The sequence below is a fragment of the Gammaproteobacteria bacterium genome, assembly GCA_016199745.1.
GTDB lineage: Bacteria > Pseudomonadota > Gammaproteobacteria > Acidiferrobacterales > Sulfurifustaceae > JACQFZ01.
In genome coordinates this window covers 1-84,527 of sequence record JACQFZ010000035.1, presented here as the reverse complement: position 1 = coordinate 84,527, position 84,527 = coordinate 1, and the positions used below count along the sequence as shown (strand labels likewise).

Below are 84,527 nucleotides of genomic sequence, written 5' to 3'. Positions count from 1 at the left end.
GCAATCGCCGCTCCAGCCGTCGAACTTGAAGCTGGCGTTGTAGGGGGTGGCGGTTAAGACGTCGGTGCCGCTGCCGAATTTGCGCAGGCAGTTGGCGCTGGGGCTGTTGACGCCGGCGGCGATGGAGCCGCAGCTGATGCCACTGGGGCTGGTGATGTAGCCGAAGCCGGAGACGGCGACGCGGAGCAGGTTGTCACCGGCGCTGGCCGATTGGAAAGTCGCGGTGACCGAGCGCGCTGCCGTCATGCTAACGGAGCAAGTGCCGACGCCGGAACAGGCGCCGCTCCAACCGGAGAACGTGTAACCCGTGCTGGCAGCCGCGGTAAGAATAACGGTGGCACCGCTGCTGTAGCTCTCGGCACAGTCGGACGGGCAGGACACGCCGGTCGGTGCCGATGTGATGCTGCCGGAACCGGCGACCGATACATTAAGCGCAAAGTTACTCGACGCGGCGGCGAACGTTGCTGTTACCGTGCGGGCGGCACTCATCGTGACCGTGCAGGTGCCGGTCCCGGAACAGCCGCCGCTCCAACCGCTGAAGCTTTGGTCGGTGCCGGGAGCAGCGGTAAGCGTGATCGACGTCGTCGACGTATAAGGCTCGGTGCAATCGCTACCGCAGTTGATGCCGGCGGGATTGGAAGTGACGATACCGGTACCGACGGTAGATATCGTTAGCAGATTGCTGTCAGGCGTGAACGTCGCCGTGACCGTGCGCGCTGCTGTCATCGATACTGTGCAAGCGCTGGTCCCAGTGCAAGAAATCCCGCTGCCGCTCCAACCGCTGAAAGTATTGCCGGTTGCTGCTACCGCGGACAGCGTGACGGACGTTCCTGATGCATAAACCTCGTTGCAATCGCTGCCGCAATTGATGCCGGCCGGACTCGAAGTCACGGTGCCGGAGCCATTACGGGTCACGGTGAGCGTGCGATTTTGGGTAAATGTCGCCGTTACCGAGCGTGCTGCTGTCATCGGCACGGTGCACGCACCGGTGCCGGTACAGGCAATGCCGCTGCCGCTCCAACCGGTGAAGGTATAACCGGTTGTTGCCGCTGCCGTTAGTGTGACTGAGGCGCCGGAAGCATAGTCTTGCGTGCAATCCGCTCCACAGGTAATTCCGCTCGGGTTCGAGGTGACGGTTCCTGATCCGGAGACAGCGACATTGAGCGTGTAGTTGGTCGCAGCGATTGGGCTAAACGTCGCGGTCACAGCTTGTGCCTGCGTCATCGGCACGGTGCATGTGCTCGTACCCGAGCAGGAAATGCCGCTACCGTTCCAGCCGCTGAAGTTGAAGCCATTCCCCGCCGTGGCGGACAGCGTTACGGAAGTGCCGGCATTGAACGTTTCATTACAGTCGCTGCCGCAATTGATGCCGCTCGGGCTCGATGTGACGGTGCCGGTACCGTTGGTGCTAACCGTCAGCTCGTAGCTGCTCGGTAGTGTTTGGGTAAATGTCGCGACGACGGTGCGCGCGACGGTCATCGATACCGTGCACGTACCGGTTCCAGGGCAGGAAATGTCATTGCCATTCCAACCGGCGAACGTATAGCCATTGGTGGCGGCAGCGGTAAGGGTGACGGAGGTATCGGCGGCGTACGACTCGGTGCAATCGTTGTTGCAGTTGATGCCGTTCGGCATGGACGTAATCGTGCCATTGCCATCAACGTTAACCTGCAACGTGTAATCCGTTGCCGGCGATGTATCGTTGGCAATGTCGCCGATTGTTTCCTCGTTAGCACCGCAACCGGCGAGCGCTAACGCGGCGATAAAGCTTAGCCATGCAGGCATGCGACAGATAAGATTTTTGTGGGCGACAACGACGTGTCCCTTATGGTTCATAAAGATTCCTCTTATCAGCGAAAAAAATTTTGATTCTTCTTAGCTAACGTCACGGGCATGACGGTTAGGGGTGATAGCTAGGTAATTCGATGACGTAGGTGTCTACAGTTTGACCGCCACCCCAGAGCAAGCGAGTGCCGCGTGGGCGGGAAGTTACGGTGCCGGAACTGCTGCGATTACCTTGCAGCCTGTTGTTAGCCGGTGATGAGGGGGAGGGCGAGTCGCTCGGCGTCGTTACGCTGGCGGTATCCGCCTCATTGCTGTTGCCGGTAGACCGTGATCGCACGGTCGATAACGAGGCAAAAACGGCAAAGCGACGAGGGGTCCGGCAATCGACCAATATCATTATTATTCCTCCCTTCGATTCCCTAACCACACTGTCTATGGGGAAGACAGGGGCTTGGTCCTCTCACGGTTCGGTGCCGTTGCGACGGTATTTATTATTCGGTGCCGCAACGAAATTTGTTGTTGTTAAAAACCTACAGGGAATTTATAGAACGCCCTGCGTACAAAGAAAGCTTTAACAGATTGGCGGTTTTGGCTCGGAGATAAGCGGGCGGGATAGTTATAACTAACCGGATAAAAGGTTTACCGACAATTTGCGTCAACACAACGAAACCGGGATTGGTTTTGACGTGCCGCCGAGGGGATCTTGCTGACTCATTAAGCAGCGCGGAGTGGGGTCTCCGCGCTGCTGACTACCAATGACGAGGTTACAGCCGCCAGACGCGGATGCCGGCGGCTTGCAACGATGCGGTGTTGAATTGCGCTTTCACGTCGACGAAGCAGCCATTGTTGACCAGCTTCTTTTTATAATCGGCGATATCGCGCTGCAGGAACGGTTTGTGCGCGACCGCTGCCACCATTGCATCAGCGACCGGCAATTCGTCCCACTTGAGTAGCTTGATGCCGTATTCATGCATGGCATCGGCCGCTTCTGGCACCGGATCGTGCACCGAAACGTTGACACCGTATGAACGCAGCTCGTTGATGACGTCGATGACACGCGAGTTACGCAGGTCCGGCACGTTTTCTTTAAAGGTCAGGCCGAGGACGTTGACGTTGGCGCCCTTGATCGGGCTGCCGTTGCTGATCATTTGCTTAATGGTCTGCTCGGCGATGAACTTGCCCATGTTGTCGTTGATGCGCCGGCCAGCGAGGATCACCTGCGGGTGGTAGCCGAGCATCTCCGCTTTGTGCGTCAGATAATAAGGATCGACGCCGATGCAGTGACCGCCGACCAGGCCGGGGCGAAACGGCAGGAAGTTCCACTTCGTGCCGGCGGCTTGCAAGACTTCCAGGGTATCGATGCCGAGCTTGTTGAAAATCAGCGAGAGCTCGTTCATGAGGGCGATATTGAGATCGCGTTGCGTATTCTCGATGACCTTCGCTGCCTCCGCGACCTTGATGCTCGATGCTTTGTGCACGCCGGCGGTGATGACGGCCGCATAAAGTTTGGCAACGGCGTCGAGTGTCGCCGAGGTATCACCGGAGACGACCTTTACGATGCGGGTGAGGGTGTGCTCTTTATCGCCCGGGTTAATACGCTCCGGCGAATAGCCGACGAAGAAATCTTTTTTCCATTTCATCCCCGATTCTTTCTCGAGGATAGGAATGCAAACTTCTTCGGTTGCACCCGGATACACGGTCGATTCGTAGACGACGATCGCGCCGCGCTTCATATACTTGCCGACCGCCTTGCTGGCGCCGACTAGCGGACTGAAATCGGGTTGATGCGCTTCATCGACCGGCGTGGGAACGGCGACGACTAAGAAGTCGCATTCTTTGAGCTCGTTCGGATCGGTCGTCGGCCGCAATTGCGCCGACGCGCGCAATTCTTCGGTGCTGACTTCGCCGGTCGGATCGATGTGACGGCGATAGCTTTCGATTTTTTCCGTACTGAGATCGTATCCGACGGTTTTGAATTTTTTACCAAACTCTACGGCTAGGGGCAACCCCACGTAGCCGAGCCCGACCACGCCAACAGTGCTCATGATTTGATCTTTCACCCTTGTCTGTTAATGTTCCGCCGCCTCTTAACTGGGCGATGGGAACTGGTTAATTGAGGCCGGACGGGCGGAGGAACCGAAAGCCGTTCTGACCATATGCTGGTGAATGGTAGGGGAAAGTAGGGGAAGGGTCAAAGTACAGACGGTAGTCCGTTTGTACTATAAGTATCAAGCGTAAGTAGACTTGAACATTGGAAAAAGTCGTCGAGGAGGGGTCATGACGGTTTTAGTCACCGGAGGCGCTGGATTTATCGGCTCGCATTTGACCGAGCGTCTGCTCGCCGCCGGCCACCGGGTACGGGTTCTGGACAATCTGTCGACCGGTAAACGCGTCAATCTTCCGACGCACGCCGCGTTCGAATTTATTGAGGGCGATATCCGCGATGCCGACCGCGTACGTGCGGCCGTTACGGGCTGCGAGGCAATCGTCCATTTGGCGGCGGTTGCTTCCGTGCAGGCGAGTGTCGACGACCCGATCGGCACGCACGGCTCCAATTTAATCGGCACGCTGAACTTGCTTGAGGCGGCACGGCACGCCGGTATCCGTCGTTTTCTGTACGCCAGCTCGGCGGCGGTTTACGGCGACACCACCGCGCTACCGGTTAACGAAGACACCGTGTTAAAGCCGCTTTCGCCGTACGCGGCCGATAAGCTCGCCGGCGAGCATTACTTATTCTTCTATGGACAGAAGTACGGCGTAGTAGGGACGGCCTTTCGATTCTTTAATATCTATGGACCACGACAAGATCCGTCGTCGCCATATTCCGGCGTAATCAGCATCTTTGTCGATCGGGCGCGTGCGAATCAGCCGGTAACGGTATTCGGCGACGGGCGGCAAACCCGGGATTTCGTCTACGTGGCCGATTTGGTCGACGTATTGTTTAGCGCCCTTGGCAACGATCGCGCCGGCGGCCAGGTGATGAATGTCGGCCGGGGTGTCGAGGTTTCCTTAGTAGAGATGCTGCAAGAGCTAGAGTTCTTGTTTGGCCGGCCTATCGAACGGCGCCTACAGCCGCCCCGGATTGGCGACATTCGCAAGTCGTGCGCCGACATTAGCCGCTTAAAAAAGCTCTTGAGCCGCGCACCCGATACGACCATACGTGCCGGCCTTAGCCGCCTGGTTCAGTCCTTGGCGAGTTGATTATTTAGATTAAGTATCCCGCCGATTGCGTTATCAGTGCGGTTTGTTTTTCTTAGGATTCGGATTCGAGTGCGCCCATGGCTGTCCCCGAGTGTTCGCGATTCTTGCCGGCGATATCCTCCTCTTTGGTATTGAACTTGGGACGGACAACAGGGGAAGCGACGGCGCGCTCAGCAGGGTGCGCCAGTTGCGCTTGCGGCATCGGTGCCACCGGTTTTTCCTGCAGGCAACCGGCTACGGCGACGGTGGCGGCCAATACGGAAAGCAGTGCCAGACGAGTGAGCAATGGAGAGTGGGTCATAAGTGTCACTTGGCTCGATTGACTGCAGCCATTATTTTGTAACGGCTTCCGATTGACAATACAGAAATGTCTGGAGTGCCGTGCGCTTACAAATGATTTTGTGCGCTAAACCCTTGACCCTATACGTCTCGCCACGTAGAGTACCCGGCCTTTGGCGGGTCCCTCTTAGCGAAGAAGAGGGGAGTAAAAAGGGGCCATAGCTCAGCTGGGAGAGCGCTTGCATGGCATGCAAGAGGTCGCCGGTTCGATCCCGGCTGGCTCCACCAATTTATTTTTTATTTGTTAGCCTCGATATATTAGGTATTTAAGTTAGTCCTCCGTCCCCATCGTCTAGAGGCCTAGGACATCGCCCTTTCACGGCGGTAACCGGGGTTCGAATCCCCGTGGGGACGCCAATTTAAAACAGATAAGTTACCCCCCAACCGGGGATTCAACCCCGGTTAAATTTTTCCCACTTCTTAACTTCTCGTGAAGAATGAATTATTTGATTACTCTCGCGGAGGCTGACAATTGCGCGCTGCCTCCCAACGGTATATTTCTTTGGCAAGGCCTGGACGAAGATGATCGGCCAGCGGTTCCACGCATCGGTCAACTTTTGCCTTCACATCCATATACAAAGGATGAGTCCGGAAGTGCTCAATGATGTCTTTCATCGGGCGCTCGGCTTCGACATAGTGTACGTAGACATCGCCCAGCGCCCAGATACTGCGCCGCTTCACGCCGACCAACCATGGTAAATCGGTGCTATCGGACTCGGCGAACGCCTTCGATATTTGCGCGCGACTGCCAGGAATATACCGTTCCGGCTTCGTTGGGATGCGTCGTCAGCCGAAAGCGACTCCAGTTTTCGCCGCGTTCCAGAACCGGGGATTCGGCATACTCGCTGAACAAGTCTTTCCAATTTTCAATTTGATTGGTGATCTCGAAAACAACGTCGATCGGCGCGTGTAAGGCAATGCTGTTTTTCGTGTATCCCATGATGATCCTGTTCCTTTCCCTAAGGTTGTACGATGACTATTGCGTGGCGACCAAGAACGAGATCATCGCCGCTACCATGCAGCCGGTTCGTATTCTGTGCCACAGCTTCCATTCGCCGCGAAACGCGCTGGTTTCGGCGGGTGGCGCGGTTTCGTTCCAAGTGCCCATGATTCGATCGATTGGAACGTTCTTCGATCGTGAAATTACCGAGCAAGCAAGAACGCAGATCACGGCCAAACCGAAAAAACTCCGTTTGAAACCGCTATTCGTTAAACCCAGCAACAAAAGCCCGATGCAAATAGAGCCGAGTGCTATCGCTGGCATGTATTTGTCCATTCGTTCCGTCACCCGCAGATGAATCTGCAGATATGTGGAGGGGGGAATTTCGTCGTACACCGTCACGACAACCAGCGCGAACGCCGTCATCGCACCGGCCGCGAGCCCGGTGGCCAATACAGCAAATAAGTTGAGTACAGGTACCAGCACGTTTGACCTCCTTTAACGAATCACTCGTCGATATTATTTGCCACGAGTACATGAAACGGCAGCTCGGGTACCGAGCGATGCGCGATATTGTTAAATCCGGCTGCCGCCAGCATGTGGGCATAGGTTTCCAGTGAGTGAACCTCGCCCCGAGCTGTCCAGGCCAACATAAGTATGTCGAACAAATAGGGCGCAGGATCTTCGGCGGGTGACGACTTAGCGGATTTGGTAAATCCGACAATACCCAAACGCCCGCCGGGTTTTAGTACGGACCTCGCGCGTTTTAAAAGTTGCGTCGCGCGTGCTTCGGAAAAGTGATGTAACACATTTGTTACCAAAACCAAGTCGTAGGGGTCGCCCAGGAACGTTTCAAACATGTCGCCCGCGATGCTATGCACTCTATTCGCGACACCCATGCGTGCCGCGTGCTGCAACGCGATGGGCAGTACGCTATCCCAATCCAACGACCATATTTCGGCGCGCTCATAGCGTTGCGCCACGGTGTAGCCGTAGACACCATGTCCGCATGCCATGTCTAGAACCTTCAACTCCTCGCGTGTTCTTGCCCACGGCTCAATCTCGTTGATCAGGATCGCGGCGGTAGGTTCAGCGACTACCGTGGCATAGGAGGCGAAATCCTTCCAGAACTTATAATCGGGTGTCTCCGCGTTTTCTTCCAACACGGTGCCGCCGTAGCGTACCGCCTCCGTAATCCGCTTGAGTGCATCCCACTCCCAGTCGCTGGCAAAGACGTGCACCATGTCACCTGCGTATTTCGGACGGTCGCGCACCAGGAGATCCGCCGTCTCTTTGGAAATCCAGAACCGCTCACCGTCCGTTTCGCAAATCTGTATCGCTGCCAGCGCGTTCAAGAGGATTCTCGTACCTCGGGCATCGGCTCCGATACGCTGGCTAATCAACTCGATGTCGGTAGGACCCTCTGCCAGATGGTCGAAGACTCCCAGTTTGACCCCGGCTCGAAGCAGACTCGTTTGCTTGTAGGCTTGCATCATCTTAAATAGCTCTTGCCGTTGCATCTCAGTACCTCATTAGCTTTCCGTTAGGGCAAGAAAAACTCCCACAGATTTTCATTCTCCGCGAACGAATTGTTGTTTCAGATAGTTGGTTCGGAAGCTGTTCCTTTATTCTTGCGGAAGCTCGCAATTGCGCTCTGCTTCCCACCGGTATATTTCGCGGGCAAGGCGACGATCGGCCAGCGGTTCGACGCATTGGTCCACTTTTGATTTCACGTCCATATATAAAGGATGAGTCCGGAAGTGCTCGATGACGTCTTTCATCGGGCGTTCGGACTCGACATAGTGCACGAAGAGATCGTCTAACACCCAAATGCTGCGCCGCTTCATTCCGGCCAGCCACGGCAAATCGGTCTTGTCGGATTCGGCGAACGCGTTGATGACCTGTTCCTCTGTGCCCGGTTTTAGTCGGAGAATCGCCAGCCCACGGGAGGTTTCAGATGATCTGTTGATCCTTGGTCGTTCGATTTAGGTAATCTTCCATTTGCTGTTCTGACAGACTTGCCGCCGGATCCATCGTGAACTCCTGGATCCACGTCATCAGCGTGCCTTCGGGCGCGGGCTCATAGGTCCATTTGATGCGCATGGACGCAAACGGGAACTTCGGGTCTTCGCGTTCGGCGGTTGCTTGATAATTGTCCTTGTCGATAAAACGGCGCGACTGCCAGGAATATACCTTTCCGTCTTCGTTGGGATGCGTCGTCAGCCGAAAGCGAATCCAGTTTTCGCCGCGTTCCAGAACCGTGGATTCGGCATACTCGCTGAACAAGTCTTTCCAATTTTCAATTTGATTGGTGATCTCGAAAACAACGTCGATCGGCGCGTGTAAGGCAATGCTGTTTTTCGTGTATCCCATGATGATCCTGTTCCTTGCTCTAGGGGTTGTGCGATGACTACAGAATGGCGGTCAGGAACGCGACCATGGCAGCTGCCATGCAGCCAGTTCGTATTCTGTGCCACAGCTTCCATTCGCCGCGAAACGCGCTGGTTTCGGCAGGCGGCGCGGTTTTGTTCCAAGTGTCCATGATTCGATTGATCGGAACGTTCTTCCACCTCGAAATTACAATGGCAGCGAGAATGCAGATCACGGCCAAGCCGAAAAAAATTCGTTTGAAGTTGTCGTTCGTTAAGCCCAGCAACAAAAGCCCTAGGCAAAGAGAACCGGCTGCCACTATAGGCATAAATTTATCCATGCGCGCTGACACGGGGAGATGCACCTGCAAATAGGTGGAACAGGGAATTTCGTCGTAAACCGACACGACCACCAGTGCGAACGCCATCATCGCACCGGCCGCGAGCCCAGTGGCCAAAACGGCGAATAGGTTGAGTACCGGAACTAGCATGCCGTGCCTCCTTTATGTGGCAACTTGAGCGACAGAATCTTGCAGGCAGCACTCCTGAACAAATCCGACAAGTTCGCCGAAGGTCCGAAGAGGGCGCAGTTCGGTATCGCCGATCTGCTTTTGAAGCAGTTTTGATAGGGCGACGGAGATCTCAATCAGCTCCGTTGAGTCCACCTCTAAATCATCCTTAAGCAGTGCTTCGTCACGCAGCTCAGACTCATCGAAACGAAGCGACTTCATCAGATTGACCAGCTCAGCACGGATATTCATCAGGCAATCTCCTTCAGCTATGTTGAGTGACGTGTCGCGCGACTCGATCTTTGCCGCGCAAACTCCAAGCACGACTGCAATCGACAAATTGGCGTCATGGGTGATGCTCGGAAGTAGTCTGGTAATGCCAAGCTGCTCGGCGAACGTACGCGCCTCACGGTATAAACATACTGACGGCTCGCCGTTGGGGTTCGTCAGCACTTCGATATCCGTCCAGGGAATTTTTCCATTTCCACCGCGAAAAACTTTGACGACGGCTTCCTTGACAGCGAATCGACCCGCCAACGTCGCCCAGCGAAAGCCTGATGCATTACGAGCAGTATCGCGTTCCTGCTCGGTAAAGAGCCGATTGATAAATGGTTCCCCCCATCGCATCCCGATCTTTTTGAGTCGTCGCACATCGACCAGGTCGATGCCTATGCCGCAAATGTTGGTCCGTTTCGTCACAGCTGACTCCCTGCCGTCGACAATTTGTTTATCACCATGCAGGCATTCACTCCTCCCATCCCGCGCGAAATCATCAGGCTCGCCGTCCCTTTCACATCCATGCGCCTTTGCTGCACGAAGTCGAGATCTGTGTCCGCCAACGGATGATCGAGATTGGCGATCGGCGGGACTTCGTGGTGGGCCATCGCTTTCAATGCGATGGCGATGTCAGTGGGTGTAGAGGCGCCCAGCAAATGCCCGATAGACGCCTTGGGTACAGTGATAGGAACGTCGGAATGCTGTTCACTAAGAACGTTTCGTATTGCGAGGACTTCGATTTCATCGTCGGCAGGAATTGCCGAACCCTCCGCATAGATCGCCGCTAATTCTTTAACCGCTAACTCGGCCATGGAAAGCGATCGCCGTATCGCCTTGGCCAACACAGTTCCGTCCTGCTTCGTGGTTGCGTGACGCCGATAACCCTCGGTCCCGACGGCCCAGCCGCTGATCTCACCGTAAATAGGTGCACCTCGTTTCAGCGCATGTTCACGCTCTTCGAGCACGAGGAACGCGCTTCCTTCACCAAGGATCGCACCCGAATGCCCCTGGTCAAAAGGGCGGTACGCGGCGTGGGGACGATCATTATAAGAGTGGGCAAGATAACCGCCGTTCTGACAGCACAGCCAGGCGTAAGGGGAAAGCGGCGCCTCGGTGCCGCCGGCCAGCGCGACATCGGCGTGCCCGCGTCGGATCGTTTCGGCGCCGTGGATCACTGCATACGCACCACTTGCCCGATCGGCGACGAAGGTGCGGGCGCGTCCCTTGAGACCATACTCGATACAAATATTTCCTTGCGGCGCGGCGGGAAACCAGGCGGTCGCCTGGTACGGACTGACTTCTCTCGAGCCATTCACCCAAAGTTTACGCAACTCTCGTTCGGCGAACTCCCATCCGCCCAGCACATTACCCACAGATGTGCAGATTCGCTCGCGAGACACGCCGTGGTCGCCGCCGATAACTAAGCGCGAATCTTGAATGGCCGCTTCCACCGCACACATCGCCAAGTGAGTGAAGCGGTCGGTACGTTTGGCAAGTCGCCCAGAGAGGTACTGGAGCGGATCAAAGTCATCGATCTGACCCGCGACGTGACACTCATAGCGCGAGACATCGAAGCGATTGATCCGTTGCGTGCAAGAACTACCGGTCATCACTTGACGCCACAAGGGTTCAATACCAACTCCCGCAGGAGAGATAACACCCATTCCGCTGATCACTACCCGTTTCATTTTTATACTCCCTGATCAGTATGAACTCCGCTTTCGGTTCGCCGCAGTACCATGCCTGCATGTAGCCCCGAGAAACCACTGGCATCCTTTAAGATCACATCTCCATTCCAGTTCCGAGGGCCCTCGGCTACGTAGTCCAGGTCGCAAGCTGGGTCGGCTTCGGAGTAATTGGCGGTGGGAGGAACACGACAGTGCTTGAACGACAACGCGCAGATGGCAATTTCCATGGCGCTTGCGGCGGCGAGTGCGTGGCCCAGCATGGACTTGGCGGAGTTCACCGGGATCCGATAGGCCTGGTCGCCGAGCACCCGTTTCAGCGCACTGGTTTCACAGCTGTCGTTCTGCGGTGTCGAGCTGCCGTGAGAGCTGACATGGTTCACATGACTCGGGTCTATATGACTTTGCCCAAGCGCGACCGACATGGCCCGTGCCAGATCGTCGCCGTCGCTCAGCAGATCAGTCATATGGATGGCATTGCTGGTATTGGCGAAGCCGGTGATTTCGGCGTAGATCGGGGCGCCTCGCCGCCGCGCGTGTTCCAGCTCTTCCAAAATAAAAATGCCGCATCCCTCGCTCAAGACGAACCCATCGCGCTGCTTGTCGTAGGGTCGGGAAGCACTCTGCGGCCGGCTGTTATGCCGTGAAGACATGCAATGGATGATATCGAAGGCAGCGAGCGTGATCGGCGTGATGGGTGCTTCGGTGGCGCCGGTGATCATCACATCGGCATCGCCATATTTTATGGCTTCGAAGGCGTAACCGATCGCATCAAGACCGCCGATGCAACCCGTGGACAACGTGACGCAGGGGCCTTGGAGATCGAGCATGCCGGCCAGCATCATGCTCGGGGTGTTGGACATCGAGGCGAGGTAGAGTCCCGGTCCCACTAGGGCAGGATCAATTCGTTCTTGTCCATAGTTGGTGACCTTGACGAACTCTTGCTCCATTTGCCGCGTGCCACAGATAGCGGTGGAAAGGGCGATGCCCATCCGGTCGGCGTTGTACTGGCCGGGCTCCAAGCCGGCATCATCGACGGCTTGCTGAGCAGCGGCCACGGCAAACTGAATGAAGCGGTCTTGCGCGCAGACCTCGGGCGGGAGGCCAAGCGCTAGAGCGTCGAAGTCTTCCACCTCCACGATGACCTGCGACGAAAACTCGAAGGACCCAAACAACGTAGAGCTCTGCACTTGGGAAAGATGCTTCGCGACAGATCGCTTTTCCATTAGTGCCTGCCAAAATTTCTCTTTTCCGATACCAAGTGGACTAACCACGCCCAATCCTGTGATAGCGACTTTTCGCACCCGACCACCTCTTTAATCAGTCGTGAAACGTTGCTTCCGGAACAGCTACTGCAAGCACGGTATGTCCGTTACCGTTCCTCCTCACACAGGCTTGTATTCTCATCGGTGGAAACGATCTTCACTGGCGACATGGACGTACTCTTTTTGTCGCCTTAATTAGTGGAGTAGGGGCGGGCACATCCAGCGAGGTGACCTCCGCGAATCCAGCACCTTTCAATAGATCGCCGAACTCCGCGACGGTAAACGTCCGTCCATGAGCGGAATTCACCAACATGCTTAGATCCAGCATGAACGGGAAGAGGGCGCTCGATGGGTTGTCCGGAAGAACGATGTCGGCCAGCACAAAAATCCCATCCGGGGAAAGGGCGCGCTCGAGTTTCGAAAATAGCAGCTGACATTTTTCCTTGCCGAGGAACCGACAAAAATGCGCGACGATCGCGACGTCAAACTGTTCGGCTTCCAATGGCAATGTCAGAGCGTCTCCTTCCATCCACGTGTATCGGCGGCTCAGGCCAAGTTCCGCTACTTTCCGTTTTCCTTCCATCGTCACGGCCGGCAAATCGATCGCGGTGACAACGGCGTTTGGATACCGTCGCGCCAACGCGATACTCCATACGCCGCTACCTGCCGCCACATCCAAAATGCGGAGTTCTCTCGTCGTGTCGCTCAAATCAAGGGTCTCGGCCAGCCGGGTAGCGATGGGAAATATCAGTGGGAATACGTCGAGCACTCGCGGCGCGAAGAAGCGCTCCGCCTCGGCAGGCATTCCAAGATCTCGGTAGGGTTCGCCGGTTACCAGTGTCTGATCGAGGTGGAGCCATGCCGGCAGGAAATCCAGCATGGCCATCGTGTCTTTACCCACATAGGTAGATTTTCCTTCCACCAGGAAATGCTCGGCCATCGGGGCTAAGCGGAATACGTCGTCCTCCATTTCGACCAGACCCAAGCGGACGAGGATGACGAGAAATCTTTCCGTGGCATCTGGTATCGTGCCGGCTCTCACCGCAAGTTCCACCGCACTCAATTTCCTACCTGATAGGTGAGTGAAAAACTTCAATCGCACCGCCGCGATCATCACTGCTGTTTTGGAGAAGGAATAGTTCAAATCCAAAATGGCGGACGGGTTCATTTCGATAAATCCTGACCAATCAATGCCGAGATCGGCGATGCAGGCTTACAACGTAACCGTTGCTCGATCGTTTTATGTGCCCCAAGAGCCGGTCAACGAGAGGTTGGTTGTTGTTCTCGATTAAGTCTCGGCACCTCGTAATTTCGAAATTCAGTTAATTGTCGCGGATTTTTCACATGACTCCACAGCAAAAAAACTCAAAATTTTGAGCGAATTTACATTTTATGAACTGATAAGCTAAGGAAAGCCATTGCCGGCGATGGCGGAGGAGACCGGGATGTTTCTTCGAGAGTTCAGGAGGGCTGACGCATGCAGCGCCGCGGTTTTTCGTACGTCGTAATAGACCCATATCCGGTCGTACTAGTGGGAGGATAAGCAACCACCTCTGGTTAAATTAGTTTCGTCTATGACACTGCATCGGTCCGCTGGGATAGCGATAGCGGTGGATTGATAGTCGCCTTCCGGAGCACGCAAGCATGGAACAGTTTGCAACTTCTCGATCTGCATCCAAAAGTGCAACGCCGTCTGAACGGCTCTCTATGCCGGCCGGCCTTTACTGGTTGTTGCGCAACGCTAATAAGGCGCTTCGCGTCCCTACTCAACGCGAGTTATCGGCAGCTTGATAAAACAAACTATATCGATCGCTTTTGTTCGGGAAGCGCTTACCACTGTTTGGCAGAAAGGGCTCTATACCGATGAGTTGCTTCTGCAAGTCGGTATTTCACCGAGTTTATTGGATTTGCCACAATCCCGTATTTCGCCTGGTCAATATAGCTCGCTGTGGCGCGCGATTGCGCTGATGCTGAACGACGAATTTCTGGGGCTGACATCGCGTCCGATGAAAATAGGGGCCTTCTCTATGCTATGCCATAGTGTGATCCATGGGGAAACACTAGAGGCGGGGCTACGGCGAGCCTTACGTTTTTACTCTTTAATATTTGATGATATCGGTGCCACTTTGTCGCACGATGGAAATTGGGTACGCATTGAAATTGCGAACCATGGCCGGCATCTCGGACTTTTTGCGCATTCCGCATTTCTGCAAATTTTGCATGGTTTAGTTAGCTGGCTGATAGGACGTCGCATCGCAATTCTGAAGGCGGAATTCTGTTATGACGAGCCGTCTCATGGTAAAGAATATCGAGCGATATTTTGTCCGAACACATATTTCAATCAGCCGAACACTGCCATTACATTTAGTGCTCGGTATCTCGATATGCCGATCATACAAAACAAAGAGACGCTAAAAGATTTTTTGCGCTACGCGCCCACCAGCTTTCTAATAAAGTTCGAGCAGGGCGATACGTTGTCAGACCGGATTCGTAGACACTTGCATCATACTTACGTGTCGGAATGGCCCGACTTCGATGCCATGGCCAGACAGTTGAACATGACTCCATCTACCTTACGACGTCGACTCGAGGGGCAAGGCCAACCATATCAATCGATCAAAGATGACCTGCGCTTCGATCTTGCCATCATTCTTTTAGATCAACCGGAAAAAAGCGTGACAGACATCGCGATAGGCCTGGGATTTTCCGACACCAGTGCCTTCTACCGGGCATTCAAAAAATGGACCGGTATGTCGCCTACCGAATATCGTAGTGGCCTACTTGATTTGTAATCAACCCGAAGCGCACCGGACGCCTTTCCACGCAATTCTGCAAACATCAGATAGCAAATGCAGATGGGCAGAATTACTTCCAATTATGCAGGGCAACGTGTTGTCGCGCGGCAGCATGCCCTCGCCATCTGATCAACAGCCAGACCACAACCGCTAGGACAACTGGTGGCAGGGCCCATTGCGGCGTTACGAAAGCGGTCGGCGGCGCCGACAAAGCCGCCGGACTCCACCACCTGCCGGAATACTTTCGTGCTGAGAAGGGTATCCATCGGTTCATTGTAAACCGATAGGAAATAATTTAATTCCGGAAGTGATATTTATCTACGTTCGGCCGTCGATCAAGATTCGCCTCATGGAAGCACGACGCGCCGGCACGACGATAGTCGGCGAGCTTCTCCCAGAAACCAGATTTCGATAGGAGATAGTCATGATCGTCGTAACCGGAGCAAATGGAAACCTCGGCCGTGCCATCGTCGCCGAACTGAGCAAGATACTGCCGGCGGGCGAATCGCTGGCCGGCAGCGTGCGCGACCGCGCCAAGGCCGCGGCGTACCAGGCGCACGGCATCGACGTGCGCCTGGGCGATTTCAGCGACAAGAACTCGATGATCAAGGCCTTCGCCGGCGCCCGATAATACCTTGCGCGACGCTTCTCCGCAGACTTCTGCACACTAATCTCCCAGGAGGCACAGCATGAATCCCTCAAAGAGTTTCTCGCGTCGAGAAATGCTTGAAATGGCGGCTGCCCTCGGTTGTCTCGCCGTTACCCTGCCACTCAACTCGGTTCTTGCACAGGAGGGAATACATCCGGTCACTCCCGGACAGATCATGGGACCTTTTTATCCCGTCATCCGACCACTAGACCATGACATGGATTTGACAGTCATCAAGGGTAAGCGCGGGCATGCTCAGGGCAAGGTGGTTCATCTTACCGGCAGGATCTTGAATAGCCGTGGGGAACCAGTGAGAGCGGCCAAAGTTGAAGTTTGGCAGGCTAATACCCATGGCCGCTATGCCCATCCCACGGACGTTAACCCGGCCCCGTTGGATCCAAACTTTCAGGGCTTCGGCGTCCAGATCACCGATCGCGAAGGGCGCTTCCGGTTTAAGACGATCAAGCCCGGCGCGTATCCAATCAATCCGATGAACCCGAGCAACATGCGCCCGCCGCATATCCATTTCGACGTGATCGGAGCGAAAGATCGCCTCGTGACGCAGATGTATTTCCCGGACGAACCGCTGAATGAGAGCGACATTCTGTTCAAAGCATTGGGTTCTGAGAAGGACGCGGCGATTGCTAAGGTTTTACCGCTAACCAAAGAGCTGGAGTCTGATTCGCTTCTCATTAACTGGGACGTTGTCCTCAAGACGGGTTAAACGCAGCCCAAAAAAGCAAATGAATGAAGGAGATCGCAATGAAAGTAACAACGAACGGAATTAATCTGAATGTCCGAGCCGCTGGCAGCGGCGACAAAGTGTTGGTCTTTCTGCATTTCTGGGGCGCATCGTCCCGCGAATGGTCGGGCGTGACCGAGGGCCTGTCCGGCAAGTACCGCTGCATCGCGATCGATGCTCGCGGAAGCGGTGATTCCGATGCGCCGAGCACCGGCTATGCAATTAAAGATTTGGCAGACGACGTGCAAGGCGTGATCGCCGCATTGAAGCTGAAAAGCTACGTGCTCGTGGGGCACTCAATGGGCGGGAAGACCGCGCAGGCGCTGGCAGCACGCCGACCCGAAGGTCTGAGGGGCGTGGCACTGGTGGCCTCGTCGCTCGCCGGCCCCTTGCAGATCGGTCAAGAGCAGCGGGAGCAAATGAAGCGGGCCTACTCCAGTCAAGACTCGATCAACTTCGTGATCGACAATGTCCTGACGGGCAGTCCGATCTCGAAGAAGGATCGCGAAAACTTCGTCACCGACGCACTTCGGCTCTCTCCAGGCATGCGTGAGGGCTGGATTGAAGTGGGTACCCGAGACGACTTCTCCAAGGAAGTTGCGAACATCAATGTTCCCGTGGCGGTGATCGCGGGCGAAATCGACAAAGTCGATCCGTTGGAAGTCGTCAAATCCCACGTTCTTCCTTCCTTCAAAGACCCGGAAGTTCACGTCTTGAAGAACAAGGGGCACCTTCTGCCGATGGAAGCTCCGATCGAAGTCGCAGAAATCCTCGGCCGCTTCGCGGCCAAGTTGCTCGCCTAAGAGGGCGCGACCGGATGAACGTCACTTCGGCCGTTTCGACTGGAAGCAAAATTTTCTGATCCACAACTACTTGTCGGAGGCACTCATGCAAGCGCGTACCACAGATCTTCATTCCATGAATCACCTTCGCGAAGCGACAACTCGGCCTGCCGTGCAGCCGTTCCACGTCGGTATCGTCATCGGTCCGGGCTTCATCCCGATGGACATGGTGGGAATCCAGACGGTGTACGGCTTGATGCCCGGTGCGCAGATCCATCTGATCTGGAAGAACACCGAACTCGTCGAGGGCTTTCCCTCCTGGTGGACCCGGCCGACGACCACCTTCGCGCAGTGCCCGGACTTGGATGTTATCTCGGTGCCGATGATGATGGCGCCCGAAGCCCAGACCGACCCGGAGCTCGTGGCGTTCGTCGCCGAGAAGGCGAGCAAGGCGAAGTATGTGATCGGCATCTGCAATGGGGTGGTGACGTTGGGCGCCGCGGGGCTGCTCAAGGGGCGCCGCGCGACGATCAGCCTGAACTCCTTGGAAATGCTGCCCGAGCTCGGGGTGAAAGAGGTCGTGCCGAGCGGCTCAGTCGTTGTCGACGGGAATCTGTACACGGCCGGTCCCGGCTGCGGCAGCTTCGAAGCGGCGCTGCTCGCCGCCGCGGCTGCCTTTGGTCGTCCGATGGCTGAGTTGGCAGAGCTGATCATCGAATACAATCCGAAGGCGCCGTTCGGTAAGGGCACGGTGGAAACGGCCGCTCCGGAGCACGTCGCAGCGTTCACGAGCATGATGCGTCCCCTGATCGCCAAGTACCGCGCCGGCGCGGTGGCGGCTTATGAACAGCGGCAACAGGAGAACAGGTAATGTCACAAGCCATCAGTGTGGTGATGCCGGTGTACGACGGCGTAACCCAACTGGACTTTACCGGCCCGCACCAGTTTCTTTCGCGCACGCCCAACTTGAATGTTCGAGTGGCGTCGCTGGGCGGCAAATCAATCACGGCGGACCGGCTCACCTTTGCAGACTTGAAGGACCTCGCCGCCATCGAGTCCTGCGACGTTCTGCTCGTGCCAGGTGGCGGCGGGTGCATCGACGCCATCGAGAACGAGCGCTATCTCGAGGAAGTTATCCGGCTTGGAGCGACGGCGCGCTATCTGACCTCGGTCTGCTCAGGCTCTCTCATCCTCGGTGCTGCCGGTTTTCTTAGCGGTCGCCGTGCGGCCTGCCATTGGGCATGGCGGGAATTGCTTCCAATCTTCGGCGCTATTGTCGACGAGGGCCGCATCGTGAGAGATGGCAACATCCTCTCCGGTGGCGGCGTCACGGCCGGTATCGACTTCGTTCTGGCCCTCATTGCCGAGCTGAGCGGCCAGCACGTGGCGGAAATGGTCCAGCTTGGTTTGGAGTACGCGCCTCAACCACCTTTCAACTCGGGACGTCCGGACACAGCGCCGGCAGAGATATTGGAAGCGGTGAACGCCCGCACGGCGGCGAACCGTGTTCAACGACGTATGCGCCTTGAAGCCTGGACTGCCGCGCGTCATACCTGAGTCCCGCAGGGAGCGAGATAGGAGTGGAAGCACCAACTCACAGGAACCGTTAATTCATGGAGGAAAAATATGAACTCGCTATACCACCGCTCGAAACGTTACATCGCCTTTGCAATGTGGGTCGCTTCGTTGGCATTGGCAGATATATCGTCGGCACTGGCCAGCCAGGCGTCACCCGAACTGCCATCGACTTGGATAACAAAAGATATCGTCTTTGCAAAGCACGACATGGTAGTCGCCGCCCATCCACTTGCGGTGGAGGCTGGGCAAAAAACTCTTAGTCAGGGTGGCAGCGCAATCGATGCTGCCATTGCCGTGCAAATGGTATTGAATCTTGTCGAACCGCAATCCTCCGGCATCGGCGGCGGCGCTTTTCTGCTGCACTACCAGAGCAAGCGCAAACATCTCGATACGTACGATGGACGCGAAACCGCGCCGATGGCGGCGACGCCTGATCTCTTCATCGGTCCCGACGGTCAACCGCTACCGTTTTCGACAGCGGTCATTGGCGGCCGCTCCGTCGGTACACCCGGTCTGTTGCGGCTACTCGAAGACGCACACCGAGAACACGGTCGGCTGCCATGGGCAGCACTGTTCAAGCCGGCGATCAAACTCGCGCGAAACGGTTTCCCCATCTCTCCTCGTCTGGCGACCGCGTTAGCCGGCGCGGCGGCGATTTGCCAAGAGACACCGGCAAAGGACTACTTTTGTAATTCCGATGGAACACCGAAAACGGCGGGAACGGTACTACGCAATCCGGAGTTCGCGCAGACGCTCGTCGAAATCGCCGCGGGTGGTGCCAAGCGTTTCTATCAGCCGCCGATTGCGCAAGACATCGTCAACACCGTTCGCAATCATCCAACCAATCCCGGCTTATTGACGTTGGCCGATTTGGCGCAATACCGCGCGAAAAAACGGACGGCGGTATGCGGCAGCTATCGCAACACCTGGGAAATTTGCGGTATGAATATGCCAAGCTCCGGTGGCGCGACCGTGCTGCAAACCCTAGGTATTCTGGAGCACTTCGACGTCGGCGCGCTGCCGCCGGAGACGGCGCCGGCGGTGCACTTGATTAGCGAAGCCTATCGTTTGGCCTATGCCGACCGCGCCAAATATATGGCCGACAGCGACTTTGTCGTCGTTCCGGTCGAGGGTCTTCTTAACAAAGATTATCTGCAACGTCGTGCTGCATTGATCGATCTCAACAAGTCGATGGGTGTACCGGAGCCTGGTGTGCCGCCAGGCGCGATGGCAAAAAATGGTCTCGACAACTCTCGTTCGCTGCCTTCCACCAGCCACGTGTCGATCATCGACCGGCACGGTAATGTCGTTTCGATGACAACGTCCATTGAAAGCGCCTTCGGCAGTCATCAATTCGTGCGCGGATTCTTGCTCAATAATCAGTTAACCGATTTTTCGTTTACGTCCGTCGACAGCTCGGGCAACCCGATCGTTAATCGCGTTGAGCCGGGAAAGCGTCCACGCAGCTCGATGGCGCCGACGATCGTGTTCGACCGGGCGGGCAACGTTCGCATGGTCATCGGCTCTCCGGGAGGTAGTAACATTATCCAGTACGTCACCAAGACAATTATCGGTGTACTCGATTGGAACCTCGATATTCAACAGGCGATCAATCTCGGAAATTTCGGCGCGCAGACGACAGCGACAACCGTGCTGGAACAGGATAGCCCGGTCGCAACTCTAGTAGCGGAGCTTCAAGCACTCGGGCATACGGTTTCGGTGACCCAACAGAATAGCGGCCTGCACGGAATTACCGTGCAAAACGATCACAGCGGTTGCGTCGGGCGGCTCGCCGGCGGCGCCGATCCGCGTCGCGAGGGCGTTGCCAAAGGCGATTCCCAACTATTGACGATCAAATCGAACACTTCCGTTCAACAGTGTGATTAACGTCTGACTGCACGGCCAACCGTGAATGTCCACCGTATGAGTGGAAGCACTGGTTGAAGTGAATCACGCTGATGGCACCCGCTCGAATCTTCCAGTCAAAGGGTGTTCCTTATTCACCTTCGTGCATTGCGCCGCAACACTTGCGGCGGTTGTCCGAAGGTGCGTAAGAACGCGCGGCGCATGCGGTCACGGTCGGCGAAGCCGGTTTGTCGTGCCACGGTATCGATCGAGTGACGACCTTGCTCCATCATCAGTCGCGCGGCTTCGACACGAAGATTCTCGATCGCCTTCGCGGGCGACTGTCCGGTCTCGGCGCGAAAGATGCGGCTGAACTGCCGTGGACTCAGACTTGCCGCCTGCGCGAGATCTTCGATCGAAAGGCGCGCGTTGAGATGTTGCTGCGCGTACGTCAACGTTTGCTGAATGCGATCGGACTTGGGCGCCAATTCCAACAGCACTGAGAACTGCGACTGTCCGCCGGCGCGCCGGTGATACATGACGAGTTTTTTCGCCGTGGCACGTGCTACGTCGGCCCCTAAGTCATCCTCGACCAACGCGAGCCCAAGATCGAGGCCGGCGGTCATGCCGGCCGATGTCCAGATAGCACCATCTTTAGTAAAGATACGGTCGGCATCGACTTTGATGTCGGGAAAGCGAGTCTGCAGCTCGGACGCGTAGAGCCAATGGGTGGTGGCTTTCTTGCGCGCCAGCAAACCCGCTTCCGCTAACACGAAGGCGCCGACACAGATCGACGCTATGCGGCGAGTGCGGCGCGCCGCTTTGCGCAAGAAATGTCGTATGCCTTCCGATGACGGCCGCACATCGCTCGCGCCCTCAACCATGAGCGTGTCGAAGTGTGTATTGTCCAACGCTTGCGTGTGGACAGACACACCAACGGATGTCCGAATCGCACCGCCTTTCTCGGAAACAAAGCGCACGTCATAGGTCGGCTTACCGGCCACCAAGTTAGCAACTTCGAAAACGGTCGCGACAGCAAAGCCCATCACCGAATAACCAGGAATAACAACAAATCCGACACGCATAACGGCAACCTCGTCAATGAATACAGGATGTCCTAAAAAGACGTTTATATGTCATTTAAGCCGTTATGGCTAGCACCTAAGCTTCCGCCCGTGTTGATCACTGCTCATAGCGAATGAAAACGTCTAACGATACTTATCGAGCAATTGAAATTACGTCCCCTGGCAAGCTACAGCTCGTCACTCGCCCAATCCGTGAACCAGGACCGGAGCAAGTGCGTCTCAAAGTAGAAGCGGCTGGAATATGTCACTCGGACGCAATGGCCATCGAGGGACATTGGCCAGGCCTGCAATTTCCACGCGTTCCCGGACAAGAAATTGCGGGACGAATTGAGGCCGTCGGAGCAGGGGTCGCAAAATGGAAAGTGGGTCAGCGAGTCGGCGTTGGTTGGTATGGCGGCGAATGCCGGGAATGTGAGCCCTGCCGGCGCGGCGACTTTGTCAATTGTCAGAATCCAATTATTCCGGGTTTTACGATCGATGGCGGCTATGCCGAACAAGCCATCGTGGAAGCAAGAGCATTGGCAAGTATTCCCGATGATATCACCGCGGAAGAAGCGGCTCCGCTCTTATGCGCCGGCGTGACGACCTACAACGCCCTCAGAAACGCAAAGCTTCGGCCCGGCGATCTGGTGGCAGTGCAGGGAATCGGCGGCCTGGGCCACTTAGGTATTCAGTTTGCGAACCGAATGGGGTTTACGACGGTGGCCATTGCCCGAGGCAAGGAAAAGGAAGCGCTTGCACGGAAGCTTGGCGCTCATCATTACATCGATAGTGTTGCAGAGGACGCGGCCAAGGCACTTCAAAAACTGGGCGGCGCCAACGCCATCCTAGCCACCGCGGCGAGTGGAAAATCGATGGGCCCCTTGCTTCCTGGGCTCAAGGCGCGCGGAAAGCTAATTGTCGTCGGCGCTGCGCCTGATCCAATCGAAGTTTCCATTCCTCAACTCATCTTAGGTTCAAAGACCATTCAGGGTGAAGTCGTCGGTACCGCGATCGATATTGAAGACACGCTCGTCTTCAGTCATCGGCAGCATGTCCACTCGATGAATGAAGTGGTCACGTTGGAAGAAGCGCCATCGGCTTACGCCAAGATGATGAAAAACGAAGCTCGATTGATGACGGCATTGCAGCAGATCGCCAAGTAGGAAACTAGAAACACCAGCAACGACATTGCATTGGAGGAAATTATGGACCTTACATTATCGCAATCAGAATCGTTGCTCAGCAGAGCAAAAGCTAAGGCGCTTGAAATCGGTATTCCGATGAACATCGCCGTTCTTGATACGGCCGGCCACTTAAAAGCGTTTCTTAGAATGGACAACGCATTTCTTGGCTCTATCGACATCGCCATTAAGAAAGCCAAAACATCGATGCTTTTTCAGATGAACTCGGAAAAAGTATGGGAATTCCTGCGCCCTGAAGTTGGAGCCTACGGAATGGAGTCTTCAAGTGGAGGACTGATGGGTTTCGCCGGAGGAATGCCAATCAAAGCGGGAGACCAGATCGTAGGATACATCGGTGTATCCGGAGGCCCGATTGATAAGGATTTTGCCGTCGCATCCTCTGCTTCCAATATTAACTAAACAATTTTTGAAAGGGAATTTTATGTCGACGTACAAAACAATTCTAATTACGGGTGCCGGATCAGGTTTTGGCGAAGGAACGGCGATCGGACTTGCGCAGGCAGGATACCAGGTCATTGCCGGTGTTCAAATCGCGCCCCAAGTGACGGCTTTGCGCAAGAAAGCAACGGAACTAGGGCTCGACGGCAAACTCCGGGTCGAAAAACTGGACATCCTCGATGAGTATGACGTCAATCACGCTCTGACATGGAATGTGGATGTTTTGTTCAACAATGCTGGCTACGGTGAATCGGGGCCGATGTTTGAAATCCCGGTGGAGTTGCTCCGGAAAAACTTTGAAACAAACGTCTTCGCACCGTTAGCTCTCACCCAAAAATTTGTCGCCAAATTTATCAAGGAGAAGAAAAAGGCGAAGATAGTCTTTACCTCTTCAATGGGAGGCCTTGTCGCTCCTGTCGGACTTGCGCCTTATTGTTCGACCAAATTTGCTCTGGAAGGCGTGACCGAGGCATTGAGCAATGAGCTCGCGCCTTACGGCATCAAAGTTCAAACCATTAACCCGGGCGGATATTTTACTGGGTTCAATGAACGTGTTGGTGAAACTGCTTATCGTTGGCTCGATGACGCAAAAAATTTCACCAAACGCGCAGATCTCGCTGCTCAGTTAAATCTCTTGATCGGCAATGATTCTGGGCGCCTTGATCCGAAAGAAATGATCGCTGCCATGATCAAGATTGTGCCCTCAGATGAGGGCAAATACAGAAATGTGGCCCCCAAATTCATTGAGGATTTCTTGAGAGATCATCAACAAAAAACTTGGGAACGCACGATTTAACTTTCTTCGGCGTAGCGAAGGCAAGGAGACAAATTTATGTCAACGATGACCATCTCACTGACAGGAATGAAAGCCAGGGTGGCACTAACAAATCCGAACGCGGATCAAGCAATTAGAAAGCAAACTCCCTCATTTAGTTTTCTGCCTCTTTACCTGATGGCGATCGGCACGTTTGCGGTGGGCACCGAGGGTTTTATGATCGCCCCGATCCTACCAAGCGTGGCGGATGACCTGTCGGTGCCCCTAGTCGCAGCGGGCCAGTTGGTGACGATCTTTGCGTTGACCTACGCAATCAGCTCCCCCGTGCTCACGGCTCTCACAGGAAGTCTAAATCGTCGTAGCTTTCTGATAGGAGCAATGGGTCTTTTCGCGCTGGGCAATCTCATTGCGGCCGTGGTGCCCAACTTCATTTCTCTCATTTTTGCCAGAGTTTTTCTTGCCATGGCCGCCGGCCTCTACGTTCCTAATTCGAATGCCGTCGCAAGCATTATGGCGCCTCCGGAAAAACGCGGTCGAGCACTTGCCATCATCAATGGTGGACTAACGGTTGCCATTGTCCTTGGCGTTCCGCTCGGAGCATTTATAGGAAATCATTTGAGCTGGCGAGCGACATTTGGATTTGTCGCATTGCTCGCAGCCATCGCTGTAGTTGGCCTGATGTTGGGTTTACCCAAAGATGCTGGAGCGAATGCGAAAGTAACAACGCTTCGCGAGCGCTTTGCGGTCATTCAGCAGTACAACGTCTTTCCCTCGCTTCTGGTCACTCTACTTTGGGCCGTCGGTGCGTATACCGTTTATACCTATATCGCGCCGGTCACCACTTTGATTACCGGTTGGGCCGGAACCGAAATTGGATATGTCTTATTCCTCTGGGGCGGTTTTGCATTTCTAGGATTGTTGATTGGAGGTGCATTAAGCGATCGACTCGGTGTTCACCGAGTGATCGATTGGGGTATTCCGGCTTTGGGTATATCTCTCGCGGCATTGACTTTGATCTCGCATATCCATGCGGCACTTATCGCAATCCCTCTGTTCCTTTTGACGATGGTGACGTGGGCATTCATGCACTGGGGCGCCTTCCCCGCGCAGCAAGCTCGCCTTATCAATATCGCCGGTGAAAAGCACGCATCAGTCGTTTTATCCCTGAATGCCTCGTTCATGTATCTGGGATTTGCGCTAGGCGCTCTGCTGGGAACTTTTGTGCTCGTTCACAGTGAGGTAGCCAATCTCGGGATTGCGGGGGCACTTGCCGTTGCGGTGTCAGTCGCGTTCTATCTCTTTACAAAGCGTCGTGAAAGATCACGAGCAAGCGGCGGAAGCCGAAGCGAAGTAACCACGCGAGCGATCTCAACATGTGAGCAGCGCGAGCGTGAGGACCGTCGCACACCCGTCACGGATGCTGGTGCCACTGACGCAATCGTTTTGCCGGAGCGATCGAGTCGTGATCGCTGGTCTTGAAACTCGATTTCGATGGAGAGACCCGATGACCGCACTCAAAACTCCAACCACACTGCCGACGGATCGCAGAAGACTGCTCATCGGCCTGCGTAACGCAGCGCTGCTTGCAAGCGCCGCTGTCGTGAGCGGCACCGCAATCGCTCAACCTGCCGAAAACGCGACCAACCAGAGGACAAGGAACATGCCGGGGACAATGAATCTCAACGCCGTCCGCATCATCGATGTCGACGACCTGAAACTCCGTTACCTGCGCAGCGACGGTGAAGGGGGCATTCCGGTGCTGCTCACCAGTCCCTGGCCCGAAAGTCTGTTCGCGTATCAGCGAATCTGGCCGTCGCTGAGCGCTGAGGCGTCGCTGATTGCGTTGGATCTGCCAGGGTTCGGACACTCGGAGGGGCGACCGGATCTCATGTCTCCGAAAACGATGGGCGCCTTCCTGCCGAAGATTCTGGTTGCTCTCGGCGTCGGCCCGGTGCACGCCGTTGGACCGGACGTGGGGACATCAGCACTTCTGTTCGCCGCTAGCAGGCATCCGGATCTGTTCGAGAGTCTGGTGGTCGGCAGCGGCGCCACCGACGCTTCGCTGACGACGGGTGGCCTCAGAAACATTATCGACGCTCCATCGACCAAAGCCTTCGAAGGCGGCAGTGGCGAGGACTTCGCTGCAGGTTCTATCAACCGGATGATGAAGAGCAGGCCCGATCCAGAGATGCTCAAGGACTATCAGGCCGGTTCAGCGGGCCGGCGCTTCATCGAAGCGATGGCTTATGTGCGGGCGTATCCTCGTGATCTCGCCGAACTGCATGCGCTTCTTCCTAATGTTCGCACGCCGGTTCTTAGCATCTGGGGAACGCACGATCCGATCGTTCCCCCGTCCAACGCCGACGTACTCGACAGGAAGCTGCCGAGGACCCGGTCCGTCCTGCTCGATAGCGGTCACTTCGTCTGGGAAGACCAAGCCGAGCAATATGCGGCGGCGGTCCTGGACTGGATCCGGGGCGGCTATCGGGCTCCCTGAGCGGCGCCCCCGGCAAATGAAATTTCATTCTCAATTATTTTTATAATCCAACAGGAGATACCGTGAAGCTCAATAAAACTATTGTTCATCTACTTGCGACAATCGGTTTGGTCGCTTGCGCAACCGTGAGTACAGCGCAGGCCGCGGCGCCAATGCATCCGAAGCAGGTGCCCGGTTACTACCGGATGATGCTCGGCGCATTTGAGATCACCGCGCTGCACGACGGTGGTATCGGTATCGATTCGGCGTTGATGCGGGGCAATCAGGCGGAAATTCAATCCACGCTAGCGCGCGCCCTTATCATGAATTCCAAGGAGGTTCCGGGATCGGTGGTGGGCTTTCTGGTTAACACGGGTTCCAAGCTGGTCCTCATCGACGCTGGCGCGGGCGGGCATTGGGGCGGGCCGGCGTTGGGCAGACTGGTGAGCAACCTGAAGGCGGCGGGTTACCGTCCCGATCAAGTGGATCTTGTTCTCGTGACTCATCTGCATGCCGACCATGTTGGCGGCATCTACGACAGCAAGGGCAATCGCGTTTTCAAAAACGCCGAGATCATGATGAAGCGGGCGGACAGCAACTATTGGTTGTCGAAGGAAGCGGCTGCCATGGCTCCGGAAGCAGCGCAAATCTTTTTCACGGTCGCCCGTGACGCCGCCAAGCCCTATCTTGCCGCGGGAAAATGGAAGCCGTTCGAGGGAACGCCGGAGATCGTGCCGGGGATTCGTCCGAAAGAAATTGCCGGTCACACCCCGGGACATGTCGGGTATGAAGTCGAATCGCAAGGTCAGAAACTACTTATTTGGGGCGACGTGGTGCATATGGCTGCCGTGCAGATGCCGCATCCCGAAGTCGGCATTGTTTTCGACGTTGACGGTCCGACGGCAATTAAATCGCGCGCCGCGCTGTTTGCCGAGCTAGCGGAAGAGAAGACGTTGGTCGGCGGGGCGCATATACCGTTCCCGTCGCTGGGTCGTCTGCGAAAGGAAGAGACGGGCTACACCTGGCTGCCAGTTACGTTCATGAACCTCAAGTAATCGACGAAATGCCGAGGATGCGCAACGGCATCCTCGCGCTTCTTTTTTGTGAGAGAACGAGATGAGGCCGCAATTGAATCAACCTGGCGAGACATGGATTTCGGTAGTGAGAAAAATTGGCACGCCTGATTTTCAAACCGTGTTTGCCCCTGATGTGGAGCTTAATGCCTCCACGCTAAATTACTCCCTAATCGGCCCATCAGAGATCGGCTTCTTTTTTTCCGCCACGAGCAAAATGTATGAAAGTCTCGAGTTTACCGACGAAGTTAGATCCAATAACAAAATCTACTTAGAGTGGCAGGGCGTGTTTCACGGGCAAGTAGTGAAGGGGGTTACAATCTTGTCCCGGAATGAAATCGGCAAGATCAATAGCATAAAGTTGTTTCACAGCCCACGCATGGTCTTGCAAGCTTTCTCTCTTGAGCTTCGGGAGCGATTAACGGGTATCTTGGATAGTAAACATTTTGACTAGCACGGAAAAGGTAGTCATTCGTTGATCGAGCCGGTTACCCAATCGACGATGCGTTGGTAAGGGGCGGTGGCTAGGCTCTCCAGCAGCCGCTGAAACTGATCCGCGATATTTTCCATCGTGGCCGCCTCGAATAGTTCGGTGGAGTAACTCAACGAACCTGAAACCATCGCGCCATCATCGTTGAGTCCTAAATTGAGTTCACAGCGAGACGTGAATTGCGCTGGTACGATGGCGTCGACAGTAAGCCCAGAAAACGCTTGAACACCATCCACGGGTGCGTTATTGAGCGTCAGCATCGTTTGGAACAGCGGTTGTAGGGTGGAGCCGACCGGCCGCGCCAGTGCCTGAACGATACGCTCGAACGGTAGATGCTGATGGACGTACGCCGCCAACACCGCCGCCTTCACTTGTGCCAACAGATCGATGCCGGTGAGACCGTCGTCGAGCTGCACCCGCAACGCCAGTGTATTGACGCACAACCCCACCAACTCTTCCCATTCCTGCCGCGGTCGATTGGCGGTGGCAGAACCGATCACGACATCGGTTTGGTCGCTTAAATGCCCCATCAATGCGGCCCAGCCGGCGATCAAAATCATATATAAGGTGGCTCCTTGATCCTGCGCCAGGTGCCGCAACTGTTCGGTCAATTTCGGTGATAGTGCGAACGGTAAGCTCGCTCCCGCGAATGAGGGGACGGTGGGCCACGGCCGATCGGTCGGCAAGGCCAGCCGCGCCGGCGCTCCCGTCAGATGGCGGATCCAGAAATCCAAATGCGGTTGCGCGTCGGTGCTCGCCGCCCAGTGCCGTTGCCACGATGCAAAATCGGCGAATTGCCATGGCGGCGGTGGCAGCGGATTTGACTGTCCTTGTACGAACGCCGCATACAACGGAGCGCTTTCGCGCAGTAGAACTTTGCTCGACCAGCCGTCGCAGATAATGAAGTGATATGCCAGCAGCAGAACGTGCTCCTGATCTGCGAGCCGCAACAAGCGGGCACGCATCAGCGGACCCTTAGCGAAATCGAACGGCTCGCGCAGCGCTTGGTGCCCCACGTCTGCGATAACGTCTGTACGTTTGCTGGCGGGTACCTCGTGCCAGTCTTCGACCTGCAGTCGCAAACCGTTGTTTACGTCGTCGATACACTGCACCAGCTGACCATCGACCTCCACGAATCGGGTACGCAACGATTCATGTCGCGCTGCCAAGCAATCCAACGTCATCTGCAACGCCGACACATTGACCGGACCGTGCAATCGCAACAAGACGACCCGATGATAGGCGGTGCTGGCCTTCGGTTGCTGCCGTATTAATTCCCACAACCGTTGCTGCGCAAATGACAACGGCAACGATCGCGTCCGATCCGCGTGCGGCAGCGGGGGCAACTTGGCAGCGCCGGTGTTGCCGATCGCGCGCGCCAGTGCGATCAGCGTCGGGTGTGCGAACACATCGCGCAGTGGAATCTCACGATCGAGCAATGGGCGCAACCGTGCGACCAACTGCACGGCCAACAGCGAATGTCCACCGAGCGCAAAGAAATCATCGTAGCGGCCGACCTGAGGCACCTGCAGCAATGTTTGCCAAACCGATGCGATAGCACACTCGATGTCGCCTTGTGGTGGTTCGTAAGGCTGGCTCGCGAGCGCTGACGTGTCCGGTGCCGGTAGGGCGGCGCGATCGAGCTTGCCGTTGGGGGTGAGTGGCCAATGTTCGAGCACGACGAAAGCGCTTGGCACCATGTAGTTGGGTAAGTGCTCGTTCAGTTGTTCGCGCAACGTGGCGGCGGGTATTTCCTTACCCGGTTGGGCGATGACATACGCGATCAGCCGCCGATGGTCTGCACCCTCTGCACGCGCAACGACCACCGCCTCGCGTACGTCGGCACAGGCGAGCAACTGCGCTTCGATCTCACCCGGCTCGATACGAAAGCCACGTATCTTGACCTGAAAGTCGTTGCGTCCAAGATATTCCAGCGTGCCATCGGCGCGCCAACGGCCCAAATCGCCCGTACGATACAGTCGCGCATCGGCGTGCCGATTATATGGATCAGACACGAAACGTTCGGCCGTCAGTGCCGGCCGATTCAAATAACCGCGAGCAACGCCGGCACCGCCGATATAAATTTCGCCGGCAACACCGATCGGTACCGGTTGCCGTTCACGGTCCAATACGTACAGCTGGGTATTGTCGATCGGTCTGCCGATCGGCGGCAGCGCCGTCCATTCATTGACTTGCTCCACCAGCAAGAACGATGTCGCGACATGCGTCTCGGTCGGACCGTAGTGGTTATACAGACGGCAGCTACGCAGCTGCCGGAAGCATTGTTGGATCATCGGTTCGATACGCAACTGCTCGCCGGCCGTAATCACCGCTTGCAGGGTGGGCAGCGCCAGCTGTTGTTCAACGATAGCGTGCGCTAACGGCTTCAGTGCGGAAAATGGAATAAACAGCCGTTCAATCTGTTGTGCCCCGAGGAATGCGGCTAACGCGGAGGAGTCGCGGCGGATATCGTCATCAGGAATGAGCACCAACTCACCGCCGAAACCGATCGTCGAAAATATTTCCTGGAATGCCACATCAAATCCCAACGCGGCGAATTGCGCGGTTCGCGGACATGAGTACGCATTGGATCGGTGCTGCCAGTGCAGCAGGTTCATCAATGCCTGATGTTCCATAGCGACTCCCTTCGGTTTCCCGGTAGAGCCGGAGGTATAGATGACGTAAGCCAGGTGACTGGCGGTTAGACCGAGCGCAACGGGATCGGGGTCGTACGTGGGTTGCAATGCAAACACCGGATCGTCCAACATCAACGTAGGCCATTTTCCGACGGGCAGACGCTGACGCCGCGTAGCTTGGGTTAACAACATCGACGGAGCGCTGTCTGCCAACATGAACGCCAATCGCTCTATCGGATAACAGGGATCGATCGGCACATACGCGGCGCCGGCTTTGAGAATACCGAGGAGTCCGATGACCATTTCGACACCGCGCTCGATACATACCGCCACGCGATCGTCAGGACGAATGCCGTGCTCGATCAGATGATGCGCCAGTTGATTGGCGCGCTGATTCAGCTCGCGATAGGTAAGCGATTGCTTGTTGCAGACAACGGCCGTAGCTGTCGGTGTCTTCTGAACCTGTGTCTCGACTAACTGATGGATCAATGAATGCCGTGGATAACCCTTCACCGTGTCGTTGAAGGCTGTCAGCAACTGCGCGCGCTCTGTCGCCGGCAAAATGCTTAGGGTGTCGAGAGGTCGTTGCGATGTGTTTTCCAGCGCTTCCACCAGACCGTCGATGACGGTGTGCAAGTAGCCGACGATGCGCGCCGGCTCTACGCCTTCGCATTGGACCGTTACAGAAAATCCTGTTGGGAATTCATCCACCGAGATGGTGAAGGGATAATTCGTACGTTCTTCGCCGGCGATAATCCGCATACCGTCCATGGTCGCCGCCGGCTGTGGGTGACTATGTCGATAATTCAGCAGCGTGGTAAACAGCGGCAGCGGCGGCATCACTTGGCTGTAGCGCTGGACCAGCGCCAGCGACGCATGTTCGTGTGCCAGCAGTTCACTGATGCGTTGATAGGCCACTGCAATCGCTTTACGAACCGTCAGTCCCGACAGCGACAGGCGGATCGGCAGCGTATTGATGAATACGCCTAACGTTCGATCGACGCCTTCGATGTCCCGTGAGCGGCCTAACAACAGAGTGCCGAACACGACATCCTGACGGCCGCTACAAGCGGCGAGAACTTGGGCCCAGGCGACATGAAACAATACGCCGGGCGTAACGCCTTCTTGACGGGCGCTGTCGCGCAATCGTCGCGACAACGATTCACTCAGTGCAACCGTCGCTTCCTTTATCTGGGTGCCATTTCGCCGCACGTTGAGAATCCCGAAGGGAGCCGTGGGTTCGTCCACGTCGCCGAGTTGTTGCCGGAAGTAGGCGGCGTGCTCACTGGCCGGAACCGCCAGCGCTTGGGCAACAAAATGGCGATAGGGCAGGGGCGCGGGCAACACGTCGGATCGGCCGGCGAGCAGCGTGTGTATTTCGGCGATGATGGCTTCCAGGGTCACGTGGTCGATGACCAAGTGAGAATAGAGTAAGGCCAAGTAGTACTCGCCACTCTGCGGGTCGGCCGCGGTATACGCTTCTAAGAGTGGAGCGCGTTGTAAGTCGAGGCGTCGATGACGCGGATTGGTGTGCTGAAGTAACTGCGCCAATTCATCATTCGTCGTTGCAACGGCTAATTGATTCCGCGACAGCTGGCTTCGACGATGTACGACCTGCACCGGCCGAGACAAATCGCGCCAATGGATCGAGCTACGCAAGATGTCGTGACGATCGATGACGGCTTGTAAAGCGGCCAGAAACGCATCGAGCTTGGTCTGGCTGGCGAATGCCACCACCGAGCGCAGCAGATAGGGATCGCCTTCGCTTTCCAGCAGATGATGGAACAGCAGCCCCTCCTGCATTGGCGATAGGGGGTAGATATCTTGGATGTTGGCGAGTCCTTCCGGAATGATCGCAATGAGCCGGTCGATCTCGGTTTGAGTCAGCGTTACGAGTGGCAACAGATCGGGAGTGATGCAGGTGCAGTCACCCGGAATTCGATTGGCAGGAATTTGAAGCGTCGGCGTCGCTCCCGTGCCGGCGATGGTAGCGGCTAATTCGACTACCGTGGGTGAAGCGAAGACGCTTTTTAAATCGACGCGCAATCGCGATTGCTGCAGCAGCGGCAACTGGCGCAGTCGAACGATCAGTTGCATGGCTAACAGCGAATGCCCACCGAGCTCGAAAAAATTGTCGTGGCGGCCAACGCTCGACACGCCGAGCAGGTCTTGCCAGACCGTGGCAATCGCTAGTTCAAAATCACCTTGCGGGGGCTCGTAGGCGCGTCTCATGCCAGCGGAGACATCCGGGGCCGGCAACGCCGGGCGATCGATTTTGCCGTTGGGAGTGAGCGGCAAACGCGGAAGCACGACAAAGGCGTTGGGAACCATGTATATGGGCAATCGACTGGCTAGGTGCTCACGCAACGCCGCAATCGATACCGCTGGATGATCATGCGTGGTCAGGTAAGCGACCAGGCGCCGATCGCCGGGACTGTCTTCACGGGCGATGACGATAGCGTCGCGTATACCAGGGTAGGCGAGTAGCTGTGTTTCGATTTCGCCTAACTCGATACGAAATCCGCGGATTTTGACCTGAAAGTCATTGCGCCCGAGGAACTCGATATCGCCATTCGGCCGATGACGCGCGAGGTCCCCCGTTTTGTAGATTCTCGCCTCCGGGTCGGCAACGAATGGGTCCGGTAGGAAGCGTTCGGCGGTGAGATCGGGACGGTTCAAATAACCTCGTGCGACGCCTGCGCCACCGATATAAAGCTCGCCGACCACTCCCATCGGAACCGGTTGCCGATGCGCATCTAATATATAGATGCGCGTATTGGCGATCGGCCGACCGATGTGCGCGGCAAATCCCTGCTCCTGATCCATGGCGACCCACGTCGAATAGGTCGTGGTCTCGGAGGGGCCATAGAGGTTGCACACAGTTTTGACGCGGGTCTCGCCGAAGAGTCGGTCAACCAGCGTTTGTTTGAGCGGTTCGCCAGCGAGATTGATCGTATGGATTGTGTCGGGGATACCTTGGTGGTCGAGCAAGGCCTGGATTGCCGATGGCACGGTATTGATCAGCGTAATGACACGAGAAGGTGCGCTGGCCAACGCCAGCAGGTCGTGTCGGATATCGATGACAGCGCCGATCGAGAGCGGTACGAAGCATTCGTACACCGCCAGATCGAAGTTGAGCGATGTTGAAAATACCGTGTGGGCGAGTTCTTTCTCGGTAAACGCCGACCGTGCCCAACGGATCAAATTGACGGTGTTTCGGTGCTCGATGGCAACGCCTTTCGGAGCGCCCGTCGAGCCCGAGGTATAGATTACGTAAGCTAAGTGTTGATCCGTCAACCCCAACACCGTCGGGTCCGGGTTGTCGTGAGATTGTTGGGCGAGAGTGGTATCCGTATCTATTGCCACCACTGGGAGCGTGTGCCGAGGCAAACGATCTTTTAGCGATGCCTGCGTCAACAACCCAACCGGTGCGCTATCCTCCAGCATGAACTGCAATCGCTCTATCGGATAACTCGGATCTAGCGGCACATACGCAGCCCCCGCTTTAAGAATACCGAGGAGCCCCACCACCATGTCGAGCCCACGCTCGACACAGATCGCGACGCGATCATCAGGACGGATGCCTTGTGCGATGAAATGGTGTGCCAGTTGATTGGCGCGTCGATTCAGCTCGTGGTAGGTGAGTTCGTGTCCATCACAAATCGCCGCCATCGCGGTCGGCGACCGCTCCACTTGCACCTCGAACAATTGCTGGATCAATCGATCCCTTGGATAGTCAACGGCCGTATTGTTGAAACCGACCAGCAATTGCTCGCGCTCGCTCGGCGACAAGATGTTAATAGTGCCGATCGGTCGTTGCGGCGTATGTTCCAGCGCTTCGATCAGTCCTTCCATCGCAGTCTGCAAGTAACCGGCAATGCGCGATGGATCGATCACTTCGCATTGCACCGTCAACGCAAACCCTTGCCCGAAGTCATCCACGGAAATAGTGAACGGGTAGTGGGTGCGTTCGTCGATGCGAATGGGCTGTATGCCGTCCCACGCGGTGGCAGTGCCGGTGGCGGAGCTATGTCGGTAATTAAGCAAGGTGGTGAACAGCGGCAACGGCGGCGCGACACCGCTGCAACGTTGCGCCAGCGGCAACGGCGCCAGCTCGTGTTCTAGTAACTCGCTTAAACGACGATGCGTTTCTTGCACTATCTGCTGAACACTTCTCCCTGCCAACAACAGTCTGATAGGCAAGGTGTTCAGCAGGATTCCTACCAGCGGGTCCGCGCCCTGAGCGCCCTGCAGCCGTCCCGACAGCACGGTGCCGAACACGACGTCGTCGCGACCGCTGCAACGCGCGACGACTTGAGCCCAAGCCGCATGGAACAGCACCGCCGGCGATACGCCCGACTGACGGGCAACGCGTCGGACGCGTTGTGCCAGGGTTTCACTCAAGGGAACGGTGACAGGATCGATCTCGAACCCAGCGTCACTTGATTTCACCAAGATGCCGAAAGGCGCGGTTGGCGCATCCACATCACTCAGCTGTTTGCGAAAGAATGTCTCATGCCCTGAGACAGACACAGCCAACGCCTGCGCCACGAAATGGCGGTAGGGGAACGGTGTTGCCAGCGAATCGGCTTGCCCGGCGAGCAACTTCTGAGTCTCACCGATCATGATCTCCAGGGTAATGTGATCGACGACCAGATGATGAAACAGAAGCGCCAAATAGCACGATTCGGAAAGCGGGTCAGCTGCAAGATATGCACTTAGTAGAGGAGCGCGCTGTAGGTTGAAATCGCGACCACGCGGATTGGTAAGCGCAAGCAATTGCGCCAAAACTTGACCGGAATCCACCGGTGGCAATGCCTCGATGAGCAGTCGGGCGCGACGATGCACGACTTGTACGGGTCGATACAGTCCGTCCCAGTGAACGGAGCTGCGCAGAATATCGTGACGATCGATGATGATCTGTAGCGCCGCTAGAAAATCGTCCAGCCGGGAGCGATTGGCAAACGCCAGCACCGCACGCGACAGATAGACGTCATCCGCGTCGGTCTCCAGCAGATGATGGAACAACAAACCTTCCTGCAGTGGCGTCAGCGGATAAATATCTTGGATGTTGCTGACGCCGCCGGATACGTTGGCGACGATGGCGTCAATCTCCGTCTGCGTCAGTGATACCAGCGGTAGCAGAGCAGGGGTGATGTGGGTGCAGTCAGCGGAGATAGGATTCGGCGGCGCTAACACACGAGGGATGGCCGGCGCACTTGTCATGGCCGCTGCTAAGCCGGCCAAGGTCGGCGCATCAAAAACGGTACGAACATCGATGCACCAGCCCTGTTCCCGCAACCGTTCGATTAGCGTAACGGCTAACAATGAATGGCCACCTAGCTCGAAGAAATGATCCTGACGGCCGACGGAGGATACGTCTAGCAGATCTTGCCAGATCTCGGCGATCGCGCGTTCGATTTTCCCTTGCGGCGCTTCATAGAGGCGCGTAACTAACGCCGATGCATCCGGCGCCGGTAATGCCTTGCGGTCGATCTTACCGTTGGGTGTCAACGGTAGGCGTTCAAGAATTACGAAGGCGTTTGGGACCATGTGCTCCGGCAATCGCGGGAGCAAGTGCGCGCGCAGCGCCGCTGTCGACAACTCGGCGCCATCCTGCGCCGCCACATATGCAACCAGGCGCTTGTCCTCATGCGCCACCACCACCGCTTCGCGCACGCCGGTCGCTTTGAGTAACTGCGCCTCAATTTCGCCGGGCTCGATGCGAAAGCCACGTAACTTGATCTGAAAATCATTGCGTCCGAGAAACTCGATCGTGCCGTCTTTTCGATACCGACCGAGGTCACCGGTGCGATACAGTTTGGCGCCCGCTTGCGTGCTAAACGGATCGGGCACAAAGCGCACGGCCGCTAGTTCGGGACGGTTGAGATAGCCACGCGCAACACCGATGCCACCGATATAGATTTCACCAGCGACACCTATGGGGACTGGTTGCCGACGGGGGTCCAACACATAGGCCGACAGGTTGGCGATGGGGCGTCCAATCGGTACCCGGTCGCCAACATGATCGGCGCGACAAGGGTGGATTGTGGCGCATACCGTGGTTTCGGTCGGACCGTAGGCATTGAACAAGCGATGTCGATTTGCCCAACGCCGCGCCAATTCGGGCGCGCAGGATTCACCGGCGACAATCAGCGTCATCGGTGCGAGATCCGTATCTTCGGCGAGGGTAGTCAACACGGACGGCGGCAAGGTCAGGTGAGTAATGTGCGCGCGCTTTAGCAGGGTCAATAACGGCTCGCCCGGCTGCAACGCGTCCCGTGATGCAAGAGACAAGCAAGCGCCGTTGCTCAAGGCCATGACGATTTCCCAAACGCTGGCGTCAAAGCTAAAAGACGCGAACTGCAACACTCGACTCTCGGGAGTCACGTTGAACAACGAGACCTGCGCTTGCGCTAGATTGACTAGCCCGCCGTGGTGATTCATCACCCCCTTCGGCATGCCGGTCGAGCCCGAGGTATAGATCACATACGCCAGGTGTCGAGGCGTTACGCCGAGACTGGCCGGATCGGGATTATGCGTCGGCAGGGATGCCAACGCGGTCGCGCTATCGCGATCATCCAATACCACCACGGGGACCTGCTCCGCCGGCAGTTGTTGGCGCAACGCCGTTTGCGTCAGCAGCGCGCACGGCTGACTGTCGGCCAACAAATATGCCAGACGCTCGCGAGGATACGCGGGATCGAGTGGCACATACGCGGCGCCGGCTTTCAGGACGCCGAGCAATCCGATGATCATATCGAAGCCACGCTCGACGCAAATGGCGATTCGGTCATCCGGGCGAACACCAAGCGCCAAGAGTGCGTGGGCCACGCGATTGGCGCGGCGATTGAGTTCATTGTAAGAAAGCGTTCGATCTTCGAATGTCAGCGCCGTCGCGTCGGGTCGCGTTGCCGCTTGCGCTTCGAACAACTGGTGGATGAGTTGTTCGGGAAGGTCAAGTCGTTTCATGGCCATTCCACTCCACCAGCTGTTGCTGACGCTCTACGGCGGAAAGTAACGGCAACTCGTATATCGGTTGTGTGTCATCGGTGATCATTGCCATCAGCAGCGTCTGCAAATGCCCCACGAAGCGTTCGATAGTCTCTTGTTCGAACAGTGCGCCCGCGTACTGCAGTTCACCGGCGATGTGATCGCCGGTCTCGTTCAGCGATAACAGCAAATCGAATGAAGTCGTAGTGCGCGCCAGTTCCATCGGTGCAAGTTGTAAATCGGGCAAGGTCGCTTTCCTGTCCATCGGCGTGTTGTTCAACACCAGCGCTACCTGAAACAGTGGGCTGTGGCTGAGAGAGCGTTCCGGCTGCAAGGTTTCCACCACGTGCTCAAACGGAACGTGTTGGTGGGCAAACGCCGACAGCGTCAACGCTTTCGCTTGGCTCAGCACCTGCGCAACCGTCGCCTCGTCATCGAGCGTTATCCGCAACGCCAGCATGTTGACGAAGAACCCGATCAGCGATTCCACTTCGGGCCGTTGACGATTGGCGACCACGGTGCCGATGACGAGATCGGATTGCCCGCTGAGGCGCGCCAGTAAAATCGACCAGCCGGCGAGCAACGTCATGAACAGCGTGGTGCCGTGGCGCTGGCCCAGGGTCTTGAGCGCGCGGGTCAGTTCGACGGAGAGCGTGAAGCGGACGGCAGCGCCGGCATAACTCTGTCTTGCCGGGCGCGGATAATCGAACGGCAGTTGCAACAACGCCGGCGCGTCCGCTAATTGTCGACGCCAGAAATCGAGCGGCGTGCGGACGATGTCGGTCGAGAGCGCTTGCCGTTGCCAAACCGCGTAGTCGACGTATTGAATTGGCAGCGACGGCAACGGATCCGGTTCACCGTGCACGAACGCCGCGTAGAGCACGGACACCTCCTTAACCAGAATTCCGATCGACCAGCCGTCCGAGATGATGTGATGGTGATTGAGGTAGAGAATGTGTTCGTCGTCACCGAGCACCAGCAGGCATCCATGAATGAGCGGCCCGTTGGCGATATCGAACGGCTGACGTAGGTCGTTGCTGACCAGATGATTTACCGCGGCTTGCTGTTCCTGTGGCGTCGCATCGCGCAGATCCTGCTGCGTCAAGGTAAATCCGCACTCGGCCGGTGCGATCACTTGCCGCGGTTCGCCGCCGGCTTTAATGAAGGTTGTGCGTAACGTTTCGTGTCGTGCGACGAGTCGATTGAACGCCGCCTGTAGCGCCGGCACATTGAGCTTGCCCTGCAGCCGCAGTGCCACCGGTTGTTGATACGCGGCGCTTGCGGCTGGATCTAATTGATCGAGGAACCACAAGCGTTGTTGCGCGAACGAGAGCGGCAACGGTTGCGCGCGATCTATCGACAGAATCGGTGGCAGTACAACCCGTGTCGCCGCCGCCACGCGTTGCGCGAAACCTTGCAGCCTCGGTTCGGCGAAGAGCTCGCGCAGCTCAATGTCGACCGCCAACGTCTCGCGCAATCGGTTGATGCATTGCACGGCCAGCAGCGAATGGCCGCCGAGCTCGAAAAAATGATCCTGACGACCGACGCGATCGACGCCGAGCAATGTCTGCCAAAGGTTGGCAATAGCGATCTCGACAGCGCCGATCGGTGCTTCGTACCGTTGCTGGAGGTAAGTCGCATCGTTCGGTGCCGGCAGGGCAGTACGATCGAGCTTACCGTTGGGCGTGAGCGGGAGCGCATCGAGCACCACATAAGCCGCCGGCAGCATGTACTCTGGCAATGCCGCTGCAAGATGGGTTCGCAGATCGGCGATCGATATCGCATCATCTGTCGACGGCTGTTCTCCCTCTCCCTCCGGGAGAGGGTCGGGGTGAGGGAAGTTTGTTGTCGAAGATAGCGGCATTTCCCTCACCCCATCTCCTCTCCCGAAGGGAGAGGGGTAATAAGCACGCAATAAGTAGGCGACGAGACGCAAGTCACCGAGGTCGTTGCGTACCGTCACCACCGCCTCACGTACACCAGGGAATTTCTTCAGTTGCGCCTCGATTTCGCCAAGCTCAATCCGAAATCCGCGGATCTTTACCAGCGAGTCAGTGCGGCCGAGGAATTCGATCGTGCCGTCCGGCAAATAGCGCGCGCGATCGCCGGTTCGGTACATTCGGGCGTCGGGCGTGGCGGTGAACGGATCCGGGAGAAAACGTTCAGTGGTGAGGTCGGGTCGGTTCAGGTAACCGCGCGAAACACCGGTCCCGCCGATATAGATTTCACCGGTTGCTCCCATCGGCACCGGTTTATGTGCATCTAATATATAGATGCGCGTGTTGGCGATAGGGCGACCAATCGGCTCGATGGGTGTAGCGACACCGCTAGCGAGTATCTGTAGCCCCGTCGACCAAATCGTCGTCTCCGTCGGCCCATACAAATTCCACAGCGCCTTCACCCGTGGGCGCAGTCGTCTGGCTAGTTCCGTCGGTAACGCTTCTCCGCCACAAAGCGCCGTGAGTTGTAACGCTTGCCAACCATTCGTCATCACCTCAGCAACAACCGCAGGGTCTCCCTCCCCCCTTGTGCTGCGCATGGACGCGCGAATGTCGCGAGCGCAGGATGCGCTGGAGCAACCGGGGGAGGAAACAAGGGAGAGGGGGCTTCTTAGCGAGGAAGAGAGGAAAGGGGAACGCTCCGCCAGCAACAGTCGCCACGTCGCCGGGGTCGCTTGCATGATGGTGATAGCGAACTGCTCAATCGCCTGTATCAAGAACTCCGCATCAGCGGTATGACGTCGGTCAACAAGGACGACTTGCCCGCCATTGATTAGCGGCAGGTACCACTCGAGACCGGCGATATCGAACGACAAGGTCGTCACTGCCAACAACACGTCCTGTTGCGTTATATCGAGGGTCTCCGAGAAGTGACGTAGAACGTTTACGACGGATGCGTGGTCGACCATCACTCCCTTGGGTTGTCCCGTGGAACCCGAGGTGTAGATGACATAGGCGAGAGGTGATGCGGTAAGACCGGACTTCACATCCGGATTGGTGTCCGGCTGCTGCAGGAATCTATCGGCTGCATCCAACGCTACCACCGGCACAGTGACTTTCGGCAAGCGGTTACACAACGCGGATTGCGTCAGCACTATCGTCGGTGCGCTATCCGCCAGCATGAATGCCAATCGCGCCTCGGGGTAACTCGGATCGAGCGGCACATAGGCGGCGCCGGCTTTGAGGATACCGAGCAGACCGATCATCATGTCGAAACCGCGTTCGACATAGAGTGCGACGCGGTCGTCAGAACGAATACCGAAGGACAAGAGTGCATGCGCCACTTGATTGGCGCAACGATTGAGCTCGCCATAACTAAGGCGCTCCCCCTCGAACACCACAGCGGTGGCTAATGGTGTCCGCTCGACTTGGGCCTCGAATAACTGATGGATCAATTGACCCTGCGGGTAATTTACCGCGGTCTCGTTAAATCGGATCAGCAGTTGCTCACGCTCGCTCAACGGCAAGATGCTGAGAGTATCGAGGAGTTGCTGCGGCGCATGCTCCAATGCGTCCACCAGTCCTTCGATAGCGGTGTGCAAATAACCGGCGATGCGCGCTGGTGCAATCGCTTGGCATTGAACCGTCAACGAGAATCCGGCGGCGAAATCATCGACGGCGATGGTAAATGGATAGTGCGTACGTTCCTCGCTGGCGAGCAAGCGCACGCCTTCCCAAGCCGACATAGCGGCCGCGGAAGGGTCGCTATGCCGATAGTTCAACAGCGTGGTAAACAGCGGCAGCGGCGGTGCCACTCGACTGCAGCGTTGCGCAAGCGCTAGCGGCGCATGCTCGTGCGCCAGTAGCTCGCCTAGACGTTGGCGCATTTGCTGAACCGCTTCACTGACGCTGTATTTGGCCGCCAGCGAGAATCGAATTGGCAGCGTATTAAGCACTACGCCGAGTATCCGATCGTTACCTTCCATACCGTGGGAACGTCCTAGTAGCACGGTGCCGAAGACGACGTCATCCTGGCCACTGCAAGCGGCAACGACCTGAGCCCAGGCCAAATGAAATAACACCGCCGGCGTGACACGGTGTCGTCGGGCGCTATCGCGCAAGCGCTGTGACAGCGTTTCCGGCAACGCAACCGTAGTTTCTTTTATATGAGCACTATCTCCCGGTACGTTGAGTAGACCAAAGGGGGCAGTTGGTGCATCGATATCACCGAGTTGTTGCCGGAAATACGCTTCCTGTTCGGTTGTCGGAAGCGCGAGAGTTTGGGCAACAAAATTTCGATAGGGTAGCGGTGTCGGCAGCCGATCGGACTTTCCGGCAAGCAGCATCTGCGTCTCGTCAATAACGACGCCCAACGTCACTTGGTCGCATACCAAGTGCGAATAGAGCAACGCTACGTAGCACTGCCCGTTCTTCGGATCTGTCACCGTATACGCCTGCAGCAGCGGCGCGCGTTGTAAGTCGAGACGCTTGTGGTGATCGGTGTGGTGCTGTAACAGCGTCAGTGCATCGTCCGATGCGGTTGCCGTTAGCTCTTTCACCGACAGCTGCGCTTGGCGATGCACCACTTGCACCGGTCGAGACAGGCCGCGCCAGTGAATCGAGCTGCGCAGGATGTCATGACGATCAAGCACGGTTTGCCACGCCGCCAGAAAACTTTCTAATCGGTTCCGGTTGTCGAAGGTCAGCACCGAGCGCAGCATGTAGATGTCTCTCTCGGTTTCCATCAAGTAATGGAAAAGAAATCCTGCCTGCAGCGGCGACAGCGGGTAGATGTCCTGAATGTCGGCGACGCCTTCGGGGACATCTGAAACAATCCGGTCGATCTCTGCTTGTGTCAGCGATACCAGCGGTAATAAATCGGGAGTGAGGGCGGTACAGTCGACGGGAATCCGATTGGGCGGCACTTGAAAAGTCGGCTTGGTAGCGTCGCCGGCGATGACCGCCGCCAGCCCAGCCACCGTGGGCGCAGAAAACACGGCGCCCGCGTCAATCGTCAGCCCTTGTTGTTCCGACGCCGGCAATTGACGTAGTCGTGCAATCAGTTGCACGGCCAACAACGAATGGCCGCCGAGTTCGAAGAAGTTATCGTGGCGGCCGATGGTCTCGATATTGAGCAGCTCCTGCCAAACCGCGGCAACGGCACGCTCGAGATGACCTTGCGGTAATTCGTAAGGGCGGGTCACGCGTGCCGATGCATCGGGCGCCGCTAACGCCTGGCGATCCAGCTTACCGTTGGGCGTGACGGGTAGCGCGTCGAGCGCCACATAAGCGGTGGGAAGCATGTACTCAGGCAGCCGACTGGCGAGGGCATTGCGCAATTCATGAGGATCGAGTTTCGTTACCACGTATGCCACCAATTGCTTATCGCCCGGGCGATCTTCCCGCGCAACGACAACAGCCTCGTGCACATCCGGCAGCGCGCCGAGGGCGGCCTCGATTTCGCCGAGCTCGATACGCGCGCCGCGTATTTTTACTTGATGATCTCGCCGCCCCAAGAAATCGATCACGCCATTGGCACGGTAACGCCCCAGATCGCCGGTGCGATAGCAGCGCTTCCCGGGCGCGAACGGATTCGGCACGAATGATTCGCGGGTCTTCTCGGGATCATTTAAGTAACCGCAACCGACGCCGACACCGCCGACATAAATTTCTCCGGCTACGCCGATCGGGACCGGTTGAAGATATTTATCGAGGATAAAAAGTTGGTTATTCGGCGTAGGACGTCCGATGGGAATCGTGCTGTTATCGTCGGGTCGAGTAGTTATCGGATGGAACGCGACATCGTCCGAACATTCCGCCGGCCCATAGACATTCATCAGGGGAATACCGGGGAAGCGCTCGAACCAGTCTTGGGTCAACGTCAGCGGCAATGCCTCACCGGTCGGTATCATCCAACGCAATGACGAGAGCGATGCATTTTGCGGACATAGATCGAGGAGGTGACGTAGCTGGCTTGGCACCGTTTCTAGTAGCGTGATTTTTTCTTGCTCGATCACTTCGATCAGACGCAACGGATCGAGCACCGCGGTATCGGATAGGATATGGGTTACACCACCGGCCAACGGCGCCGTGAGCATCTGCCAGATAAAAATATCGAACGAGGGAAAGGCCGTTTGCGCTAGGCGATCGGCTTCGGTAATTTCCAGCGTAAGAATTTTACCGAGCATGTGATTCACCATGCCGCGCTGTTCAATCATGGCCCCCTTGGGTTTACCGGTAGAGCCAGAGGTGAAGATCACGTAGGCAAGATCCTGCGGCGTTGCTGATACCGGTAAATCGACGATTGCTGCTTGCATCAACAATGTTTCAGCGATCAGGATGGTTGGCGGCGTCTTGAGATCGCGCAGGACTTCCTTAAGCCAACCGCTCGCCGACTCGGATACCAGCAATGTGGTGGTTCCGCTCGATTGCAGTATCTCGCGCAAACGCTGGGGCGGATGATTGACGTCGAGCGGCAGAAACGCCGCACCGGCTTTGAATACGCCGATCATCATGCCCATCAAGGCAAAGTCGCGTTTACCCAGTAGGGCGACTAAATGATTAGAGTCGACGCCGGCGTCGCGCAGTCCTTGCGCAATTCGATGGGCGCGTTGATCGAGCTCGCGGTACGTGAACGATTCCCCATTGCAGACCGCTGCCGCGCGATCAGGGTGTTGCGCGACTCGGCGGGCAAACAGAGTGGCGTAGGTCTGATCCAGCGGAAAGTCGTGATCGCTGCGATTCCATTCAACCAGAAGTTGCGCGCGTTCGGTCGCGCTGAGCAACGGTAGATCGGCAACGCAAGCTTGGGGATTCTGTAGGATTGCTTCGCACAGATTAACAAAGTGCCCCACCATTCGCGTGATGGTCGAACGATCGAACCGATCGGCGTTGTACTTGAGGGTGCCAAGCAGTCCGCCCTGAAACTCGATCATCTCCAAGTCCAGTTCGCTTTGGTTTTCCTGCTGTGCCAGATCGTAGTGCTCGAGTTCCAGGCTCCCCCAATGAAAGCGCTCGCTCGTCAAACTGGCGCTCGCGCCGGTACGCTGCGCCTGCTGCAGCAGGAAGAACGCCTGACCAAACGGCAAATAGCTCGGATCTCGTCGGGGATGTAGACGGTTTACCAGTAACGCAAACGGATAATCCGGGTGGTCGAGGGCGCGCAACACGGTCTGGCGTACGCGCTCGATGAAATCGACAAAGCGGGGATTGGCGGCCAAATCCGCTTTGAGCACGATAGGGTTGACGAAGTAACCGACGATATCGAGATCTTCCGCCGTGCCTCGTCCGGCGGTGACCGAACTGACCGAGAATTTCTCTTGCCCGGTATAGCGATATAGCAAGATCTGATAAACCGCGAGTAACCAGACGAAGAGCGACGTCTGGCAGGATCGCGCCTGTTGTTTGATGCGCGTCGTTAACTGGGGTGTCAGCGTGAATTTGTACGATGCACCGCGCCGTGATTTTTCCGAGGATGGCGGCCGATCATGCGGCAAGTCCAGCAGCGCTGGCACGTCAGTCAACTCATCGCGCCAGAACGACCACAGCTGCTCGCCACGCTCGCTCGCAAGCATCGCTTCCTGGCGTTGCACATAGGCTTCGTATGAACCGGGTAACGATGGCAGCGTCGCAGGAACAGCCGTTGCCTCCGCGGTATAGAGTCGCCCGAGCTCATCCAATGTGATCCACATCGACCAGCCGTCGTAGACGATGTGATGCACGGTCAACAGCAGCACGTGATCGTCGCCGGCGCGGCGAAATAGTGCGATCCGAGCGAGCGGACCGCGCTCCAGGTCGAACGGCTGACGGTAGGCATGATCCACTCGCTGACGCAGTGCCGCGTCGTCCATGCCTGAAACGTTGACGACGGTGAAGTCGATGGTCTGCTGTGCGGCGATCCTCTGAACCAACCGACCAGCCTCCATCCGGAAAACGGCGCGCAACAGCGGATGACGATCGATGAATTGCTGGCACGCGCGGCGCAATGCCGCGACGTCGAACTCGGAATGCAAATGCAAGGCAAGCGCCACGTGGAAAGCGGAGCTCGCGGGATCGGCATAGCGCTGGAACCACATTCCCTCTTGCGCGCTGGACACCGGCCATACTCGGTCCTGATTGGCATTATTGCGCAGAAGTCGGGCGAGCAATTCACGCCGTTGCTGAGGGGTTAGAGCGTCGAGAGACGGCGGAATGGTGTTCGTTGGCATGACTCTTAATCCCTCACCAACGTGTCAGATCTGGATAGAAATCGGGTATCGGTATCCACCCGCTTTTTCCGGCGCGGTCGAAGACATATTTCCCCAACGCCACGTCGAGAATGCCGAGCCCAAACGGCGAAAATATCGTCGGTTTGGATTTCGCCGACTTGCAGGTGTCACGCATCACGTCGTAGAGGGTGCCGGTCACGAACGACCGATTACCCAGCAATTGTTCCGCGAGATGAGGAGACGTATTGGCGGTTAAACAATGTTCCACGTCGTCTAGGATATTGTTGGAAACGATGATCACGTCTGGACTCAAATCGCGTAGCGAGACGTTGAGCACGAGGGGATGATGCGAAAATAAATCCAAATTCTTTACATAAGGCTCTAACGCCGTCGTGGCAAACGTTATCAATTCGCAGTTTTGGATTAGTTCGTCATGATCGACGCAAATAGAAACGACGCCGTCATTGCGTTTCTCGATGTAGTTCTTGAACGCCTCGCTATATTTTCCTACTGAGTCATAGAGGCACAGACGATCGAAATGCCAGCCATCGTCAATAAAAAAATCGAAAATTTCACGAGCGATTATTCCGTTACCGATAAACCCGGCACAGGAAACTTTTTTGCCGCCGCCCAATAGCCGGGCAGCGAGCACCGCCGATGCCGCGGTACGCGCCGCGCTGATAATCGAGCCTTCGAGACAGGCGAATGGATAACCCGTGTCGATATCGTTCAGCAGCAGCGCGGCGGAGGCGCGCGGTATTCCGCGCTCGATATTGCCGGGAAAGCTGGATATCCACTTGACGCCCGCCACGTTGGTGGCGCCCTTTAAGTAGGCGGGCTTGGCGATGATCCGGCAATTGGGTTTTTCCGGGAAATGGAGAAAACTGCTCGGTGGATCGACGGAATCGCCATTGCCGTGGGCGATGTACGCGTCTCGCACTAGTGAAATGATCTCGCGTCTGTTGCTGCGAATTATTTTTTGAGCCACTTTACCGCCGACGACGTGAAAGCCGATGTCGGAAGGTTCGTCATGAACATCGGTTCCTCCACGGTTTGTTCGTTGCTCGCGCATCAATTGCATAAATCCACTACGTGCGGAAACTTTTCTTGAACCCACACATCATCGTAAATAGTGTCGATATAGTGTTCGCCCAGATCCGACGATATCGCTACGACGGTCGCATCGCGCGGCAAACGAGATTTGTAGCGCATAACTCCCGCCACCACGGTCCCGGTTGAGCCTCCCGCTAATATTCCACAGGTGTCCCGCAATCGGCGACACATCGCCACCGTCTCTGCTTCCGGGATCATCACTACGTCATCGACCAACGCCGGATCGAAAATCTCGGGACGACGACTGGCACCGATACCGGGGATGTGTCGTTTCGCGGGAGCAAAACCAAAGGTCACCGATCCGACGCTATCGACACCGATGACGCGCGTATGCGGGCTGTGCTGCTTCATGTACTCGGCACAGCCCATGAGCGTGCCGGAACTTCCAGTCCCAACGAATAAATAATCTAAATTTTGGAACTGCCGGTGAATCGCGGCCGCGGTATAAATTCGGTGCGCGTCTTTATTGACCGGATTGGCATACTGATTTGTCCAAACCAAGGAAGGATCTTTGCTGAGCAGCGACTCGATAAGACGTATTCTTGTTCTCAGATACCCGCCATTTTCATCTCTCTCTTTTACGACGATTACCTCGCCACTATAAGCGGCGATCAAACGTAAATTGTGGGGAGACGCATTCGGATCCGTTACGCAGGTGAATGGATAGCCGTTAACTTTACTGACGATGGCTAACGCCACGCCGAGATTGCCGGACGACGATTCAATGATGCGACTGTTCGGCGTCAGTATTCCTCGCCGTTCCAAATCTTGAACGAAGGCGAGCGCCGGTTTCAGCTTAATCGACCCCGCTAGATTGAAACACTCGAGCTTGAGATAGATCTGAAGATCTTGTTCCAGCTTTTCGAGCGAGACGAAGACGTCGTCGAGAATGACTTCGCAGGGGTTTTTATACAGCATCGAAATGTATAACCCTCTTAAGCTTCTGTGCGCAGTTTTTCCAACAGACGATAAACTTCTTCGTCGGTCAACCTGTCGATCTTGGTCTGTGTAAATATTGCTTGCGTGTTTTCAGTGCCGAACTGATCGGATTGCGGGGTCGCTTTCATCGCCGTGCTGGGTACGGGTGGCAACGCCGACGTTTTCGTGCCGGTTAGAGGTATCCGGGATACCAAATGTCTTGCCAATTGTTGGAGGCTGCTGCCTTTCATCAATTCGATGATGGAGACTTTGACGCCGATTTTTTTCTCGATCGCCATTTGCAGTTCCATCGACAGCAGCGAGTCCAATCCCAAACTCAGCAGTGAATGCGAGCGATTGATTCGCTCCGGTGCGAGCTTCATTGTTTGCGACGCAAGATCCATTACTATCGCTAGCACCGCCTCATCGCGTTCCGCCGGTGCAAGTTCGGTCAAATGACCAAACAGCGTTCGGTTCTGTGAGAGAGCATTGTCCCGTTCCTGATCCGCCAGCAGATGCCGATAGCGTGGCGAGGTGGCCCACGTCGGATAGAGCTCCCCCCATAAACGCCAATCGATGGTGCAGGCGCCGAGCTGAGCGCGATTCCAGCGGAGAATCTTTTCTAAAATTTTCAGCGCCCGCGGTGGCGTAAACGAACCAACACCGGCGCGCTGGAAGTACTGTTGCACCCCCTTATGACGTGACGCCATGCCAACCTGATTCAGCGCTCCCCAGTTGATGGAGATTGCCGGCAAATTGCGCGCGCGCCGATAGTGCGCCAAGGTGTCGAGAAACGTGTTGGCCATGACATAGCTCGCCTGTCCAGGACTGCCGAGCAACGACGCAATCGATGAGAACAGGACGAAGTAATCGAGCGGAAGATCGAGAGTGCAGCAATGCAGGTGCCATGCGCCGGCCGCTTTCGGTTGCATCACGTCTTTCACGTGCTGGCGATCGAGTTGACTTATCGGGCCATCGTCCAAAACCGCAGCGGTATGAAAGATGCCGCGCAACGGCGGCATGTCGGCGGTGAGCTGCGCGATAAGTTGTTGCACGTGCGTTTCATCGGCGACATCGACCGCGGCGGTCCACACATTAGCGCCCGCGCGTCGCAATGCGTTTACGGCATTGACGGCTTCCGGCGTGCCGGCGCCGCGTCGTCCGACGAGCGCGAGATGGCGTGCGCCGTGGCGGATCAGCCAACGAGAAATTTTCAATCCGAAACCGCCGAAACCACCGGTAATAAGATAAGTCGCATCAGCGCGGAATAGGGGGACGTCAGCAGGGGCAACGGTCGTCGTGTCCAAATCTTGGCGGCGTTTGCGCACGAGACGGGGAACGTAACGTTCACCGTCGCGCCAAGCGACTTCTTCTTCGTCGCTGTTCGCTACTATCTCCTGCGCCAGCGTCGTTGCCGCATCGGCGCTGTCGTCGATATCGATCGCGCGAAAACGCCGTTCGCCGTACTCGTTGATGGCGACACGCACGAGACCCACCAGCGACGCTTGCGCCACCGACAGCTCGGATTCTTGCGGGCGGACCGGTTGTGCTAAACGCGTAACAACGATGAAGCGTCGAGGTGAAGCATCACGGCCTTTGACAAGGTTTTGAATTAAGTTGATGGCAGCGATCGTGTAGGGCGAGGGCGCGACGTTTGGATCGGTCGCATCAGCGTCGATTCCACAGCAATAAACAATGCCTTCCAGGCCGAGAGGCGCGGTTTCTTGCAAAAGCCTCTCGATGTCGTCTTTGTCATTGGGACGCATCGAATAACGAGCGGCGCTATCGCGGTGGAATGTTGTCCCTGAGCGCACGCGAATGACGGTTTGATCGCCATGGGTCTCGAGTTTGGGGATCAGTTCTTCTGCGACACCAGTGTTATCTTCGAATACCAGCCAGCGTCCGGCGTTGATCGGCGCATCAACAGTAGCCGCCCGCTGCCACGCGAACTCATATAACCAGTTGCCGCTTTCGATCAGCGCGTCGTGATCGCGCCTCGTCAGGGCCTGCGCGCGAATGCCGGTCAACTGCGCAACGATAGCGCCGGTTTCATCGAAGACTGTCAGGTCACCTTCAATCGCGTCATCGATTTTTTTCGTTCGCCTGCCGTAGCACCAAAAGTTGTTGCTCGGCGCATGAAGGAAGCGCACCCGTTGTATGCGCACCGGCACATAGAGATTGTCGTCGTCTTCGAGATGGAGCGTTGCCAGCAAGGTTTGGAAGCCGGCGTCGAGCAAGGTGGGGTGTAAGTGGTGTTGATATTCCTGGAGGGCCAGCGACGCGTGTCCTTCAATGTGAGCGAGGACGTCGTTGTGTTCGTCGTCGTGCCACAGGCCGCGTATCGCTTGAAAATACGGACCGTATTCAAGACCGCGTCGGCGCATATCGGCATAGTGATCTCCGGGGTCGATCGGTAACGTGAGCCGGGTTTGCAGTTCAGCCAGTGAAATCGTTTCGGTGTCTGCCTCTTTTATCGACGCCAACCGGCCGCGTGCATGTAGCGCCCAGTTGGCTCCTTCTGCCTGACTATAAATCGAAAAATTCTGCGTCGATTCTTCGTAGGTAACAAAAAGATTGGGTTCTTGATGTGGTTCAAGGATAAGCGCTTTGTGAAACTCAAGATCTTCGAGCGCTGCTTGCATGTGCCCGCTAGCGACGCGATGAACGGCAAGCCCGATTTCGACATAGGCGGCGCCTGGCAGAATCACCAAGCCATCGACGCGATGATCTTCGAGGTAGGGCAGGAGGTTTTTATTTAGTCGGTTGGTCCAATACGGGACCGGGCCGGCCGAGCGCCATCCTAGTAGCGGGTGCTCCATGGAGCCGAGGCGATCGAAACGAGCCTCTTCCGTTTCGCGCCAGTAGGTTTCGCGCTGCCAGGGGTAGGTCGGCAGACGAACATACTTGCCGCCGCTCAAGTAGAACCGGCTCCAGTCCACCATGCCGCCCGCAGTATAAAGTTGGGCCAACGCCATATATAAGGTATGTCGCTCCGACTGCTCTCGCCGTAGCGACGCCAATACCACGCCATCGGTGGCATGTTGTGCCAGGCACTCTTTTATAGAATTCGACAATACCGGGTGTGGGCCTACCTCAAGGAATACACGATGACCCTCGTGGATCAGGCTATCCATTGCGCGCGCGAAGTACACGGGCTCGCGCATGTTTTGGCCCCAATAGGCGGCGTCGCCCACGCCTGATACCGCGCGCGCGCCGGTTACGGTGGAATAGAACGGAACGGTGGGGGAGCTGGGATTCAAATCCCCCAGTGATTCGAACAACGCCGGTACCAGCGGATCCATGTAAGCGCTGTGATAGGCCACTTCGACTTGCAGCAAGCGGTTGAAGGTTCCTTGGCCATTCAACATCGTTGCGATCTGCTGCAACTCGCCGGGGTCGCCGGCCAAGGTGACGGACTCCGGTCCGTTGACGGCGGCGAGACAGACGTTCCGATGTTGCTGCAACAGCGGCGCCGCCTGCGCTTGCGAAATACCTGCCGCCAGCATGGTGCCTAAACCAGCCGCTTGTTGTTGCAAGCGGCTGCGGTGATAAACGACTCGGATGGCTTTTTCTAAATCGAGAATACCGGCGACATGCGCTGCCGCCACTTCACCCACGCTGTGGCCGATGATAGCGGCAGGTTCAACGCCCCATGAACGCCACAACGCCGCCAGCGCAACCTGAAGGACGAAGTTGGCCGGCTGGGCGACTTGCGTTTGCGTCATGCGCGAACGGTTCTCGTCCACGGTCAATTCAGCGAGAATCGACCAACCTGCTAGTCGTTGAAACAATTCGTCGCACGCTTCGGCCACGCGCCGAAATTCGGGCGCGTGTTGCAACAACTCGCGACCCATTGCCCACCATTGCGGACCCATGCCGGTGAACACAAAGACCGGCTTCTGACCCGTGAAGGAAGACGTTCCGCTGGCAATACCTTCTGCCGGTGTTCCCGCGACGAACGATTGCAATTGCTGACACATGGCTTCCGCAGACTCCGCCACCAGCGCGACCCGACGCTCATGATGGCCGCGACGCAGCGCGGCGGAGTAGCAAAGGTCGCGAAGTCGCGGCGCATCCGGTTGCTGTAATCGCGCGTGATACGCCCGCGCCAGATCGGTGAGTGCCGGCTTGTCGCGTGCCGACAGCGGTAACAGATAAAACGTTTCTCGTGTTTCTTCAGCGGCGCGCACCGCCGACACTGCTGGCGCTTCCTGCAGGACGGCGTGCGCGTTGGTGCCGCCATAGCCGAAGGAATTGATGGCAATACACGCAGGACCTTCACCGTCAGGCATGGGCTCTGTCTGCAGCGGTAAGCGCAGTCCAAGCTGCTCGAATGGAATCGCCGGATTAGGCGCGTTGAAATTCGCGAGCGGCGGAATTTGCCGATGTTGCAGGCACAACGCCGACTTAATGACGCCGGCGATGCCGGCCGCGGCTTCGAGATGGCCGATGTTGGCCTTAACCGATCCCACGGGACACGCTTCGTGCGGTGCCCGGTCTTTACCGATGACGGCACCGAGCGCCGCCGCTTCGATCGGATCGCCGACCGCGGTGCCGGTACCGTGTGCCTCGACATAACGAATGGCGCGCGGAGACAATTTCGCCTGCGCACACACTCGGCGGATTAATGTTTCCTGTGCGACGCGATTGGGAACGGTGATGCCATCGGTGCGACCATCTTGATTGACGCCGGTGGCGCGCACCAACGCGTAAATCGCGTCGTTGTCGTTCAGTGCATCGCTAAGTCGTTTCAAAACGACGATGCCGGCGCCTTCGCCGCGTCCATAGCCATCGGCGCGCGCATCGAAGCTCTTGCAGCGGCCATCCGGCGACAAGAAACCGCCTTTGCACATGGCGATGGGAAATTCCGGACGCAGCATGACGTTAACGCCGCCCGCGAGTGCGAGCACACACTCACCTGACGCCACCGCCCGAAAGGCATGATGCAGCGCCACCAGCGACGAGGAACAAGCGGTGTCCATGGTCATGCTTGGACCGCGCAGATCAAACAGGTAGGAGAGGCGGTTGGATAAAATGGTCGCCGTAATGCCGACCGCGGTATGCTGATCGATCGCGTGTCGATTGAGCGGATTGAGCTGCGTCAGCAGATAATCAAGCGCGAAGGCGCCGATATAGACGCCCGTCTCGGAACCCGCGAGATGTGCCGGAACTAAGCCCGCATCCTCGATAGCTTCCCAAGCAACCTCGAGCAACAAGCGTTGCTGTGGGTCAAGATCTTCCGCTTCTCGTGGAGAGATTCCGAAAAACGCGGCATCCAATTGGTCGATTCGATGTTGTAAGAATCCACCCGCCCGGAAATACAACTTCCCTGATTTTTTAGGATCGGGATCGTAGAAGCGAGCGCTATTCCATCGATCCGGCGGCACGTCGATGATGGTATCGCCACCTCGTGCTAACAGATCCCAAAAGCTTGAAGGACTATCTACTTTCCCGGGAAATCGGCAACCGATACCTATGATCGCTACGGGGGCATCTGCCGAATAAGATCTATCCACATTCTGTCCTCAGCGACCTATACAAAGGCTTTACGTTTTTATTGGCTGAAAAAGAACAGAGGCGAACCTCGGTTCTCGGACAACTGAGATTCCCTTCGTGGACTACCGTCTCTAAGTCGCTTCAATTGAAGCGTTACAGAAATATGCCGCGCGCGTTTTTTAATTGAGATGATTACGTCATCATTCTGACACATTAAGAATTTGAGGCTATTTAAAAATTAGAATGGTCCATCTAAAAAAATCATGATCGGTTGCAAGATGGTGGAAAAACTGAACAAGTCGTGAGTATCGGCGCTTAAGAACTAACTTCCCGAGAACATTCCTGCGTACGAAGGCGTGTTTGAGGGCTGCGTTGGAGGCAATGGAAACCAGTTTATAGCGAAGTTAGGTCAGTTTATCTAAAACTTCCTATCACTAGCGTCCGGACGTTAATCAAACAAATTCAGCTGATTAGCTGAAAGGGCCTGAAAGTCGTCGGTGACAATGTTGTTAAGTAGTTGATCCAAGGGAATTCGCTCGAACAGGGTCAGGCTCAAGATCTGTAGCATTTCATACAGGCTCGCCGAAAGGTTGAGCCGTTTCTTGACGATGGCAACGAGCACGTAGACCGAAATCGCGATCCAGATTTGTGTCTTGACCGCATTCTCGGACGTACCAAAGAAAACCTTGATACGAAGATGCTGCTTGATCCATTTGAAGAACAACTCCACCTGCCACCGGCACCGGTACAGCTCGGTGATGGTGATTGCCGGAAGCCGGAAGTGGTTGGTCAGAAAGACGAGCCGCTTGCCGGTCTCGGGGTCCCGGAACTTGATGCGGCGCAGCGGTGTGTCGAAGTCTTGGCGCGAATAGAACCCCGTGAGCAAGATGGTCTGATCGCAGATCAATCCGGTACTTCGATCGACCGGATGCGAATAACGGCGCTCGGCCTTGAGATTGGATTTGGCACGCGTCACAAAGAAGCTACCTGCCGCGTGCAGACGGTGCAGCCGCGCGAAGTCGACATACGCGCGATCCATGACATAGAAAGCGCCCGGCTCCGGCAGCAACCCGTCGAGGACGTTGACGTCGTGCAGTTTGCCATCCGAAATGTGCAGAAACGACGGGATATTGCCCCGCAAATCCAAGAGCGTATACAGTTTGATGGTCGCCTTGGTCGAGCGAAACGGGGCCCACGGAAACACCGACAGGCACAGATCGATCGTGCTCGCATCGAGCGCGTAGACCGTCTCTTTCAAGTCGACGCCGATCAGCGATTGCGCAAAGTCCGCGTACAGGCGCCAGTCGCGCGCCTCGTTGGCATCGGCAAGCGTGCTGCGCGAGACGCGGCTCTTGATGCCCATGTGGTACAACTTTCTCGCTTGCGCACGCAGACACGCTTCGATATCGCGCAAACTCTCCCGATAGGTCAGCTGGGCAAACGCCATGCAGAGATATTGCTCGAGACAAGAGAAGGTTTTGACCTTGTGCTCGCCTCGATAGCGCGCCACACAACGACGGAATGTGGTCAGCGGCAAATGCGCCGTGACCTGTGCGAATACCAGCTTGCCTACGTTCATCGATGCCTCCGGCGAATGAATGCCTCGCAGGGTCGCAAATCGATGCCACGCGTTTCAAATCGAGACCAAGAAAAATCATGAGTTCTCTATTTCAGATCAATCGATTATCGTGTTTGGGACGTTCAACGTCCGGACAGCAGTGAGATAGAGACATATCAAAATTATATTGAACTTATCTCTCCTAAGGACGCTACTCTGACCTCGCGTCGATGGTTAGTCGTATTTCAAGTGATAAAAAATTTGTAGCGGCAAAATCCGGTTACTACGGTTTGGTAGTGTGCGCCGATGATGTGTTGCCGACGCGAATGCATCGCGGGATGGGAATGTAAGACAGCACGGACGATCTGTCGCCTCAGAAACTTGCGATAGCGGGCTAACTAATGAGCAAGAGCGAGTGCAGTTCTCTGGTGCATGTTATTCGCTCTCAAACGATCGGCCACGCCGAACGTCCTGCATTGATATTCCTTGCCGACGGTGAAACGGAGACCGTTCGACTTACCTACAAAGAGCTCGATCAACGCGCGCTGGCATTGGCGGCGCGGTTGCAGGCCGATGGTCTTGGCGGTCAGCCTGTCGTGTTGTTGTTGCCGTCCGGCCGTAAGCGGTAACTACCCGACGTTCTTGCCTACGAAGTTCGATACAGATCCGAGCGCAGCGGATGGGCAGCGACGTGTTGTTTCCACCGGCGCGGCGTGAGCTCGGCGACACGGGCGGCGGGATGTTGGCCAACGCGTTGGAGCACATCGACGAAGTAGGTATACGGATCGATGCGGTGCAGTCGGCAGGTAATGATGAGACTTTGCACGATGCCCACCTGCTGCGCGCCGAGTTCGGTCCAGCAGAAGTTCCAGTTTTTTCGACCCATCGGAATAGCACGTAGCGCCCGCTCCAGGTGATTGGTGTCGATGGGCACGTCGGGATCGGTGAGGAACACTGCAAGCCCAGCGCGGCGTTCGCGCGCATAGGCGAGCGCCTGCACGAAGGGGTTACTCGGCAATAACCCCTGTCGCTCAAATTGTCGATCCACCCAGTCGAAGAAGCGCTCGACGCGGGGTTTGGCATGCGTGAGGCGATGCCATCGTTTGTTTTCTTTCACGAGTTTGCGTTCGCGAATCTCTTCCTCGATCGCATACAGCGCTTGAATGTGCGTGAGTGCGTCGCCGGCGCCCTCCGGATCGACCGCTTGGGCGTCAAAGAAGCCGCGCCGGGTGTGTGCCCAACATTGCGCGTGCGTCACGCCGGTTTTCTTCGCGTAGTTCGCGTAGGCGGCATAGCCGTCGGTGAGCAGCACGGCCTGTTCGGTGGGCGTCAGGCCCAAGGCGTCGCGCACATGGTGTGCCGCGCGCGAGGGAAAGTAAGGAAAGCACACTTCATCCTGCTCACCGTACACGGGCCAGAAATAGCCGGTCTTCATCTTGCCGTTGCCAACGCGACCGGCCTTGATCGGTGTCTCATCCATCGCTTTGACGCGACTGTCGCGGATCGAGGCGAACTGCGCCTCGTAAATCGGTTCCAGTAAGCCGATACCCTGTTGCGCGATCTGCGTCAGCCACGGCCGACTGACCGTGACGCCGCTATCGGTCAAGCGTTGATGCTGGCGATATAGCGGCAGGTGATAGGCAAACTTGTCGACAAGCAATCCGGCCACAAAACTGACGTCAGCGCGGCTGCTAACGATGCGCGACGCGGCATGCCTTGCGCGGTACGCCGACCGACTACGACGAGCCTCTGCAAGGGTATTTTTTCTGCTCGTCGCTTGCGCTGGCCGCCGAGCTAGCCGCGACGGAAATAGTGTTGTGCCGCTTTACCCAGTACTATCCGGCGATATTCAATTACCACTCATTGTGCAAGCTGATTGTCCTATTGTAGCGGCTCAATGTAGTAATTACCGGTACAAACGGCTGGGAAATCGAGCGCGAGTACGCCCACGTTGCTCTCGTCCTGTATCATTCACTGACATGAACAACCGCACGAAACCACCCCGCCAGGCGTCATTATTCGGCGATTCGGATCCCGTCACCAGCGCCGCGCTCGTGACCGTTGCGAAGGGTCCGGCGCCGCACAGCGCGGCGCAGCGAACCTTCAATCAATTGACCGACAAAATCCGTCGCCAACGCGACGCGCTCGCGGTTTGGGAAGCGTACACGGTACGGTTGCAGCAGCGCGTGGCGCTCGAGCTGGTGCCGGCCGAGCGCGAGGTGCGCGACGCGCAACGGCGGCTCGTGCGGCGACTGGATGCATTGCTCGCTCGGCAGAGCAAAGGCGAGCGCTTGAGCCGCCGGCACCGCTCCCGGTTACGTTCGCATGTCTTGAGTATCATCGATAATCTCCTGGGGGACGGTCCCGATTCCGAGCTCGAGGCGCTACACGACAAGTACAGCGAGGTTTCCCGCGAGGCGTTGCGCCGCGACGAGATGGAGCTGGCCGAGAGCTTGCTTGGCGAGGTCGTCGAAGGACATCAGGCGCGCGATCTCGATGAGCTGTTACGGCACGCCGACGCGAAATTGGCCGAGCAGGCGGAGACGCAAGCGCGCCAACGCGAAGCGCGCGCGGCCAAACGCGCTGCCCGGCGCCGCGGACGCCCGACGCAGGCGGAGCGCGCCGCCGAATGCAAGGCGCAGGCCGAGCGTGAGGCAGGCCGGTCGGTGCGCGAAATCTTTCGCAAGCTCGCCAGCGCCCTGCATCCCGATCGCGAGACCGACGACGCCGAGCGTAGTCGCAAGACGCGATTGATGCAGCGCGTTAACCAGGCGTACGAACGCAGCGACCTGCTGGAACTGCTCGCCTTGCAGATCGAAATCGAACAAATCGATGCCGACCATCTGGCGAACGCACCGGAAGAGCGTCTGCGGCACTACAACGACGTGCTGCGCCAGCAACTGCGAACACTGGAAGCGCAGGTAGAGGAACGTATCGCCCCCTTTCGGTTCGAGCTCGATCTGCCGATGCGCGGTGTGACCACGCGCCATATGGACGACGCCTTGAGCGCAAGAATCGCCGAGACGCAGGCGTTGCGCCAACAAATTGAGATCGATCTTGAGGCGCTCGACGATCCGCGCCGGCGGCGGACCCTGCTCGATGCGCTACCGGATCTGGACGACAGTAACGGGTTCGACGACTTGTTGGCGCTGAGCGCGTTGCTCGACGAGGGGCCGATGCAATGGCCGCCACCGATGAGCCGCCGGCAGCGGAAGCGGCGTCGATAGACGAGGGAGCCGGCGCGCCTCCCAAGGTGCCCACCCGCCGATGCTCAGTCAAAATAACGAGAGAGAATTCTGATGACTCAGGACGAAGCGCTCGACATTCTGAAAACGGGCAGCAACGTGTTTCTCACCGGTGAGCCGGGAAGTGGTAAGACGCATACGGTGAACCGCTACGTCCATTGGCTCCGCGAACGCGGCATCGATCCCGCTATCACGGCGTCGACCGGCATCGCGGCGACGCATATCGGTGGCTACACGATCCACTCGTGGAGCGGTATCGGCATTAAAACCGAGCTTACGAAAGACGATTTTGACCGGCTGCGTCAGAACCGGCGTGCCGCGCGATGCGTGCGTGCCGCCCGCGTTCTGATCATCGACGAGATCTCCATGCTATCCGCGGCAACGTTGGCCGCAGTGGATGTGACCTGTCGGGCGTTGCGCGAACGTCAACAACCGTTCGGTGGCATGCAAGTGGTTCTTGTGGGCGACTTCTTTCAGTTGCCTCCGGTCGTGCGGCGGGAGGCGCCGGATACGTCAATGCTTTCGCTCCTGCCGCAAGACGATGAGCGCGGGCGATTCGCTTATCTCTCTTCCTCTTGGTATGCACTGAAGCCGACAGTCTGCTACCTCAGCGAACAGCATCGGCAGGAAGACGCGGCGTTTCTGGATATTCTTTCGGCGATACGGCGCGGGTCGGTGAGTGCAGATCATCGTGCATTGCTGTGGTCGCGTCGTTGCTCGATGGCGCCGGCGCAAGATGAAGCGAATGCCGGCGCTAAGAACGTCACACAACTTTACTCGCACAACATCGACGTCGATCGCGTGAACGCGGTGGCGTTGCAAAAACTCCCGGGGCAAACGCGCGAGTTCGTGATGCAGCGGATCGGGCCCGACGCGCTCACGACACAACTCGTTCGCGGATGCCTGTCGCCGGAAACGCTGACGTTGAAAGAAGGCGCGCGCGTGATGTTCACCAAGAATAACTTCACGGCAGGATTCGTGAACGGCACGACCGGTACGGTCGTCGGCTTTGCCGACGATGGCGAACGCTGGCCGATCGTGGAAGTGCGCGACGGTCGCCGAATTATCGCCGAGCCGATGGAGTGGGCGATCGAGGGAAACGGTGCCGTGCTCGGGCGTCTCGTGCAGATTCCGCTGCGATTGGCGTGGGCGATAACCGTCCATAAGAGCCAGGGCATGTCGCTCGATGCGGCGCACATCGACCTCGCCGGCGCGTTCGAGTACGGCCAGGGATATGTAGCGTTGTCGCGGGTGCGCACCTTGAGTGGTCTCACGCTTGCCGGCCTTAATGAGCGAGCGCTTGCTGTTCATCCCGACATGGCCGAGTGCGATGCGAAATTTCGTCGCCAGTCCGATGTGGCGCGCGCTTCGCTCAGCGATCGTGCGTTGTTTGAGAAGATGCAGGCAAAATTTATCATCGCGTGCGGCGGCAAGGAGCCGCAAGAAAACGGCGTGGCGAAAGCGAAGGTTATCGGCGATGCCGGGGCGCCAGTCGATTCTTCTATAAAAGTCTATTCTGTTGATGCCATCCGCCAACAGTATCCAAACGCGTACCGCCCTTGGAGCGAAGACGACGACGTCGCCGTAACGCGCCGCTTCAAGGCCGGCGAAAAAACGGAAGCGACTGCCCATGCCCTCGGACGCCAGCCAGGCTCAATTCGCTCTCGGCTGGTGAAGCTGGGCTTGCTGGAGTAGCGTTGCCGGGTGTCTGCATCCCAAGATAAGGTGGCACGCCGGATTAGAGGCTCAAGGTTCCCCGATACAACGGACTTTTGTTTTTACCCGACGCTGTTGCGTCTTAAGCGATGAATCATGGATTACTCCGAATTTCGCGCCCTTCGACAACATCATCCCGCCTGGCGCTTGTTGGCCGCGGATCACGCGCCCTTTATTATCGCTTTCCTGTACGACGCGTTTACCAAACCCAACCGGCGAACGTTGGCGGAGTCGGAGCTTCGCCGGCGGCTTGATGATCATATATATAGTATCCGGTCCGGACTTGAGGAGGGGTCGTTTCCGAAGCAGGCAAGTGCCTACCTGAGTGATTGGTCCAACGATGGCCAAGGCTGGTTGCGCAAGTTTTATCCGGCGGACGGCGACGAGCCGCACTTCGATCTTACGCCCGCCGCGGAGAAGGCGATCGACTGGTTGCAAGGGCTGGAACGCAAGCGCTTTATCGGTACCGAATCACGCCTCAAGACGGTCTTTGATTTGTTGCAGCAGATGGCGCGTGGAATCGAAACCGATCCGGCGGTCCGGATCAGTGAGTTGATACAGCGCAAGGCTGAGATCGACGCCGAAATTGCCCGCTTACATGCCGGCCAGATCGACTTGATGGATACCACCCAAATCAAAGAACGTTTCTATCAAGTAGAGCAAACGGCGCGAGCACTGTTGGTGGATTTTCGCCAGGTGGAGCAGAACTTCCGCGATCTCGATCGCGTTGTCCGTGAGCGCATCGCCTTGTGGGACGGCAGTAAAGGTGAACTGCTCGAAAGCATTTTCGGTAGCCACGATGTGATCGCCGATTCCGACCAGGGCCGAAGCTTCCGCGCGTTCTGGGATTTTCTGATGTCGCCGGTGCGGCAAGAAGAGCTGTCCCATTTGTTTGCGCGCATCTTGTCGCTCGCGCCGGTCGCGGAGTTGTCGCCTGATCAACGCCTGCGGCGTATCCATTATGACTGGATGGAGGCGGGCGACGCCGCACAGCGTACGGTCGCGCGCTTGTCGGAGCAGTTGCGCAAATACCTCGACGATCAAGCATGGTTGGAAAACCGGCGCATCATGACGATCCTGCGCGACATCGAGCATCACGCATTGGCTCTGAAAGCGGCGATGCCGGAGGGCGACTTCACCGAGCTTGCCGATACGCAGCCGGTGGTCACGTTGGTCATGGATCGCCCGCTGTTCGCGCCGCCGCGAAAACCTTGCATTCTCCAGCAGGTGGTCGAGGAGGGCCGTGACCCGGTCAAGGCTGATGCGCTCTTTGATCAGATCTATGTCGACAAGGCCGAACTTAGCCGCCGTATTCACCGGATGTTGCAGACCCGCCAGCAGGTGGCGCTCGCGCATTTGCTCGACGAGTTTCCGTTGGAGCGCGGACTTGCGGAGCTCGTTTGCTATTTAGCGCTTGCGGCGGACGACAGCAAGGCGATGATCGACGACACACGGATGCAGACAGTGACGTGGACCGACGATCGCGGGCGCACGCTTGAGGCACACATGCCGACGGTAATTTTTAGTCGGTAAAAATGAAGATTCTCACCACCTTCCCCTCTCCCCCGAAAGGAGGAGAGGGCAAAGGGAGGGGCATAAACGAAGGCAGCACATGACCGACACCGATTCCATTACACAAAATCTTTCGCCAGTACTCATCATGCTGTTCAAAGGCGTGCTCTACCAGGACGCGAGCGCCACGTTGTGGCAAGGCCTGATGGCGTTGCAAGCGCGGGTGCGCGACTACGTTGCCGTGCTGGGGCTCGAGCTCGTGCTCGATGAAGCCGAGGGCTACGCCTATTTGCGCCAGCGACCACAGACGGAAGAAGAGGAGACGTTGCCGCGTCTTGTGCAGCGCCGACCCTTGAGCTATCCGGTGAGTTTGTTGCTGGCGCTGTTGCGCAAGAAGCTCGTTGAGTTCGACGCCGTCGCCGGCGATACACGCCTTATTCTCGAACGTGGCCAGATCGTCGATATCGTGCGGGTGTTCCTGCCCGATACATCCAACGAAGCAAGGTTGCTCGATCGCATCGACAGCCACATCAATAAGCTGATCGAACTTGGTTTTCTACGCCGGTTGCGCGGCCAGGAAAATCAGTTCGAGGTGATGCGCATTCTCAAAACATTTGTCGATGCCCAGTGGCTCACCGAGTACAACGAGCGGCTTGCCGGCTACCGCCGTCATGCTGCGGAGGCGAACGAAAAATAATGGAAGTGATATCACCCGAGGCGCACAACGTTGCTGTCGCTCATGAACGTGCCGGCTTCCGGCTGCATCGTGTCGAGGTCTACAACTGGGGGACGTTTCACGGCAAGGTTTGGAGCCTGTCACCGCAGGGCGATAACGCGCTACTCACCGGCGACATCGGCTCGGGCAAGTCGACGCTGGTTGACGCCATCACGTCGCTGCTGGTGCCGGCGAACAAGATCATCTACAACAAGGCCGCTGGCGCTGACAGCAAAGAGCGCACGCTCAAATCCTACGTGCTCGGCTACTACAAGTCGGAGCGTGCCGACAACAGTCTGGCGGCCCGCCCCGTGGCATTGCGCGATCAAAATAGCTACTCGGTTATCTTGGGCCACTTCCGCAACGAAGGTTTCGAGCAGCACGTCACTTTGGCGCAGGTGTTCTGGATTCGCGACGGTGAAGGTCAGCCAGAGCGGTTCTACGTGACGGCCGATGTCTGGCTTACGATCGCCGAGCATTTCGCCGGCTTCGGCACCGATATCGGCGACTTGAAGAAGCGGCTGCGGCGGACGGCGTGCGTCGAGATTCACGACAGCTTCGCCGCCTACGGCGCGGCGTTCCGCCGGCGCTTCGGCATCGGCAACGAGCAGGCGTTGGATCTGTTCAATCAAACCGTGTCGATGAAATCGATCGGCAATCTGACCGAGTTCGTGCGCAACCACATGCTCGAACCGTTTCCGGTGGAGGGGCGCATCGAGGCGTTGGTCAGTCACTTCAACGATCTCAACCGTGCGCACGAATCGGTGCTCAAGGCCAAGCGCCAAGTCGCCGCGCTCGAGCCACTGGTGGCCGACGGCGAACGTTACACCGAGTTATTGGCGCAGATGGAAAGCTTGCGTGACTGTCGCGACGCGCTCAAACCGTGGTTCGCCAAGCTCAAGAGCGAGCTGCTACAAAAGCGCCTGGAAAATTTGGACGCCGACATCGAACGGCTCACGGGGCGTATCGCGGTACTCAGCGAACGCCGCCGTGACCAGCACGCACAGCGCGATGACGTTAAACAAGCCATGGCCGAAAACGGCGGCGATCGTATCGAGCGGATCAAGACCGATATTCTGCGTCTGCAGGAGGAGAAGGTCAGACGTTTGGAGCGGGCTGAGAAATACAATGCGTTGGCGGCGGCATTGGGGTTGCCGGCGGCATTGGACGCCGAAAGCTTCATGGCTAATGTGCGCCAATTGCAATTCGAGCACGAGGCGATGCAGGATCAGCAGCTGCAAGCGCAAAACGCGCACACCGAGGCCGAGGTCGAGTTCCGTCAGTGGCGGCGCGAGCATGACGATATCGCGCAAGAAATCGCCTCGTTACGCGAACGCCGTTCCAATCTTCCGTCGGACGCGATCGCCATTCGCCAGAGTCTTTGCGACGCATTGTCCGTCGCCGCCGACGATCTGCCGTTCGCCGGTGAATTGCTGCAGGTCAGGTCGGAAGAGAAAGATTGGGAAGGTGCCGCCGAACGGTTGTTGCGTGGCTTCGGCCTTTCTCTACTGGTGCCCGATCAGCATTATGCCGATGTCGCCGCCTGGGTGGATCGCACGCATCTGCGCGGCCGGCTCGTGTATTTTCGCGTGCGCGACCGCGACGGTGTGAGTCTTCCGGCGTTGCCTCCGCAATCGCTCGTGCGCAAGCTCGCGGTGAAGCCCGACTCGCCGTTTTATCGGTGGCTCGACGCCGAGGTTGCGCGGCGTTTCGACTACGCTTGTTGCGACAATCTCGAGCAGTTTCGGCGCGAGACACAAGCGATTACGCGCGCTGGTCAGATCAAGGGCCGGGCCGAGCGCCACGAGAAAGACGATCGTCACCGGCTCGATGACCGCACGCGTTATATTCTTGGCTGGAGTAACGCCGCCAAGATCGCGGCGCTCGAGAAGAAAGCCGCGGGCTTCGCGGTTCGCGTGCAGACGATTGCCGATCGCATCGGCGCGTTGCAAAAGACCCGCAGCGAATGCGAGAAACGCCTGCGTCAGGCGAGTCAGATGGAGGTATACACCGATTTTCGCGAGCTCGACTGGCGTCTGCCCACGCTCGATATCGAGCAGCTGGAACGCGAGAAACAGCAACTCGAACGAGCGTCCGATGTATTGCGCACGCTGCAGCAGCAACTCGATGCGCTGGATAAGGTATGTGCCGACGTCGATTCTGAGCTCAAGGAAGCGGAACGCGAGCAAGCCGTTGCCCAGAGCAAGCGGCAAGAGGCGATACGGCTATTCGATGAAGCGTGCGCAATCTGGCAGGTGTTGCCAGCCGAGGTCGCTGCACGCCATTTCCCGCTACTCGACGCAATGCGCCTTGAGGCGATCGGCGACCAGCGGCTGACGGTCGAGTCCTGCGACAACCGCCAGACCGACATGCGCGAATGGCTGCAAGCCAAGCTCGATGCCGAGCAAAAGAAAATCGATCGCTTGCGCGACAAGATTATCGACGCGATGCGTTCCTATAAAAATTCCCATCAGATCGAAACTCAAGAAGTGGACGTGAGCGTCGACGCGATGGGTACCTATCGGCAAATGTTGCTACAGCTCAATACCGATGATCTGCCGCGGTTCGAGGTGCGTTTCAAGCAGCTGCTCAACGAGAACACCATCCGCGAGGTTGCCAATTTTCAAGCGCAACTCAATCGTGAGCGCCAAGAAATTCGCGAACGCATCGAGACGATCAACAACTCGCTGCGCGCCATCGATTACAACCCCGGCCGCTATATTGTGTTGTTGGCCGAACCATCGCCGGACGCTGACGTGCGCGACTTTCAACAGCAGCTGCGCGCTTGCACCGAAGGTGCACTTACGGGTTCCGACGACGAGCAATACACCGAGGCGAAGTTTCTGGAAGTCAAAGCCATCGTCGAACGCTTCCGCGGCCGCGACGGCACCGCCGAGCTTGATCGGCGCTGGACGCGCAAGGTAACCGACGTCCGCAACGGCTTCGTGTTCTCGGCGTCCGAACGCTGGCGCGACGACGATGCCGAGCATGAGCATTACTCCGATGCCGGCGGCAAGTCCGGCGGTCAAAAAGAGAAGTTGGCCTACACGGTGCTGGCGGCGAGTCTCGCTTATCAGTTTGGGCTCGAGTGGGGCGAGCAGCGCTCGCGCTCGTTCCGCTTCGTGGTCATCGACGAGGCGTTCGGGCGCGGCTCGGATGAATCGGCGCGTTACGGACTCGAACTTTTCAAGCGGCTTAATTTGCAATTGTTGATCGTCACGCCGTTGCAGAAGATTCATATTATCGAACCGTTCGTAGCGAGCGTCGGTTTCGTGCACAACGCCGATGGCCGCCAGTCGTTGTTGCGCCACTTGACCATCGAAGAGTATCGAGCGGAGAAGGCGGCGCGGACGGTCGCCGTTCGATGAGTTGGACGACACCGGCGCAACTCAAGGAGCAAGTGCGGCGACGCTGGGAACGCGGCGAAATTCTTTCGGCGCGCGTAACCGGCGCCGCGCTTTTTCCGCTGCGACTGAAGCTCGCTAAGCCGACTTCCACCGACATCACCGAGCGCTTCGACGAGGTGCGCCGATGGACCCAGACGCTGATCGACGAAAGTCGCAGCGATCGAGAGGGCGGCTATGTCATCAACTGGCGCGAAGTGCGCCATCGGGTCCATGGATGCAATCGTGTGCCTGACGCCGTCGCGGTCGCTACCGAAACCGATGCGCTGTGCTTGATCGGTAAGCTCGGTGATGCCGAACGTTTTACGCGGCTCGTCGAATTAACCTTGGCGCGATACCCTGAGCTACGCGAGTGGTTATCACGCTGGCCGCTGACCTTGCTCGCGCACGCTCACGATTGGAACCAGATCCTTGCGGTGCTCGATTATTTTTGCGCCCATCCGTGCCCTGGGCGTTACCTCCGTCAGCTTAGTATTGCGGAGGTAGATACCAAGTTTATCGAGACCCGTAAGTCGTTGCTCATCGATCTCCTCGATGCGGTGCTGCCCGCCACCGCCATTAACGCGCACGTCACCGGCGTAAAAGGATTCGAGGTGCGTTACGGGCTCATGGAGGAGCCGCTTTCAATCCGTTTCCGAATTCTCGATCCGGTGCTGTGTCCACAAGGGCTGTCGGATCTGTCGGTACCGTTAGAACAATTCATGCGCCTGACGCTGCCGCTCAGGCGTGTTTTCATTACTGAAAACAAGATCAATGGCCTCGCATTTCCCGAGCATCCCGACGCGATCGTTGTGTTCGGATTGGGTTATGGTGTGTCGATGTTGTTCAATACCGCGTGGCTCGAACGATGCGAACTTTACTATTGGGGTGACGTCGATACGCACGGTTTTGCCATGTTGAGCCGCTTGCGCGCGCGTTTTCCGAGCGTACGCTCGATGTTGATGGATGAAACCACAGTGCTGGGTTGTCGTACATTTTGGGGCAGCGAGCCAAAGCCCGATGTTGCCAACCTTGCTTATCTCACAGCAGATGAGCAGGCGGTGTATAAGAAACTCACGGATAACACCTGGAAAGAGCGGCTGCGTTTGGAGCAAGAGCGCCTGCCGTTCACCTACCTCGAACAGTTTCTAAAAACGCTGAGCGAAAGCTAGTCTCGAACAAATGTCTTATCGGGCCGTGCGCCCATTTGCTTCTATGCGAAACCACCGAATGGCGTAATGCCCAGTAACAACGCGAGCGGAGGCGCACGCGACAATTACCGCCACAAAGGTATTCACGCAGAGAACGCGCTCAATCCCCTGGGCGCTGTGTATGACACCGCACAGACTGAAAATGTCAGTCGCAGTACCTTTGACGCTCGGAACCTGTCCGCGAATAGAGCGGTTTTTTCGGCACGCGCCGCGCGTCGAGGCGCGTTGCAATCCTATGGAAAGGAACATCAGCATGTTCATGCCTCGCTTGCGTAGCGATCGACCGCTGCCGCGCGGCTCGAAGAACCTCGCCTTCATCAGCCAGTTCGTCGAGATTGCGGATGACGTCGTCTTCACGGTGGAGTATTCAGTGCGCGCGGCGCAGATGGCTGTTTATGAGTTGTTTGGTATCGAGCGCAAGATTCCGCCCATAACGCCACACGACAAGTCGCTTCGAGCGCAGTTTGAGGCGCTGATCAAGGCGTTCGCATGATATTGGGTTGATGTGGATCAAGGAGTTTAAGTGACATTCGGTTGATGATGGGCACTGAGTAACAGCACTAGCACAAGGACCACTTCCGATAACGCCGGAAAGATTAATTACACCGGAACTACGAGGGCCGCATGAAACACGATCATATCGATAAACCACCATCGTTCTGGCGTTCGCGTACTGGCCTGGTACTCATGGGCTTCATCGCCATCGCGGGATTTTTTCTGGCCACCGAACATCGTGCCCATCTATTCGGCTGGCTGCCATTCATACTGCTCGCGCTATGTCCGCTGATGCATTTATTCGGCCACGGCGGCCACGATCATGGCGACAAGGGAGCCAAACAATGAGCGACGCTCCTGCCTATGGCTTATGGTCGCTGGCCATCATCAACTCGGCGGTATTTATTTTTTTCGCCTTCAGCTTCGCCAAGCCGCAGAGCAAACGCGACTGGCGCTCGTTCGGCGCATTTTCGGGCTTCATCGTGGCGCTGTTCACTGAGATGTATGGCTTTCCGCTCACGATCTATTTTTTCTCCGGCTGGCTACAGAGCCGCTATCCCGGCGTGGATTGGTTCGCGCACGATTCGGGCCACCTGCCTGAAATGCTCTTCGGTTGGAAAGGAAACCCTCACTTTGGGCCGTTTCATCTATTGAGCTTCGTCTTCATCGGCGGCGGTTTCATCATGCTCTCGAATGCATGGCGCGTGCTGCACGCAGCGCAGAAACATCACACATTGGCGATCACCGGCCCGTACGCGCGTATTCGTCATCCTCAATATGTTGCCTTCGTCCTCATCATGTTCGGCTTTTTATTGCAGTGGCCGACGCTCTTAACGCTCGTGATGTTTCCGGCGCTGGTCTACATGTATGTTCGTTTGGCACGGCGCGAGGAGCGCGACGGCGTCGCCGAATTCGGCGATGCCTATCGCCGTTATGCCGCCCATACCCCGGCGTTTATTCCACGGCTCGGCGGTCGCGCCGATCCGCAAGCTCAGCATTGATCGGTTTATGACGAGGTGACTTATGGCAACCAGCAAGGCAGTAACAGTAGGCGTGGCATCCGCCGTGACCTTCGGCGCGCTGTCGTTGGTATGTTTGATGGCGGTACTGCTTTTCCCCGACGGCACCCTGGGATTTTTCAATAGCTGGTTCCACGGGCTCGATCTCTCGCTCATCAAGCGCCCGCCGACGAAGCCGATCGGCGTCGGTGAAGCGGTTGGCGGTTTTATATCCGTGGTGGTCGTGAGCTTTATTTTTGGCGCGCTCTTCGGATGGATCTACGAGCGTGTCGGTCGTCGTTAGTCCAAGGCAATTTATTTCATCACCCAAGGAGATTGTTATGCAAAACACAGTGAGGCGTGGATACCTGGCCGCGCTATGTATGGCGGCGTTGATGTCCGGTGGTTCGGCGTATGCGGCAACAGCCGCTGGACCGGGGTCGGCACATATGTCGGGCGTGATGCATGACATGTTGGCTCAAATCGCACGCCTGCCCGGTGTGCACCATGCCGAAGTGAACTACGTCGCCGGCAAACGCACACGGCTGGAAGGCCGATGATGGAACACGCGACGACGCAATTCGAGCATGCACCCGCATGATCTCGACAGACGGTGCTTCTGGATTACCGCTGGCAGAGACTAGTCGTGTGACTCAATCATAAATAAGGTGGATTAATGCAACTCGCGTTTCTCGGCGCAACGGGTACCGTAACCGGTTCGAAGTACTTGATGACGGTTGGCGGCAAACAGATCCTGGTGGACTGTGGACTGTTCCAGGGCTTCAAGCAACTGCGGCTGCGTAACTGGGCGGCGCTACCGTTCGATGCGCGTGCGCTCGACGCCGTGATACTCACGCACGCACATCTTGATCACACCGGTTACCTTCCGCTGCTGGTGAAGAACGGTTTCACCGGGCCGGTCTATTGCACGCAAGCAACGAGTGAGTTGTGCGCGCTCCTGCTGCCGGACAGCGGTCATTTGCAGGAAGAAGACGCGGCGTATGCAAACCGCGGCGGTTTCTCGAAACATCAACCGGCATTGCCGCTGTATACCGAAGACGACGCCAGGCGCGCATTGCTGCGGCTGAAACCGATCGCCTTCGAGCGCGATGTGGATCTCGGCGCGGGCGTGAATTTCAGCTTCCTGCCCGCGGGACATATTCTCGGCGCGGCGATGGTGAAGCTGCATCACGCCGGAACCTCGATCCTGTTTACCGGCGATCTCGGGCGCGCCAACGATCTTTTAATGCTGCCGCCCACGCCCGTACCGCGCGCGGACTATGTCGTGGTCGAGTCCACGTACGGTAGTCGCCGACACGATGCACGCGATCCGCGCGAACGGCTGGCCGAGATTCTGAATCGCACGTTCGAACGTGGCGGTGCGGTCATCGTGCCGGCGTTCGCGGTCGGTCGTGCGCAAACGCTCCTGTACTACGTTCATCTCCTAAAGTCGGCCAAGGCGATCCCGGACGTACCGGTGTTTTTGAATAGCCCAATGGCGGTGAATGTAACGCAAATCTTTCACCAACATCGCGGCGAACATCGCTTGACGCCCGAGCAATGCGACGCCATGTGCGCCGTGGCGACGTACGTCAACAGCGTCGACGAATCGAAGGCACTCAACGCACGCAAAGGGCCGATGATCATCGTCTCGGCCAGCGGCATGGCCACGGGCGGTCGCGTGTTGCATCACCTGAAGACATTCGCGCCCGACGCGCGTAACACGATTCTGTTCGCCGGTTTTCAGGCCGGCGGCACGCGCGGCGCGGCGATGCTGAACGGTGTTGAGGCGGTGAAGATACACGGCGAACTGGTGCCGGTGCGCGCTGAAGTGGCGAACATCTCCAACCTCTCGGCGCACGCCGATTACGTCGAGATTCTCGATTGGCTCGGAAATTTCGGGTCAGCGCCACGCCAGACATTTATCACCCACGGCGAGCCGGCGGCGGCCGATGCGCTATGCAAGCACATCGAAGAACGGTTCAAGTGGAATGTGCGGGTGCCAAACGATCAGGAACAAGTGATGCTCACCGCGGAGCTTGTCGAGAAAATATCGATGTCATGAAGTCGTAACGGAGACACGACAGAGCTTGACGACATGAACCGGGTCACGATCAAACTTTCCCGTAACGACGATTCATCGAGGACCGCAATGCGATGAAACCGCGGCACGGATGGGACCAAGCGCTATCGACCCACGAAGCAGCCGCGCGATGGGTGCGCGTACGGACTGACGCGCGGTGGGCTGAACGGCGTGCTCGCCCGCATCACGCTCGCGATGGCCAATCTACCGGAAGAATTTCCGTTGGTGTTGACCGTATTTTTGGCGCTCGGTGCCTGGCGCATCTCGCGACAGGATGTGTTAACGCGACGCGCCCTGGCGATTGAGACGCTCGGTGCGGCAACCGTCCTGTGCGTGGATAAAACCGGCACGCTGACTGAAAACCGCATGACGGTGCGTGGGCTATGGATCGAAAACGAAACCATCGACATAGACACGACGAACGTCACGCCACTGCCCGAGCGCTTTCATGATGTTGTGGAGTTCGGCATCGCTCGCGAGCGAAATTGAACCATTCGATACCATGGAAAAGGCGTTCTTCACGCTGGGGCGCGATATTTTCACCGAGCAACCGCATCAAGGCTGGCAGCTGGTACACAAGTATCCGTTCGCGTCCGAATTTCCAGCGCTCACGCACGTTTGGCAATCGGCCGATCACGATCACTACGTCGTTGCCGCCAAGGGCGCACCGGAAGCGATCGCCACGCTCTGCGGCTTAACAGCGTCCGCGCGCGCAACCCTGTTGGGGAAAGTGGCAACAATGGCCGAGCGCGGCTTGCGAGTGCTTGGCGTGGCGCGTGCTGAACTTCCGTCCACCAGCGGTGGTAGTACGCCGAGGCAATCCTATTCGGCGGCGGCGTTGGCGAGCGCGCGCCGAGGGTGCGTTCGAAAATTTTGTCAGGGTTGGAAAGGCTCGGGATATCACTCGACACCGACACCAACCATGCCGCCATCGGAAGGCAAGCGCGTATCAGTGACGGCGACAGTAAGGTCGAGGTGTGGGTAATTCCAGTGGATGAAGCCGAAATGCTCGCACGCGCTGCCGTGGCGATAATAAATTAGATTCAAACGAGTCCTGCACCGGCCATGGCGCGACAATCGACATCCATAGAAAAGGTTCCGATTTGAATGGCACTTACTTAACAATTTCACCGCCGCGGAAAAGGGAACATCGGCTGACACGCTCCCGTTGTTGCTTAAGGCAACCCTGATCCATTTATAAAATGTATAAAACTAGTCAAAGTCTGTCTGAGCTTAAGTAAGTACCATTCGGTTCTGATTCCATTTCCATCTTGCTTACGCGACCCCTCGCAGCAGAGCGGCGCCAAGCGCTTACAAGGATGAGCATGAAAGCAAAGGAGACTCAGTCATGAATGAAGCAGCGACGGCGACCCAACCCGCGGTAGGCCCGTTATCGGCCGAGGACGTACGCAAAATCGACGCGTACTGGCGCGCCGCGAACTATCTATCGGTCGGGCAGATCTATCTGCTCGACAATCCGCTTCTCAAGGAGCCGCTCACGATCAATCACGTGAAGCCGCGATTACTCGGTCACTGGGGCACGACGCCCGGGCTCAATTTCATTTACGTCCATCTGAATCGCGCTATTAGTAAGTATGACCTCAATGTGATGATCGTCGCCGGCCCCGGTCACGGCGGCCCGGCGCTGGTGGCCAGTACCTGGCTCGAAGGCACCTACAGCGAGCTCTACCCGAACGTGTCGCAGGATGCGGAGGGAATGAAGAAGTTGTTCCGGCAATTCTCGTTTCCGGGCGGCATCGGCAGTCATGCGACGCCGGAGACACCGGGGTCGATCCACGAGGGCGGCGAACTGGGGTACTCGCTGTCGCACGCGTACGGCGCGGCGTTCGACAATCCCGATTTGATCGTCGCCTGCGTGGTCGGCGACGGCGAGGCCGAGACCGGGCCGCTGGCGGCCGCTTGGCACTCGAACAAGTTTCTCAATCCGTCGACCGATGGTGCGGTGTTGCCGATTCTGCATTTGAACGGCTACAAGATCGCCAACCCGACCGTACTAGCGCGCATTCCGCGCGCGGAATTGGAAAGCGTGCTCGTCGGATTCGGCTACCGGCCGTACTTTGTTGAAGGCAGCGAGCCCGAGGCGATGCATCGGAAGATGGCGGTGACCGTCGATGCTGTCATCGCCGATATCAAGTCAATTCAGAAACAAGCGCGCTCAGGTGGCCAACACGAACGCCCACATTGGCCGATGATTGTCTTGAAGACGCCGAAAGGTTGGACCGGACCGAAAGAGGTTGATGGAAAGAAAACCGAGGGCAGTTGGCGCTCGCATCAGGTTCCGTTCGGCGAGCTGGCGGAAAAGCCGGAGCACCTGAAACTCCTCGAGCAATGGATGAAGAGTTACCGGCCCGAAGAGTTGTTCGATGCCGACGGCACACCGCGTCCCGAGCTGCAGGCGTTGGCGCCCGACGGCGCACGGCGCATGGGCGCGAATCCGCACGCCAACGGCGGTGCGCTGCTCAAGGATTTGAATCTGCCCGAGTATCGTCACTATGCCGTGAACATTCCAACACCGGGCTCGGTATCGGCCGAGGCGATGCGTGTGACGGGCAATTATCTGCGCGATGTCATGACGCTCAATCTGGCATCGCGCAACTTTCGCGTCGTCGGTCCGGATGAAACCGCCTCGAACCGGCTTGGCGCCTTGTTCGAAGTCACCGAGCGCGCGTGGATGGCCGAGCGCATTGCCGACGATGACCATCTCGCACCGGATGGCCGGGTGATGGAAATCTTGAGCGAGCACACCTGCCAGGGTTGGCTCGAAGGTTACCTGCTCACCGGCCGGCACGGGGTGTTCTCATGTTACGAGGCGTTTATTCATATCGTCGACTCGATGTTCAACCAGCACGCCAAGTGGATCAAGGTCGCCAAAAAGATCCCCTGGCGGCGGCCGATCGCCTCGCTCAATATTTTTCTGACCTCGCATGTTTGGCGTCAGGACCATAACGGCTTTTCGCACCAGGACCCGGGCTTCATCGACCACGTGATGAACAAGAAGGCTGACATCATTCGTGTCTACCTGCCGCCCGACGCCAACACGCTGCTTTGCGTGACCGATCATTGTCTGCGCTCGCGCAACCTCGTGAACGTCGTCATCGCCGGCAAGAACGATCAGCCGCAGTGGCTCGACATGGATGCCGCCATCAAGCACTGCGCCGCGGGCATCGGTGCCTGGCAGTGGGCGAGTAACGACCAAGGCGCGGCCGCCGACGTCGTGATGGCGTGCGCCGGCGATGTGCCGACGATTGAAACGCTCGCGGCGGTAGACTTGCTGCGCCAACTCGTGCCGTCGCTCAAGGTGCGCGTCGTCAATGTCGTCGATCTGATGACGCTGCAGCCGAGCGAAGAGCACCCGCACGGACTTTCAGATCGCGATTTCGACGCGCTGTTCACGACAGACAGGCCCGTTATTTTTGCCTATCACGGTTATCCGTGGCTGATCCACCGTCTGACCTATCGGCGCACCAATCACGGCAATCTGCACGTACGCGGCTATAAGGAGGAGGGCACGACGACGACGCCTTTCGACATGGTTGTGCTCAACGATCTCGATCGATTTCGCCTAGTGATGGACGTGGCGGACCGCGTTCCTTTTCTTGCCGACGAAGCCGCGGACCTCAAACAACGGATGCAGGATAAACGCCGTGAGCACAAACGATACATCGTCGAGCATGGCGAGGACATGCCCGAGATACGCAACTGGAGATGGTCGCGCGGAAACGCCAGTGATGCCGGTATCGAATATCACAGTCCTCAGCGCGAGGCATAACGACGATAGAAGTACTGTTTAACGGCCTCCGCCGCAAATAGATAGCACAGCAGCAGTCCCAGCAGGATCAGGAAAAACAGCGGCGGCGGAGCGACGAAATCGAAATACGAACCGATCGGTGTAAACGGCAGCGCCATGGCAGCGATGACGATTACCAATGACGTTGTCGACAGCCAAACATTGGGAACGCTGCGCCACGGTCTGCGGCGCGTGCGGATGATGAATATCACCAATACCTGAGTCGCTATCGATTCGATGAACCAGCCGGTGCGGAACAGTGCTGGCCCCGCCTGGAAAAACCGCAGCATGATGAAGAACGTGAGAATGTCGAAGACCGAGCTGACCGGTCCAACGACCCACATGAAGTTACGAATGAAGCGCATGTCCCAGTGTCGCGGCTTTTCGAGATATTCCTGATCCACGTGGTCCAGTGGGATGGCAATTTCAGAAATGTCGTAAAGCAAATTGTTGAGCAGGATCTGCACCGGCAGCATCGGCAAGAACGGCAGAAACAGCGACGCGCCGGCCATGCTGAACATGTTGCCGAAGTTCGAGCTCGTGCCCATCATGATGTACTTCATGATGTTGCCGAAGGTGCGCCGACCTTCGAGCACGCCGTCGTACAGGACGTTCAAGTCCTGTTTGAGCAGGATTATTTCCGCGGCCTCCTTGGCGATGTCGACGGCGCTGTCGACGGAAATGCCAACGTCCGCCGAGTGCAGCGACGGTGCGTCATTGATGCCGTCGCCCAGATAGCCGACCGTATGACCGCGCGCCTTGAGGGCGAGGATGATGCGATTTTTCTGCGTCGGCGTGACGCGGCAAAACAAATTGTTGTTCTCTGCTTGCACTTGTAGCGCCTGGTCGTCCAGGTGCTGGATGGCCTCGCCGGTTAGCATGCCGTGAATCGGTAATCCCAGTAGGCCACAAACATGTTGCGTCACTAGTTCGCTATCGCCGGTGACGATCTTGATGGTAACGCCGCTGGCAGCGAGTGACTTAAGGGCCGCGGCGGCGCTCGCTTTTGGCGGGTCCAGAAAAGCGGCGAAGCCGGCAAAGACGAGCCCCGCTTCATCGCTCACAACGGCGTGCGGATGATCTGGCGCGACATTGCGCCAGGCGACGCCCAGCACTCGGAAGCCTTCCGTCTCCAGGCTTGTGCGCAGCGCCTGGAGTCGCGCGAGCGTTTGAACATCGATGCTTGCCGGATTTTGTTCGCGCCCGACGGCGTGATGCGTGCACAGACGTAGGATGTCTTCCGGCGCACCTTTTACGACCAGCAAGCGCTCGCGACTGTTATCTACCAGTACTGACACGCGCCGGCGTTCGAAATCGAACGGTACCTCATCGAGCTTGTGCCAGCTCGATACGTCAATCTCTTTGTGTTCGAGGATCGCATCATCCAGCGGACTCTTGAGACCGGTTTCGAAATAACTGTTGAGGTAGGCAAGCGTTAACACCTGCGTGCTGTCTTGGCCGTCGGCATCGATGTGACGCTCTAGATGGATACACGCTTGTGTCAACGTGCCGGTCTTGTCGGTGCACAACACGTCCATGCCGCCGAGGTTATGAATCGCCGCGAGCCGTTTGACGACGACGTCTTTCTTGGCCATGCGCAACGCGCCGCGTGCCAACGTCACCGACACCACCATCGGCAACAGCTCCGGTGTCAAACCGACGGCCAAGGCAACGGCGAATAGAAACGATTCAAGCAGCGGACGGTGGAGCAGGGTGTTGATCAGCAGCACGAACAACACCAACAGGATGGTCAGGCGCATGATGAGCATGCCGAACTGGTGTGTGCCGATCTCGAACGCGTTGGCCGGCGCTTTCGTGGCCAGCGATTCGGCGATCGAACCCAACGCCGTGGCCGAACCCGTGCGGCAGATCATGACGGTTGCGGCGCCGCTGATCACCGAGCTGCCCATGAACACCGCGTTGATGACTTTGCTGATGTCGTCGGTCGGCGCCGGTAAATCGCCGCTGTGCTTTTCAACCGGATAGGATTCGCCGGTGAGCAGCGACTGGTTCACGAAAAAGTCCTTGGCCTCCAACACGCGCCCGTCGGCCGGCACCAGATTGCCGGCCGATAACAACACCGTGTCGCCCGGCACTATGTCGGCCATGTTCACGTCAATCTTGCGACCGTCGCGCACTACCGTTACCCGTGTTGTCACAGACAGGCGTAATCGTTCCGCAGCGCGGCCGGCTTGATACTCCTGTACAAAATCGAGTGTCACGCTGATAAGTACGATGACACCGATGATGACGAAACTCACCACATCCCCGGTAAGCGCGGCGACGCCGCTCGCCACCAGCAGCACGATGACCAGCGGGTTGCCGAAGCGAGCGGCAAACTGCAGCAGCAACGCGCGCCGAGGATGTGTCTGTAAGGTGTTGGGACCGATAGCGGTAATGCGTCGGCGAGCGTCTTCACCGGTGAGTCCGGTTGGGCCCGCGTTCAATTGCGACTGATTGGAAGTAAGCGGAAGATTCCAGAACGAGGATTGTTGATTCTGCACCGAAATTATCAGTTAGCGCGCGGCGCGGTTGAGGTGGCTATCGACAAACCGAGCCGACGTTTCACAAATTCGCAGACCAAGATCGCCGCTGGATAAGCGATTTCTTAATGGCGGTCAGAAGTTGATCTCGGGCAGGGCTATTCTTTATATAGTAGGGAATGGAGAGAACTTGCACGAAAATACCCATAACTGGATTCTAGGAGTGTTTGCGCGACGTCCACATTATCTCTTATTAACAGGATCGGCACCTTGCAAATACTCAATGGCCCGCTGGTTTCGACCGACTTTTTTTAGCAGCCTGGAAGGGCAAGTCCATACTACTAACCCGAGTTTCGAATCCCCGTGGGAACGCCATTTTCTAAGTCAATAACTTACCGCTCCGGGGTGAATGGCACTTAAACAAAAGCCGAAGCCTATCCGTCGACACTCCCTCTCCCACAAGGGGAGAGGGAACACTGCTGTTATGGCGGTGAATCTATTAAGTACGTGCCAGTCGCGTCAGACCCGAATGGCACTTACTTAAGCCGCGGCACGCTCTAGCTCCCTCCCCCTCAGGGGGAGGGTCGGGGTGGGGGTGGGTTTTTTGCAGTAGCGACCATAATTCACCCCCATCCTGTCCTTCCCCCTGAGGGGGAAGGAACCTGCTAATAAGGTCGGGGCAGGTCAGTTTAGTAACATAGTCGAGTTAAGTAAGTGCCATTCCGCTCCGGGGTTTTAAACCCCGGTTATTTTTTTCCCATCCTTGAGTTTTTGTGGAACGCCGATGCTACATCGGTGTTCGTGCGCCACCGCCGAATTGTCGCCAGCCGTCGCAATGTCTTAGTTCTGAGTCAATTATTTTTCCTCTCACGAGTTCAGTGGTAGATCTTCTATAAATTCTCCCATGAAAGTCGGACTCAGCGCCTGGGCGTATGCTGTGGCACGTCGCTAGGCATGCCCAGATTATGCCGTCCGGTCGGGAGCCCCTTCGAGAAGGGGCTCCCTTGGGTACACGCGCTTAATTGTATTCAACGGTACAGCCATAAGGCTGGGTCGCAGACGTTGTCACTGCTTTGCCCGCCAGGGATTCATCGAGTGCGGCTCGAACGTAGTTCTTCGCGACTTTGATGTCTTCGACGTTGGCGCTGCTGTTGTCGTCGATCGCGCCGGCATAAATCAATTTACCTTCCGGGCTAATCACGAACATATGCGGCGTCGTCTTCGCGCCATAAAGGCTGGCGACCTTCGCGCCATCATCGATCAGGAGTGCTTTTGGTGCCGCCTTCTTTTCCTTGAGCCAGCCGTCGAGTGCCTTCGGCGAATCATGACTACCCGTGCTCACAGTCAGCCAGACGACGTTGTTATTGCCGTAGGTCTTTTGCAGCGACTGCATGTTGCCGCCCTTGTAGTGCTTTTGCGTGAACGGGCAGTCTGGGTTCATCCATTCCAGCACGACGTATTTCCCTTTAAAACTCGACAAGGTGACTTGCTTGCCGCCGCTGTCGGCGACGCTAAAGTCCGGTGCGGCTTGTCCGACGGAGGCGGTGGCGCTCGCGACAGCAGATACGGACAGGGCAGCGACAAATGTTATTGACGTTAAGAGGGCGTGTTTCATTGTAGTCTCCATTGAAATGATGATGTTTAGATACGCAAGGAACGACCCGGCGTTACGGTGTTTGTCTACGATTAATAAAAGGACTCGTTAATCGCCTGCAATACGACTCCTTTGCTGAGTACTTCCGGTAGCAATCGTGGCGGCTGACCTGGCCGTTGAATGAGATACACCGGCACGCCGTTGCGTCCGAGTTGTTCCAGCGCGCGCGTGATGTCGGGATCGCGTCGCGTCCAGTCGGCGCGCAGCAGGGTGAAATGTCGTGCCGCGAACGCGCGTTGAACGTCGTCGGTTTCCAGGATGAACCGTTTGTTGACCTGGCAGGTGATGCACCAAGCGGCGGTGAAATCGACGAATAGGGTTTTACCTTCGGCCTTAAGGGCGTCAAATTTCTGCGGCGAGTACGCGGCCCATCTGCTGGCGTCGGTCGAGGCGCTGGTCGGTGGTGTCGACGCGCTTGGCCCCTGCGAGAGCCACACGACGACGGCGACGGCGCTCACCGCGGCGGCGAGCGAACTGACGCGCATCGCTAGTTTGCGTTTTGATTCTCTCGATTGACGCGCGAGCCACACGCTAAATCCCAGCAAGAGCATAGCGCCCAATAAATAGATCACGGCATCGGTACCGAGCTGCATACCGAGTACCCAAGCGAGCCAGATGACGGTTGCAAACAACGGAAACGCGAGGAACTGGCGCAGCCGTTCCATCCAAGCGCCTGGCTTTGGTAATAGGCGTCTAGCGCCGGGGAATGCGGTGAGCAGCACGTACGGCAATGCCATCCCGACCCCGAGTGCCGTGAACACAGCGAACGATGTCGCGCTCGACTGCGTGATGGCGATTCCCAATGCGGCACCCATAAAGGGTCCGGTGCACGGCGACGCCACTGCAACCGCGAGTACGCCTGATAGCATTGCCTCAAGATCGGGTTGGCGCGCGTGGGTCGACGTCATTGCATCCGGCAACACGCGACCAAAATCGATGGCACCGATTAAGTTCAACGCGAGCACAAAGAACAGCAGTGCCAATCCCGCGACGACTATCGGCGACTGCAATTGAAAGCCCCAACCGAGTTGTTGCCCGGCAGCGCGCAAGCCAATCAATAAGGCCGCGAGCAGCCAGAAGGAGACGATGACGCCGAGCGCATAAAACAGGCCATGACGGCGCACGCGCCGTGAATCAGTTTCTTGTGCGAAAGCGAGCACCTTGATTGACAGCACCGGAAATACACACGGCATCACGTTCAGGATTAGGCCGCCGATGATGGCGAGGCTGATCGCGGCCATTAGTGTGAGCGGTGTTGCGGCGGGAGTTGTCGGGGTGCTCGCGTTATTCTCGGTGCCGGTGATCGGCACATCGAGCTCGATCACGCGCGGTTGGTTACCCTTCGACGTTTCGGTTACCAATATTCCGCGCGCGCGGGTTAACGGCGCAATCGGTTGGAGCGCGCGTGAGATGTCGAGCGCGTAGCCGGTATCGGTGGGTCGCAATAGTTGCGGCTTGCTGGGTTCGACCAAGCCTGGGTCGTAAGGAAAATAATGCGCAGCGCGCAGCTGGCCAAGCTCCGCCGGCGGTTTTACCTGCAGCACGGCACCCTCGGCGGCGCGAGTTGCTTCGAGTTGCCAGCCGTTAGCCGGCAGTGGAAGAAGCGCCCGCGTGCGCGCGAGTCCCGTCGCTGCCGCTGGATTCAACGGCGCTTGCGAACCCGCCGCCATCACTGGCAACGTCACGCTGAATTCGCCGCGCTCAGGAATGCAGATATGGTTGCATACCAACCATTCGGCATGCGCCGATAACGTGGCAGACGATGCCGTGTAATGGGTGGGCAGTCGAATCTCGGAGATAAGCCACACCTCACCTTCATAACCAAAGTTCATTAACGGGCCGAACGGGAGTGCTTGCGGTGCGGGCCAGTGGACGTCACTTGCCTGCGCGCCTGGTGGCAACGTCCAGCGCAGCGTGGTCGGCAATCCTGAATCACCCGAGTTGCGCCAATAGGTGTGCCAGTAAGGAATGTGTGCGATCTTGAGCGCAACGCCGGTCGGCTTGCCGGGTACGAGTGCGATGTGTTCCGCGATGAGTTGCGCGGTGACATGGTTGGTCTTAACGACATTGGCGGAAACCTCGGCGTAGGCAATAGCAGGAGTGACCCATGCGACCGCAATTAAGACGACGAACCGGTACACGCCATACAGCGATACCAGGCGTGACGCCTTCTCATTGCTATTCATTTTTTTAAAGCGATATTCCATTCGTATCAGCTCTTGGGAGGGGGAGGGGTTGTGCCACAGGAATTCGTATTGCATCCGCTACCGCGTTTGACGCAACACCGGCGCTTATGTTGATAAACGCGGTAGCCGAGATAGCCGAGCGCGAGCAGTCCCACCGGCAGAACACATTCCAGGAATTCGCTTATATATGGCGACGGCACGAACGCGCCGGCCGCTCCTAGGGTGCCGATGGCGGCAATAACAACACCCGCGCAACACGCTAGGCAGGCGAGCCCGACGAACAAACCGATTTTTTGGGTTGTTTTCATGACGTTTTTTCTAGTCCTCTGGAAACTAATCGATCGCTGTCCTGTCTTCTCAACCCGAACATCTGTTAACGTTGTTTTTCAGGACGGCGGCAGCATAGAACCTAGAGTTACTTCAGATGCAAGCGGTTTCGAGGGCAAACGACATGTGGAATATAGGCCGGCTTTCGCGGACGACCGACTGCAAGATAGAAACGATTCGTTACTACGAAAAAATCGGGCTGCTTCCTAAGCCATCTCGCAGCGACGGCGGACATCGACTTTACACAGCCGCTCAGGTAAGCCGCCTACTCTTCATACGGCGTGCGCGCACGTTAGGTTTTACGCTCGAGCACGTCCGTGAGCTCATCGAGCTCTCGCAAGACAAACAACGCTCCTGCCAGGATGCGCTGGCGTTGACCGTGCGACATCTAGATCTGATCGAGACAAAACTGACTCAGCTACAGCAGATCAAAAGTGCGCTCATGCGTATGGCCGGTGACTGTCGTGTCTGCTGCCCCGATGCGAAAGCGCCCGATTGCACGATCTTCGAAGCGTTGACGGCTTCGTATGCGGTATCGACCGACAATGCTGGTATCGCCAAGTGCTGTTAGGTGCCGATGGGTCCGAAGGTTCTTCTGGACAAGTTGTTACCTGAGGTTCCTGCTAAGATTCTGCTAGAATAGTTTGAGTACTTACATGCGACATCGCTGGCGTTTGTGTGCCACTACCGAAGTGTCACCAGTCATCGCGATATCTTAGTTTTGAATCGGTCATTTTCCCTCTCACGAGTTCAGTAGTAGATCTTCTATAAATTTTCCCATGAAAGGGTTCGCGCACGAACCTTTGTGGCGGGTTATTTTTGGTTGACACGCAATAGCGGGTTCCCGTCCTTTTCGTGCGTAGAGTAACGTTTTCAATTCGGCCATTAGATAGCTTGTTTTTTCCCCGCACAAACGTCATTTGGGAAAAATTTGAAGTAGGTGTAACTTCGGTTGCCTCGCAGATCGCATCAGGAAATGCGCTGTAGTGCATCACTCTCGCGTTGTGCTTCGTTTCCTCAATAGGCGTGCTTTTGCAGGCGCTAACTCACGCTACCGCTGAAACGCGTTGGAAAGGAATGAACATGAATCAGATGGGATTGGTTTTGCAAGGCGGAGGCGCCCTCGGTGCCTACGAATACGGCGCGGTGACGCGGTTGGTTGAGCTGGGCTGGCGGCCGAAAGCGGTAACGGGTGTTTCTATCGGCGCAATCAATGCGGCGGCGATCGCCGGTGCTCGTGACGGCGATATCATCGAGAGTCTGCACCGATTGTGGGGCGCGATTACGCTGCCGCAGATTCCATGGTTGCCGGCGAACCGGCAGGCGCTGTTATCGCTGTTTGGGAATTGGAATTTCTTTCGTCCGCGTTTTGATTACTACGCGTTGCCCACGTGGACGAATCTTTGCGTGATATGGCCGATGCTGGGGACGCTGAGAAAGATTTGCGATTTTGAAAAGATCAGCGATCCGAACCACATGCGCTTCGCCGTGACCGCTACCAACGTGCAGACGGGACGACAGGAAACGTTCTCGAATTATTTTCCGGAGACAGCCAGGACCGCCGCTGATAGCCCGAACAAAATCGAGCGTGAAAACGTCAAGTCGTATCGAATCAAAATAACGCCGGAACACGTCACGGCGAGCGGTAGCCTGCCGCCGGGATTTCCTGCCACTGAAATGTTCGGCAAGCAGTATTGGGATGGTGGCCTGTTTAGCAATACGCCGATTGAAGCGTTGCTCGATCTCCTGAGTGCGGATGACGTCGAATCGCTGCCGATATTCGTTGTCAATTTGTTCGCCAGCAAGCGGCCGGTGCCGAAAAATCTGCTGGAGGTAAACGAGCGCATCACCGAGCTCAGTTATCAGAATCGCTTCTGGGCGCAATACGGCGGTACGTCTCGTCTCAAGGGCTTCATCGAGATGCTCGCGCAATTAGATGCGGAGCTACCGGGCGATAGTCCGGTGCGCAAGAACCGGGCTTTTTACTGGCTGCAACGGCTTCGCGCCATCAAGAACATTCAAGTCATTCAGGCCGAGCCCGGTGGCATGACCGGGGGAATGGATTTCTCGCCGTATGGCGTTAGAAAGCGCTACGAGGCCGGTCGTGACGCCGTCGACAAACATTTCCAGAAGGCGCCGGCGGAACGCACCGTCGCCGGAATCGTCCGCACGGAAGAAATGATCCGTAACGACCCAAAAAAGCCGGCCGAGGTGCGCGTCGGTATTCATTAACCTACGTCTCTGGGTTCAAGGTGTTCAAGAATATCAATCTGGATATACGCCGCGGCATACTCTCGAAAGCTCGTCCTCATCACGATCGCTTCATGGGGTCTCCGTGGCGTTTAAGTAATTTATGCTGATATATAAAAATAGTTGCTATTTCAGCTTGTGAAGACGAAGATTTTTCATGTGTCCAGTTAGACCCATTTCTTAAAATAATTAAGTTTTTTGAAACACCAACTCGGAACTCTGACACTCAATCGGAGTTCGCATCTCATCAGTACGGCAGAGCCGGCTCGGCTCGAGTGCTGTGTTCTAAACACCTCGGTACCGTGGGGCGAGCACCCACCTGCAATACGGGAGTTTGCCCCGGCGGATTACTTGGCGTTGCGCAGTGGCCACCCGCATTATGCGCTGGCAAATAATCGTGGGCTCGTGTGTCAACACGTCGTCGACTCGAATTGGATGGAGTATCTTTGTATCCCGTTGAGCGCCCTTGGCGATGTCCAGGGTGTGCTGCACCTGCGGAGCGCGCCACTGAGTTCACCGTTCGCAGAGCTCGACGTGCACCTCGCAAACCGTGTGGCGCAACACTTGACGCTGGCGTTATCGAACTTTCGGCTTCGTGCGCGGCTGCACAATCAATCGATACGCGATCCACTCACCGGGTTGTTCAATCGCCGTTATCTGGAAGAGACACTCGAACGGGAGCTGAGCCGCAGTCGGCGGCATAAGCACGCGCTCAGTATTGTGATGCTGGATCTCGATCACTTCAAACACTTCACGACACCTACGGCCATGGTGTCGATGATGACATGCTCTCCGTCTTCGGCCGTTTTTTGCAACGCCGCATACGCAAGGAAGATGTCGCCTGCCGTTATGGCGGCAAGGAATTCACGCTGATATTGCCTGACGCCGCGCTCGATGCAACCGACATACTGACGCACCGTCTGGCGGACGGACTTAAACAATTGCGTATCGAGCACGACGGCAGCAAGCTCGGTCTACTCACGGCCTCGATGGGGATTGCAGTGTTGCCGCAGCACGGAGACGATGCCAAGACGCTGCTGGCACTTACTGACGCCGCGCTTTATCGCGCCAAGCGAGAGGGGCGTGATCGCATTTGTATTGCCGAAGTTCCGACCTAATCGAATCGGTGCGATCGATTCCCGACAAATGATGTCGGACGAAAGTTACTACGGTGTGCTGGCTAGGGCCTGTCATCAATTAATCCCCTTTGTCATACTTCTGTTCTCTCCAACTGCGAGCAAGCACAGCGGAAGATGGCCAGACGATACGGATTGCGAGACGACCAGTGGGAACGAATCAAGGATTTACTGCCGGGCCAAG

At 57.1% G+C, this 84,527-nt stretch carries 61 protein-coding genes, 2 tRNA genes and 1 pseudogene; 38 read left to right on the top strand and 26 right to left on the bottom strand.

Annotated features, from left to right (window positions below; genetic code table 11):
- Positions 1 to 1,836 (bottom strand): InlB B-repeat-containing protein (locus HY308_08985; GenBank protein ID MBI3898416.1); only part of this gene is annotated, 1,836 nt, incomplete at its 3' end.
- A gap of 158 nt (positions 1,837 to 1,994) precedes the next feature.
- On the opposite strand from HY308_08985, the gene HY308_08980 reads away from it, so the two are divergent.
- Positions 1,995 to 2,360, top strand: coding sequence for a hypothetical protein (locus HY308_08980; GenBank protein ID MBI3898415.1), 366 nt, complete (start codon positions 1,995 to 1,997; stop codon positions 2,358 to 2,360).
- A 189-nt stretch (positions 2,361 to 2,549) separates the two neighbouring features.
- On the opposite strand, the gene HY308_08975 is transcribed toward HY308_08980, so the two are convergent.
- On the bottom strand, positions 2,550 to 3,830 hold the full coding sequence (locus HY308_08975; GenBank protein ID MBI3898414.1) for a nucleotide sugar dehydrogenase: 1,281 nt from the start codon (positions 3,828 to 3,830) through the stop codon (positions 2,550 to 2,552).
- 232 nt (positions 3,831 to 4,062) lie between these two features.
- Here HY308_08975 and HY308_08970 point away from each other — a divergent pair, with 232 nt between their 5' ends.
- Positions 4,063 to 4,986 (top strand): NAD-dependent epimerase/dehydratase family protein, encoded by a 924-nt coding sequence (locus tag HY308_08970; GenBank protein MBI3898413.1) that lies wholly within the window; start codon positions 4,063 to 4,065, stop codon positions 4,984 to 4,986.
- Between the two features lie 52 nt (positions 4,987 to 5,038).
- Here the strand turns inward: HY308_08970 and HY308_08965 are convergent, their stop codons facing one another.
- Entirely contained in the window at positions 5,039 to 5,287 is a 249-nt protein-coding gene (locus tag HY308_08965) for a hypothetical protein (GenBank protein MBI3898412.1), read from the bottom strand.
- 190 nt (positions 5,288 to 5,477) lie between these two features.
- On the opposite strand from HY308_08965, the gene HY308_08960 reads away from it, so the two are divergent.
- Together HY308_08960 and HY308_08955 are read left to right on the top strand one after the other, a co-directional pair.
- A tRNA-Ala gene (locus HY308_08960) sits at positions 5,478 to 5,553 on the top strand.
- 53 nt (positions 5,554 to 5,606) lie between these two features.
- Positions 5,607 to 5,682, top strand: a tRNA-Glu gene (locus tag HY308_08955).
- Between the two features lie 93 nt (positions 5,683 to 5,775).
- On the opposite strand, the gene HY308_08950 is transcribed toward HY308_08955, so the two are convergent.
- The 11 genes from HY308_08950 to HY308_08900 form a co-directional block, all read right to left on the bottom strand.
- Complete coding sequence (locus tag HY308_08950; GenBank protein MBI3898411.1) at positions 5,776 to 6,105, bottom strand: TcmI family type II polyketide cyclase; 330 nt, start codon at positions 6,103 to 6,105, stop codon at positions 5,776 to 5,778.
- Positions 6,032 to 6,265, bottom strand: coding sequence for a hypothetical protein (locus tag HY308_08945; protein ID MBI3898410.1), 234 nt, complete (start codon positions 6,263 to 6,265; stop codon positions 6,032 to 6,034). Before HY308_08945 ends, HY308_08950 begins: the two co-directional genes overlap by 74 nt.
- 36 nt (positions 6,266 to 6,301) lie before the next feature.
- Positions 6,302 to 6,751 carry a DUF1772 domain-containing protein gene (locus HY308_08940; protein ID MBI3898409.1) on the bottom strand — a complete coding sequence of 150 codons (450 nt, stop codon included), beginning with the start codon at positions 6,749 to 6,751 and terminating at the stop codon, positions 6,302 to 6,304.
- 20 nt (positions 6,752 to 6,771) lie between these two features.
- Positions 6,772 to 7,785 carry a class I SAM-dependent methyltransferase gene (locus HY308_08935; GenBank protein ID MBI3898408.1) on the bottom strand — a complete coding sequence of 338 codons (1,014 nt, stop codon included), beginning with the start codon at positions 7,783 to 7,785 and terminating at the stop codon, positions 6,772 to 6,774.
- A gap of 105 nt (positions 7,786 to 7,890) precedes the next feature.
- Entirely contained in the window at positions 7,891 to 8,250 is a 360-nt protein-coding gene (locus HY308_08930) for a TcmI family type II polyketide cyclase (protein MBI3898407.1), read from the bottom strand.
- The gene (locus HY308_08925) at positions 8,219 to 8,638 is read right to left on the bottom strand and encodes an SRPBCC family protein (GenBank protein MBI3898406.1); all 420 of its coding nucleotides are present in this window, start codon (positions 8,636 to 8,638) and stop codon (positions 8,219 to 8,221) included. The genes HY308_08930 and HY308_08925 overlap by 32 nt, the downstream gene beginning before the upstream one ends.
- A gap of 37 nt (positions 8,639 to 8,675) precedes the next feature.
- Positions 8,676 to 9,125 (bottom strand): DUF1772 domain-containing protein, encoded by a 450-nt coding sequence (locus HY308_08920; protein ID MBI3898405.1) that lies wholly within the window; start codon positions 9,123 to 9,125, stop codon positions 8,676 to 8,678.
- Positions 9,126 to 9,137: 12 nt separating this feature from the next.
- Positions 9,138 to 9,842 (bottom strand): holo-ACP synthase, encoded by a 705-nt coding sequence (acpS, locus tag HY308_08915; protein ID MBI3898404.1) that lies wholly within the window; start codon positions 9,840 to 9,842, stop codon positions 9,138 to 9,140.
- Entirely contained in the window at positions 9,839 to 11,107 is a 1,269-nt protein-coding gene (locus HY308_08910; protein MBI3898403.1) for a beta-ketoacyl-[acyl-carrier-protein] synthase family protein, read from the bottom strand. Before HY308_08910 ends, acpS begins: the two co-directional genes overlap by 4 nt.
- 2 nt (positions 11,108 to 11,109) lie before the next feature.
- Entirely contained in the window at positions 11,110 to 12,408 is a 1,299-nt protein-coding gene (locus tag HY308_08905; GenBank protein MBI3898402.1) for a beta-ketoacyl-[acyl-carrier-protein] synthase family protein, read from the bottom strand.
- 118 nt (positions 12,409 to 12,526) lie between these two features.
- Entirely contained in the window at positions 12,527 to 13,537 is a 1,011-nt protein-coding gene (locus HY308_08900) for a methyltransferase domain-containing protein (protein ID MBI3898401.1), read from the bottom strand.
- A 619-nt stretch (positions 13,538 to 14,156) separates the two neighbouring features.
- On the opposite strand from HY308_08900, the gene HY308_08895 reads away from it, so the two are divergent.
- The 7 genes from HY308_08895 to ggt all read left to right on the top strand — a co-directional run bounded on the left by HY308_08895 (position 14,157) and on the right by ggt (position 20,802).
- Entirely contained in the window at positions 14,157 to 15,161 is a 1,005-nt protein-coding gene (locus HY308_08895; GenBank protein ID MBI3898400.1) for an AraC family transcriptional regulator, read from the top strand.
- A gap of 427 nt (positions 15,162 to 15,588) precedes the next feature.
- The gene (locus HY308_08890) at positions 15,589 to 15,795 is read left to right on the top strand and encodes a hypothetical protein (GenBank protein ID MBI3898399.1); all 207 of its coding nucleotides are present in this window, start codon (positions 15,589 to 15,591) and stop codon (positions 15,793 to 15,795) included.
- Between the two features lie 58 nt (positions 15,796 to 15,853).
- The gene (locus HY308_08885) at positions 15,854 to 16,537 is read left to right on the top strand and encodes a protocatechuate 3,4-dioxygenase (GenBank protein ID MBI3898398.1); all 684 of its coding nucleotides are present in this window, start codon (positions 15,854 to 15,856) and stop codon (positions 16,535 to 16,537) included.
- A gap of 38 nt (positions 16,538 to 16,575) precedes the next feature.
- On the top strand, positions 16,576 to 17,358 hold the full coding sequence (locus HY308_08880) for an alpha/beta hydrolase (protein ID MBI3898397.1): 783 nt from the start codon (positions 16,576 to 16,578) through the stop codon (positions 17,356 to 17,358).
- 85 nt (positions 17,359 to 17,443) lie between these two features.
- Positions 17,444 to 18,208 carry a DJ-1/PfpI family protein gene (locus tag HY308_08875; protein ID MBI3898396.1) on the top strand — a complete coding sequence of 255 codons (765 nt, stop codon included), beginning with the start codon at positions 17,444 to 17,446 and terminating at the stop codon, positions 18,206 to 18,208.
- Positions 18,208 to 18,894 (top strand): DJ-1/PfpI family protein, encoded by a 687-nt coding sequence (locus HY308_08870; protein MBI3898395.1) that lies wholly within the window; start codon positions 18,208 to 18,210, stop codon positions 18,892 to 18,894. The genes HY308_08875 and HY308_08870 overlap by 1 nt, the downstream gene beginning before the upstream one ends.
- 69 nt (positions 18,895 to 18,963) lie before the next feature.
- Positions 18,964 to 20,802 carry a gamma-glutamyltransferase gene (gene ggt, locus HY308_08865; protein MBI3898394.1) on the top strand — a complete coding sequence of 613 codons (1,839 nt, stop codon included), beginning with the start codon at positions 18,964 to 18,966 and terminating at the stop codon, positions 20,800 to 20,802.
- Between the two features lie 113 nt (positions 20,803 to 20,915).
- On the opposite strand, the gene HY308_08860 is transcribed toward ggt, so the two are convergent.
- Positions 20,916 to 21,845, bottom strand: coding sequence for a GlxA family transcriptional regulator (locus HY308_08860; GenBank protein MBI3898393.1), 930 nt, complete (start codon positions 21,843 to 21,845; stop codon positions 20,916 to 20,918).
- A gap of 113 nt (positions 21,846 to 21,958) precedes the next feature.
- Here HY308_08860 and HY308_08855 point away from each other — a divergent pair, with 113 nt between their 5' ends.
- From HY308_08855 to HY308_08825, 7 genes are all read left to right on the top strand, one after another.
- Positions 21,959 to 22,990, top strand: a complete 1,032-nt coding sequence (locus HY308_08855) for an alcohol dehydrogenase catalytic domain-containing protein (GenBank protein ID MBI3898392.1) — start codon at positions 21,959 to 21,961, stop codon at positions 22,988 to 22,990.
- Positions 22,991 to 23,032: 42 nt separating this feature from the next.
- Complete coding sequence (locus HY308_08850; protein ID MBI3898391.1) at positions 23,033 to 23,428, top strand: heme-binding protein; 396 nt, start codon at positions 23,033 to 23,035, stop codon at positions 23,426 to 23,428.
- A 22-nt stretch (positions 23,429 to 23,450) separates the two neighbouring features.
- Positions 23,451 to 24,263 (top strand): SDR family oxidoreductase, encoded by an 813-nt coding sequence (locus HY308_08845; GenBank protein MBI3898390.1) that lies wholly within the window; start codon positions 23,451 to 23,453, stop codon positions 24,261 to 24,263.
- Between the two features lie 66 nt (positions 24,264 to 24,329).
- On the top strand, positions 24,330 to 25,721 hold the full coding sequence (locus HY308_08840; GenBank protein ID MBI3898389.1) for an MFS transporter: 1,392 nt from the start codon (positions 24,330 to 24,332) through the stop codon (positions 25,719 to 25,721).
- A 181-nt stretch (positions 25,722 to 25,902) separates the two neighbouring features.
- Positions 25,903 to 26,739: an alpha/beta hydrolase gene (locus HY308_08835; GenBank protein MBI3898388.1), complete on the top strand. Its 837-nt coding sequence runs from the start codon at positions 25,903 to 25,905 to the stop codon at positions 26,737 to 26,739.
- Positions 26,740 to 26,891: 152 nt separating this feature from the next.
- Positions 26,892 to 27,773 carry an MBL fold metallo-hydrolase gene (locus HY308_08830; protein ID MBI3898387.1) on the top strand — a complete coding sequence of 294 codons (882 nt, stop codon included), beginning with the start codon at positions 26,892 to 26,894 and terminating at the stop codon, positions 27,771 to 27,773.
- A 61-nt stretch (positions 27,774 to 27,834) separates the two neighbouring features.
- Positions 27,835 to 28,245 carry a hypothetical protein gene (locus tag HY308_08825; protein MBI3898386.1) on the top strand — a complete coding sequence of 137 codons (411 nt, stop codon included), beginning with the start codon at positions 27,835 to 27,837 and terminating at the stop codon, positions 28,243 to 28,245.
- 14 nt (positions 28,246 to 28,259) lie between these two features.
- Here the strand turns inward: HY308_08825 and HY308_08820 are convergent, their stop codons facing one another.
- From HY308_08820 to HY308_08795, 6 genes are all read right to left on the bottom strand, one after another.
- Complete coding sequence (locus HY308_08820) at positions 28,260 to 37,889, bottom strand: amino acid adenylation domain-containing protein (protein MBI3898385.1); 9,630 nt, start codon at positions 37,887 to 37,889, stop codon at positions 28,260 to 28,262.
- Positions 37,876 to 46,056 carry an amino acid adenylation domain-containing protein gene (locus HY308_08815; GenBank protein ID MBI3898384.1) on the bottom strand — a complete coding sequence of 2,727 codons (8,181 nt, stop codon included), beginning with the start codon at positions 46,054 to 46,056 and terminating at the stop codon, positions 37,876 to 37,878. Before HY308_08815 ends, HY308_08820 begins: the two co-directional genes overlap by 14 nt.
- A gap of 13 nt (positions 46,057 to 46,069) precedes the next feature.
- Positions 46,070 to 47,128 carry a 2,3-diaminopropionate biosynthesis protein SbnB gene (sbnB, locus tag HY308_08810; GenBank protein MBI3898383.1) on the bottom strand — a complete coding sequence of 353 codons (1,059 nt, stop codon included), beginning with the start codon at positions 47,126 to 47,128 and terminating at the stop codon, positions 46,070 to 46,072.
- Positions 47,128 to 48,087: a 2,3-diaminopropionate biosynthesis protein SbnA gene (gene sbnA, locus HY308_08805; protein ID MBI3898382.1), complete on the bottom strand. Its 960-nt coding sequence runs from the start codon at positions 48,085 to 48,087 to the stop codon at positions 47,128 to 47,130. The genes sbnB and sbnA overlap by 1 nt, the downstream gene beginning before the upstream one ends.
- A gap of 17 nt (positions 48,088 to 48,104) precedes the next feature.
- Positions 48,105 to 53,603 (bottom strand): SDR family NAD(P)-dependent oxidoreductase, encoded by a 5,499-nt coding sequence (locus HY308_08800; GenBank protein ID MBI3898381.1) that lies wholly within the window; start codon positions 53,601 to 53,603, stop codon positions 48,105 to 48,107.
- 428 nt (positions 53,604 to 54,031) lie between these two features.
- Positions 54,032 to 55,162: an IS4 family transposase gene (locus HY308_08795; protein ID MBI3898380.1), complete on the bottom strand. Its 1,131-nt coding sequence runs from the start codon at positions 55,160 to 55,162 to the stop codon at positions 54,032 to 54,034.
- Positions 55,163 to 55,542: 380 nt separating this feature from the next.
- Between HY308_08795 and HY308_08790 the strand changes: the two genes are divergently transcribed.
- A complete protein-coding gene (locus HY308_08790; protein MBI3898379.1) occupies positions 55,543 to 55,770 on the top strand; it encodes a hypothetical protein in 228 nt (75 codons plus the stop codon).
- Between the two features lie 17 nt (positions 55,771 to 55,787).
- Here the strand turns inward: HY308_08790 and HY308_08785 are convergent, their stop codons facing one another.
- Entirely contained in the window at positions 55,788 to 56,840 is a 1,053-nt protein-coding gene (locus tag HY308_08785) for an IS66 family transposase (GenBank protein ID MBI3898378.1), read from the bottom strand.
- 280 nt (positions 56,841 to 57,120) lie between these two features.
- Here HY308_08785 and HY308_08780 point away from each other — a divergent pair, with 280 nt between their 5' ends.
- The 15 genes and pseudogenes from HY308_08780 (at position 57,121) to HY308_08710 (ending at position 74,289) form a co-directional block, all read left to right on the top strand.
- A complete protein-coding gene (locus tag HY308_08780) occupies positions 57,121 to 58,368 on the top strand; it encodes a J domain-containing protein (GenBank protein ID MBI3898377.1) in 1,248 nt (415 codons plus the stop codon).
- Positions 58,369 to 58,440: 72 nt separating this feature from the next.
- Positions 58,441 to 60,081: an AAA family ATPase gene (locus HY308_08775; protein MBI3898376.1), complete on the top strand. Its 1,641-nt coding sequence runs from the start codon at positions 58,441 to 58,443 to the stop codon at positions 60,079 to 60,081.
- A 117-nt stretch (positions 60,082 to 60,198) separates the two neighbouring features.
- Positions 60,199 to 61,635 (top strand): DUF3375 domain-containing protein, encoded by a 1,437-nt coding sequence (locus HY308_08770; protein ID MBI3898375.1) that lies wholly within the window; start codon positions 60,199 to 60,201, stop codon positions 61,633 to 61,635.
- 79 nt (positions 61,636 to 61,714) lie between these two features.
- Positions 61,715 to 62,311: a DUF4194 domain-containing protein gene (locus HY308_08765; protein MBI3898374.1), complete on the top strand. Its 597-nt coding sequence runs from the start codon at positions 61,715 to 61,717 to the stop codon at positions 62,309 to 62,311.
- Positions 62,311 to 65,697, top strand: coding sequence for an ATP-dependent exonuclease SbcCD, C subunit-like protein (locus HY308_08760; GenBank protein MBI3898373.1), 3,387 nt, complete (start codon positions 62,311 to 62,313; stop codon positions 65,695 to 65,697). Before HY308_08765 ends, HY308_08760 begins: the two co-directional genes overlap by 1 nt.
- Positions 65,694 to 66,884 carry a hypothetical protein gene (locus HY308_08755; GenBank protein MBI3898372.1) on the top strand — a complete coding sequence of 397 codons (1,191 nt, stop codon included), beginning with the start codon at positions 65,694 to 65,696 and terminating at the stop codon, positions 66,882 to 66,884. Before HY308_08760 ends, HY308_08755 begins: the two co-directional genes overlap by 4 nt.
- Positions 66,885 to 67,173: 289 nt before the next feature.
- Positions 67,174 to 67,416 (top strand): annotated as a pseudogene (locus tag HY308_08750) (oleate hydratase).
- A gap of 131 nt (positions 67,417 to 67,547) precedes the next feature.
- Positions 67,548 to 67,766 carry a DUF2933 domain-containing protein gene (locus HY308_08745; protein MBI3898371.1) on the top strand — a complete coding sequence of 73 codons (219 nt, stop codon included), beginning with the start codon at positions 67,548 to 67,550 and terminating at the stop codon, positions 67,764 to 67,766.
- Positions 67,763 to 68,419: an isoprenylcysteine carboxylmethyltransferase family protein gene (locus HY308_08740; GenBank protein ID MBI3898370.1), complete on the top strand. Its 657-nt coding sequence runs from the start codon at positions 67,763 to 67,765 to the stop codon at positions 68,417 to 68,419. The genes HY308_08745 and HY308_08740 overlap by 4 nt, the downstream gene beginning before the upstream one ends.
- A gap of 22 nt (positions 68,420 to 68,441) precedes the next feature.
- Positions 68,442 to 68,720 carry a hypothetical protein gene (locus tag HY308_08735; GenBank protein ID MBI3898369.1) on the top strand — a complete coding sequence of 93 codons (279 nt, stop codon included), beginning with the start codon at positions 68,442 to 68,444 and terminating at the stop codon, positions 68,718 to 68,720.
- 37 nt (positions 68,721 to 68,757) lie between these two features.
- A complete protein-coding gene (locus HY308_08730; protein MBI3898368.1) occupies positions 68,758 to 68,976 on the top strand; it encodes a hypothetical protein in 219 nt (72 codons plus the stop codon).
- 116 nt (positions 68,977 to 69,092) lie between these two features.
- The gene (locus tag HY308_08725) at positions 69,093 to 70,481 is read left to right on the top strand and encodes an MBL fold metallo-hydrolase (GenBank protein MBI3898367.1); all 1,389 of its coding nucleotides are present in this window, start codon (positions 69,093 to 69,095) and stop codon (positions 70,479 to 70,481) included.
- Positions 70,482 to 70,670: 189 nt separating this feature from the next.
- Positions 70,671 to 70,988, top strand: a complete 318-nt coding sequence (locus HY308_08720) for a hypothetical protein (protein MBI3898366.1) — start codon at positions 70,671 to 70,673, stop codon at positions 70,986 to 70,988.
- 330 nt (positions 70,989 to 71,318) lie between these two features.
- Positions 71,319 to 71,540, top strand: coding sequence for a hypothetical protein (locus HY308_08715; GenBank protein MBI3898365.1), 222 nt, complete (start codon positions 71,319 to 71,321; stop codon positions 71,538 to 71,540).
- Between the two features lie 307 nt (positions 71,541 to 71,847).
- Positions 71,848 to 74,289, top strand: coding sequence for a phosphoketolase family protein (locus HY308_08710; protein ID MBI3898364.1), 2,442 nt, complete (start codon positions 71,848 to 71,850; stop codon positions 74,287 to 74,289).
- Here the strand turns inward: HY308_08710 and mgtA are convergent.
- The 4 genes from mgtA to HY308_08690 form a co-directional block, all read right to left on the bottom strand.
- Positions 74,274 to 76,823, bottom strand: a complete 2,550-nt coding sequence (mgtA, locus tag HY308_08705; protein ID MBI3898363.1) for a magnesium-translocating P-type ATPase — start codon at positions 76,821 to 76,823, stop codon at positions 74,274 to 74,276. The two genes, HY308_08710 and mgtA, sit on opposite strands and share 16 nt — an antisense overlap.
- Positions 76,824 to 77,808: 985 nt before the next feature.
- Positions 77,809 to 78,405 carry a thioredoxin family protein gene (locus HY308_08700; protein ID MBI3898362.1) on the bottom strand — a complete coding sequence of 199 codons (597 nt, stop codon included), beginning with the start codon at positions 78,403 to 78,405 and terminating at the stop codon, positions 77,809 to 77,811.
- A 71-nt stretch (positions 78,406 to 78,476) separates the two neighbouring features.
- A complete protein-coding gene (locus HY308_08695) occupies positions 78,477 to 80,651 on the bottom strand; it encodes a thioredoxin family protein (GenBank protein ID MBI3898361.1) in 2,175 nt (724 codons plus the stop codon).
- A gap of 5 nt (positions 80,652 to 80,656) precedes the next feature.
- Positions 80,657 to 80,938, bottom strand: a complete 282-nt coding sequence (locus HY308_08690) for a hypothetical protein (GenBank protein ID MBI3898360.1) — start codon at positions 80,936 to 80,938, stop codon at positions 80,657 to 80,659.
- A 116-nt stretch (positions 80,939 to 81,054) separates the two neighbouring features.
- Here HY308_08690 and HY308_08685 point away from each other — a divergent pair, with 116 nt between their 5' ends.
- From HY308_08685 to HY308_08670, 4 genes are all read left to right on the top strand, one after another.
- The gene (locus HY308_08685) at positions 81,055 to 81,528 is read left to right on the top strand and encodes a helix-turn-helix domain-containing protein (protein ID MBI3898359.1); all 474 of its coding nucleotides are present in this window, start codon (positions 81,055 to 81,057) and stop codon (positions 81,526 to 81,528) included.
- 512 nt (positions 81,529 to 82,040) lie between these two features.
- Positions 82,041 to 83,189, top strand: a complete 1,149-nt coding sequence (locus tag HY308_08680; protein MBI3898358.1) for a patatin-like phospholipase family protein — start codon at positions 82,041 to 82,043, stop codon at positions 83,187 to 83,189.
- Positions 83,190 to 83,759: 570 nt separating this feature from the next.
- Positions 83,760 to 84,080: a diguanylate cyclase gene (locus tag HY308_08675; GenBank protein ID MBI3898357.1), complete on the top strand. Its 321-nt coding sequence runs from the start codon at positions 83,760 to 83,762 to the stop codon at positions 84,078 to 84,080.
- Positions 83,993 to 84,325: a diguanylate cyclase gene (locus HY308_08670; GenBank protein MBI3898356.1), complete on the top strand. Its 333-nt coding sequence runs from the start codon at positions 83,993 to 83,995 to the stop codon at positions 84,323 to 84,325. Before HY308_08675 ends, HY308_08670 begins: the two co-directional genes overlap by 88 nt.
- The last annotated feature ends 202 nt before the right edge of the window (positions 84,326 to 84,527 follow it).

Excerpts from the sequence above, each read along its gene's own strand:
- HY308_08975 (MBI3898414.1), bottom strand. The coding sequence starts at position 3,830 with ATGAGCACTGTTGGCGTGGTCGGGCTCGGCTACGTGGGGTTGCCCCTA.
- HY308_08970 (MBI3898413.1), top strand. The coding sequence starts at position 4,063 with ATGACGGTTTTAGTCACCGGAGGCGCTGGATTTATCGGCTCGCATTTG.
- HY308_08965 (MBI3898412.1), bottom strand. The coding sequence starts at position 5,287 with ATGACCCACTCTCCATTGCTCACTCGTCTGGCACTGCTTTCCGTATTG.
- HY308_08945 (MBI3898410.1), bottom strand. The coding sequence starts at position 6,265 with ATGGGATACACGAAAAACAGCATTGCCTTACACGCGCCGATCGACGTT.
- HY308_08935 (MBI3898408.1), bottom strand. The coding sequence starts at position 7,785 with ATGCAACGGCAAGAGCTATTTAAGATGATGCAAGCCTACAAGCAAACG.
- HY308_08925 (MBI3898406.1), bottom strand. The coding sequence starts at position 8,638 with ATGGGATACACGAAAAACAGCATTGCCTTACACGCGCCGATCGACGTT.
- HY308_08920 (MBI3898405.1), bottom strand. The coding sequence starts at position 9,125 with ATGCTAGTTCCGGTACTCAACCTATTCGCCGTTTTGGCCACTGGGCTC.
- HY308_08910 (MBI3898403.1), bottom strand. The coding sequence starts at position 11,107 with ATGAAACGGGTAGTGATCAGCGGAATGGGTGTTATCTCTCCTGCGGGA.
- HY308_08900 (MBI3898401.1), bottom strand. The coding sequence starts at position 13,537 with ATGAACCCGTCCGCCATTTTGGATTTGAACTATTCCTTCTCCAAAACA.
- HY308_08890 (MBI3898399.1), top strand. The coding sequence starts at position 15,589 with ATGATCGTCGTAACCGGAGCAAATGGAAACCTCGGCCGTGCCATCGTC.
- HY308_08885 (MBI3898398.1), top strand. The coding sequence starts at position 15,854 with ATGAATCCCTCAAAGAGTTTCTCGCGTCGAGAAATGCTTGAAATGGCG.
- HY308_08880 (MBI3898397.1), top strand. The coding sequence starts at position 16,576 with ATGAAAGTAACAACGAACGGAATTAATCTGAATGTCCGAGCCGCTGGC.
- HY308_08875 (MBI3898396.1), top strand. The coding sequence starts at position 17,444 with ATGCAAGCGCGTACCACAGATCTTCATTCCATGAATCACCTTCGCGAA.
- HY308_08870 (MBI3898395.1), top strand. The coding sequence starts at position 18,208 with ATGTCACAAGCCATCAGTGTGGTGATGCCGGTGTACGACGGCGTAACC.
- ggt (MBI3898394.1), top strand. The coding sequence starts at position 18,964 with ATGAACTCGCTATACCACCGCTCGAAACGTTACATCGCCTTTGCAATG.
- HY308_08860 (MBI3898393.1), bottom strand. The coding sequence starts at position 21,845 with ATGCGTGTCGGATTTGTTGTTATTCCTGGTTATTCGGTGATGGGCTTT.
- HY308_08855 (MBI3898392.1), top strand. The coding sequence starts at position 21,959 with ATGAAAACGTCTAACGATACTTATCGAGCAATTGAAATTACGTCCCCT.
- HY308_08850 (MBI3898391.1), top strand. The coding sequence starts at position 23,033 with ATGGACCTTACATTATCGCAATCAGAATCGTTGCTCAGCAGAGCAAAA.
- HY308_08845 (MBI3898390.1), top strand. The coding sequence starts at position 23,451 with ATGTCGACGTACAAAACAATTCTAATTACGGGTGCCGGATCAGGTTTT.
- HY308_08840 (MBI3898389.1), top strand. The coding sequence starts at position 24,330 with ATGAAAGCCAGGGTGGCACTAACAAATCCGAACGCGGATCAAGCAATT.
- HY308_08835 (MBI3898388.1), top strand. The coding sequence starts at position 25,903 with ATGCCGGGGACAATGAATCTCAACGCCGTCCGCATCATCGATGTCGAC.
- HY308_08830 (MBI3898387.1), top strand. The coding sequence starts at position 26,892 with ATGCATCCGAAGCAGGTGCCCGGTTACTACCGGATGATGCTCGGCGCA.
- HY308_08825 (MBI3898386.1), top strand. The coding sequence starts at position 27,835 with ATGAGGCCGCAATTGAATCAACCTGGCGAGACATGGATTTCGGTAGTG.
- HY308_08820 (MBI3898385.1), bottom strand. The coding sequence starts at position 37,889 with ATGAAACGACTTGACCTTCCCGAACAACTCATCCACCAGTTGTTCGAA.
- HY308_08815 (MBI3898384.1), bottom strand. The coding sequence starts at position 46,056 with ATGCCAACGAACACCATTCCGCCGTCTCTCGACGCTCTAACCCCTCAG.
- sbnB (MBI3898383.1), bottom strand. The coding sequence starts at position 47,128 with ATGCGCGAGCAACGAACAAACCGTGGAGGAACCGATGTTCATGACGAA.
- sbnA (MBI3898382.1), bottom strand. The coding sequence starts at position 48,087 with ATGCTGTATAAAAACCCCTGCGAAGTCATTCTCGACGACGTCTTCGTC.
- HY308_08795 (MBI3898380.1), bottom strand. The coding sequence starts at position 55,162 with ATGAACGTAGGCAAGCTGGTATTCGCACAGGTCACGGCGCATTTGCCG.
- HY308_08790 (MBI3898379.1), top strand. The coding sequence starts at position 55,543 with ATGAGCAAGAGCGAGTGCAGTTCTCTGGTGCATGTTATTCGCTCTCAA.
- HY308_08780 (MBI3898377.1), top strand. The coding sequence starts at position 57,121 with ATGAACAACCGCACGAAACCACCCCGCCAGGCGTCATTATTCGGCGAT.
- HY308_08775 (MBI3898376.1), top strand. The coding sequence starts at position 58,441 with ATGACTCAGGACGAAGCGCTCGACATTCTGAAAACGGGCAGCAACGTG.
- HY308_08770 (MBI3898375.1), top strand. The coding sequence starts at position 60,199 with ATGGATTACTCCGAATTTCGCGCCCTTCGACAACATCATCCCGCCTGG.
- HY308_08765 (MBI3898374.1), top strand. The coding sequence starts at position 61,715 with ATGACCGACACCGATTCCATTACACAAAATCTTTCGCCAGTACTCATC.
- HY308_08760 (MBI3898373.1), top strand. The coding sequence starts at position 62,311 with ATGGAAGTGATATCACCCGAGGCGCACAACGTTGCTGTCGCTCATGAA.
- HY308_08755 (MBI3898372.1), top strand. The coding sequence starts at position 65,694 with ATGAGTTGGACGACACCGGCGCAACTCAAGGAGCAAGTGCGGCGACGC.
- HY308_08745 (MBI3898371.1), top strand. The coding sequence starts at position 67,548 with ATGAAACACGATCATATCGATAAACCACCATCGTTCTGGCGTTCGCGT.
- HY308_08740 (MBI3898370.1), top strand. The coding sequence starts at position 67,763 with ATGAGCGACGCTCCTGCCTATGGCTTATGGTCGCTGGCCATCATCAAC.
- HY308_08735 (MBI3898369.1), top strand. The coding sequence starts at position 68,442 with ATGGCAACCAGCAAGGCAGTAACAGTAGGCGTGGCATCCGCCGTGACC.
- HY308_08730 (MBI3898368.1), top strand. The coding sequence starts at position 68,758 with ATGCAAAACACAGTGAGGCGTGGATACCTGGCCGCGCTATGTATGGCG.
- HY308_08725 (MBI3898367.1), top strand. The coding sequence starts at position 69,093 with ATGCAACTCGCGTTTCTCGGCGCAACGGGTACCGTAACCGGTTCGAAG.
- HY308_08710 (MBI3898364.1), top strand. The coding sequence starts at position 71,848 with ATGAATGAAGCAGCGACGGCGACCCAACCCGCGGTAGGCCCGTTATCG.
- HY308_08700 (MBI3898362.1), bottom strand. The coding sequence starts at position 78,405 with ATGAAACACGCCCTCTTAACGTCAATAACATTTGTCGCTGCCCTGTCC.
- HY308_08695 (MBI3898361.1), bottom strand. The coding sequence starts at position 80,651 with ATGGAATATCGCTTTAAAAAAATGAATAGCAATGAGAAGGCGTCACGC.
- HY308_08690 (MBI3898360.1), bottom strand. The coding sequence starts at position 80,938 with ATGAAAACAACCCAAAAAATCGGTTTGTTCGTCGGGCTCGCCTGCCTA.
- HY308_08685 (MBI3898359.1), top strand. The coding sequence starts at position 81,055 with ATGCAAGCGGTTTCGAGGGCAAACGACATGTGGAATATAGGCCGGCTT.
- HY308_08680 (MBI3898358.1), top strand. The coding sequence starts at position 82,041 with ATGAATCAGATGGGATTGGTTTTGCAAGGCGGAGGCGCCCTCGGTGCC.
- HY308_08670 (MBI3898356.1), top strand. The coding sequence starts at position 83,993 with ATGCTCTCCGTCTTCGGCCGTTTTTTGCAACGCCGCATACGCAAGGAA.